At 72.4% G+C, this 109,563-nt stretch carries 102 protein-coding genes, 4 tRNA genes, 1 pseudogene and 1 riboswitch (2 of these 108 cut by a window edge); of the genes and pseudogenes, 50 read left to right on the top strand and 57 right to left on the bottom strand.

Features of this window, described 5'->3' with window-relative positions; all coding sequences use genetic code 11:
* The 3 genes from ACIGXW_RS24075 to ACIGXW_RS24065 form a co-directional block, all read right to left on the bottom strand.
* Positions 1-485 carry the 5' portion of a TetR/AcrR family transcriptional regulator gene (locus ACIGXW_RS24075; RefSeq protein ID WP_399574956.1) on the bottom strand. It extends 310 nt beyond the left edge of the window, so the window shows 485 of its 795 coding nt (coding positions 1-485); the start codon lies at positions 483-485; its stop codon lies off the left edge, out of view.
* 83 nt (positions 486-568) lie between these two features.
* On the bottom strand, positions 569-2,077 hold the full coding sequence (locus ACIGXW_RS24070) for an MFS transporter (protein ID WP_399574955.1): 1,509 nt from the start codon (positions 2,075-2,077) through the stop codon (positions 569-571).
* 78 nt (positions 2,078-2,155) lie between these two features.
* Positions 2,156-2,905: a response regulator transcription factor gene (locus ACIGXW_RS24065; protein WP_399574954.1), complete on the bottom strand. Its 750-nt coding sequence runs from the start codon at positions 2,903-2,905 to the stop codon at positions 2,156-2,158.
* Positions 2,906-3,041: 136 nt separating this feature from the next.
* On the opposite strand from ACIGXW_RS24065, the gene ACIGXW_RS24060 reads away from it, so the two are divergent.
* On the top strand, positions 3,042-3,920 hold the full coding sequence (locus ACIGXW_RS24060; RefSeq protein WP_071964847.1) for an LLM class F420-dependent oxidoreductase: 879 nt from the start codon (positions 3,042-3,044) through the stop codon (positions 3,918-3,920).
* Positions 3,921-3,979: 59 nt separating this feature from the next.
* On the opposite strand, the gene ACIGXW_RS24055 is transcribed toward ACIGXW_RS24060, so the two are convergent.
* From ACIGXW_RS24055 to ACIGXW_RS24045, 3 genes are all read right to left on the bottom strand, one after another.
* A tRNA-Met gene (locus ACIGXW_RS24055) sits at positions 3,980-4,053 on the bottom strand.
* Between the two features lie 27 nt (positions 4,054-4,080).
* Positions 4,081-4,153: transfer RNA gene (locus ACIGXW_RS24050), tRNA-Arg, on the bottom strand.
* A gap of 207 nt (positions 4,154-4,360) precedes the next feature.
* A tRNA-Ser gene (locus ACIGXW_RS24045) sits at positions 4,361-4,451 on the bottom strand.
* A gap of 218 nt (positions 4,452-4,669) precedes the next feature.
* Between ACIGXW_RS24045 and ACIGXW_RS24040 the strand changes: the two genes are divergently transcribed.
* Entirely contained in the window at positions 4,670-5,137 is a 468-nt protein-coding gene (locus tag ACIGXW_RS24040) for an SSI family serine proteinase inhibitor (protein ID WP_071964845.1), read from the top strand.
* Between the two features lie 212 nt (positions 5,138-5,349).
* A complete protein-coding gene (locus ACIGXW_RS24035; protein ID WP_399574953.1) occupies positions 5,350-9,936 on the top strand; it encodes a PAS domain-containing protein in 4,587 nt (1,528 codons plus the stop codon).
* Here ACIGXW_RS24035 and ACIGXW_RS24030 read toward each other — a convergent pair.
* Entirely contained in the window at positions 9,933-10,544 is a 612-nt protein-coding gene (locus ACIGXW_RS24030) for a TetR family transcriptional regulator (RefSeq protein ID WP_071964841.1), read from the bottom strand. The two genes, ACIGXW_RS24035 and ACIGXW_RS24030, sit on opposite strands and share 4 nt — an antisense overlap.
* Before the next feature lie 101 nt (positions 10,545-10,645).
* Between ACIGXW_RS24030 and ACIGXW_RS24025 the strand changes: the two genes are divergently transcribed.
* A complete protein-coding gene (locus tag ACIGXW_RS24025) occupies positions 10,646-11,899 on the top strand; it encodes an MFS transporter (protein ID WP_399574952.1) in 1,254 nt (417 codons plus the stop codon).
* Here ACIGXW_RS24025 and ACIGXW_RS24020 read toward each other — a convergent pair.
* Positions 11,896-13,740: an asparagine synthase-related protein gene (locus ACIGXW_RS24020; RefSeq protein ID WP_399574951.1), complete on the bottom strand. Its 1,845-nt coding sequence runs from the start codon at positions 13,738-13,740 to the stop codon at positions 11,896-11,898. The two genes, ACIGXW_RS24025 and ACIGXW_RS24020, sit on opposite strands and share 4 nt — an antisense overlap.
* A gap of 407 nt (positions 13,741-14,147) precedes the next feature.
* Here ACIGXW_RS24020 and ACIGXW_RS24015 point away from each other — a divergent pair, with 407 nt between their 5' ends.
* Positions 14,148-15,800: a long-chain fatty acid--CoA ligase gene (locus ACIGXW_RS24015; protein WP_399574950.1), complete on the top strand. Its 1,653-nt coding sequence runs from the start codon at positions 14,148-14,150 to the stop codon at positions 15,798-15,800.
* 27 nt (positions 15,801-15,827) lie between these two features.
* On the opposite strand, the gene ACIGXW_RS24010 is transcribed toward ACIGXW_RS24015, so the two are convergent.
* From ACIGXW_RS24010 to ACIGXW_RS23985, 6 genes are all read right to left on the bottom strand, one after another.
* The gene (locus ACIGXW_RS24010) at positions 15,828-16,370 is read right to left on the bottom strand and encodes a SigE family RNA polymerase sigma factor (protein WP_071964836.1); all 543 of its coding nucleotides are present in this window, start codon (positions 16,368-16,370) and stop codon (positions 15,828-15,830) included.
* Between the two features lie 179 nt (positions 16,371-16,549).
* Positions 16,550-17,374 carry a glycoside hydrolase domain-containing protein gene (locus ACIGXW_RS24005; protein ID WP_071964835.1) on the bottom strand — a complete coding sequence of 275 codons (825 nt, stop codon included), beginning with the start codon at positions 17,372-17,374 and terminating at the stop codon, positions 16,550-16,552.
* 54 nt (positions 17,375-17,428) lie between these two features.
* Entirely contained in the window at positions 17,429-18,595 is a 1,167-nt protein-coding gene (locus ACIGXW_RS24000) for a lipid-transfer protein (protein WP_071964833.1), read from the bottom strand.
* A complete protein-coding gene (locus tag ACIGXW_RS23995; RefSeq protein WP_399574948.1) occupies positions 18,592-19,023 on the bottom strand; it encodes a MaoC/PaaZ C-terminal domain-containing protein in 432 nt (143 codons plus the stop codon). Before ACIGXW_RS23995 ends, ACIGXW_RS24000 begins: the two co-directional genes overlap by 4 nt.
* On the bottom strand, positions 19,020-19,955 hold the full coding sequence (locus ACIGXW_RS23990; protein ID WP_399575120.1) for a bifunctional MaoC family dehydratase N-terminal/OB-fold nucleic acid binding domain-containing protein: 936 nt from the start codon (positions 19,953-19,955) through the stop codon (positions 19,020-19,022). The genes ACIGXW_RS23995 and ACIGXW_RS23990 overlap by 4 nt, the downstream gene beginning before the upstream one ends.
* 274 nt (positions 19,956-20,229) lie before the next feature.
* A complete protein-coding gene (locus tag ACIGXW_RS23985; protein ID WP_071964831.1) occupies positions 20,230-20,550 on the bottom strand; it encodes a hypothetical protein in 321 nt (106 codons plus the stop codon).
* 513 nt (positions 20,551-21,063) lie between these two features.
* On the opposite strand from ACIGXW_RS23985, the gene ACIGXW_RS23980 reads away from it, so the two are divergent.
* Positions 21,064-21,723, top strand: coding sequence for a GGDEF domain-containing protein (locus ACIGXW_RS23980; RefSeq protein WP_071964830.1), 660 nt, complete (start codon positions 21,064-21,066; stop codon positions 21,721-21,723).
* A 471-nt stretch (positions 21,724-22,194) separates the two neighbouring features.
* Positions 22,195-23,109 (top strand): SGNH/GDSL hydrolase family protein, encoded by a 915-nt coding sequence (locus ACIGXW_RS23975; RefSeq protein WP_071964829.1) that lies wholly within the window; start codon positions 22,195-22,197, stop codon positions 23,107-23,109.
* Positions 23,110-23,186: 77 nt separating this feature from the next.
* On the opposite strand, the gene arsM is transcribed toward ACIGXW_RS23975, so the two are convergent.
* Positions 23,187-23,942 (bottom strand): arsenite methyltransferase, encoded by a 756-nt coding sequence (gene arsM / locus ACIGXW_RS23970; protein ID WP_399574947.1) that lies wholly within the window; start codon positions 23,940-23,942, stop codon positions 23,187-23,189.
* An 84-nt stretch (positions 23,943-24,026) separates the two neighbouring features.
* Between arsM and ACIGXW_RS23965 the strand changes: the two genes are divergently transcribed.
* From ACIGXW_RS23965 to ACIGXW_RS23955, 3 genes are read left to right on the top strand one after another with little or no spacing between them, the layout of a single operon-like run.
* Positions 24,027-24,428 carry a metalloregulator ArsR/SmtB family transcription factor gene (locus ACIGXW_RS23965; protein WP_071964827.1) on the top strand — a complete coding sequence of 134 codons (402 nt, stop codon included), beginning with the start codon at positions 24,027-24,029 and terminating at the stop codon, positions 24,426-24,428.
* Positions 24,425-25,525, top strand: coding sequence for an ACR3 family arsenite efflux transporter (gene arsB / locus ACIGXW_RS23960; protein WP_399574946.1), 1,101 nt, complete (start codon positions 24,425-24,427; stop codon positions 25,523-25,525). Before ACIGXW_RS23965 ends, arsB begins: the two co-directional genes overlap by 4 nt.
* Complete coding sequence (locus ACIGXW_RS23955) at positions 25,518-25,937, top strand: arsenate reductase ArsC (protein WP_399574945.1); 420 nt, start codon at positions 25,518-25,520, stop codon at positions 25,935-25,937. Before arsB ends, ACIGXW_RS23955 begins: the two co-directional genes overlap by 8 nt.
* A 14-nt stretch (positions 25,938-25,951) precedes the next feature.
* On the opposite strand, the gene ACIGXW_RS23950 is transcribed toward ACIGXW_RS23955, so the two are convergent.
* Genes ACIGXW_RS23950 through ACIGXW_RS23940 form a run of 3 tightly spaced genes read right to left on the bottom strand, consistent with a single transcriptional unit; the run spans position 25,952 to position 28,435 of the window.
* On the bottom strand, positions 25,952-26,770 hold the full coding sequence (locus ACIGXW_RS23950) for an ABC transporter permease (RefSeq protein ID WP_399574944.1): 819 nt from the start codon (positions 26,768-26,770) through the stop codon (positions 25,952-25,954).
* Positions 26,767-27,729 carry an ATP-binding cassette domain-containing protein gene (locus ACIGXW_RS23945; protein WP_399574943.1) on the bottom strand — a complete coding sequence of 321 codons (963 nt, stop codon included), beginning with the start codon at positions 27,727-27,729 and terminating at the stop codon, positions 26,767-26,769. The genes ACIGXW_RS23950 and ACIGXW_RS23945 overlap by 4 nt, the downstream gene beginning before the upstream one ends.
* A gap of 34 nt (positions 27,730-27,763) precedes the next feature.
* Positions 27,764-28,435 (bottom strand): DUF4097 family beta strand repeat-containing protein, encoded by a 672-nt coding sequence (locus tag ACIGXW_RS23940; protein WP_399574942.1) that lies wholly within the window; start codon positions 28,433-28,435, stop codon positions 27,764-27,766.
* A gap of 240 nt (positions 28,436-28,675) precedes the next feature.
* Between ACIGXW_RS23940 and ACIGXW_RS23935 the strand changes: the two genes are divergently transcribed.
* Positions 28,676-29,401, top strand: a complete 726-nt coding sequence (locus ACIGXW_RS23935; RefSeq protein WP_399574941.1) for a helix-turn-helix domain-containing protein — start codon at positions 28,676-28,678, stop codon at positions 29,399-29,401.
* Between the two features lie 13 nt (positions 29,402-29,414).
* Here the strand turns inward: ACIGXW_RS23935 and ACIGXW_RS23930 are convergent, their stop codons facing one another.
* The 5 genes from ACIGXW_RS23930 to ACIGXW_RS23910 form a co-directional block, all read right to left on the bottom strand.
* Entirely contained in the window at positions 29,415-30,008 is a 594-nt protein-coding gene (locus tag ACIGXW_RS23930; RefSeq protein ID WP_399574940.1) for a hypothetical protein, read from the bottom strand.
* Complete coding sequence (locus tag ACIGXW_RS23925) at positions 30,008-30,295, bottom strand: hypothetical protein (protein ID WP_399574939.1); 288 nt, start codon at positions 30,293-30,295, stop codon at positions 30,008-30,010. The genes ACIGXW_RS23930 and ACIGXW_RS23925 overlap by 1 nt, the downstream gene beginning before the upstream one ends.
* A gap of 61 nt (positions 30,296-30,356) precedes the next feature.
* Positions 30,357-31,133 carry a GntR family transcriptional regulator gene (locus tag ACIGXW_RS23920; protein WP_399574938.1) on the bottom strand — a complete coding sequence of 259 codons (777 nt, stop codon included), beginning with the start codon at positions 31,131-31,133 and terminating at the stop codon, positions 30,357-30,359.
* 90 nt (positions 31,134-31,223) lie between these two features.
* Positions 31,224-32,000, bottom strand: a complete 777-nt coding sequence (locus ACIGXW_RS23915) for a GntR family transcriptional regulator (protein WP_399574937.1) — start codon at positions 31,998-32,000, stop codon at positions 31,224-31,226.
* Positions 31,997-32,539 (bottom strand): GntR family transcriptional regulator, encoded by a 543-nt coding sequence (locus ACIGXW_RS23910; protein ID WP_399574936.1) that lies wholly within the window; start codon positions 32,537-32,539, stop codon positions 31,997-31,999. The genes ACIGXW_RS23915 and ACIGXW_RS23910 overlap by 4 nt, the downstream gene beginning before the upstream one ends.
* A gap of 483 nt (positions 32,540-33,022) precedes the next feature.
* On the opposite strand from ACIGXW_RS23910, the gene ACIGXW_RS23905 reads away from it, so the two are divergent.
* From ACIGXW_RS23905 to ACIGXW_RS23890, 4 genes are all read left to right on the top strand, one after another.
* Entirely contained in the window at positions 33,023-33,178 is a 156-nt protein-coding gene (locus tag ACIGXW_RS23905) for a hypothetical protein (RefSeq protein ID WP_399574934.1), read from the top strand.
* Positions 33,179-33,222: 44 nt separating this feature from the next.
* A complete protein-coding gene (locus ACIGXW_RS23900; RefSeq protein ID WP_399574933.1) occupies positions 33,223-33,396 on the top strand; it encodes a hypothetical protein in 174 nt (57 codons plus the stop codon).
* Positions 33,393-34,562, top strand: coding sequence for a methyltransferase domain-containing protein (locus ACIGXW_RS23895; protein ID WP_399574932.1), 1,170 nt, complete (start codon positions 33,393-33,395; stop codon positions 34,560-34,562). Before ACIGXW_RS23900 ends, ACIGXW_RS23895 begins: the two co-directional genes overlap by 4 nt.
* A 107-nt stretch (positions 34,563-34,669) precedes the next feature.
* Positions 34,670-35,443 (top strand): MerR family transcriptional regulator, encoded by a 774-nt coding sequence (locus ACIGXW_RS23890; protein WP_399574931.1) that lies wholly within the window; start codon positions 34,670-34,672, stop codon positions 35,441-35,443.
* A gap of 138 nt (positions 35,444-35,581) precedes the next feature.
* Here the strand turns inward: ACIGXW_RS23890 and ACIGXW_RS23885 are convergent, their stop codons facing one another.
* Positions 35,582-36,352 (bottom strand): SDR family oxidoreductase, encoded by a 771-nt coding sequence (locus tag ACIGXW_RS23885; protein WP_399574930.1) that lies wholly within the window; start codon positions 36,350-36,352, stop codon positions 35,582-35,584.
* Between the two features lie 96 nt (positions 36,353-36,448).
* Here ACIGXW_RS23885 and ACIGXW_RS23880 point away from each other — a divergent pair, with 96 nt between their 5' ends.
* Complete coding sequence (locus ACIGXW_RS23880; RefSeq protein WP_399574929.1) at positions 36,449-37,333, top strand: sigma-70 family RNA polymerase sigma factor; 885 nt, start codon at positions 36,449-36,451, stop codon at positions 37,331-37,333.
* A gap of 75 nt (positions 37,334-37,408) precedes the next feature.
* On the opposite strand, the gene ACIGXW_RS23875 is transcribed toward ACIGXW_RS23880, so the two are convergent.
* Both ACIGXW_RS23875 and ACIGXW_RS23870 read right to left on the bottom strand, forming a co-directional pair.
* A tRNA-Ser gene (locus ACIGXW_RS23875) sits at positions 37,409-37,498 on the bottom strand.
* Positions 37,499-37,622: 124 nt separating this feature from the next.
* Entirely contained in the window at positions 37,623-39,407 is a 1,785-nt protein-coding gene (locus tag ACIGXW_RS23870; RefSeq protein WP_399574928.1) for a trypsin-like peptidase domain-containing protein, read from the bottom strand.
* Between the two features lie 217 nt (positions 39,408-39,624).
* Between ACIGXW_RS23870 and ACIGXW_RS23865 the strand changes: the two genes are divergently transcribed.
* The 3 genes and pseudogenes from ACIGXW_RS23865 (at position 39,625) to ACIGXW_RS23855 (ending at position 42,541) form a co-directional block, all read left to right on the top strand.
* Entirely contained in the window at positions 39,625-40,563 is a 939-nt protein-coding gene (locus ACIGXW_RS23865; RefSeq protein ID WP_399575119.1) for a glycerophosphodiester phosphodiesterase, read from the top strand.
* A 53-nt stretch (positions 40,564-40,616) separates the two neighbouring features.
* Positions 40,617-41,219: pseudogene (locus ACIGXW_RS23860) on the top strand (ATP-binding protein).
* Positions 41,220-41,572: 353 nt separating this feature from the next.
* Positions 41,573-42,541, top strand: a complete 969-nt coding sequence (locus ACIGXW_RS23855) for a DUF5926 family protein (protein ID WP_071966048.1) — start codon at positions 41,573-41,575, stop codon at positions 42,539-42,541.
* A gap of 547 nt (positions 42,542-43,088) precedes the next feature.
* On the opposite strand, the gene ACIGXW_RS23850 is transcribed toward ACIGXW_RS23855, so the two are convergent.
* Complete coding sequence (locus tag ACIGXW_RS23850; protein WP_399574927.1) at positions 43,089-43,787, bottom strand: hypothetical protein; 699 nt, start codon at positions 43,785-43,787, stop codon at positions 43,089-43,091.
* Between the two features lie 329 nt (positions 43,788-44,116).
* The gene (locus ACIGXW_RS23845) at positions 44,117-44,857 is read right to left on the bottom strand and encodes a bifunctional DNA primase/polymerase (RefSeq protein WP_399574926.1); all 741 of its coding nucleotides are present in this window, start codon (positions 44,855-44,857) and stop codon (positions 44,117-44,119) included.
* Between the two features lie 799 nt (positions 44,858-45,656).
* Between ACIGXW_RS23845 and ACIGXW_RS23840 the strand changes: the two genes are divergently transcribed.
* The 3 genes from ACIGXW_RS23840 (at position 45,657) to ACIGXW_RS23830 (ending at position 49,133) form a co-directional block, all read left to right on the top strand.
* Positions 45,657-47,141: a PP2C family protein-serine/threonine phosphatase gene (locus tag ACIGXW_RS23840; protein ID WP_399574925.1), complete on the top strand. Its 1,485-nt coding sequence runs from the start codon at positions 45,657-45,659 to the stop codon at positions 47,139-47,141.
* A 148-nt stretch (positions 47,142-47,289) separates the two neighbouring features.
* Positions 47,290-48,750: an aminopeptidase P family protein gene (locus tag ACIGXW_RS23835; protein ID WP_399574924.1), complete on the top strand. Its 1,461-nt coding sequence runs from the start codon at positions 47,290-47,292 to the stop codon at positions 48,748-48,750.
* Between the two features lie 134 nt (positions 48,751-48,884).
* Positions 48,885-49,133 (top strand): SCO4226 family nickel-binding protein, encoded by a 249-nt coding sequence (locus tag ACIGXW_RS23830; protein ID WP_071966051.1) that lies wholly within the window; start codon positions 48,885-48,887, stop codon positions 49,131-49,133.
* A 27-nt stretch (positions 49,134-49,160) separates the two neighbouring features.
* On the opposite strand, the gene ACIGXW_RS23825 is transcribed toward ACIGXW_RS23830, so the two are convergent.
* Positions 49,161-49,643, bottom strand: a complete 483-nt coding sequence (locus tag ACIGXW_RS23825; RefSeq protein WP_071966052.1) for an ATP-binding protein — start codon at positions 49,641-49,643, stop codon at positions 49,161-49,163.
* A gap of 215 nt (positions 49,644-49,858) precedes the next feature.
* Here ACIGXW_RS23825 and ACIGXW_RS23820 point away from each other — a divergent pair, with 215 nt between their 5' ends.
* The 9 genes from ACIGXW_RS23820 to ACIGXW_RS23780 all read left to right on the top strand — a co-directional run bounded on the left by ACIGXW_RS23820 (position 49,859) and on the right by ACIGXW_RS23780 (position 59,752).
* The gene (locus ACIGXW_RS23820; protein ID WP_399574923.1) at positions 49,859-50,650 is read left to right on the top strand and encodes a hypothetical protein; all 792 of its coding nucleotides are present in this window, start codon (positions 49,859-49,861) and stop codon (positions 50,648-50,650) included.
* Between the two features lie 109 nt (positions 50,651-50,759).
* Entirely contained in the window at positions 50,760-51,500 is a 741-nt protein-coding gene (locus ACIGXW_RS23815) for a YcnI family protein (RefSeq protein ID WP_399574922.1), read from the top strand.
* Between the two features lie 101 nt (positions 51,501-51,601).
* Complete coding sequence (locus ACIGXW_RS23810; protein WP_399574921.1) at positions 51,602-52,255, top strand: SCO family protein; 654 nt, start codon at positions 51,602-51,604, stop codon at positions 52,253-52,255.
* A complete protein-coding gene (locus ACIGXW_RS23805) occupies positions 52,255-52,761 on the top strand; it encodes a copper chaperone PCu(A)C (protein ID WP_399574920.1) in 507 nt (168 codons plus the stop codon). The genes ACIGXW_RS23810 and ACIGXW_RS23805 overlap by 1 nt, the downstream gene beginning before the upstream one ends.
* Positions 52,762-52,767: 6 nt before the next feature.
* Entirely contained in the window at positions 52,768-54,690 is a 1,923-nt protein-coding gene (locus tag ACIGXW_RS23800; protein ID WP_399574919.1) for a FixH family protein, read from the top strand.
* On the top strand, positions 54,690-55,982 hold the full coding sequence (efeB, locus tag ACIGXW_RS23795; RefSeq protein WP_399574918.1) for an iron uptake transporter deferrochelatase/peroxidase subunit: 1,293 nt from the start codon (positions 54,690-54,692) through the stop codon (positions 55,980-55,982). Before ACIGXW_RS23800 ends, efeB begins: the two co-directional genes overlap by 1 nt.
* Positions 55,983-56,086: 104 nt before the next feature.
* Positions 56,087-57,037: a prephenate dehydratase gene (pheA, locus tag ACIGXW_RS23790; RefSeq protein WP_360911194.1), complete on the top strand. Its 951-nt coding sequence runs from the start codon at positions 56,087-56,089 to the stop codon at positions 57,035-57,037.
* A 628-nt stretch (positions 57,038-57,665) separates the two neighbouring features.
* Complete coding sequence (gene serS / locus ACIGXW_RS23785) at positions 57,666-58,943, top strand: serine--tRNA ligase (protein ID WP_071966061.1); 1,278 nt, start codon at positions 57,666-57,668, stop codon at positions 58,941-58,943.
* Positions 58,940-59,752, top strand: coding sequence for an HAD family hydrolase (locus ACIGXW_RS23780; RefSeq protein WP_399574917.1), 813 nt, complete (start codon positions 58,940-58,942; stop codon positions 59,750-59,752). Before serS ends, ACIGXW_RS23780 begins: the two co-directional genes overlap by 4 nt.
* On the opposite strand, the gene ACIGXW_RS23775 is transcribed toward ACIGXW_RS23780, so the two are convergent.
* Positions 59,673-60,422, bottom strand: coding sequence for a rhomboid-like protein (locus ACIGXW_RS23775; RefSeq protein ID WP_399574916.1), 750 nt, complete (start codon positions 60,420-60,422; stop codon positions 59,673-59,675). The genes ACIGXW_RS23780 and ACIGXW_RS23775 overlap by 80 nt on opposite strands.
* Positions 60,423-60,506: 84 nt before the next feature.
* Between ACIGXW_RS23775 and ACIGXW_RS23770 the strand changes: the two genes are divergently transcribed.
* From ACIGXW_RS23770 to ACIGXW_RS23760, 3 genes are all read left to right on the top strand, one after another.
* Positions 60,507-61,217 (top strand): FadR/GntR family transcriptional regulator, encoded by a 711-nt coding sequence (locus tag ACIGXW_RS23770; protein ID WP_399574915.1) that lies wholly within the window; start codon positions 60,507-60,509, stop codon positions 61,215-61,217.
* A gap of 97 nt (positions 61,218-61,314) precedes the next feature.
* Positions 61,315-62,613, top strand: coding sequence for a CynX/NimT family MFS transporter (locus ACIGXW_RS23765; protein WP_399574914.1), 1,299 nt, complete (start codon positions 61,315-61,317; stop codon positions 62,611-62,613).
* Positions 62,614-62,665: 52 nt separating this feature from the next.
* Positions 62,666-63,601 carry an aminoglycoside phosphotransferase family protein gene (locus ACIGXW_RS23760; RefSeq protein WP_399574913.1) on the top strand — a complete coding sequence of 312 codons (936 nt, stop codon included), beginning with the start codon at positions 62,666-62,668 and terminating at the stop codon, positions 63,599-63,601.
* Positions 63,602-63,638: 37 nt separating this feature from the next.
* Here ACIGXW_RS23760 and ACIGXW_RS23755 read toward each other — a convergent pair whose 3' ends face one another.
* The 4 genes from ACIGXW_RS23755 to ACIGXW_RS23740 form a co-directional block, all read right to left on the bottom strand.
* Positions 63,639-64,364, bottom strand: a complete 726-nt coding sequence (locus ACIGXW_RS23755) for an ABC transporter permease subunit (protein WP_360911181.1) — start codon at positions 64,362-64,364, stop codon at positions 63,639-63,641.
* A gap of 13 nt (positions 64,365-64,377) precedes the next feature.
* On the bottom strand, positions 64,378-65,289 hold the full coding sequence (locus tag ACIGXW_RS23750) for an ABC transporter ATP-binding protein (RefSeq protein ID WP_360911179.1): 912 nt from the start codon (positions 65,287-65,289) through the stop codon (positions 64,378-64,380).
* A 76-nt stretch (positions 65,290-65,365) separates the two neighbouring features.
* Positions 65,366-66,283 carry an ABC transporter permease gene (locus ACIGXW_RS23745; RefSeq protein WP_399574912.1) on the bottom strand — a complete coding sequence of 306 codons (918 nt, stop codon included), beginning with the start codon at positions 66,281-66,283 and terminating at the stop codon, positions 65,366-65,368.
* On the bottom strand, positions 66,273-67,322 hold the full coding sequence (locus ACIGXW_RS23740) for an ABC transporter ATP-binding protein (RefSeq protein ID WP_399575118.1): 1,050 nt from the start codon (positions 67,320-67,322) through the stop codon (positions 66,273-66,275). The genes ACIGXW_RS23745 and ACIGXW_RS23740 overlap by 11 nt, the downstream gene beginning before the upstream one ends.
* 249 nt (positions 67,323-67,571) lie before the next feature.
* Between ACIGXW_RS23740 and ACIGXW_RS23735 the strand changes: the two genes are divergently transcribed.
* The 4 genes from ACIGXW_RS23735 to ACIGXW_RS23720 are packed head-to-tail and all read left to right on the top strand — an operon-like array spanning position 67,572 to position 72,154.
* A complete protein-coding gene (locus tag ACIGXW_RS23735; protein WP_399574911.1) occupies positions 67,572-68,411 on the top strand; it encodes a M24 family metallopeptidase in 840 nt (279 codons plus the stop codon).
* Positions 68,408-70,195: an SDR family oxidoreductase gene (locus ACIGXW_RS23730; RefSeq protein ID WP_399574910.1), complete on the top strand. Its 1,788-nt coding sequence runs from the start codon at positions 68,408-68,410 to the stop codon at positions 70,193-70,195. Before ACIGXW_RS23735 ends, ACIGXW_RS23730 begins: the two co-directional genes overlap by 4 nt.
* A gap of 40 nt (positions 70,196-70,235) precedes the next feature.
* A complete protein-coding gene (locus ACIGXW_RS23725) occupies positions 70,236-71,150 on the top strand; it encodes a metal-dependent hydrolase (protein ID WP_399574909.1) in 915 nt (304 codons plus the stop codon).
* A gap of 23 nt (positions 71,151-71,173) precedes the next feature.
* The gene (locus tag ACIGXW_RS23720; protein WP_399574908.1) at positions 71,174-72,154 is read left to right on the top strand and encodes a MerR family transcriptional regulator; all 981 of its coding nucleotides are present in this window, start codon (positions 71,174-71,176) and stop codon (positions 72,152-72,154) included.
* Positions 72,155-72,163: 9 nt separating this feature from the next.
* Here ACIGXW_RS23720 and ACIGXW_RS23715 read toward each other — a convergent pair whose 3' ends face one another.
* The 3 genes from ACIGXW_RS23715 to ACIGXW_RS23705 all read right to left on the bottom strand — a co-directional run bounded on the left by ACIGXW_RS23715 (position 72,164) and on the right by ACIGXW_RS23705 (position 74,698).
* A complete protein-coding gene (locus ACIGXW_RS23715) occupies positions 72,164-72,757 on the bottom strand; it encodes a hypothetical protein (RefSeq protein ID WP_399574907.1) in 594 nt (197 codons plus the stop codon).
* A gap of 59 nt (positions 72,758-72,816) precedes the next feature.
* A complete protein-coding gene (gene htpX / locus ACIGXW_RS23710; RefSeq protein WP_399574906.1) occupies positions 72,817-73,719 on the bottom strand; it encodes a zinc metalloprotease HtpX in 903 nt (300 codons plus the stop codon).
* A gap of 79 nt (positions 73,720-73,798) precedes the next feature.
* Complete coding sequence (locus ACIGXW_RS23705; RefSeq protein WP_360911163.1) at positions 73,799-74,698, bottom strand: LLM class flavin-dependent oxidoreductase; 900 nt, start codon at positions 74,696-74,698, stop codon at positions 73,799-73,801.
* Between the two features lie 131 nt (positions 74,699-74,829).
* Here ACIGXW_RS23705 and ACIGXW_RS23700 point away from each other — a divergent pair, with 131 nt between their 5' ends.
* Complete coding sequence (locus tag ACIGXW_RS23700) at positions 74,830-75,693, top strand: Cof-type HAD-IIB family hydrolase (protein ID WP_399574905.1); 864 nt, start codon at positions 74,830-74,832, stop codon at positions 75,691-75,693.
* A 29-nt stretch (positions 75,694-75,722) separates the two neighbouring features.
* On the opposite strand, the gene ACIGXW_RS23695 is transcribed toward ACIGXW_RS23700, so the two are convergent.
* The 6 genes from ACIGXW_RS23695 to hisC all read right to left on the bottom strand — a co-directional run bounded on the left by ACIGXW_RS23695 (position 75,723) and on the right by hisC (position 86,017).
* Positions 75,723-76,514, bottom strand: coding sequence for a M23 family metallopeptidase (locus ACIGXW_RS23695; RefSeq protein ID WP_399574904.1), 792 nt, complete (start codon positions 76,512-76,514; stop codon positions 75,723-75,725).
* A 228-nt stretch (positions 76,515-76,742) separates the two neighbouring features.
* Positions 76,743-78,404, bottom strand: coding sequence for a GAF domain-containing protein (locus ACIGXW_RS23690; RefSeq protein WP_399574903.1), 1,662 nt, complete (start codon positions 78,402-78,404; stop codon positions 76,743-76,745).
* Positions 78,405-78,413: 9 nt separating this feature from the next.
* Positions 78,414-82,037, bottom strand: a complete 3,624-nt coding sequence (cydD, locus tag ACIGXW_RS23685; RefSeq protein WP_399574902.1) for a thiol reductant ABC exporter subunit CydD — start codon at positions 82,035-82,037, stop codon at positions 78,414-78,416.
* Positions 82,038-82,049: 12 nt separating this feature from the next.
* The gene (gene cydB / locus ACIGXW_RS23680; protein ID WP_399574901.1) at positions 82,050-83,051 is read right to left on the bottom strand and encodes a cytochrome d ubiquinol oxidase subunit II; all 1,002 of its coding nucleotides are present in this window, start codon (positions 83,049-83,051) and stop codon (positions 82,050-82,052) included.
* 24 nt (positions 83,052-83,075) lie between these two features.
* Positions 83,076-84,650: a cytochrome ubiquinol oxidase subunit I gene (locus ACIGXW_RS23675; RefSeq protein ID WP_399574900.1), complete on the bottom strand. Its 1,575-nt coding sequence runs from the start codon at positions 84,648-84,650 to the stop codon at positions 83,076-83,078.
* A 290-nt stretch (positions 84,651-84,940) separates the two neighbouring features.
* Positions 84,941-86,017 (bottom strand): histidinol-phosphate transaminase, encoded by a 1,077-nt coding sequence (gene hisC, locus ACIGXW_RS23670; protein ID WP_071966077.1) that lies wholly within the window; start codon positions 86,015-86,017, stop codon positions 84,941-84,943.
* Positions 86,018-86,354: 337 nt separating this feature from the next.
* On the opposite strand from hisC, the gene ACIGXW_RS23665 reads away from it, so the two are divergent.
* From ACIGXW_RS23665 to ACIGXW_RS23655, 3 genes are all read left to right on the top strand, one after another.
* Positions 86,355-87,467 carry a LacI family DNA-binding transcriptional regulator gene (locus tag ACIGXW_RS23665; RefSeq protein WP_071966079.1) on the top strand — a complete coding sequence of 371 codons (1,113 nt, stop codon included), beginning with the start codon at positions 86,355-86,357 and terminating at the stop codon, positions 87,465-87,467.
* Positions 87,468-87,822: 355 nt separating this feature from the next.
* On the top strand, positions 87,823-88,920 hold the full coding sequence (locus ACIGXW_RS23660; RefSeq protein ID WP_399574899.1) for a metallophosphoesterase: 1,098 nt from the start codon (positions 87,823-87,825) through the stop codon (positions 88,918-88,920).
* A 183-nt stretch (positions 88,921-89,103) separates the two neighbouring features.
* Positions 89,104-89,991: a hypothetical protein gene (locus ACIGXW_RS23655; RefSeq protein ID WP_399574898.1), complete on the top strand. Its 888-nt coding sequence runs from the start codon at positions 89,104-89,106 to the stop codon at positions 89,989-89,991.
* Positions 89,992-90,024: 33 nt separating this feature from the next.
* On the opposite strand, the gene thiC is transcribed toward ACIGXW_RS23655, so the two are convergent.
* Positions 90,025-91,803 (bottom strand): phosphomethylpyrimidine synthase ThiC, encoded by a 1,779-nt coding sequence (gene thiC / locus ACIGXW_RS23650; RefSeq protein ID WP_071966089.1) that lies wholly within the window; start codon positions 91,801-91,803, stop codon positions 90,025-90,027.
* A riboswitch (TPP riboswitch) is annotated at positions 91,797-91,933 on the bottom strand. It overlaps the preceding gene by 7 nt.
* 63 nt (positions 91,934-91,996) lie before the next feature.
* Between thiC and ACIGXW_RS23645 the strand changes: the two genes are divergently transcribed.
* From ACIGXW_RS23645 to ACIGXW_RS23635, 3 genes are all read left to right on the top strand, one after another.
* Positions 91,997-93,316, top strand: coding sequence for a YibE/F family protein (locus ACIGXW_RS23645; protein WP_399574897.1), 1,320 nt, complete (start codon positions 91,997-91,999; stop codon positions 93,314-93,316).
* An 18-nt stretch (positions 93,317-93,334) separates the two neighbouring features.
* Positions 93,335-93,535 carry a hypothetical protein gene (locus tag ACIGXW_RS23640; protein WP_071966092.1) on the top strand — a complete coding sequence of 67 codons (201 nt, stop codon included), beginning with the start codon at positions 93,335-93,337 and terminating at the stop codon, positions 93,533-93,535.
* Positions 93,536-93,695: 160 nt separating this feature from the next.
* A complete protein-coding gene (locus tag ACIGXW_RS23635; protein ID WP_399574896.1) occupies positions 93,696-95,300 on the top strand; it encodes an SPFH domain-containing protein in 1,605 nt (534 codons plus the stop codon).
* Here the strand turns inward: ACIGXW_RS23635 and ACIGXW_RS23630 are convergent.
* From ACIGXW_RS23630 to ACIGXW_RS23620, 3 genes are all read right to left on the bottom strand, one after another.
* Entirely contained in the window at positions 95,297-95,743 is a 447-nt protein-coding gene (locus ACIGXW_RS23630; RefSeq protein ID WP_071966095.1) for an SsgA family sporulation/cell division regulator, read from the bottom strand. The genes ACIGXW_RS23635 and ACIGXW_RS23630 overlap by 4 nt on opposite strands.
* 441 nt (positions 95,744-96,184) lie before the next feature.
* On the bottom strand, positions 96,185-96,403 hold the full coding sequence (locus ACIGXW_RS23625) for a DUF5326 family protein (RefSeq protein WP_071966097.1): 219 nt from the start codon (positions 96,401-96,403) through the stop codon (positions 96,185-96,187).
* 219 nt (positions 96,404-96,622) lie between these two features.
* Positions 96,623-96,940, bottom strand: a complete 318-nt coding sequence (locus tag ACIGXW_RS23620; RefSeq protein WP_071966099.1) for a cupin domain-containing protein — start codon at positions 96,938-96,940, stop codon at positions 96,623-96,625.
* Between the two features lie 81 nt (positions 96,941-97,021).
* Between ACIGXW_RS23620 and ACIGXW_RS23615 the strand changes: the two genes are divergently transcribed.
* The 3 genes from ACIGXW_RS23615 (at position 97,022) to ACIGXW_RS23605 (ending at position 99,036) form a co-directional block, all read left to right on the top strand.
* Positions 97,022-97,402, top strand: coding sequence for a phage holin family protein (locus ACIGXW_RS23615; RefSeq protein ID WP_071966100.1), 381 nt, complete (start codon positions 97,022-97,024; stop codon positions 97,400-97,402).
* 198 nt (positions 97,403-97,600) lie between these two features.
* Positions 97,601-98,497, top strand: coding sequence for a LysR family transcriptional regulator (locus ACIGXW_RS23610; protein ID WP_360911136.1), 897 nt, complete (start codon positions 97,601-97,603; stop codon positions 98,495-98,497).
* Between the two features lie 41 nt (positions 98,498-98,538).
* Positions 98,539-99,036 (top strand): NUDIX domain-containing protein, encoded by a 498-nt coding sequence (locus tag ACIGXW_RS23605; RefSeq protein ID WP_071966103.1) that lies wholly within the window; start codon positions 98,539-98,541, stop codon positions 99,034-99,036.
* A gap of 43 nt (positions 99,037-99,079) precedes the next feature.
* On the opposite strand, the gene ACIGXW_RS23600 is transcribed toward ACIGXW_RS23605, so the two are convergent.
* From ACIGXW_RS23600 to ACIGXW_RS23580, 5 genes are all read right to left on the bottom strand, one after another.
* The gene (locus ACIGXW_RS23600) at positions 99,080-99,694 is read right to left on the bottom strand and encodes a pyridoxamine 5'-phosphate oxidase family protein (RefSeq protein ID WP_399574895.1); all 615 of its coding nucleotides are present in this window, start codon (positions 99,692-99,694) and stop codon (positions 99,080-99,082) included.
* A gap of 32 nt (positions 99,695-99,726) precedes the next feature.
* Positions 99,727-101,184: a globin domain-containing protein gene (locus ACIGXW_RS23595; RefSeq protein WP_399574894.1), complete on the bottom strand. Its 1,458-nt coding sequence runs from the start codon at positions 101,182-101,184 to the stop codon at positions 99,727-99,729.
* Between the two features lie 179 nt (positions 101,185-101,363).
* A complete protein-coding gene (locus ACIGXW_RS23590; protein WP_399574893.1) occupies positions 101,364-101,996 on the bottom strand; it encodes an HAD family hydrolase in 633 nt (210 codons plus the stop codon).
* Positions 101,997-102,057: 61 nt separating this feature from the next.
* A complete protein-coding gene (locus ACIGXW_RS23585; RefSeq protein WP_071966108.1) occupies positions 102,058-102,486 on the bottom strand; it encodes a heme-binding protein in 429 nt (142 codons plus the stop codon).
* 125 nt (positions 102,487-102,611) lie between these two features.
* Positions 102,612-103,832, bottom strand: coding sequence for an MFS transporter (locus tag ACIGXW_RS23580; RefSeq protein WP_399574892.1), 1,221 nt, complete (start codon positions 103,830-103,832; stop codon positions 102,612-102,614).
* A gap of 209 nt (positions 103,833-104,041) precedes the next feature.
* Between ACIGXW_RS23580 and ACIGXW_RS23575 the strand changes: the two genes are divergently transcribed.
* Positions 104,042-104,503 (top strand): MarR family transcriptional regulator, encoded by a 462-nt coding sequence (locus ACIGXW_RS23575; protein ID WP_071966111.1) that lies wholly within the window; start codon positions 104,042-104,044, stop codon positions 104,501-104,503.
* A 43-nt stretch (positions 104,504-104,546) separates the two neighbouring features.
* On the opposite strand, the gene ACIGXW_RS23570 is transcribed toward ACIGXW_RS23575, so the two are convergent.
* The 3 genes from ACIGXW_RS23570 to ACIGXW_RS23560 all read right to left on the bottom strand — a co-directional run bounded on the left by ACIGXW_RS23570 (position 104,547) and on the right by ACIGXW_RS23560 (position 108,171).
* Positions 104,547-105,323 (bottom strand): TetR/AcrR family transcriptional regulator, encoded by a 777-nt coding sequence (locus ACIGXW_RS23570; RefSeq protein ID WP_399574890.1) that lies wholly within the window; start codon positions 105,321-105,323, stop codon positions 104,547-104,549.
* A gap of 219 nt (positions 105,324-105,542) precedes the next feature.
* Positions 105,543-106,670 carry a pyridoxal-phosphate-dependent aminotransferase family protein gene (locus ACIGXW_RS23565; RefSeq protein WP_399574889.1) on the bottom strand — a complete coding sequence of 376 codons (1,128 nt, stop codon included), beginning with the start codon at positions 106,668-106,670 and terminating at the stop codon, positions 105,543-105,545.
* Positions 106,671-106,761: 91 nt separating this feature from the next.
* The gene (locus ACIGXW_RS23560) at positions 106,762-108,171 is read right to left on the bottom strand and encodes a serine hydrolase domain-containing protein (RefSeq protein ID WP_399574888.1); all 1,410 of its coding nucleotides are present in this window, start codon (positions 108,169-108,171) and stop codon (positions 106,762-106,764) included.
* 57 nt (positions 108,172-108,228) lie between these two features.
* Between ACIGXW_RS23560 and ACIGXW_RS23555 the strand changes: the two genes are divergently transcribed.
* The gene (locus ACIGXW_RS23555; RefSeq protein WP_071966120.1) at positions 108,229-108,816 is read left to right on the top strand and encodes a cysteine hydrolase family protein; all 588 of its coding nucleotides are present in this window, start codon (positions 108,229-108,231) and stop codon (positions 108,814-108,816) included.
* Positions 108,817-108,837: 21 nt separating this feature from the next.
* Here the strand turns inward: ACIGXW_RS23555 and ACIGXW_RS23550 are convergent, their stop codons facing one another.
* Positions 108,838-109,257: a hypothetical protein gene (locus ACIGXW_RS23550; protein ID WP_071966121.1), complete on the bottom strand. Its 420-nt coding sequence runs from the start codon at positions 109,255-109,257 to the stop codon at positions 108,838-108,840.
* A 163-nt stretch (positions 109,258-109,420) separates the two neighbouring features.
* Positions 109,421-109,563 carry the 3' end of a replicative DNA helicase gene (dnaB, locus tag ACIGXW_RS23545; RefSeq protein ID WP_071965850.1) on the bottom strand. 1,333 nt of this gene lie beyond the right edge of the window, so only the last 143 of its 1,476 coding nucleotides appear in the window; the start codon falls outside the window, past its right edge; its stop codon occupies positions 109,421-109,423.

The following is a 109,563-nucleotide window of genomic DNA, read 5'->3' as shown; positions in this document are numbered from 1 at the left end:
AGCACCCCGGTCGTCCCGTCCTGCGAGACGCCGATGCGCTGCACCACCTTCAGCGCGGCGTCGGCGAAGGCCATCGACTGCGGGCCGATGTTCAGGTACTTGCCCACCAGCTGGGCCACCCAGGGGTGGGCGACGAGCATCTTGCGGTACTCCGTCGCCAGCTCCCGCACCTGGTCCCGCCAGTCCGCGCTCTCGTCGGACAGGTCGGGCGTCCGCATGTCACCGGACGCCCGGTCCAGGGCCAGCTCGAGGAGCTCGTCCTTGTTGTCGACGTACCAGTAGACCGACATGGCCGTGACGCCGAGCTCGGCGGCGAGGCGGCGCATGGAGAACTTCGCCAGGCCGTCGGCGTCGAGCAGCCGGACCGTGGTGGAGACGATGCGGTCCCGGTCCAGTCCCTCGCCCCCCGGCTCGGCCTTGCGCTTGGGGGCCTTCCCCTCCCCCTTCTCGGCCAGCCACACGCTCGTGTGCGGGGTGCCTGCCATCGTGCGTTCTCTCTTTCCGCCGCTGTGTACGTATGCGAAATGCTAGAGGGGGGCGGGGCAACGGCCCCGCCCCCCGGACGGCCTCAGCTCCCGGCCCGCTCGGCCCGCTCCGCCCGCCACAGCAGGACCGCGGCCAGCACGCCTCCCGCCATGACGGCCCCCGCGCCGACCAGCTGGCTGGCCTGGACGCCGGAGGCGAAGGCGTCCGAGATCTCCGTGCGCTCCGCGTCCGTGTGGGCCCGGGACAGCGCCGCCGGCAGGGAACCCGCCGCCACGCCCGGCAGCAGCGCCGCGAACCGCGAGTTCAGGACCGCGCCCAGCACCGCGACGCCGAGTCCGTTGCCGCACTCCTGCAGCGTGCCGTTGACGCCCGCGCCCACGCCCGCCTTCTCCGGCGGGATCGCCGACATGATCGCGTTGGCCATGGCCGGCATCGACAGGGCGATGCCGACGCCCATGAGGACGAGGCCCAGGAGCATGCCGCTGTAGCCGTCCGCGCCGAGCACCGCGATCGAGGCCAGGCCCGCCGCCAGCAGGCCCATGCCGCCCACGATGGCACCGGGAGTGCCGATCTTCGGCAGCAGCCGGGCGCCCACGCCCGTGAAGTTGAGGACGACGATGACCAGCGCCAGAGGCGTCATGCGCAGTCCGGTCTCCAGCGGGTCGTAGTGCAGGACCAGCTGCAGGTGCTGCCCGAGGAGGAAGAACGAGCCGCCCATGCCGAAGGCGACGAGGATGCCGCCGGAGACCGCGCCGACGAAGCGGCTGTTGCGGAAGAAGTGCATGTCCAGCATCGGGTACGGGCAGCGGCGCTCCCACAGGGCGAAGAAGGCCAGGGTGACCAGGCCGACCGCGCCGGAGGTCAGCACCCGCTGGGAGGTCCATCCGTGGCCGGGGCCGGAGATGATCGCGAAGACGAGGCCGGTCATGCCGATCATGGAGAGCAGCGCGCCGAGCAGGTCGGGCCGGTCGCCCGACGGGTTCTTCGACTCCGGCACCCACTTGAGCACGGCCAGCAGGCCGAGCAGCGCGACCGGCAGGTTGATGAGGAAGATCGAGCCCCACCAGTAGTGGTTGAGCAGCGCGCCGCCGATGAGCGGCCCGGCGGCGAAGCCGAGCGAACTGACCGCACCCCAGAGCCCGATGGCCTTGGGCCGCTCGTCCGCGTCGAAGACCTGCACGATGACGGCCAGGGTGGTGGTCATCAGCAGCGCGCCGCCGATGCCCATGCCCGCGCGGGCGGCGATCAGCTGGCCGGCGGTCTGCGAGAGCGCCGCCGCGAGCGAGCCGATGCCGAACAGGGCGAGGCCGGCCGCGAGCAGCTTCTTGCGCCCGTAGCGGTCGGCGGCGCTGCCCGCGGTGAGCAGCAGGCCCGCCTGCACCAGCGAATAGGCGTTGATCATCCACTGGATGTCGGAGGTCGCGGCGCCCAGGTCCTCGGTGAGGGAGGGGATGGCGACCGTGAGGACGGTGTTGTCCAGCAGCACGGTGAGCTGGGCGAGGCAGATGACGGCGAGGACCAGCCAGCGCGTGGGATGGCGGTGCGGCTCGGCGGCGGTGTCGGGCGGTGAGTCCGTGGTCGTCGACGTCATGAGAGGGCCCCCTTGTACGGTGTACGGCTGATTGCGTTCTACACCGTACAGGAACAGCTATACGCCGTACAAGCGCCATTACTTTCCGGCTGTCGCGGGCTTGAGGAGGTAGCCGGCCCCCCGCCGGGTGTGGATCATCGGCGGCCGTCCGGCGTCGACCTTCCGGCGCAGGTAGGAGATGTAGAGCTCGACGACGTTGACCTGTCCGCCGAAGTCGTACGACCACACCCGGTCGAGGATCTGCGGCTTGCTGAGCACGCGGCGCGGATTGCGCATCAGGAAGCGCAGCAGCTCGAACTCGGTGGCGGTGAGGCGGATCTCCTCCCCGCCCCTGAAGACCTCACGGCTGTCCTCGTCCAGGACCAGGTCCCCCACGGTCAGCACGGAGCCGGCACACGGCGCGGGCGTCCGGGACCTGCGCAGCAGCCCGCGCAGCCGGGCGACGACCTCCTCCAGACCGAACGGCTTGGCGACGCAGTCGTCGCCGCCCGCGGTGAGCCCGGCGATGCGGTCCCCGTCGGCATCCCTGGCGGCGAGGAAGAGCACCGGCACGTCGGGCCGGTCGTGCCGCAGCCGGCCCAGTACCGCCAGCCCGTCCATGCCGGGGAGCCCCACGTCCAGGACGACGGCGTCCGGCCGGAAGTCCCGTGCGCGGCGGACCGCTTCGTCGCCGTCGGCGGCCGACCGCACCTCCCAGCCCTCGGAGCGCAGGGCGAGGGAGAGCAGGCCGGCGAGGGGGGCCTCGTCGCCGACGACCAGTACGCGCACGGCGCCCGTGTCGTCGTGCGGCGGTCGGGTGCGCCCTTCGGGCGAGGCGGTGGTCGTCATGGTGACGATGGTGCGGAGGAAGGGTGAGAGGGGTCTTTCCCGCGCCTGTGAATCGCCTGAGAATCGCCGCCCGGACGACCCGGCGCGAGGCGCCGGACAGCGGAATAACCGGATGAACCCTCCGGTTGTTTGGATCATGGCACTCACCACACACCTCGGCACGATCGGCCTATGGAGCGCGGGCCTCCGCACGGACGACCCCACGCGGCTCGGCGAAATCGCCGACGCGGCGGCGGAGTTGGACGAGCTCGGCTACTCGGCCCTGTGGATCGGCGGCAACCCCAGCATGGCCCAGGCCGCCCACGTCCTGGCGGCCACCGACCGGGTCGCCGTGGGCACCAGCATCCTCAGCATCTGGCAGCACGAGGCGGCCGACGTCGCGGCCCAGTACGCCGCCCTCGCCCCCGGCCTGCGCGAGCGCTTCGTCCTCGGCCTGGGCGTGAGCCACACCGCGCTGGCCGAGCAGTACGCCCGCCCGTACTCCGCGATGCAGGCGTATCTGACGGCGCTGGACGACGCCCCCGTCCCGCTGCCCGCCGGGCAGCGCGTGCTGGCCGCGCTCGGGCCGAAGATGGTCCGGCTCGCCGCCGAGCGCGCGGCCGGGGCGATCCCCTACCTCGTCACCGCCGAGCACACCGCGAAGGCCCGCGAACTGCTGGGGCCGGACGCCTTCCTCGCCCCCGAGGTGAAGGTCGTCCTCGACACCGACCCGTCCCGCGCCCGCCGCACGGCCCGCGAATTCCTCGCCATCTACCTGCCGCTGCCGAACTACACCAACAACCTGCTCCGGCTCGGCTTCACGGAGGAGGACTTCGAGGACGGCGGCAGCGACCGGCTCGTGGACGCCCTCTTCGCCCTCGGCGACGACACTGCGGTCCGCGCCCGCGTCAATGAGTTCCTCGCGGCCGGCGCCGACCACCTCGCCGTCCAGGTCGTCCTGCCGCACGGCCGACAGCAGGCCCGCACCCTCGCCCGCCCCGAGTGGCGCGAGCTGGCCCAGGCCCTGCCGCTGTAGGACCGCGCCCCGGAAACGCCGCAGGCCCGGTACCAGTGGTACCGGGCCTGCGGTCTTAGTAGCGGGGACAGGATTTGAACCTGCGACCTCTGGGTTATGAGCCCAGCGAGCTACCGAGCTGCTCCACCCCGCGACGGTCGAGAGTCGAAACTCTCGGCTGTGCGCTCGGCAGGATTCGAACCTGCAACCTCTTGATCCGTAGTCAAGTGCTCTATCCGTTAAGCTACGAGCGCTCGGCTTTCCGGCGGACTTTCTTGCCGGTCGGCGTTGCGTGGACAACATTACATGAACCTCGCCGCCAGACGAAATCCATTAGCCGCACCCCACCTGACCTGCGAAAACAGCCCCGGATGGCCTCCCGGGCGAAGATCGCCGGACAAGATCCCGGGAAAACAGAAAGCCCCGGTCGTCACGAGGACGACCGGGGCTTCCGGCGACTGCGGAGGCGGAGGGATTTGAACCCTCGATGGGCTTTAAGGCCCAAACCGCATTAGCAGTGCGGCGCCATAGACCGGACTAGGCGACGCCTCCAGCTACAACCGCGCAGGCGCGGGTGTCGCGTGCAGATGATGACACAGCCTTGCGGCTCGCCACCAATCGCAGCCTACGGTACCGGGAGACAGGTGCCTCGGGCAAAGGCCTTACCGACGCGCAACGCGAAACGCCCCGGCGCGTTAGTTCGGACGAGGGGTTTGGCCGGAAGCCCGGCCGCCCGGCCCCCGTACCGCTCGCACCTCAGGAGTATTCGCATGCCGCTCCGCCGTCTCGCCCTGGCCGCCGCGCTGGCCGCCCCGCTGCTGGCCGCCTCCGCCGCCGCCACCGCGGCCCCGATCCCGCTCGACGGCGCGGACCGCGGCGGCGACCACCTCACGGTCACCATCACGGACACCGGCGCCCACGACGGCACGTACGAGCTGTACTGCCACCCGACGGGCGGCACCCACCCCCAGGCCCAGGCGGCCTGCGACCAGCTCGACAGTCATATGAAGTGGGGCACGGACCTCTTCGCGCCGGTTCCCGAGGGCCAGCTGTGCACCATGCTCTACGGCGGACCGGAGCGGGCGCACATCTCCGGAACCTGGGCCGGCCGGCCGGTGAACGCCGACTTCAACCGGACCAACGGGTGCGAGACCGCACGGTGGAACAAGTTCTCCACCGTGTTCGGGGAGTCGAAGGGCTCGCCGAAGAAAACGACCGTGGAAACCGGTCAGGGCTGACCAGAAGGTCACCACGAAGGCGGACACGAGGGGCATGTCCGGCCTGCCCGAGACGCCCGCAAGAGGCCCCGTGACGGGGCCCGGCACACGTGTCATCCGCAGTAGCGCACGCAACGGCAGCCCGTAGACTTCCCCTCAATGACAGCCCCGAGGCGGTACAAAACCGCCCGGAGCGGTCGGCAAGGTGCGGTAACCAGGGAGGAAGCGTCGTCGTGAGCAGCAGGCCATCCCGAGGCGCTGCTCGCCTCGCAGCCATACTCGACGCCCTGCCCGATGCCCTGTTGCTCGTCAACTGCAACGGCACGGTCGTCAACGCCAACCACATCGCGCTCGAGACGTTCGAGGTGCCGGGCACCGGTCTCGTCGGGCGCGGTCTGCTCGATCTGCTGCCGGAGTTCGACTCGCGGCGCATCCCCGGTGGGCTGCGGCTGCGGGACGAGCCGGACGGCGGGCGCACCAAGCCCACGCGGATGATCGCCCGGCGCACGGACGGCACCCAGTTCCCCGTCGAGGTGACCAGCGCCAACCTCGACGGCCGCACCCCGTACGCCGAGCCGCACGCCTCCTACGACGACGAGCTGCTCATGCTCGTGGTCCGCGACCTGACCGGCACGCTCGACACCGAGGCCGAACTCGCCCGCTCCCAGCGCCAGACCGAGATGATCCTGCGCGCGGCGGCGGAGGGCGTGGTCGGCGTCGACACCGCCGGCAAGGTCGTCCTCGTCAACCCCTCCGCCGCGCAGATCCTCGGCTACCGCGCGAGCGACCTCGGCGGCCGCGAGCTGCACCCTCTCATCCACCACTCGCGCGCGGACGGCACGCCCTTCCCGTACGAGGAGTCGCCCATCGCCGACACCCTGCGCTCCGGGCGCAAGCACCGGGTGCGCGGGCAGGTGCTGTGGGCCAAGGACGGGCGCGCGGTGCCGGTCGACCTGACGACCGCGCCCGTGCGCGACGGCGACCAGCTCGTCGGCGCCGTGATGACCTTCACCGACCGGCGCCCCTACGACGCCCTCGCCGCGCGCCACGCGCAGCTGATGGCGGTTCTGGACGAGTCCCTGCGCGGCCCCCTGGACCAACTCCGCGCCGAACTCGGCACCCTGGCCGACGACCCGGCCGGGCAGCTGTGGCCCGAGGCCAACCAGATCCTGCACCATCTGGCCGCCGGTTATGCCCGGATGACCACGCTTGTCGACAATGTGCTGGCCTATCAGCGGCTGGACGCCGGGCAGGACAAGCTCGTACGGGAGAAGGTCGCGCTCGACGAGGTCGTCGCGGCGGGCGTCGAGGGCGCGGTCGAGCTGATCGGCCCCGGCCGGGCGCAGTTCGCCGTGCACGCCCCGGCGATCGAGGCCGAGGTGGACGCGGAGCGGTTCGCCCAGGCGCTGGCGCACCTGATCGCGGACGTCGCCGGCGTCGACTCCACCGGTTCCCCGTCCGCCGCCACGTCCGCCTCCGGTCCGGCCACCGCCGTCGGCGACTCGACGATCGTCGTGGCGGCGGCCCAGCGCGGGGAGGTCGTCCGCGTCGAGGTGCGCGGCCCCTACCCGGGCGGTGACCCGGTGCACGGCCCCCTGGTGCGCGGCATCGTCCGCCGCCACGGCGGCGTGCTGCAGACGCACGACCTGCCGGGTGCGTCGGGCGGCAAGGCGTACGTCCTGGAGGTGCCGGTCTCGGCCGACGCCGGCCCGGTGCCGGCCTCCGCGCAGCAGCGCGGGCCCGACACGGAGAATCTGACGACCGTCATGCCGATGCCGACGCAGCGCGGCCGGGGCATGAACCCCGACCCGGCCGGCGACGAGGCTCCCACCCCGGACACCCCTGCCGGCGGCGGCCGGCGGGCGCGCCGTGGAGCGACGGAGACGGCGACGGCCGAGGCCCCCGAGAAGCCGGAGGCGGCCGCGGCCGCCGACACCTCTGCGGCGCCGCAGCCGACGGGGCGGCGCCGGGGTCCGGCCCGCGCGGAGGACTCCGCCGACGGCCCGGGTGACCGCCCGGGCCCGGGCGGCCTGGTCCCCTCGCAGGCCACGAGCACGCCGACCGGGCGCCGGGCGCGCCGCGGAGCGACGGAGACGGCGGCGGCCGAGGCCCCGCGCACCGCGTTCGCCCTGCCGCCGGGGGAGACGGACCGCCCCGCCGAGCCGACGGGGCGCCGTGCGCGGCGCGGCGTCGCGGAAGCGGTGCCGGAGCACCAGATCCCTGGCCAGGCCACCGACGAACCGTCCGCTCCCCGCACGGCGTTCGCCCTGCCCCCGGCCGAAGCCGACCGCAAGCCGGCCCCGGCCCCCGACGCGGCCTCCGTCCCACCCCAGACCCCCCGCCCCCGCCCCAACCCGTCGGCCCCCGAACAGCCGACCGGCACCCACGACGCCACCACCCCGCCGCCCGAGCCCACTGCGGGCCCGTACGGCCAGGAGGGCATGCCGGGCACCCGGGTACAGGGGCCCGACGCACCCGCGCCCTTCAGCCTGGAGACCATGCAGGGCGGCCGCACGGGCCAGGGCGCACCCGGACAGCAGGGACCTGACGCACCCGCGCCCTTCAGCCCGGAAGGCATGCCGGGCGGGAGCGCGGGGCGGGGCGCACCGGGTCAGCAGGGCACGAACGTGCCCGGCTCTTTTGGGCCGGAGGGCATGCCGGGCAGCGGCGCCGGCCAGGGCAACCACGCGGCGGCACAGGGACCGAACGGCCCGGGGGCCGTGCCGGGCAGCTCCGCCGGCCGGGGCGCACCGGGTCAGCAAGGCACGAACGCACCCGCACCCTTCAGCCCGGAGGGCATGCCGGGCGGGAGCGCGGGCCAGGGCCCCGCGGCCATGCCGGGCGGCTCCGCCGGCCGGGGCGCACCCGGACAGCAAGGCGCGAACGCACCCGCACCCTTCAGCCCGGAGGGCATGCCGGGCGGCGGCACGGGGCGGGGCGCACCCGCACAGCAGAGGCCCGACGCACCCGCGCAGTTCAACCCGGAAGGCATGCCGGGCGGCAGCGCCGGCCAGGGCAACCACGCAGCAGCACAGGGGCCGAACACCCCTGCGGCCATGCCGAGCGGCCGCGCGGGCCGGAGCGGCCCTGCAGGGCAGGGCCCGTACGGGCCGGAAGCGGCGGGCGGCCCCGTCAACCTCGACGGCCCCGCGGCCCAGGGCCCGTACGGCCCGGAGGGCATGCCCGGCACCGCCGGGCACGGCGCGCCCGCGCAGCAGGGCACGAACGCACCCGGCCCCGTCCACCCCGACGGCACCACCGCACAAGCCCCGAACGCCTCCGGCCCGTACGGGCCCGAAGGCATCCCGGGTGGCGGCACCGCCAGTCCCGCGGTCCACGCCGCCGCCGGCACCCCCGGTTCCGACGGCCCCGCGGCACAAGGCCCCAGCCCTTCCGGCCCGTACGGCCCGGAAGGCATCCCGGGCGACGGCCCCGCCGGCCAGGGCGCACCCGGACAGCAGGGACCCAACGCTTCCGGTTCCCCCGAGGGACTGCCCGGTCCTCGCGGCGGCAACGTCGCTGACGCGGACCGTTCCGCGAAGCCCGCCGAGGGTGAGCCCGTGGCGCAGCCGCAGGCGGTCGTCGCCGGTGGTGGCGAGGGCGAGGCGGCGCAGGTCGCGCCGGCGCCCACCGGGCGTCGTCGGGCGCGGCGCGCGCTCGCGGAGGAGCCGGGGGCGGCCGGCCGGCAGGGTGGGGCCGAGGCGGCGCCCGCCGCGCGGGCGATCAGTGTGCGGCCCTTGGGGCAGGGGCCCGGCACGGGCGAGACCCCGCCGAACGGGACCCCCTCCCCCGGGTCCGGCCGCCGCCGGAAGCTGGCGAACCCCTCCGACGGCGAACGCGAGGCCCAGGCGCAGGCACAGGCAGCGCAGGCCCAGGCGGCGCAGGCGCGCCCCGTCGGCGCGCCCGCCACGGCCACGCCCCCGGCAACGCCGGCACCGGCACCGGCCGCCACCCCCGGCAGCGCCGCGCGCCCCGAAGGCCGTGCCTTCGCCATAGGGGCACCGGACGAAGGTGCCGAGGGGCCCGAGCCGCTCGACGGACCGAACGGTGCGGTCGAGGTCGTGGAGGCCGTGCGTCCGCCGATGGACGACGAGTTGCCGCCCGAGCCGCTGGACAACCCGCGCCGGCTGCTGGTCTGGCCGGCACCGGACGCGTCCACGGAACAGGCGCTGACCGAGCGCGGCTACCGCCCGGTGATCGTGCACTCGCGCGAAGAGGTGAACGCGCAGATCGCCGCGTACCCGGCCGCCCTGTTCGTCGACCCGCTGACCGGCCCGATCACCCGTACCGCGCTGCAGTCGTTGCGCGAGGCGGCGGTCGCGGCCGAGGTCCCGGTGCTGGTGACGGCGGGCCTGGGGCACGCGACGCGGGAGGCGGCGTACGGCGCCGACCCGGCCGTACTGCTCAAGGCCCTCGCGCCGCGTGACAGCGAGATGCACCCGCCCCGCGTGCTGCTGATCGAGGAGCACGAGCCGATCGCGAACGCGCTGACGGCCACGCTGGAGCGGCGCGGCATGCACGTCGTGTGCGGGGCGACGGACGCGGAGGCGGTGACGCTCGCCGCGCAGACGCGCCCCAACCTGGTCGTCATGGACCTGATGCAGGTGCGCCGCCGCCGCGCCGGCATCGTCGACTGGCTGCGCTGCAACGGCGCGCTGAACCGCACGCCGCTGGTCGTCTACACCTCAGCCGACCTCGACGCGACCCAGCTGCCGCGGCTGGCCTCCGGCGAGACGGTCCTCTTCCTCGCGGAGCGCTCGACGAGCGCGGAGGTGCAGGGCCGCATCGTGGACCTGCTGGCGAAGATCGGCACCAACTAGGCGGAGGCGTCCGGGGCGGGACCCGTGTCCCGCCCCGTCAGGCGGAGGGCCGCCGTGCGCACGGACGCGCGCAGCCGGGCGTCGTCCTCGTCGGTGTCGCCGATGAGGATCCGCCGCATGTGCGGCTGCACGGTCGACCACGACGCCAGGGCGGTCAGCATGAAGAGCAGGTCGGGCGCGGGGATGCGGGAGTCGATGACGCCCTTGTCCTGGGCCTCGGCGAAGGCCTCGACCTTGCGGGCGTAGTGGCGCCGGCGCTCCTCCTCGTGAGGGATGCCGCCGGTGCCGTACTCCAGGCCCTCCCAGAAGACCAGCCTGATCAGTTCGGGGTTGGCCGCGTGGTAGTCCATGAGGCGGTCGATCCAGCCGTCGACGTCCTCGGCGTCGACGGGGTAGGCGACGGCCAGCTCCATGAGGCGCTTCTCGAGCACCTGTGAGAAGAGCTCGGCCTTGTTGCCGAAGTAGGCATAGATCAGCTGCTTGTTCGCCCGGGCCTCGCGGGCGATGCGGTCGACGCGGGCGCCGGCGATGCCGTAGCGGGCGAACTCGGCGGTGGCCGCCTCGAAGATGCGGGCCTTGGTGGCCTCGGGATCCCTGACTGATGCCATGCCACCCAGCGTAACCAACTATTTGGTTGACAGCAGGTGCAGGGCGCTTGCAAGATTCAACCAACCAGTTGGTTGTAAGACGCAGGGGGACCCGCACACCCATGACCCACACCGCCCACCACGACGCACCTCCCTCCATACGCCCCGGCACCGACACCCCGCCCGCCCCCGAATCCGCCCCGCGCGGCCTGGGCGACGGCGCCCTGCTCTCCGTGATCGCCCTCTGCACGGCGGTCACCGCGGCGAACATCTACCTCGCCGCCCCCCTCCTGGGCCTCATCGCCCGCGACTTCGGCGTCTCGGCCTCCGCGGCCGGCTGGATCGCCTCCGTGGCCCAGCTCGGCTATGCGGCCGGCCTGTTGATCTTCGCTCCGCTCGGTGACACCGCCGACCGCCGCCGCCTCGTCGGCATCCTGTCCGCAGTCGCCGGCGCAGCCCTGGTCGCCGCCGCGCTCGCCCCCGGGCTGCCCGCCCTGGCCGCGGCCGTGCTGGTGGCCTGCGCCGCCACGGTCGTGCCGCAGCTGCTCGTACCGTTCGTCGCCGAGCGCGCGCCCGCCGACCGGCGGGGCCGGCATGTGGCCGCGGTGGTGGCCGGGCTGTTCACCGGCATCGTCGCGGCACGCGTGGTCGGCGGGCTCGCGGGCCAGGCGTTCGGCTGGCGCGCGGTCTTCTTCGGCGGCGCGGCCCTGACGGTCGCGGTCGGCCTGCTCACCGCCGTCCTGCTGCCCGCCGAAACCCGGCCGCGCGGCGGCGCCAACCCGCTCAAGGCCATCGCCGGGCTGCCGGGCCTCCTCGCCTCCTCCCCCGCACTGCGCACCGCCTGTCTGCGCCAGGGCGGCCTCTTCGGCGCCTGGAGCGCCCTGTGGACGACGCTCACCCTGCTCCTGACGACGACGTCCGGGTCCTACCACCTCTCCCCCGGCACGGCGGGCCTCTTCGGCCTCTTCGGCCTCGTCTCCACCGTCGTCGCCCCGGTCTCCGGCAGCCTCATCGACCGCCTCGGCCCCGGCCGCGTGATCACCACCGCCTACGCGCTGACGGCCGTTTCGGTCCCCCTCTTCTGGCTGGGCGGGCACGCCCTGTGGGCCCTGTGCGCCGGCGCCGTCCTCATCCACGCGGGCCTGATGGCCGGTCAGGTCGCCAACCAGACCGGCGCCCTGGCGGCCACCGCCAAGCCCGCCGCCGCCAACACCGCCTACGTCGTCTGCGGCTTCCTCAACGGCGCCGCCGCCTCCGCCCTGGCGGGCCCGGCCTTCGGCCACTGGGGCTGGAACGGCGTCTGCGTCATCGCCGCGGCCTGGGTGCTGCTCGGCTGGGCCGGCGGAGCCCTCTCCGCGCGCACGCACCGCGCCTAGCCACTGGGCAGGGCGCGCATGACCGCGCCGGGCTCGCTCCTGGCGACGGCCGGCGTGCGCAGCCACACCTCGCAGGCCAGGGTCGGTTCGAGGGCGAGCAGCGGGGCGGCCGTGGGGTGCGGGGCGCTCAGCTCGGCGCGTACGGCGGCGTCGTCGACGAGGCCGAGCCGGGACAGTTCGGAGCCGTCGAAGAGGGCGAGCAGGGCGGGGCGGTGGCGGCGGAAGCCGTCCATGACGTCCTCGCCGTAGGGGCGGACCTTGGTGGCGCGGCCGAGGAGGTCGTCGGGGACGATGCCGCGCATCGCCTCGGCGAGCAGGGGTTTGTAGCGCTGCGGCGTACCGCGCTCGTCGGGGCGTACCGCGAGGGCGGCCTCGATCACCCGGTCGTCCAGATAGGGGGCGGCCAGCCGCACGCCGTGCGCGGCCATGAGGCGCGTCGCGTAGGCGACGGCGGCCCCGGCCTGGCGGATGGCCTCCAGCGTCCGGTGGGTGCCGCGGTCGGGGGCCAGCGGTTCGTACGAGGCGTCGGTGAGCAGTTCGCAGGTGGTGTAGGCGGCGTCGGCGGTCACCCAGGCGGGCATCCGGAGCTCGGGCGTCCAGCCCAGCTGGGGGCGGAAGGGCCGCGGCGGCGCGGCCGTCAGGCGCCCCGCGCTGTGGGTGAGCCAGGCCGGGAAGTCCTTGGAGTCCGTGACGGCCCGCCAGGTGGCCGCGAGCGGCCAGTGCTTGAGGGCGCGGCGGTCGCGGATGTGCCGCACGGCCGTCAGCGGCCGCGACCGGGCGAGGGTGTGCAGATAGGAGGAGGACGGGGAGAACAGCTCGTCCCCGCCGTAACCGCACAAGTGCAGCCGCGAGCCCTGGGCGGCCACCCGCCGGGCGCTGTCGACGAAGCGGGCGGCGTCCCTGATCCAGTGGGCGGGTTCGGCGGGCAGGACGCCCGTGCCCCGGTCCAGTTCGGCGTAGAGGGTCGGCACCTGACCGTAGGCGGGCAGCAGGTGTTCGGCGTGCGGCAGCCCGTCGGCGATGCGGCGGGCCCACAGCGCGTCGTCGCCGCCGGCTGCCGGCCGGGGTCGGCGCACGGTGACCAGCCGGCGGTCCGGGGTGGCGGCCAGCTGGGCCAGGATGCCGGAGTCCATGCCTCCGGAGAGGTCGGTGCTGACCACGCCGTCCGTCGCACGGATCCGGGACCGCACGGCATCGGTGAGGGCTTCCCTGACCGCCGACGCGCCCTGCTGGAGGGGCTGTACCGGCTCGGGCGGCTGCCACCAGCGGGCCGTGCGCGCCGTGCCGTCGGGCTCGATCACCAGATGGCTGCCGGGCGGGACGGCGTCCACGCCGCGCCACAGCGCCCGCTCCCGCAGCGGGTGCGGGACGCACGGTCTGAGCAGCCGCAGGGCGAGCAGCCGCTCGTCGACGTGCGCGCCGGTCATGGCGGCGAGGGTGTCGGGGCGGTCGGCGGCGACCGTCACGCCCGCCAGCCGCGCGCGGTAGACGCAGCACACGCCCGCGATGCCGCCCTGCACCCGGACCCGCCCTCCCACCGAGGCGATCAGATGCGCGCTGCCGCGCAGCCTGCGGGCGAGGTCGTCGAGGCCGGCGACATCGGTCAACCGCGCCGCCTCGGCGTGCAGTTCGGCGGGGGCGACGGGGCAGAACCCGGCCACCACGAGGCGGGTCCGCCCCGCCGCGCCCACGGTCATCGCGTCGGCGGGCCAGTGGCCCACGAGCCAGGGGCGGCCCGAGGCATGGGGGATCCGCTCCGGGCCGGGCGCGGCCGCGCGGGCGAGGGCGGCGCGGCCCGCGTCGCTGTCGGGCAGGACGACGAACGCCATGTCGGCGGACATGGGCGGCGCCCCTCAGCCGGCCGGACAGAAGGCCGGCGCGGCGTGGTCGTCGGCACCCCGGCCCCGTTCCGCTGTCGTGTCCGCGCGCAGCTCCATGGGGGTCCTTCCGCTCCGGGCGGCACGACGAAGGCACCGCACTTCGATAACGGTAAGTAGTCACGCGAACGCAGTGCAACGGTCGCCGCAGGCGCCCGGAGTCTCGTCTCGCACCATGCCTACCCGCGTGCGCCCCCCGGCGCACGCGCCCCGCGACCGTTCCCTCGTGCCCCGCAGCGTGCACGTCCCCGAATTGTGCCGCCAATTGTGGCGGACTCGTTTCCTCCGGGTAGTGACTTACCGACGGATACGTCAGCAGAATCACCGGGAACTACCCTCGCGTAACGACGCGCAGAATGGGGAGGCCCCCGGTGCAGAGCACAATGCAGGACGTACCGCTGACCGTCTCGCGAATCCTGGCCCACGGGTCGAGGGTCCACGGCAGCGCTCAGGTCACGACCTGGACAGGCGAGGGCGCGCCCCACCGGCGCAGCTTCGCGGCGATCGGGGGCCGGGCCACGCAACTCGCCCACGCCCTGCGGGGCCTGGGGGTCGCCGAGGGCGAGCCCGTGGCCACCCTCATGTGGAACAACGCCGACCATGTGGAGGCCTACCTCGCCGTCCCCTCCATGGGCGCGGTGCTGCACACCCTCAACCTCCGGCTGCCCCCCGAGCAGCTCGCCTGGATCGTCAAGCACGCCGCCGACCGCGTCGTCATCGTCAACGGCTCCCTGCTGCCGCTGCTCGCGCCGCTGCTGCCGCACCTGGACTGCGTGGAGCACGTCGTGGTCTCCGGCCCCGGCGACCGGTCCGCGCTGGCCGGCGCCCACCCGCAGGTGCACGAGTACGACGAGCTCATCGCGGGCCACCCCGCCGACCACTACCCCTGGCCCGAACTCGACGAGCGCCAGGCCGCCGCCCTGTGCTACACCTCCGGCACCACCGGCGACCCCAAGGGCGTGGTCTACAGCCACCGTTCGATATACCTGCACGCGATGGAGGTCAACGCCGGGGCGTCCTTCGGGCTGACCCCCGCGGAGATCTGCCTGCCCGTCGTGCCGATGTTCCACGTCAACGCCTGGGGCCTGCCGCACGCCGCGTTCATGGCGGGCACGTCGCTGCTGATGCCGGACCGCTTCCTGCAGCCCGCGCCGCTCGCCGAGATGATCGAGTCCGAGCGCCCGACCGTGACGGCCGGCGTGCCGACGATCTGGCAGGGGCTGCTGGCCGAACTCGACGCCAAGCCCCGCGACATGTCCTCGCTGCGCACCGTGATCAGCGGCGGTTCGGCGTGCCCGCCCTCGCTGATGAAGGCGTTCGAGGAGCGGCACGGCGTCACACTCGTCCAGGCCTGGGGCATGACCGAGACCTCGCCGCTGGGCTCCGTGGCCTTCCCCCCGGCCGGGCTGAGCGCCGAGGAGGCGTGGCCGTACCGCGTCACGCAGGGCCGCATGCCCGCCGGGGTCGAGGCGCGGCTGGTCGGGCCGGGCGGGGACGTCCTGCCCTGGGACGGCGAGTCGGCCGGTGAGCTGGAGGTCCGCGGCCCCTGGATCGCGGGCGCGTACCACGGTGGCGCGGGCGGGGAGCCCGAGCGCCCGGCGGACAAGTTCAGCCCGGACGGCTGGCTGCGCACGGGCGACGTCGGCACGATCTCCCCGGACGGCTTCCTCACCCTCACCGACCGGGCGAAGGACGTCATCAAGTCGGGCGGCGAGTGGATCTCCTCGGTCGAGCTGGAGAACCACCTGATGGCCCACCCGCAGGTCGCCGAGGCCGCCGTCGTGGCCGTACCGGACGACAAGTGGGGCGAGCGGCCGCTGGCCGTGGTCGTGCTCAGGAACGGATCGGCCGTCGACTACGAGGGCCTGCGCGGCTTCCTCGGCGAGCGCATCGCCCGCTGGCAGCTGCCGGAGCGCTGGGCGCTCGTCCCGTCCGTGCCGAAGACCTCGGTGGGCAAGTTCGACAAGAAGGTGCTGCGCAGGCAGTACGCGGACGGCGACCTGGTCGTCACCACGCTCGGCTGACGGGAGCGGGCCGCGGCCCGGCGCACGCTACGCCGCCGCGGCCAGTTCCGGGTCCTCGCGGAGCTTGCCCAGCGCGCGGGAGACCGCGCTCTTGACCGTGCCGACGGAGACCCCGAGGAGCTCGGCGGTCTGCACCTCGGTCATGTCCTCGTAATACCTGAGGACGACCATGGCCCGCTGCCGCTCCGGCAGCCGGCGCACCGCGCGCCACATCGCGTCGCGCAGCGCCTGCTGCTCGGCGGGGTCGGCGGCGGGGCTCTCCTCGCGCTCGGGCAGCTCCTCGCAGGGGAACTCGTCGACCCTGCGCTTGCGCCACTGCGAGGTGCGCGTGTTCACCAGCGCCCTCCGGACGTAGCCGTCGAGGGCGCGGTGGTCCTCTATGCGGTCCCAGGCCAGGTACGTCTTGGTGAGCGCCGTCTGCAGCAGATCCTCGGCATCGCACGGGTTCGAGGTCAGTGAACGTGCGGTGCGCTGCAGCACCGCGCCCCGGACCCGTACGTACGAAGAGAACGACGGGTACACGGCGGCGGTGGATGCGCGGGTGCACACAGGCGTCGTAGTAGCTGTCATGTCTCCACGCTATGAGCGCGCGCATAGCTGCGGATCGGCCGGAGGTGCCGAAGAACGGTCCCCCTCAGGTCGTACCCGGAAGGACGGGCCCACCTCCTGGAGGGGGAGACCCCCCAGGGGTGGTCTGAGGGGTCGTGCGCCGGTGCGGGTGCCGGCCGGGTGCCGTGCGACGGCGTCCGTCACTGGATGACGGCCACCGGCGCGTCGACGAGATTGCGGTCGATGGTCAGCTTCCGGCTGCCGTGGGTCTCGGTCACGTTGCCCGCGTACTGGTGGATGCGGCGGTGCGGATGCCAGGCCGCGGCGGAGAGCACCTGCTCGCTCTCCGTGGAGGCGGGCAGCCGCCAGCGGGCGAACCACAGGATCTCCGGCAGGTTGCCCACGCCGGCCCGCCGGGCGAGTTCCATGTGCCGCACGCCCGACTCGGCGCTGCTGTAGAAGCCGGGCAGGTAGCCGTGGCGGCTGACGGTGCGGCTCCAGGACTGGATGAAGGACAGGGTGATGTCGGCGCAGTCGTAGTCGGCGTAGTCGTACGCCTCCATGTCGAGGTAGAGCGGGCTGCCGGCCGCGATGCCCAGCGCGGAGGCGCTGCGGACGGCGTCGCGGCCCTCGTCGGTGCCCTGGCCGTCGGGGTCGTCGCCGATGGGGTAGCCGGCCTTGGAGCTGGCGCGGACGCAGGGCGACTGGGAGCCGACGAAGACGGGCAGGATCCGCCAGCCCAGGTCACGGGCGCCGGTCAGCCACCTCTTGCTGAGGTACTTCTGCTTCGGGCAGGCGCGGGCCCGGCCGCCGTAGTAGACGCCGACGGCTCCGTAGCCGGAGGTCGCTCCCCACGCGCTGAGGGTGGTCAGCGGCGGAGCCTGGCAGGTGTCGAAGCCGCGGCCCCGGTAGATGCTGGGACCGGCGGCCGGTGCCGCCGTCACGGGTACGGCGTGGGCGACCACCTGGGCCAGCGCCGCCATCAGGGCGACGAGATATCCGATGATCTTTCTCCGTCGGTGCATACGGCCGAGTCAAGGGGCCCGAAGACCACCCTTCTGCTCCGACACGCCCTGGTTTCATCCGTCTGCGCCGAGAATCAGCCCCGAGGTGGGAACACCCGTCCCGGCGGTGACGAGCACGTGCCGGGCGCCCGGCACCTGGTTGACCGAGGTGCCGCGCAGCAGCCGGACCGCCTCCGCGACGCCGTTCATGCCGTGCAGATAGGCCTCCCCCAGCTGCCCGCCGTGGGTGTTCAGCGGCAGCGCGTCCGCCGCCACGAAGGCGCCGCCCTCGCCGGGCCCGCAGAAGCCGAACTCCTCCAGTTGCAGAAGTACGTAGGGCGTGAAGTGGTCGTAGAGGATCGCCGCGTCGACGTCCGCCGGCCGCAGTCCGCTGCCCGCCCACAGTTGCCGGGCGACGACGCCCGCCTCGGGCAGTCCGGCCGGTTCGTCGCCGTAGAAGCCGGTCATCTGCTCCTGGCCCCGGGCGGCGCCCTGCGCGGCGGCGGTGATCACGGCGGGCGGGTGCGGCAGCGTACGGGCCCTCTCGAGGGAGGTGACGACGAGCGCCTGGCCCCCGTCGGTCTCCTGGCAGCAGTCCAGCAGCCGCAGCGGCTCGGCGATCCAGCGGGAGGCCGCGTGGTCGGCGAGGGTGATGGGCCTGCCGTGGAAGTGGGCGGCCGGATTGCGGGCCGCGTGCCGCCGGCCGGCGACCGCGACGTGGCCGAACACCTCGGGCGTCAGCCCGTACGCGTGGAGGTAGCGGCGGGCGGTCATGGCCACCCAGGAGGCGGGGGTGAGCAGACCGAAGGGCAGCACCCAGCCGAGCGCGACCCCCTCGGCGGACGGTTGCCGGTGCTGCACCCCGGCGCCGAAGCGACGCCCGGAGCGCTCGTTGAAGGCGCGGTAGCAGACGACGACCTCGGCGACCCCGGTCGCGACGGCGAGGGCCGCCTGCTGGACGGTGGCGCAGGCCGCACCGCCGCCGTAATGGACGCGGGAGAAGAAGGACAGCTCCCCGATGCCGACCGCACGGGCCAGCGTGATCTCGGGGCTGGTGTCCATGCTGAAGGTGACCATGCCGTCGACGTCGCCGGGGCCCAGCCCGGCGTCCGCGAGGGCGGCCCGCACGGCCTCGGCGGCCAGGGCGAGCTCGCTGCGGCCGGAGTCCTTGGTGAAGGCGGTGGCCCCGATGCCGACGACGGCGGCCCTGCCGCCCAGGGCGTCCGGGCGCCGGGTGCTCACGCGCCCTCCTCGGGGCGACGGGGAAGGGCCACGGTGACGGTGCCCGTGACGTGATGGCCGAGGCTGTTGGTGCCGGTGATGCCGACTTCGGCGATGCGTTCGTCCGCACATACGGAGTTAATTGTTCCGGTCAAAACGAGGGTGTCGCCCGGGTAGTTGGGCACCCCCAGGCGGATGGCGACCTTGCGCAGCACGGCGTCGGGGCCGAAGCGATCGGCGACGTAATCGGTGACGTAGCGGCCGACGAGGCCATTGGTGGTGAGGATGTTCATGAAGATGTCCGGGGCCCCCTTGGCCCGGGCCGCCTCGGCGTCGTGGTGCACGTCCTGGTAGTCGCGGGAGGCGAGGGCGCCGGCGACGATGAGCGTGCGCGTGACGGGGACGGTGAGGGCGGGCAGCGCCTCGCCGGGGCGCGGGAGGGCCGTCATGATCCGGTCCCGTTCGCGACCTCGGCGCCGCCCGCTTCCCGCGCACGGAAGAACGGCAGCTCCAGGTCCTCGTCCACGCGGACGAACTCCAGCGAGACCGGCATCCCGACGCGGACCCGCTCCGGCTCCACGCCGATGACATTACTGATCATCCGTACGCCCTCGGCGAGTTCGATCAACCCGACGGCATAGGGCGGCTCGAAGGCCGGGAACGGCGGGTGGTGCATCACGACGTACGAGAAGACCGTGCCGGCGCCGCCCGCCTCGACGGCCGACCAGCGCGCGGACCCGCAGTCCCCGCACCCCGGCAACCAGGGGAAACGCAGCTTTCCGCAGCCCCCGCAGCGCTGGATGAGCAGCCGGTGGGCCGCGACGCCGTCCCAGAAGCCGGCGTTGTCGCGGTTGATCACGGGGCGGGGGCGCCGTGGGGCGGGAGCGGGGTCCGGGGGCGCGGTGGCCCGGGGGCGCGGCGCGTACCTCAGCACCCGGAAGCGGTGGATGCCGGCGAGCTCGCCACCGGCCCTGATCTCGGTCCGCGTGGTGAGGAAGTGACCGGTGCCGAGCGCCGTCGTCTTGCGGGGCGAGACGGACTCGATCACCTCCTCGAAGGTGATCACGTCCCCGGGCCGCAGCGGCCGGAGATACTCCTGCTCGCAGTCGGTCGCGACGACGGCGGTACAACCGGCCCCCTCGAGCAGGGCCAGCAGCTCCTCGTACGCACGTGACCGCTTGGCCGCGCCGCCGGAGAGGCCGCCCAGCGTCCAGGCCTGGAGCATGGTGGCCGGGGCGACGGGGTCCGCGCCCGCGCGGTCCGGGCCGGTGTGGCCCATGGCCTCGCACCAGTGCCTGATCATGGGGACGTTGACGGGGTCCGGGCCACGGCCGGAGACGGCCGGGCGGCCTTCGTACGCCTTGAGCCGCTCGTACGGCAGCTCGGGCCGTTGCCGGGACTGCGACTCGGACCGCTGCTCGGGCTGCGACTCGCTCTGGGCGCTCTGGTCGCTCACCTATCTGACTGTCCGTCAGGTGAGTCGGGGCTGTCAAGGTGCCGTGCCCGGGAGCGCGAACGACCGCGCGGCGGCACCGGAGTGCCGCCGCGCGGTTCATACAGACCCTGTCCAACTCTCACCACATCACCCTGTGTCACCCCGGGGGGCGGGGGGCGCCGGGCGAGCTCCCGGTGTCACCCCCGGGAGCCCTCCCGGGTCACCAGATGTTGGTGAAGGTGATCCGCACGTTCTCCTGCTGGATCGCGGTGTGCCCGTGATGGCCGGATCCGTTGACGCTCGCTGTGTTCGCCTGGTTCGAGGCGCCGGGGCCGTTGGCCTGCTGCTGGGTGGTCGTGCTGTTGCCGTGGTTGCTTCCCCCGACGCCACTCCCCACGACCCCGGCGGCGGCCGCGTTGGAACCGCGGTTGGCCAGCTGGCCCCCGTCGTCGGCCTGAGCGGTGCCGGCGAAGAAGAGGGCGGCCATCGGGAGAGCCACGAGGGCGGCGAAGACGCGGGCGGCAGTGCGGGTGCTTGCCATGTCAATTCCTCCACAGGAACAGGAACTACGGGACCTTGCCGGGTGGTTGGCCGACCGCCCCGGCGCTGGCTTGTTTCGACGTCGCGCCTCCAGATTTGCCCACCGAATCTCCACCGAACCCCCAGGCTGTCCTCATTCCCTCGCAAGCATGACACCCCGTGATTAAACCCCCACCTCACCAAAAAGCCGCGTATCGGCCCTAACTCGGCACCCTCACGTCCCATACGCCCCAAGTGCCGAACCGTTTCGGCAGAAATGTGGCCAACCGCCCCGACCCACACGAGATCTGCGCGATTTTTCGCGACTTTCGCGACACCGGCACGTCCCTCCCGCTCCCTCCGACCGGAAACGGGGACGTCCTGCATGACGGCCCGATCCACCGCCCGGTCCCGCCCGGCCAGCCGCCGCCGGGGCCATGGCGGCGCGATCGGGCCGCCGCTCGGCGGGTCGCCACAGGCGGCCCATTTCTCACGTCAGCAACGCGAGTTCACCGAAATCACAGGAAGGTGCCCGATGAACCTCATACTCCAGGCTCTGCCCGTCGCCGCTCCGACCGTCGGCTGGGTCACACACGCGTTCTTCCTGGCCCGTCGGCTCCGTACGGCACGCACCGACCGCCTCACCGGACTCATGCGCCGCGAGGAGTTCACCGCCCGCGGCCCGCGCGCCCTGCGCCACCCGCACACCGCCGTCCTGCTGCTGGACCTCAACGGCTTCAAGCAGATCAACGACACCCACGGGCACGAGGTGGGCGACCAGGTGATCGCGGCCGTCGGCCGCCGGCTCGCGCAGTGGTGCCGGGAGCGCGGCGGCTTCGCCGCGCGGCTGGGCGGCGACGAGTTCACCGCTCTGGTCCGCCTCGCGCCGGAGGCCGACGCCGACGCCGAGATGACGTACCTCTCGGCCCGGCTGTCGGCCCCCCTCGACACGGGCCGGGTGACCTTGTCCCCCAGGGCCTCCATCGGCCTGTGCCACACCGCCCACCGCCCCGGGGCCGGCCTCTCGGACCTGCTGCGCGGCGCGGACGAGGCCATGTACGCGGCAAAGCGGTGCGGCGACCACTGGCGGCCCGCCGGAGCCGCCGATGCCCACCACACCGCTCGAAGCCGCCGCACCGGCCGGCAGGGCCCGCATCTGACCCTGCTGACGCCGGTGCGGCGGAAGGCGTCGTAGTGGGTGTCACGGCTGTCCCCAAACAGCCGCGGCGTGCCGGGCGGTTGGCCACCGCCCGGCGTACGACGCCGGTGCCCCGCCCGTCCCGGCAGTGCAGCCGGGTCGGGACGAAGCCGCAGGTCACCGTGGTTCGGCAACGCTGCGATCGATCTTGAAAGCGAGCTAACCAGTGATCGGGGCATGCCAGAAGCGACCGAGGGGTCCCGGAATGCCCCTGATGCGCGTTCGGGTCAGCCTCGTGAAGTCTGTGACGCGAGCGGGACGTTCCGGCGCGGGAGTCACGGGAGGCGTCGGAGGCCTACCACCGTCGTCAACCCCGGCCGACCGGACTCCGCGGTCCGATATCCGGTCATCTGCAGCGGATATTCCGGGCATTCGGTTGACGACCCGTCCCGCCCGGCCCGAGTCTGCCGGGGGTTCACGGCACGAAAACCATGACCGCTGTTCCCTTCGACACCAGGAGGCGCACACATGTCCCGCACCGGTCGGACCAGAGCCCGATTAGCCCTCTCCGCCCTCGGAACGGTCGCCGCCCTGACGGCCGGCGTCGTGACCCCGGCGGCCGCCACGGCGGCGGAGTCGCGGCCACGGGCGGCCGAGCGCTACGTCGCCCTCGGCGACTCCTTCACCTCCGGCCCCGGCATCCCCCGCCAGCTCGACACCCGGTGCGGCCGCTCCAGCGCCAACTACCCCTCGCTCGTCCGCAACGAGCTGGCCTACTCCGGCTTCACGGACGTCAGCTGCGGCGGCGCGACGACCGAGGACATGTGGAAGCGGCAGGGCGCGACCGGCAACGCGCCGCAGCTCGACGCCCTCGGCAAGGACACCACCCTGGTCACGGTGGGCATCGGCGGCAACGACATCAACTTCAGCGAGATCATCGGCCGGTGCATCAACCCGGTGGGCGAGGTCCCCAGGGACAACCCCTGCCAGCGCTACTTCACGCGCAACGGCACCGACGAGCTCGACCGGCGCATCAACGAGACGGCGCCCAAGGTCGCGGCCGTGCTCAAGGCCGTCCACGAACGGGCCCCGCACGCCCGCGTGGCCGTCGTCGGCTACCCGGCGATCCTCGGCGACGACATCGAGGGCTGCCGCAAGTCCATGCTGATCGCCGACGGCGACGTCCCCTACCTGCGCGGCACGCTCCGCCGCCTCAACGCGATGCTGCGCGTCCAGGCCACGGCGCGGGGCGACCTCTACGTCAACACCAACGCCACCACCTTCGGCCACGACGCCTGCCAGCCCTTCGAGAAGCGCTACGTGGAGGGCCTCTTCACCCGCCCCTGGACACGGCCCGCCATCCCCTTCCACCCCAACGCCGCCGGCGAACGCGCCATGGCGGACGCGGTCGCCTACACCCTCGTACTCGGCCCGCGCCGCTGACCCACGACCGTCCTGCGGGCCGGCGGGCCGACCGACGGCTCGCGGGCCCGTAGGACGGATCCGGGGCAACGGGACTGCTACGCCGCCGGTTTGACGCCCCGGACGACGGCGGAGTGCATGCCGTCGGCGACCGCGTGGGTGGGGGTGATCTCCACGTCCGTGAACCCGGCGGCCTCGAGCCCTTCGCGGTACTCGGCGAAGGACAGGGCCCCGGCGATGCAGCCGGCGTAGTCGCCGCGCCCGGCACGCTCGGCGGGGCTCAGGGCGTCGTCGGCGACGATGTCGGTGATGCCGATCCGGCCGCCGGGGACGAGCACGCGGAAGGCCTCGGCGAAGACGGCGGGCTTGTCGGTCGACAGGTTGACGACGCAGTTGGAGATGACGACGTCGATGGTCCGCGCGGGCAGCGGAACGGCCTCGATGGTGCCCTTGAGGAACTCGACGTTGGCGACGCCCGCTTTCCGGGCGTTGGCCAGGGCGAGGGCGAGCATCTCCTCGGTCATGTCCAGCCCGTACGCCTTGCCGGCGGGGCCGACGCGGCGGGCGGAGAGCAGTACGTCGATGCCGCCGCCCGAGCCGAGGTCGAGGACGCGCTCGCCCTCGCGCAGGTCGGCGACGGCGAGGGGGTTGCCGCAGCCGAGGGAGGCGGCGACGGCCTCGGCGGGCAGCTCGTCCCGCTCGTGGGCGGCGTAAAGGGTGGCGCCGAAGTTCTCGTCGACGTCGATCGCCTGCGGCCCGCCGCAACACGTGCTGCCTCCTCCGGCCGCTTGGAGGGCGGCGGCCGCGTAGCGCTCTCGGACGATTTCTCGCAGGTCAGCGGGGTTCTCGCTCATGATCGCGCCTCTTTCCGTGGGCACTGTATCGATATCCTTCGATTCAAGGTTGCGCCTTGCATCGAAGAACGTCAAGATAGACACATGTCGAAACAGGGACAGGACCTCGAGATCATCGGTATCGGCCAGGACGACGCCTGCTGCACCGGTCTGCTCGCCGCCCCGCTGGACGACGACCGGGCGGTCGAGCTGGCGAAGGTCTTCAAGGCGCTGGGCGACCCGGTCCGGCTGCGCCTGCTGTCGATGATCGCCTCGCGCGACGGCGGCGAGGTGTGCGTGTGCGAGCTGACGCCGGCGTTCGAGCTGTCGCAGCCGACGATCTCCCACCACCTCAAGCTGCTGCGGCAGGCCGGCCTCATCGACTGCGAACGCCGTGGCACGTGGGTGTACTACTGGCTGCTGCCCGAGACCACCGACAAGCTCGCCGCCCTCCTCACCCGCCCCGCCGGGGAACGGCTGCCCGAGCCCGCCGGGCCCCTGTCGTGACCACGGCGCCGACGGCCCCGGTCGCGGGCCGCCTCTCCTTCCTGGACCGCTTCCTGGCGGTGTGGATCCTGGCCGCCATGGGCGCGGGCCTGGGCCTCGGCCGCCTCGTACCCGGGCTGGGCGACGCGCTGGCGAAGGTCACCGTCACCGGGGTCTCGCTGCCGATCGCGCTCGGCCTGCTGGTGATGATGTACCCGGTGCTCGCCAAGGTCCGCTACGACCGCCTCGGCGCCGTCACCCGCGACCGCCGCCTCCTGGTCCCGTCCCTGGTGCTGAACTGGGTCCTGGGCCCCGCCCTGATGTTCGCCCTCGCCTGGCTGTTCCTGCCGGACCTGCCGGAGTACCGGACCGGACTGATCATCGTCGGCCTGGCGCGCTGCATCGCCATGGTCGTCATCTGGAACGACCTGGCCTGCGGCGACCGCGAGGCCGCCGCCGTCCTCGTCGCCCTGAACTCGGTGTTCCAGGTGATCGCCTTCTCAGCGCTCGGCTGGTTCTACCTCTCCGTCCTGCCCGGCCGGCTCGGCCTGGAGACCACCGGCCTGGACGTGAGCGTGTGGGAGATCGCCCGCTCGGTCCTGATCTTCCTGGGCATCCCGCTGGCCGCCGGTTTCCTCACCCGCCGCCTCGGCGAGCGGGCCGGGGGCCGGGAGTGGTACGAGTCGCGGATCGTCCCGCGCATCGGCCCGTTCGCCCTCTACGGCCTGCTGTTCACGATCGTCGTGCTCTTCGCCCTCCAGGGCGAGGCGATCACCTCGCAGCCGTGGGACGTGGCCCGCATCGCGCTGCCGCTGCTGGTGTACTTCGCCGTCATGTGGGCCGGTTCCATGGCCCTGGGCCGCGCGGCCGGCCTCGACTACCCACGTGCGACCACGCTGGCCTTCACCGCCGCCGGCAACAACTTCGAGCTCGCCATCGCCGTCGCCATCGCCACCTTCGGCGCCTCCTCCGGCCAGGCCCTCGCGGGGGTCGTGGGCCCCTTGATCGAGGTCCCGGTCCTCATCGGCCTCGTCCACGTGGCCCTGACCACCCGCCGCTTCTTCCCCGACCGTTCCCCGGCCGGGACGGCCACTCCGAAAGGCCCCGCCCGTGTCTGACACCCCTGGCACCAAGCCGTCTGTGCTCTTCGTCTGCGTCCACAACGCCGGCCGCTCGCAGATGGCCGCCGCGTTCCTCACCCACCTCGCGGGCGACCGCGTCGAGGTCCGCTCGGCGGGCTCGGCCCCGGCCGGGACGGTCAACCCGGCCGTGGTGGAGGCGATGCGCGAGGCCGGAGTCGACATTTCCGCCCAGCGGCCGAAGCTCCTGACCACCGAGGCGGTCCGGGCCTCCGACGTCGTCATCACCATGGGCTGCGGCGACGCCTGCCCCGTCTTCCCCGGCAAGCGCTACCTCGACTGGAAGCTGGCCGACCCGGCGGGCCAGGGTGTCGCCGCGGTCCGCCCGATCCGCGACGAGATCGAGGCCCTTGTCGAGGGCCTGATCAGGGAGTTGCTGCCGCAGGGCTAGGCGGGCCAGGTCGATTACTTCGGGTCGTGGTTGAACTTCGAGGTCGACCAGAAGTAGCCGAGCACCGCGAGGCCCAGGCACCAGGCGACGGCGAGCCAGCCGTTGTTGCCGATCCCGGTGCCGAGCAGCAGACCGCGCAGGGTCTCGATGGCGGGCGTGAACGGCTGGTACTCGGCGACCGGCTGGAACCAGCCCGGCATCGCGTCGACGGGGACGAAGGCGCTGGACAGGAGCGGCAGCAGGATCAGGGGCATCGCGTTGTTGCTGGCGGCCTCGGCGTTCGGGCTGATCAGGCCCATGCCGACCGCGATCCAGGTCATCGCCGTGGCGAAGAGCACGAGCAGTCCGAACGCCGCGAACCACTCCAGGACGGTGGCATCGGTGGAGCGGAAGCCGATGGCCACGGCGACGGCGCCCACGAGGACCACGCTCGCGACCGACTGCAGCACGCTGCCGACGACGTGCCCGACGAGCACCGAAGGACGGTGGATCGCCATCGTGCGGAAGCGGGCGATGATGCCCTCGGTCATGTCGTTGGAGACCGAGACCGCGGTGCCGACCACGGTGCTGCCGATGGTCATCAGCAGGAGTCCCGGGACGATGTAGGCGATGTACGCGGAGCGGTCCGGACCGCCGCCGCCGATGCCCGCGCTCATGGTGTCGCCGAAGACGTAGACGAAGAGCAGCAGCATCATGATCGGCGTGAGCAGCAGGTTCAGGGTGAGCGACGGATAGCGCCGGGCGTGCAGGAGGTTGCGGCGCAGCATCGTGGAGGAGTCGCGCACGGCGAGGGAGAGCCGGGTCGGGCGGGCGGGAGCCAGGGGGGTGCTCATCGGACAGCCTCCTTGGGCTGGTCGGGGATGCCGGCGCCGCCGGTCAGGGTGAAGAAGACGTCGTCGAGGTCGGGGGTGTGCACGGTCAGCTCGTCGGCCTCGATGCCGGCCGAGTCCAGCCGGTCGAGGATGGAGCGCAGCTCGCGCTGGCTGCCGTCGCCGGGGATCCGCAGCGCGAGGGATTCGTCGTCCCGGGAGGCCTCGCGCAGGGCGGAGGCGGCGCTCCGGTACGCGGCCGGGTCGGTGAAGCGGAGCCGGACGTGCCCGCCGGGGACGATCCGCTTCAGCTCCTCGGCCGTGCCCTCGGCCGCGATCTTCCCGTCGTTGAGCACGGCGATGCGGTCGGCGAGCTCGTCGGCCTCCTCCAGGTACTGGGTGGTGAGGAAGACGGTGACGCCGTCGGAGACGAGCTCGCGGATGATCTGCCACATGTTGTGGCGGCTGCGGGGGTCGAGGCCGGTGGTCGGCTCGTCGAGGAAGATGATCCGGGGGTCGCCGACCAGGGTCATGGCGATGTCGAGGCGGCGCTTCATGCCGCCGGAGTAGGTGGAGGCGGGCTTCTTCGCGGCCTCCACCAAGTCGAAGCGCTCCAGCAGCTCGGCGGCGACCCGCCGTCCCTCGCGCCTGGACAGGTGCTGCAGGTCCGCCATGAGGAGCATGTTCTCCTCGCCGGTGATCAGGCCGTCGACGGCGGAGAACTGCCCGGTGACACCGATCGCGGCGCGGACCGCCTGCGGGTCGGCGGCGAGGTCGTGGCCGCCGACGTGGATCCGGCCACTGGTGGGGTCGGGGGAGATGAGCGTGGAGAGGATCTTGACGGCGGTGGTCTTGCCGGCGCCGTTCGGGCCGAGCAAGGAGAAGATCGTTCCTTCCGGGACGGCCAGGTCGACGCCGTCGAGGACGGTCTTGTCTCCGTAGGACTTGCGCAGCCCGTTCGCCGCGATGGCCAAGTCGGTCATGAGAGGTGCTCTTCCTTACAGGCTGCGGGCGGTCTTAGAGGCTGCGGGCGGTGATGTTGCCGTAGGAGGTGGTGGCGTGGATGTTCAGGCCGGCGGCGGCGCCGTCGGTGTTGTTGAGAGTGTTGTGGATGCGGCCGTAGGCGGTGCCGGCGTCGAGGGTGGCGGAGACTCCGCGGGCGGCGCCGACGCAGATGTCGCCGTGCTCGGTGCGCAGTTCGACCGTGCCGTGCAGGGCCTCGGTGATGTTCAGGTCGCCCTTCTGGGTGCTGATCTGCGCGGGGCCGTTCAGGCGGCCGAGGGAGATGTCGCCGGCCTGGAGGGCGATGCAGGTGCTCGCGCTCTCGTCGAGCTTGACCGTGGCCTGCGCGCCCTCGAAGGCGACGTCGCCGAGGCGTCCGACGCCCCGGAGTTCGGCGAGGGCCGCCTTCGCCTCGACGCGGGAGCCGGCGGGCAGCTGGACGGTCACCTCGACGGAACCGGAGTTGCCCAGGACCCGGTTCTTCGCCGGCGCGGCCTCGATCCGCAGGACACCGTCGGCGTAGGCGACCGTCATCTGCTCCGCCGCCTTCACGTCACGGCTCTTGGAGGCGTTCGCGGGCAGCACCTCGACCGTGGTGTCGGCACGGTCGGCGGCGATGAACCGGATGAGGCCCGCGGGGATGTCCAGGACGGCGGAGATCGGGGCGGTGGTGGCGAACTTCTGCATCGTTCTTTTCCTCTGCTTCGGTGCGGTGTCGGCGTTTCCGACAGGCGAAAAGCTACGTTGCCTTCACAGACCCAGCAACACCCCCGTTGCGCAGAATCGCCATTCCCGCAGGTCAGAGCCGCATAATCATTGCAACGATCTTGGCAGGTAATGCAACGAAAGCTACTCGCTCGTTGCAATGAATTGAAGGTGAACGCTATGCTGGCGGCACCAAAGGGGCTACGCACGGAGGAGACGGCGATGCCGGGAGGCAGACTCACCCAGCAGGAACGCCAGCAGATCGCGCTGGGACTGACCGACGGCCTCGCCTACGCGGAGATCGCCAGACGCCTCGACCGCCCGACCTCGACGGTCACGCGTGAGGTGATGCGCAACGGCGGCCCCACCGCCTACCGCGCCGAGCTGGCCCACCGCGCCACCGAACGCCGCGCCCAGCGGCGCAAGCAGACCGCGCCCCGGGGCGCGGAGGCGCCGGCGCAGCCCCACGGACGCGACGCCGAGGCCGTGCGCGAGTACGAGGAAACGTTCACCACCGTCCTCATGGGCTCGGGCATGCCCGCGATGTGTTCCCGGGTGATGGCCTGCCTCACCCTCACGGACGCCGGCAGCCTCACCGCGTCCGAGCTCGCCCAGCGCCTCCAGGTCAGCCCGGCGTCCATCTCCAAGGCCATCACGTTCCTCGAGAGCCAGGCCTTCGTCCGCCGGGAACGCGACGAAGGCCGCCGCGAGCGCTACATCGTCGACGACGACGTCTGGTACCAGTCGATGGTGGCCGCCGCCCGGTCCATCGCCCAGGTCGTCGAGATCGCGCGGCAGGGCGTCGGCGTCCTCGGCTCCGACACCCCGGCCGCCAACCGCCTCGAGGGCATCGCCCGCTTCCTCGACTTCGTCTCCGAGAGCACCTCCCGCGCCGCGGAGCAGGCCCGCGAGATCCTCCACACGAAACCCGGGACGACCTCCGAGTAGGCAGGTCCGCGACCTAGGCGCCGGGGTTGACGGGCCGCTTGTAGTACCGCCAGGGGAACCATCCCGCGCCGACCGGAATCCATCCTTCCGATTGCAGCCGCCGGTGTCGCGCGGCGGAGGGGAGCGCAACGCGGCAGTGCTCCCAGGGGTGGCCGGATGCCTCCACCTCGTGGAAGAGGGGGCCGTAGCCGACCATGTGCCAGCCGTCGCGGCCGGCCTCCTCCAGGGCGGCCATCTCGTTGAACGCGGACAACCCGCTGAGCTTGCGGCGCTTCGGGGCGTTCGGCCCCTCGGCGGGCGGTGCCGACGGGCCCGCGCCCGCGGCCTTGCCCGCGAAGCGCTGCTGGGCGGCCTGACGGCTCACCCCCAGGACGCGGCCCACCGTCTCCCAGCTGTGGCCGGCGGCCCTGGCGCCCTGGACGGACTCGCGCAGCAGCCGGCTCGCCTCCTCAGCGCCGACGCGCGAGGCGTCCACCAGGCGCAGATACCCGTGGGCATCGTGTTCGAGCGAGTCGGCCAGCCCCTCGGGGGCGCCGAGGACGGCTGCGGCGATCCCTTCCCGGATCCGGTCCATCTCCACCGGGTGCAGCAGCGGTTCGTCACTCATCAGCGCACTCCGGCAAGGGGCTCGAGGGCGTCAAGGATCGCCTCGTCGCGGCGCGCCTGCTCGGTGTCGCGGGCCGCCGCCCGGGCGGCCAGGCCGGCCGTGCAGGCGATGAGCGCCAGGCCCACCACGATCAGGGCGACGGTGGCGAAGGTGCCATGCCCGTCGCCGAACAGCACCGTCATGGCCGGCAGGCCCACGGCGAGCGGCAGCACGGCGGCCATGGATGTGGTGGCGGGAAAGAGGTCCCGATGCCGGTCCTGCCGGTCCTTCGAACTCAAGATCAACATGCGTCAAGGAAACCTTGACGCGGCGATCTTGTCAAGAATTCCTTGACGTCCGCCTCGGGCGCTAGGCCTGGGTGAACTCGTACTGCAACTCGTAGAGATGCCCGGACTCGACGGTGTCGTGGACCTCGACCGGACGGTCGCCGTCGCTGTAGACGACGCGGAAGGTGCGCAGAACCGGCACGCCGTGCGGCAGTTTCAGGAGGGCCTGCTGCTCCTGGGTGGGGATCCGGGCGGACACGGAGTCCACGCACCGGAGCGGCGGATATCCCAGCTCGGCCAGGAGGGTCGAGGTGCCGCCACGGATCTTGCGGCGCTCCATCAGCGCGGTGCCGCGGACCATCTCCAGCGGAAAGTAGGCCTTGACCAGCCCCGCCGGCTCGTCGTCGAACGTCAGGACCTGGGACCGCAGCAGGAGAGGACTGCCCGCGCCCATCCCGAGCGCCCGAACCACATGCGCCGGGGGCTCGCGCACGACCTCGACCTCAAGCAACGCGCATTCGGCGCGCACCCCGCGCTTACGCGCCTCGGTGACCCAACGGAAGGGCTGCCCCGGATCGGCCGGAGCCAGGCTCCGCGAGGGCCGCATGGTCCGCTGCCGGTGCGCGAGGACGACGATGTCCGGCGTCGCGGCGCACGCGGCGACCAGCCGCTCCTCGCGCAGTAGGTCCAGCGCCCGCTCCACGGTCGCGCGCGACGCGCCGAACCGCTGCTGGAGCTCCGCCATCGGCAGAACGGCACCCGGAGGAACGGCCCCAGACAGGATCTCGTCCCGCAAGTCCGCAGCGACGCGCTCGTGCGGGGGACGCCGGTCGGTGGTCTGCTCGCTCGTCGTCGACATGCCCCAGTTATGCGGGAGCCGGGCGGGAGGCCGCCAGAGCGCGGTTCCGGACAGATACGGGCCGACCACGCCCAGATGAGACAGTCGGCCTTACTGACCGAACTCGTACCGCAGTTCGTAGAGATGACCTGCCTTGGCCATGACGGTCACCTCAATGGGTCGCTCGTCATCGCTGTACACCACGCGGAACGTGCGCAGCACCGGCAGGTCACTCGGCATCCTGAGCGCCGCGTACTGCTCCTGCGTGGGCACCCGCGCCGAAACCTGATCCACGCAGTGGCGCGGCGGATAGCCCAGCTCGGCCAGCAGCGTGGGCGTACCGCCACGGATCTTGCGATGCTCCATCATCGCGGTGCCCCGGGCGATCTCGAGCGGGTAGTAGGACTTGACCAGCTCAACCGGCTCATCATCGAACAGCAGGATCTGCGAGCGGAGCAGAGCCGTGCCGCCCTCGGACAGGTTCATCGCCGCCGCGACGTCTCTGGGCGGCCTTACCTCGGCGACCTCCAAGAGGTCGATGCTGCCGCTGACCCCGCGCTTCTCGGCTTCCGTGATCCACCGGTAGGACCGGCCCGTATCGGCCGGTGCCATGTAGGAGGCGGGTCGAATGGTCTGCTGACGGTGCTCGCGAACCGTGACCGCCGCACCCGCACGCCCCACCGCCAGCCCCTCGGCCTTCAGCAGCTGCAGCGCCTTCTGAACTGTCGCGTTCGAGGCATTGAATCGGTCCTTGAGCTGCTGGGTGGAGGGCAGTTTGCCGCCCGGCGGCAGATCGCCGGACATGATCTCGTCCCGCAGGTCCGCCGCAATACGTTCATGCAACGATCGTCTGTCCAGCGCGTCGTCGTCCGCCTTGGGCACAGTCATCCGATCTTCAACTCGTACTGCAGCCGCTGCCGCTGCGCGGGCATCGTCATCACGTCCACCTGTACAGGCCGGCTGTCGCCGTCCAGCGTGACGCGGGTGAGGCACAGCACGGGTTCGCCGTCCTCCATGGCGAGCGTCTCGCGCTCGACTGCGTCGGGCATGCGGGCCCGGACCTCTTCACGGACATGCTCACCGGGATGCCCGAGCCGTGCCAGCAGCGTCACGGCACCACCGGGGATCTTGGCCCTCCCCGCGAGGGGAGTGCCACGCGCGATGTCCAACGGGTAGTAGGTATCCGTCAATTCCACGGGCAGGTCGTCCAGGTAGATGACCCTCCGCCGGACGACGACCTGTTCCCCGGCCGGCGACCGCAACAGCTCACCGACCTCGGAGGGCGGCACGACCTCCCCGGCATGAACGATCCGCTGGGTCCCCCGGCGCCCCTGGGTCGCGGTCACGTCGCTCCACGCGTCACGCTGGCCGTCCGTACGCGGTGCCAGATAGGGCACCGACGAGCTGATCCACTCGCTGCTGATCACAGCGGCCTCCTGCCGGTCGCGGACTTCGGGGACCTTGCCGCCTTACACAGTAGGCAACCAGGTGAGAGGCAGTCACCCTTGAGGGTATCTCGCCGCTTTTCATGAATAGCAGTACGGTCATTTTCATGGGGTGCCCGACCGCCCGGCCGACAGGCCCGCGGACCGCACCCCCAGTACGGCGAGGTCCTGCGGCACTGCGGGGGCGTACCCGCTCAATGCCCACGGGCCCGGCATCGCGTTCCATCTTCGAGGAGTTCAACGATGCTCAACCCTCGTACGTCCGCATCCGGGGTCACAGCCCCTCTCCCGGCAAGCCGCCGAGCTCCCGGCGCAGCACCACGGCCGTTGGGAGCTCCGGAGCAGATCACGTTCCCCTCAAAGAGGCTGGAAGCGCGGCGACTTGCGACCGTCACCGTCACTGGAGACGGCGTGCGTCTCGGCGACGTGATCACGGTGGGCGGCATCCCTCATACGGTCCGCGATATGCGTCGCGTGCAAGCCGGCTGCCAACGCCTGGAGTTCGAGGACGGAAACGTCTTCGTCTTCCCTCGCTCCCAACCCATCGAGGTCGGCCGTCTCTTCCCTCTCAACGGCCGCCCCGCGAACGGTTACCGCCGCGCACCGGCCCCGCGCTGGTGACAAGGCCCATCGAACCGACCGCAAGACGTGCTCACAGTCGGCTCATGAAGTCCCATCGCACCATCGTCCTCAAGGAGGCAGTCGTGGGTGATCAGGACAACGACGAGGAATACCAGGGTCTGGACGACCGCGAGTACGACCCTGACCAGGACTTCGGCAAGGCCAGCGACCCGGAGGGCCCCTATGCGGGCGACGGATACCCCACGGGGGTCAAATGATCGCGCGGACCGCACCCGGCACACCGAAGCGCACCTGCGCCGACGCCCTCGCACAGCGCGGCCACTTCGCGGCCGCATGGGTGGCACGCGCCTTCGACGCCGTGCACCGTGAGGCGTTCGTACCCGACAGGGTGTGGTGGCCCGAATCAGGTGAGGACGGGATGTTCCCCGTCCTGGACCGGACGGCGGAACCGGAGGCCTGGCTGGCGGCTGTTTACGACCCACATCGTCCACTGATCACGCAGGTGGAGGATCGCCTGACGCCGGCGGCCGGCCCCGCACGGGGTCGGTTCAGTTCCTCGGTCTCCGCGCCGGACGTCGTGTGCGACATGCTCGGCCACCTCCAGCTCGAGGAGGGACACACGGTCCTCGAAATCGGCACGGGGTCGGGCTACAACGCCGCGCTCTTGTGCGAGCGAGTGGGCCCGTCCGACGTCACCACCGTCGAGATCGACCGGCAGTTGGCGCACCGCGCCGAAGAGGCCCTACGGTCCGCCGGATACCGCCCCGACGTGCGGTGCGCGGACGGCGAGCGCCCCAGCGGAGGCTCACACCCGTACGACAGGGTCATCGCCACGGCCTCCACGTGGCGGATCCCCTATCCGTGGGTCGAGCAGGTCAAGGCCGGTGGGGCGATCCTGGCCCCGCGGGCCTGCGCCACCGGCGCCGACGGTCTCCTGTTCCTGCGAGCGGATGGTGACGGAGGCGCAGCGGGACGCTTCCTGGGCACCGTCTCCTTCATGCGGCTGCGCGGTCGGTTCGCCGACGGCTCGACGGTCGCCACTGTGCGCGACTCCACGTGGGACGCGGCCGAGACCGTGACCCGGGAAACCGGCCCCGAGGACCTGGCCGATGACGCCGACGCCCTGTTCGCCCTGGCCATGCGCTGCCCGGACCTGCGGGTCAGCCGGAACGACATCGGCACCTGGTGGCTGTCGTCCGCCGATGCCACATCGTGGGCGGCCGCCCGGCCGGGCCCGGACGGCACGTACAGGGTGAAACGCTGGGGGCCACGCGACCTCTTCACCGAACTCCTCGGTGCCGCCCGGTGGTGGCGGGACGCGGGGCGGCCGGGGATCACACGGTTCGGCGTCACCGTGACGGCTGACGGGGAGACGGTCTGGCTCGATGCTCCAGGCTGCCGGATCAGCCCGCCGGGTGGATGACGCCCTCCATAGGTCACCGCTCCGGCTTGCGGCTTCCGTTGCGTCAACTTCTACCGTCTTCCATGTGGCCGGAAAGACCGGCCCGGCAAGGGAAAGCGGGGCGGGCGATGGCCTGGTCGATCGCGGAGGTGGCGCGGATGTCCGGGGTGACCGCCCGGACGCTGCGGCATTACGACGAGGTCGGGCTGCTGCCGCCCGCGTGGATCGGGAGCAACGGGCACCGCTACTACGAGGAGGCAGATCTGCTGCGGCTGCAGCAGATCCTGCTGATGCGGGAGCTGGACCTGGGACTGCGGGAGATCAGGGGGGTCCTGGACAGCCAGGTCGACCAGGTGTCCGTGCTCCGCGAACACCACCGACGGCTGCTGGCGGAGCGGAACCGGCTGGAGACGCTCGCCCGCACCGTCGGCCGCACCATCGCCGAACTGGAAGAAAGCAAGGACGACAACGCCATGACGAAGATCAACCGGCCGGAGAACCTGTTCGAGGGCTTCGAGCCCTCCCCCGCCGACGCCGAAGCCGAAGCCGAGGTGCGCGAGCGGTGGCCGCAGGCGTGGGAGGAGGCCCAGCAGGCCCGCGAGACGATGACCGCCGAGGACACGGAGGAGTGGCAGCGGGAGGTGACGGCGCAGATGATCCGCTTCGCGGAGTTCATGGTGGCCGGCACGCCGGTCGCCGACCCTGCCGTACAGGCCGAAGTGGACGCCCACTACCAGGGCATCTGCCGGTTCTGGACGCCGAACGCGGACGCGTACAAGGGACTGGGCCAGACCTACGTGGACGACCCGCGGTTCCGCGCGAACTTCGACAAGATCGCCGACGGGCTGGCCGGCTACCAGCGCGATGCGATGGTCGCCTACGCCGACGCCCGGCTGAGCTGACGGACGGCTGAGGACGGCTGACCGGCGACTGACCGCCGGATCGCACCTACGGCTGACCGCCGGATCGCACTGCCGGCCTGACCGCCGGATCGCACTGCCGGGGGGCTGCAGACCCCCGGCGGCACTCGACCCGGGCCGTCAGCCCACCCGCTCCGCCAGAAAGTCCTCCCAGGTCCGCCGGCCCACGGCGGCACCCTCGAGGGTCAGGTTCTCGCCGGCACGGTACGCGCGGCCGGCGGCCCCCGGCATCCGGACCGGCATCATCAACCGGCTCTTGCCGCACGCCCGCAGGTAGCCGCGGCTCAGCTCGGCCATCCCGTACACCGTCGGCCCGGCCAGATCGGGCACCAGGCCAGCAGGCTGACCGAGAGTCAGCTCCACCAGCCGCTCGGCGACCTCGCGCGCATCGACCGGCTGGAAGCGGAGCCCGCCCGGGACAGGAATCACCGGCAACTTCGCCATCTTCCGCACCACGGTCAGGACCAGGTCGTGGAACTGCGCGGCACGCAGCGTCGTCCACGGCAGCCCGGACTCCGCCACCGCACGCTCCGCGCCGAGCTTGGACCGGAAGTAGCCCAGCGGGACCTTGTCCGCCCCGATGACCGAGATGTACACCAGGTGCCGCACCCCGGCGCGCGAAGCCGCCCGCACGAGGTTGCGGGTCGCCTCGTCGTCGCCCTTGGGGCCGCCGGCCAGGTGCAGTACGGTCCCGGCGCCGTCCACCGCGCGCTCGACGCCCTCGTTCCCGAGCAGATCACCGGTCACGTACTCGATGCCGTCCCCGGACTCACGGCCGCGCCGGCTGAGCACCCGCACGTCGTGGCCGGCGTCCCGCAGGAGCGGTACGACGAGGCTCCCGAGGGTGCCCGTACCGCCGGTGACCAGAAGGGGGGAAGTCGTCACGGCCATCTCCGATCCGTCCGTCCGGAAGTGATCTCCCGGCTGCAACCATTGCGTTTCGTGGGTCTACTGCCATGACCCCCCGCGACGAAGGAATGTGACACGGTGGACGAGAGTGCAGAGCTGATATTGCGTTTCGAGGAGCACCGGACGCATCTGAGAGCCGTGGCCTACCGCATGCTCGGCTCGCTGAGCGAGGCCGACGACGCCGTCCAGGAGACCTGGCTGCGCTTCAACCGCACCGATACCAGCGACGTGGAGAACCTCGCCGGCTGGCTGACCACGGTGGCGGGACGCGTGTGCCTGAACATGCTGCGATCGCGCGAGAGCCGGCGCGAGGAACCCCTCGAGCTGCGCATGCCCGACCCCGTCATCAGCCACGAGGGCGGGATCGACCCCGAGCAGGAGGCGTTGCTGGCCGACTCGGTCGGCCTGGCGCTGCTGGTGGTGCTGGACTCGCTGTCGCCGGCCGAGCGCCTCGCGTTCGTCCTGCACGACATGTTCGCCGTGCCCTTCGACGCGATCGCCCCGCTCATCGAACGCACCCCGGCCACCACACGGCAACTCGCGAGCCGCGCCCGCCGCCGCGTACAGGGCCAGGCACCGGTCCCCGACCCCGACCTGAGCCGCCAACGCGTCGCCGTCGACGCGTTCTTCGCCGCCGCCCGCGACGGCGACTTCGACGCGCTCGTCTCCGTGCTCGACCCCGACGTCGTCCTGCGCTCCGACGGCGGCGTCGGTCACTCCCTCAGCGTCGTGCTCCACAGCGCCCGGACGGTGGCGTCCCAGGCGGTCACCTTCGGCAAGCTGTCCCCGTTCGCACGACCGGCGCTCATCAACGGAATCGCCGGCGCCGCGGTCGTCGACACACACGGACAGCGGATCTCCGTCATGGCCTTCACCGTTGTGGACGGAAAGATCGTCGCCATCGACGTCCTCTCCGACCCCGACCGGCTGCGCGCACTCGACCTGTCGGCCCTCGACCGCTGACGACCCGAAGGGGACGTACGCGAAAGGGGCGCCCCGAATCCGGGGCGCCCCTTCTCGCCTGCGTCACAGCAGGACTGGCGGAGGCTGAGGGATTTGAACCCTCGGTGACATCGCTGCCACGACGGTTTTCAAGACCGTTCCCTTAGGCCGCTCGGGCAAGCCTCCCCGCATCGCAACAGCCGTTGCGGCGCGGGGACAGCCTACCGGGTACGCCGCCGCGGGACCGAGCCCCGGGCGGGGATACGGACTTCGGACCGCGCGGGGCGGTCCGGCCGGGCGGGGGCGCGGGTCAGCTGTCGCCCTTGCGCTCGCCCAGGACGATGTCCACGGTGTTCTGCTTGCCGTCGCGGGTGTACGTCAGGCTGACCTTGTCGCCCGGCTTGTGGGTCCAGATCTCGCTGATCAGGGTGGGACCGCTGTCGATCTGGGTGTCGCCCAGCTTGGTGATGACGTCGCCCGGCTTGAGGCCGGCCTTGTCGGCGGGGCCGCCCGGGGTGACGGCGGGGGTGTTGTTGGCGCCGCTGGGGGCGATCTTGGCGCCGTTGCCACCCTCCTTCATGTTCACCGTGGCCGAGATGACCGGGTAGATCGGCGTGCGGTTCTTGATCAGCTGCTCGGCGACGTTCTTCGCCTGGTTGATCGGGATCGCGAAGCCGAGGCCGATGCTGCCCGACTGGCCGCTGCCGCCGCCGAAGCCGCCGCCACCGCCGCCCGCGGACTGGATGGCGGAGTTGACGCCGATGACGGCGCCCTGGGCGTTGAGCAGCGGGCCGCCGGAGTTGCCCGGGTTGATCGAGGCGTCCGTCTGGAGGGCGCTCATGTACGAGGCCTGGCCGCTGCCGCCGCCGTCGCTGGAGGCCACCGGGCGCTTCTTGGCGCTGACGATGCCGGTCGTGACGGTGCCGGACAGGCCGAAGGGCGCGCCGATCGCCACGGTCGCGTCGCCCACCGCCGCCTTGTCGGAGTCACCGAGCGGGAGGGGGTTGAGCTTGACGCCGGAAGGGTTCTTCAGCTTGATGACCGCGACGTCGTAACCCTGGGCGCGGCCGACCACCTCGGCGTCGTACTGCTTGCCGTCGGAGAACGTCACCGAGAGCTTGCCGCTCTCGGCGGCCGAGGCGACGACGTGGTTGTTGGTGAGGATGTGGCCCTGCCGGTCGTAGACGAAGCCGGTGCCGGTGCCGCCCTCGCCGCTGCCGCTCTGCGCCTCGATGGTGACGACGCTCGGCAGCGCCTTGCTCGCGATGTCCGCGACCGAACCGGGGGAACGGCTCTCCGTCTTCGGGTCGCCGGACGACGAGACCGTGGTGGAAGTATCGCTTCCGTTTCTATCGGCCGCCCAGTAGCCGATGCCGCCGCCGACTCCGCCCGCGAGCAGCGCCGCGGCGAGCACGGCGGCCACCAGGCCGCCGCCCCGCTTGCGCGGCGGCGGGGTGGGGGCGCCCCACATCGGGACCGGGCCACCGTGGCCGCCCGCCGAGCCGTCGGGGGCAACGCCGTAGGGCGGGGGCGCGTCCGCGCCGCCGTACCAACCACCGGACGCCGGAGCTCCGGAACCGGGGGCCCCTGCCGCCGCGAACGCCGCGTGCGGCATCTGCGCCGAGGCCGGGTACTGACCGGCCGGGGCCGTCTGCCCCTGGCCGTCCACCGGAGCCGCCGGAGCCGAAGCCGGGTACTGCGCGGTCTGCGCCGTCTGCGCCTGGCCGTCCACGGGGGCCGCGGACGGGTACTGCGCGGTCTGCGCCGACTCGGCGGCCGCACCCGTCGCCGGGAACTGCGCCGTCTGCGCGCTCGGCTGCTGCGTCGCTTCCTGGCCGTGCGCGGGCGGTACGGACGGGAGCTGCGCGGTCCGGTCCTCGGCCTTCGTCAGCGCCACCGCGTCGGCCGCGTCGGCCATGGCCGGTGGGTCCGCGGGTACGGGCGGGGCCACCGGAGCCGAATGCTCCGGCTCGGCGTGCGTGGGCGCGGGCGCGGGCACCTGCGTGGACTCGGGCGACGCCCCCTCCGATGCCGGAGACGCCGTGCGCGGCCCCGCCGCGGACGGAACGGCGGCGCCCTCGTTCTCGGTGCTCACAGTTGTCTCCTCAATCAGGTACACGTCAGTTGTCGCGACTTCCGGCCACACTCGCATGTGTCTCGCACCAGCTTTTCCCATGACGCGTCAGACCACCGTAAGCGGAGCCTGTGACCTCGGCCGCCAGTCCTTACTACAGGACAAATCACACTCCCTGCGCGATCGCGCCGGGCGGTGGCACCATAACGCGGTGACCTACGCACACCCGGCCGGGGACATGCGTCCCGAGCGCCACCCCCTCGACGTCGTCGCCCACCGCGGAGCCTCCGAGGACGCTCCGGAACACACGCTGGCCGCGTACCGCAAGGCGATCGAGGACGGCGCGGACGCGCTGGAGTGCGATGTGCGGCTGACCGCCGACGGGCATCTCGTCTGCGTCCACGACCGCCGGATCAACCGCACGTCCAACGGCCGCGGCGCCGTCTCCACCCTCGAGCTGGCCGACCTCGCGGCCCTCGACTTCGGGTCCTGGAAGGGGCAGGCCGGCGACGCGGAGGCCCCTGACCGGGCCCTGGACCGGGACCCCGGCGGGTACTTCGACCCGGACACCGGCCGCAGGAGCGGCCGTGGAGTGCGCTTCCCGCCCGGACGTGCGCGCTCCGGGCCGGCCCCCGCAGCCGGGAACGGACCCGGCCCCGACCCCGATCCCGACCGCACCTCCGTCCTCACCCTCGAACGGCTCCTCGAACTCGTCGCCGACTCCGGCCGCCGCGTCGAGCTGGCCATCGAGACCAAGCACCCCACCCGCTGGGCGGGCCAGGTCGAGGACAGGCTGCTGACCCTGCTCGGCCGCTTTGGGCTCGCCGAACCCCCGCCCGCCGAACCCTCGCCCGTACGGGTGATGAGCTTCTCGGCCCGCTCCCTGCACCGGGTGCGGGCGGCGGCGCCCGCGTTGCCGACCGTCTATCTGATGCAGTTCCTCTCCCCCCGCTACCGCGACGGACGACTGCCCGTGGGCGTCGGCATCGCCGGGCCGAGCATCCGGATCGTCCGGAACAACCCCGACTACGTGGCCCGGCTGCACCGCGCCGGCAACCAGGTGCACGTCTGGACCGTGAACGAGCCCGAGGACGTCGAATTGTGCGCCCGCCTCGGCGTGGACGCGATCATTACAAACCGCCCCAAGGCAGTGCTTACCCAGCTCGGCCGACGGTAGCGGCCATTACATGGAGTGCACCGGCGCGTTCGGTGCGTATTCGAGCGTCGTGAGTGCCCCACCGCGTCGAGGTTGGCCGGTTTCCGGTCCAGTCCATTGGGGCATCCATCCCCTGACGTGGGGCAAAGGAGGTCTCGGGGGTGGCGTTGGTGGTGGCACAGGAGGTGCCCACGTCGTCGATCATGGCCGTACCCCATGGTCCAGCCGGTGTGGGTGAAGCGAGACACCGGATGCGCAAGGACTTGCGCACCAGCGGGGTACCGGAATCGGTCATCGACGACGCGGTACTGATCCTTTCGGAGCTGCTCAGCAACGCGTACCGACACGGTCGCCCGCTGAGCCGGGAGAACGGCACAAGAGGCCGCGAGGGACACGGCGGCATCCTCGCCGCCTGGCGGGTCGACGGACGCGGCAGCCTCACCGTCGAGGTCACCGACGGCGGCGGACCCACCCGGCCCTTTCCGGCCACTCCATCGGTCACCGCGCGCGGCGGCCGCGGACTGAACATCATCAGCGCGCTCTCCCGGGACTGGGGCGTCCGGGACTCCCTCGGCGAGGTGACCGTATGGGCGGCGCTCTCCGTACGCGCCGGCTTCGCCACGCGCATGGACCCCGACCCCGTCCTGTCCTTCTCCGACCTCGACGAGCTGGCGTGATGACGCGCGTAGATTGCCCACCGCGCTCAAGCACCCCCTGCCACGCCGCATAACAGGCGGCACGCGGAGAAACGGGTCCCGGGCCCGGACCGGCCGGCCGCAGGCCGTCGGGCCCCGCGCCCGCACCCCTCACCCGAGCCGGCCGCCATCACCACCCAGGCGTACGCACCGTCGCCTGCCGTCCGCGTGCCCTCGGCGCCCCCTTCCCGCGCGTGCCCGGCTGTGCCGACACACCGGGCGCTAGGCTCGCGCCGTCAACGCAGCAATGCCGTTCGGCACACGAGCACCCCCACGGGTTCACCCCGGGGTACCGGGCACCGGGCCGGACGCAACGATCGGGAGACACGCACACCATGGCCAAGAAGCGCCGCCCCCAGACCAAGGCCGCCACGCCGCAGGCCGGCGACGCGCCGATCCCTGTCGTCGGCGCCCGCGAGCCCTGCCCCTGCGGCTCGGGCAGGCGCTACAAGGCCTGCCACGGGCGCGCCGCCTCGCACGCGGTGGCCGAGCTGGTGCACCGTCCCTTCGAGGGCCTGCCCGGCGAGGCCGACTGGGTCGCCCTGCGCGAGCTGGTGCCCGCCGCGACCGTGGAGCTCAAGCTCAAGGGCGGGCTGCCCGAGGGCGTGCCCTCCGTGACGCTGGCGACCGTGCTGCCGATGGCCTGGCCCGCGCTGCGCCGCGACAGCGGCGCCGTACTGCTGGGCCTGCAGAACGACACCCCCACCGGCGACCTCAGCCGCGACCTCGCCGACACCCTGCAGCGCGCCCTGGCCGCCGAGCCCGGCACCCCGGTCACCGCGGAGCGCATCGGCGCCGAAGGTCCGCGCCTGCAGGACCTGCTGGACCTGGACAGCCCGTTCGAGCCGGTCGTCCACACGGGCTTCGAGTTCTGGATCGAGAACGCCGAGAACGCCACCGGTGAGGTCGCCGCCTCGCTGGAGCGGGCGAACGCCGCCGCCATCCCGACCGTCCGGCTGTCGGGCCTCGACGCCGCGTACTGGTGCGAGACCCCGGACAAGAACCACCTGCGCTGGGTCATGACGCACCCGGAGGAGCAGCTCCTGGACGCGCTCGCGCGGCTGCACGCCACGGGCGGCACGTCGCTCGGCGAGGGCACCCGCCTGGTCGGCTCGTTCCGCGCGCACGGCCTGACCGTGCCGGTGTGGGACCTGCCGAGCGGCATGGGCGCCGAGGACGTGGAGAAGCCCGCCGCGGCCTTCGCCGAGCGGCTCGCCGCCGCGCTCGCGGACGACAGCCCGCTGACGGCGGAGGAGCGCCGCGCCCGCGGCGGTCTCACCAGCCGTCAGGTCACCCTGAACTGATCCGTAAATCCATTCGGACAACCGCCAGGAATCAGCCGCGCCGCCACAGCCCGGCGGAATGCATGATTCCGGCGGTCGTCGCCGGTAAATGCGGGTAAATGGCGGGTCAAACTACGTGACTCCTGTCACAACTCCCGCTCTCAGGCCGGAAATCCGCGTCCGGAAATCCGCGATCGAATTTGCGAACCACGGATCTCTTGTTACGGTTCTAGAAGCCCGGTCGCTGGTGCATCCCCCGTCGCCAGCGACCGGGCGTTTCCATGCCCGGACACAGTGATCGGCCCTCTCGGCCGCACGCGCGGGCCACCCGGGCGAAAGCCACTCCCGGACATCCCCTACGGACGCCCCGCGCAGAGCCCCGCCGGGAAACCCCGAGGAAGCCGCGGAACAGCGCACACGGCCCCGCAGGAAGCCCCGTGAGGGCCCGCACCGCCCGCAGGCGGCCCCGGTCCCCCCAGGCCGCCCCCGACGTCCCGCAGACGGCTCCTAGGCCCGCGCGCACGCCGCCCTGGGCGCCCCCTTCAGGGGCGCCCACGCGGGCGCGGGGCTAACCCTCGTCCGGCTCCGGTGAGTTGCTGCCGGAGCGGAGCAGCAGCTTCCCCTCCGTCGAGGCGATCTCCGCCACCGCCGCATACGAGCCATGTCCGCGCAGGGTCTTCTCGTGCGGCGTCTCGCACATGTCCGGATCGTCGGTTGCGGCCATCCGGCACTGCACCTGCACGGTCCGCCCGGCGGGGGCCATGAGCGTCAGGACGCCCGTCAGCGGCGCACCCGTGGCGTTGCGGTAGTACGTCCGGGCCCAGGTCTCCCGCGACTGCTCCAGAACGCACGTCTGGGCCTCCACGCCTTCGGGAGAGGCCAGTTCGGGGCCGCACCGGGCCGAGCCGCGGTCCGGGTCGTCCGGGCCGGCCCCATAGGGACCGTAGGGGTCGTGGGGGTCATAGGAACCGCCGAGGCCCAGGAGGTCACCGGGGCCCGTGTGGTCGCCGTCCGGGCCGTGCGGAGCGCCCGCGCCTCCCGTGCCGCGGAATCCGGCCGGCCGCATCAGATCCCCGGCCGCGCTCCGGCCCTTTCCCGTATCCGCCTTCTGCCGTGGCTTTTCCCGTCCGCTCAGGCTCACCGGGCCCGCCGTGGCGACCGCCAGCGGCAGCACGACGGCGACAGCCACCGCGCCGGCCAGCGCGATCAGCCGGAAATTCGCCGCACGTCGCGAAGACGCGACGGGCACACGGGACGCACGCACCATGGGACCACCTGCAATTCGCCGCGGAAGCTGACTCGCTCGATCGCGGGGACGGACCGGAATTGATCGCGGGGACGGATTCGGACGCACGCCCGCCGGGCCGGCGGCGCCCTATGTCCCGGCGCCCGCCACAGCCACTGGTCCCGAACATAGGGGCACGACCGCGTTCTTCAGGACCTCGCACGGCCGTTTCCTGCAGTTCTTTCGGCGGCTTACACCCTTACGAGTGAGAGCGCGTGCGTCTCCCGTCCGTACGCGCCCCCACCGCACCCGCCGCGCGGCGGCCCGGCACATCGGCCCCCGCCCCGTACGCCGGCCCGGCATCCCGTGCGTCAGTACGTCAACCGGCTGCTGCCGCCGCCGGGCGCACCCGTGCTCCGTACGCTCTGCTCCACCAGGACGTCGACGACCGAGGCCACGTCCGGCAGCCAGGGCCGGGCCAGGCCGTCCACGCGGCGGCCGGACGCCGCCCTTCCACCGCGGCCGGAGGCGGCGCCCGCCGGCCGCGGCGCCCGCTCCCAGCGCACCCGCCCGGCGCCCGTGGGCGAGGGCGGCAGCACCGCGTAGCCGCCCTCGCCGTGGAAGCGCAGCGAGCCGGGCACCCAGTCCTGGTCGTTCAGCAGTTCGCCGAGGACCTCGAGCGAATAGGGGGCCACCAGCAGGGACCAGCGGGTGGGGGTGGCCACCACCGGACCGAGCCGTACGCCCGCACGGTCGAAGGCGGCCAGCGCCCGGGCCCCGGCGACCGCCGGCAGGCTCACGGCGCAGGGCGCCCGGCCGCCGGTGGCGAGCACGACGGGCGCCTCGGGCCGGTTGGTCCACCACCAGCGGACCATCCGGGCATCGGTGGTCGCGGCCAGCAGCCCCGGGTCGAAGGGGTGGGCGCCGGGGACCACGCAATCGGGGTCGGGGCAGCCGCATTCGCGTACGCGGCCGATGCCGGGCCGCAGCCCCACACCGGGGAGTACGGGCCACTGCCACTCCGTGGCGTAGGTCAGGGCCGCGGTGAGCACCGCGGACCGGCCGGCCCGCCGGAGGGAGAGCTTGCGTCGCCTTCCGAGGATCTCGCGCATGAGCGCTCGTTCCTTTCCGTGAACGCCGAAGGTGGGTCCCTGCCTTCGGGCAGGGACCGTCTTGCACATACATGAACACGTTGGCAGGAACTGCATGAACCGCATGGACTGCGGGAACCGCATGGACTGCACGGACTACGCATAGCCCCTGGGAGTGCGGGGACTACATGGCACTACGGGCACTGCTCGGCGCGGTACTCAACGCGCCGTCGCCCCTCGGACCGGCACACCAGGTGGATCACGAGTCGCTGCGCGTACAACGCAGCGCATCACGCCACGGGCCGAGCGTGAAACCTGGCGGGGGGTGGCGCGCGCATGGCGCTTCGTGCTGAGCCGGTGCGCCCCTCGCCTGCGGCATGGGTTGCCCCACGCCGCTCGGGGATGGGCGTGGCCGTCGACCGTTAAGACGCTCGGGCCCGCCGCCGGGTTGCGGGGCGGCCCCAACTGCCGCTGCCCTTCTCCGAGTACGTACCCACCGTGGTGGATGTGACGCGTTGTTGGAGCGACGCCAGTCGACAGCAAAATGCGGCCCACGGCACTTCTTTCCGGCCAAACTTCCAGGCGGTATGGAACCTCACCAGACACCACCAATCCCACTGGTCCAATGCTGGACATTCCCTTGCCCGGGCGTGTACATGTGGAGCACTGATAGCGCGCAACACGACAGGGGGTTTGCGATGCTATTGCGCAGAAAGCCCAGGCCAAGGAGCTGGTCAGGCGGGTGCGGCGGAGCGCCGCGGGCCGGGTCCCCGACGCGCCCGGACGGCGGCCGCCCCCGGCCCGGCCGGAACCGACGGCCATGAACGCCCCCCACCTGCCGAAAGTGGCCGGAATCAGCCCACCGGTCCCCGCCCCCGCGCACACTTCCGCCCCCGCAGTTCCCGCTCCCCCCTCCCCGGCGGCCCCGGCGGCCCCGTCCGACCCACCCGGCCCCTCGGCCCCCTCGCCGGGCGCCCTGGTGCAGGACCGCCTCGCGGGCTGGGTCTCCGACCTCACCACGCTCCAGGAACTGACCGAGCGGCTCGCCCGGACCGCACGGCTCGACGACGCCCTGCGCGAGGTGCTGCGGGCCGGCGCCTCGCTCGTGGGCGCCGGCCGCGGCCTCGTCACCCTCCGGCCCGCCGACGGCCCCGACGGCGGCCCCGGGCAGCCCGTCACCGTCGGTCTCGGGCTCGGCCCCGCCGACCTCGGCCACATCGAGACGATCCCGCACGAGGGCGACGCCGCGGCCCACAGCCCGTACGTCCGGCTGCTCGACGACCTCCCGCCCGCCGGCGACCGCTCCGGCACGGCGCACCCCGACATCCCCGGCGAGCACGGCCTCGACCCCCGCCACCGCGAGGTCGCGGCCCGCCTGGGCTACGCCGCCAGCTACGCCGTCCCGCTGGAATCGCCGGCCTGCCCGGCCACGGACCACGGCGATCCGCCCGCCGCCGGGCGGATCGGCGCGGCCGTCTGGCTGTACGACGAGCCCGCCGAGCCCACCGAGCGCCAGCGCGATCTGGCCGGCCTGTACTGCGGTTACGCCACCGAGCACCTCGCCCGCCTCCTGGAGCTGACCCACGCCCGCGAGACCCTCGCCACCCTGCGCGAGGAGCTGCTGCCCAGCCGGCTGCCGCGCGTTCCCGGCGTCCGCCTGGCCGTCCGGCACCGCGTCGGGCCACAGGGCGGCGGCGACTGGTACGACGCCCTCGCGCTCCCCGAGGGGGCGCTCGGCCTCGCCATCGGCGGAATCACTGGTTCCGGGCCCGGTGCGCTCGCCGCGATGGGCCGGCTGCGGGCCTCCCTGCGCGCGTACGCCGTCATGGAGGGCGAGGATCCGGTCGCCGTGCTCTCCGACCTCGAGCTGCTGCTCAGGGTGACCGAGCCCGCCCGTGCGGCGACCGCCCTCTTCGCCTACTGCGAGCCGGCCGAGCGCAAGGTGGTCGTCGCCGGGGCCGGGCACTGCTCACCACTGATCATCGGGGCGGACCGGGTCGCGTACGTGGAGACCTCGCTCTCCGCGCCGCTGGGGATGCTGGCGTGCTGGGAGGCGCCCAGCGTGGAGATCGAACCGGCACCCGGAGAAACGCTCCTCTTCTACAGCGACGGCCTGCTGCACCGCAGCGGCGACAGCATGGACCGGGCCTACTCCCGGCTGCACTCGGCCGCGGCGGGCGTGCCCCGGTCGGCCCGGCGCGACCCGGAGGCCATCGCGGACCACGTCCTGCGGACGGTGCTGCCGGACGGCAGCCTTCCGGAGGGTGGCGAGGACGTGATCCTCCTCGTGGCCCACTTCGAATGACCTTCTGAGCACCGCCACCCCGCCGGCCCGCCACCTGCGGTCATTCCATATGCACGCAGGTCCGCCGCTGACTGTTCGGTCACAGCCTTCTCCGGCACTTTCCCCCACACATACGATGGAAAGCGGCCCCGTTCGAGGAGGAAACGCAGTGACCGAGCAGCAGCCCGCACCCGAGAACCCCGAAGGTGACGAGCCCATCAAGCAGCGGAAGAACGGCCTCTACCCGGCCGTCTCCGACGAGCTCGCCGAGAACATGAAGTCCGGCTGGGCCGACACCGAACTGCACGACCTGCGCCCGATAGCCCAGGCCGCCGAGACCGCCCGCCGCCGCGCCGAGCTCTCGGCCCGGTTCCCCGGGGAGCGCCTGGTGATCCCGGCGGGCAACCTGAAGACCCGCTCGAACGACACCGAGTACGCCTTCCGCCCCTCGACGGAGTACGTCTACCTCACCGGCGACCAGACCCAGGACGGCGTCCTGGTGCTCGAGCCCACCGGTGGCGAGGGCCACGAGGCGACGCTGTACCTGCTGCCGCGCTCCGACCGCGGGAACGGCGAGTTCTGGCTCGACGGCATGGGCGAGCTGTGGGTCGGCCGCCGCCACAGCCTCTCCGAGGCCGAGCAGCTCTTCGGCATGCCCTGCAAGGACGTCCGCGAGCTGGCCGACGCCCTGCGCGAGGCCACCGGCCCGGTCCGGGGCGTCCGCGGCCACGACGCCGGCATCGAGGCGGCCCTGACCGACAAGGTCACCGCCGAGCGCGACGAGGAGCTGCGCGTCTTCATCAGCGAGCAGCGCCTGGTGAAGGACGCCTTCGAGATCGGCGAGCTGCAGAAGGCCGTCGACTCCACCGTCCGCGGCTTCGAGGACGTCGTGAAGATCCTCGACAAGGCCGAGGCCACCAGCGAGCGCTACATCGAAGGAACGTTCTTCCTGCGCGCCCGCGTCGAGGGCAACGACATAGGCTACGGCTCCATCTGCGCCGCCGGCCCGCACGCCACCACCCTGCACTGGGTACGCAACGACGGCCCGGTCCGCTCCGGCGAGCTGCTGCTGCTCGACGCCGGCGTGGAGACCCACACCCTCTACACCGCCGACGTGACCCGCACGCTGCCGATCAACGGCACGTACACCGAGCTGCAGCGCAAGATCTACGACGCGGTGTACGACGCCCAGGAGGCCGGCATCGCGGCGGTCAAGCCGGGTGCCAAGTACCGCGACTTCCACGACGCCGCGCAGCGGGTCCTCGCCGAGCGCCTCGTGGAGTGGGGCCTGGTCGAGGGCCCGGTCGAGCGCGTCCTGGATCTCGGCCTGCAGCGCCGCTGGACCCTGCACGGCACCGGCCACATGCTCGGCCTGGACGTCCACGACTGCGCGGTCGCCCGCACGGAGACCTACGTCGAGGGCGTCCTGGAGCCCGGCATGGTCCTGACCGTCGAGCCCGGCCTGTACTTCCAGGCCGACGACACGACCGTGCCGCAGGAGTACCGCGGCATCGGCGTGCGGATCGAGGACGACATCCTGGTCACCGAGGACGGCAACCGGAACCTCTCGGACGGCCTGCCGCGGACGTCCTCGGACGTCGAGGCGTGGATGGCCCGGCTGAAGGGCTGATCCCCCCTTCCGCGCACGCACGGCCCCGCGGCCCGCACACGGCGGGCCGCGGGGCCGTGCGCGCGAGCGGCGTCGCGGCGGTCGCGGGCGCATGATGGTCTCAGGGGCATCACCGATGAGGGAGGTGCCGGGCCATGACGAAGTTCATGGACGTCCATCACGGCATGCAGGGCATCACCAAGGACCAGCTGGCCACCGCGCACCGCGCCGACCAGGCGATAGAGCGCGAGGAAGGCGTGCGCTTCGAGCACGCGTGGGCGGACCCGAAGTCGGGGACCGTCTACTGCCTCTCCGACGCGCCCTCGGCGGACGCGGTCAAGCGCATCCACGAGCGGGCCGGACACCCGACCGACGAGGTGCACCAGGTGCCGCTGGAGATCTGAACGGAGCGCGGCGGTCGGGGGCGGGCATCACGACGCCCGGAGCAGCGCCGCCGCGGGCGGGCCGCCCTCTCTCCACTTGAGGATCTTGTCGAAGCTGACCACGGCGCCCTGGCGGCCCGGGCGGTTGCGGACGCGGACGTGGTCGGTGAGGGACTCGATCAAGAAGAGACCCCGGCCGTGTTCGTCGTGGACGGGGGCCGGGGTCCTGGGGTGCAGCGTGCGGGCCGGGTAGCGGCGGGCCCGCCGGGGCCGTTCGGCGAATCCGGGTCCGGAATCGGTGACCTCGATACGACAGGTGTCCCCGTCGATGAGCGCGGTGACGCGGTAACCGGTGGAGGCGTCACCGCCGTGCTCGACCGCGTTCGCGCACGCCTCACTGAGCGCGACCGCCAGGTCGTAGGAGGTCTCGGGATCGACGCCGGCCGTCTCCATGGCGCCGATCAGAAGCCGCCGGGCGAGCGGAACGCTCGCGGCCTCGCGCCGCAAGTGGAGTGACCACCAAATGCTCATGCTCAGCCTCCTGGCTGCGGCTCGACATACCGATACGTATAGCCGCCGTAGGCGCCCCGTAAGCCTGCGGGTCGTGTGAGTCCGCTCATTCGGCCGACGCGCCCTGTGGGTGAGGACGTGTATGGGACAAGGTGACAAGTCGGGCTTACCGATTCACGGCGGGCCGCACCCCTGCCGTAGGGAATCGGTAAGGCCGGTGGGATGATGGCGCAGCCATGCCTCACCCCGTCGCGCGCGCCGGCGCCGATCTGCGACTGATACGGGCCGCGGTGTTCACCGCGGTCTGTGTCCTGCTGTCCGCGGGCGGGCACGTGCTGGCGTCCTGCGCGAGCGTTCCGCCGTGGACGCTGGCGGCCGGGTTCGCGGCCGTCTTCGGGGTGGCCGTGCTGCTGGCCGGGCGGGAACGCTCGCTGCCGGGGATCGCGCTCTTCCTGGCCGTCGGACAGCTCGCGCTGCACACGCTCTTCGGACTCGGGCAGCACCTCTCGGGCGCCGGAGCGGCCGGCCGACAGGCCGCGCACGAGGGCGGATTGATCCGCTTCGCCGCCCAGCTCACCTGCAACCAGGCCCCGATGTCCGCCGGTCAGGCGCGCCGGATCGTCCTCGACGCCGGCCTCGACCCGGCCGTCCACCCCGCGGCCATGGGCATGCCCGCCGGCGTCCCGGCCCCCGTACGGGCGTCGCTGGCGCACACGCTGCTGCCCTCGCTGCCCATGGTGCTCGGCCACCTGCTGGCCGCGCTGGTCCTGGGCTGGCTGCTGCGGCGCGGCGAGGCCGCGCTGTGGCGTGCGGTGCGGCTGTCGGCGCGGTCGGCCCGCGGTGCCGCGGAGGCCGCGCTGGTCCGGGCGCTGCGGGCCGTGCTGGTGCTCGTCGGCGTACCGGCGGTGGAGCCGCCCGTCGCGGCCGCGCACCCGGCGTACGGGCAGGACGAGCGCCCGGCGCAGGAGCCGGAGCTGCGGCATCTGGTGATCAGGCGGGGGCCGCCGCGCTTCGCCCTCGCGGCCTGACACGCGACGTACTCCCCACTGCTTTACGGCTTACGGCGGGAGGACGGTCGCGCTGCCGCCGCACGCGCGCCATCCCCTTCCTTCCCTCCTGCCTGTGGAGCGTTTTCCCATGACCGCATCGCGTCTTCGCGCCGTCCGTACCTCTCTTGTCGGCGGCATCGCCGCCGGCAGCCTGCTGCTGCTCGCCGGCCCCGCCTTCGCGCACGTGAGCGTGCAGCCCGGCACCGCCGAGAAGGGCGGCTACAGCACCATCAACATCAAGGTGCCGAACGAGAAGGACAACGCCTCGACCGTGAAGCTCGAGCTCAGCCTCGACCCCAAGCACCCGCTGGTCTCCGTGATGCCGCAGGCGGTGCCGGGCTGGGAGGTCAAGGTCGAGAAGACCAAGCTCGACAAGCCGGTGCAGATGCACGGCAAGGAGATCAACGAGGCCGTCAGCAAGGTCACCTGGACCGGCGGCAAGATCGAGCCGGGGCAGTTCCAGCAGTTCCCGCTGTCGGTCGGCAAGCTGCCCACCGACGCCGACGAGCTGGTCTTCAAGGCCCTGCAGACCTACTCCGACGACGACGTCGTCCGCTGGATCGACGCCTCCACGCCGGGCGGTCACGAGGCCGAGCACCCGGCCCCGGTCCTCAAGCTCGTCGCCAAGGGCTCCACCGGCCCGGCCGCTCCGGCCGGCAAGACGGACGGCAAGGACGCCAAGGACGCCAAGGCCGAGGCGGCCGCCGCGAAGACGGAGTCCACGGGCTCCGACACCACCGCGCGCGTCCTCGGCGTCGTCGGCATCGTCGTCGGCGTGGCCGGTGCGGCGTTCGGCGTGGTCGCCGGCCGCCGCCGCTCCGCGGCCTGAGACCGTACGGCTCCGGCAGGCCCGTAAGGCCGGGCCGGCGGGCGTCCGCACGCCCGCCGGCCCGGCGGCAACGACCCCACTTTCTGGAGAAGAAGCACTCCATGCGCACCAAGATCCTGGGCGCGGCCCTGGCCATGGCCGCCGCGCTCGCCCTGACCGCCTGCGACGGCTCGGGCGAGGCGGGCGACAAGCCCGCGGCCGACGTCTCGGCCGAGCCCACGAAGGCCGGGGCGATCGTCCTGGACTCCCCCAAGGCCAAGCCCGACCTGGTCCTTAAGGACACCTCGGAGAAGACCTACGAACTGGTCAAGGAGACCAAGGGCCGGCCGGTCCTGCTCTACTTCGGCTACACCTACTGCCCCGACGTCTGCTCGACGGTCGTCTCCGACGTCGCGGCCGCCGAGAAGAAGCTGCCCAAGGCCGAGCAGGACAAGCTCCAGGTCGTCTTCGTCACGACCGACCCCGAGCGCGACACCCCCAAGCGGATGCGCGAGTGGCTGGACGCCCAGGGCGGCCAGGACATAGTCGGTCTGACCGGTGACTTCGCCACGATCCAGGCGGCCGCCAAGCCGCTCGGCATCCTCGTCGAGCCGCCGAAGAAGGAGAAGGACGGCTCCGTGACCGTCAGCCACGGCGCGGAGGTCGTCGGCTTCTCGCCGAAGGACGACGCCGGCCACTGGATCTATACCACGTCCACCACGTCCGAGCAGTACGCCAAGGATCTCCCGAAGATCGTCAAGGGGGAGAACCCGTGATGCGCGCCCAGAAGATGAACGCCAGGAAGATGAACAAGACCACCGTCGCCACCGCCGCCGTCCTGCCCCTCGTCGTCGCCGGCGGCCTGCTGCTGACCACCGGCTGCCAGTCGGAGAAGAACGCCCTCTCCCCCGGCAAGCCCGCGCTGTCCGTCAGCGGCGCCTACCTGCCGCAGCCGGCGATGACCGACATGGCCGCCGCCTACTTCACCGTCACCAACGACGGCGGCAAGCCCGACCGGCTGACCAAGGTCACCAGCCCGCTCTCGCCGGACGTCACCCTGCACACCACCGAGGGCTCGCAGATGAAGCACGCGCCTCAGCTGGAGGTGCCCGCCAAGGGCAAGCTGGCGCTCACGCGCGGCGGCACCCACCTGATGCTGGGCAAGCTCGGCCACAAGCCGAAGACCGGCGAGAAGGTCGAGTTCACGCTGCACTTCGCCACCTCGGCACCCATCAAGATCAAGGTGCCCGTCGAGAGCGCGACCTACCGTCCCAAGGACTGACGTGCGATGAAGACCCCGTTCACCGGGCCGCCGCCCCGGACCGCCGGGCGACTGGCGGCGCTGCTGGGCACGCTGCTCGCGGCACTGCTGTGCTCGCTGACCCTCGGCGCGGGCACCGCGTCGGCCCACGCGGCGCTCACCTCCACCGACCCCGCCGACGGGTCGGTGGTGCCCGCCGCACCCCGGCAGGTCCGGCTGACCTTCTCCGAAGGGGTGCTGCTCAGCGCCGACTCGGTGCGGGTCCTGGACCCGCGCGGCGAGCGCGTCGACGAGGGCAGGCCGGAGCACGTCGACGGCAAGTCGCAGACGGCGGCGGTCGCGCTGCGCGGCGGGATCGCCGACGGCACCTACACGGTGGCCTGGCAGGCGGTCTCGGCGGACAGCCACCCGGTGGCCGGGGCCTTCACCTTCTCGATCGGCGCGCCGTCGAAGACGACGGTGACCGTGCGGTCGGCGGCCACCGCGATCGACCCGGCCGTCGGCACCTTCTACGGCATCGGCCGCTACGCGGCGTACGGGGGCTTCATCCTGCTCGTGGGCGGCTGCGCCTTCGCGGGCGTGTGCCGCTCGTCGCGACCCGTGCAGCGGGTCGCGGTGGCCGGCTGGGTCGCGCTGTTCGTCTCGACGGTGGCGCTGTTGCTGCTGCGGGGCGCCTATACGAGCGGCAAGGGGCTGGGCGCCGTGCCCGACCTGACGCTGCTCGGCGACGCGCTGGCCACCAAGCCGGGCGCGGCGCTGCTGTCCCGGCTGCTCCTGCTGAGCGCGGCGGCCGTCTTCCTGGCGGTGCTGTTCGGTTCGTACGCGCGGGAGGACGACGATCGCGCGTCCCCGGGCGAGCGCCGCAACCTCGCGTACGGGCTCGGGATCGGCGGCTTCGTCGTCGCGGCCGGGCTGGCCGCGACCTGGGCGATGGCCGAGCACGCGTCGGCCGGGATCCAGCCCTGGCTCGCCATGCCCCTCGACGTGGCCCACCTGCTGGCCGCGGCCCTCTGGCTGGGCGGCCTGGCCGCGCTGCTGGCCTCGCTCTTCGCGGGCGGGACCGTGCCGCGGACGGCGGTGGAGCGCTTCTCGCGCACGGCGTTCGCGTCCGTGTGCGTGCTGGTGGTCACCGGCCTCTACCAGTCCTGGCGGCAGGTCGGCCTCTCGTGGAGCACCCTGACGGGCACGGAGTACGGGCGCTGGCTGCTGCTCAAGGTGGCCCTGGTGGCCGCCATGCTGGCCGCCGCCTTCTTCTCGCGCCGGTGGACGGCCCGGATCGCCGGGTCCGCCGGCACCGGGCGTCCGCCGGGCGCGGCCGACCGCGGGGCGGCCGCCGCGAAGAAGGCCAAGGGCCCCGTCGGCAGGCCCGCCGCGAAGGATCCCGTGCGGGCCGCCCAGCTCGCGCGCCAGCAGGCGGCGGTGGACAAGGCCGCCGGCAGGCGGGAGCGCGACGCGGACGGCAACCGCGGCGGACTGCGGCGCTCCGTCCTCGCCGAGGCGGCGGTCGCCGTCGTCCTGCTGGCCGTCACCACCCTGCTCACCGGCACCCAGCCCGGCCGCGCGGAGGCCGGGCAGAAGCGCGCCGGGGCCCCGGCCGCACCGGCCGCCGGACCGGCCGAGGTGCGGATCGCCTACGACACGGGCGGCACGAACGGGCGTGGCACGGCCCGCGTCACCGTGGACCCGGCGCGTACGGGCGCCAACACCCTCTCCGTCACTCTCTCGGACCCCTCCGGCCGCCCTGTGGACGTACCTGAGCTGACACTGTCCTTGACCGAGAAGAACAAACAGATCGGTCCCCTGCGGGCCGCGCTGGAGCGTCAGTCCGCCGGCCATTGGCAGGCCACCGGTTTCCAGGTGCCCATGGCAGGCGACTGGCAGCTGTCCCTGACCGTACGGACCTCGGACATCGACCAGGTCACCGAGATCGAAAACGTGAAGATCAATTGATGGCTGACAAGACTGACACCGAGCCCGCCGAGAAGGCCGGCACCGCTTCCGCCCCCGAGGGCGTCACCACCGTCTCCAGACGACGGCTGCTGGGCACCGCCGGCGCCGCCGGCGCCGCCGCGCTCGTCGTGGGCGGCGTCGCCGGGGCGGCCGGCGCCTCGGCCGTGGGCGGCAAACCCGAACCCCTCTCCTCCGTCGGCGCGGCCGTCGTGCCGTTCCACGGGGCCCGCCAGGCGGGCATCCTCCAGCCCTCGCAGGCGCACGGCCATCTGGTCGCCTTCGACCTCGCGCCCGGCGCCGACCGGAAGGCGGCGGCGGCCCTGCTGCGCCGCTGGTCGGCGACGGCCGCGGCCATGACGGCGGGCGCCACGCCCCAGGGCGGCGACCTGGGCATCGCGCTGGACGCGGGGCCGTCGTCCCTGACGGTCACCTTCGGCTTCGGCCGCACCTTCTTCGACCGGACCGGGCTGGTGGCCAAGCGGCCCGCCGCGCTCGAGCCGCTGCCCGCCTTCAGCGCCGACGCGCTCGACGCCAAGCGCAGCGAGGGCGACCTGTGGGTGCAGATCGGCGCCGACGACGCGCTCGTCGCCTTCAACGCGCTGCGGCTGCTGCAGAAGCAGGCGGCGGGCACGGCCCGGCTGCGCTGGCAGATGAACGGCTTCAACCGCACGCCGGGCGCCACGGACCAGCCGATGACCGGCCGCAATCTGATGGGCCAGATCGACGGCACGAACAACCCCAAGCCGTCGGACGGGAACTTCAACCAGCGCATCTTCGTCCCCGACGACCGCACCGGCGCCGACGCGTGGATGGCGGGCGGCTCGTACGTCGTCTTCCGGCGCATCCGGATGCTGCTCGACAGCTGGGACAACCTGACGGTCGCCCAGCAGGAGAAGGTCATCGGGCGCCGGAAGTCGGACGGCTCACCGCTGTCCGGCGGTACGGAGAAGACCCGGGCGGACCTCGAGAAGATCGGCCCCGACGGCGCCTTGGCGATCGCGGGCGACGCGCACGTGCGCGTGGCCTCGCCCGCGAGCAACCGCGGGGCGGCGATGCTGCGGCGCGCCTTCTCCTACCACGACGGCTTCCGCGACGACGGCGCCCCGGACGCGGGCCTGCTGTTCATCGCCTGGCAGGCGGACCCGATGAAGGGCTTCGTCCCGGTCCAGCGCAAGCTCGACCGCGGCGACGGCCTGTCCCGCTTCCTGCGCCACGAGGCCAGCGGCCTGTTCGCGGTACCGGGCGGATGCGCGGAAGGCGAGTACGTGGGGCAGAAGTTGCTGGAGGGGTAGGCCCTGCAGCGACCCGGCACCGGGGAACGCATCCGCGAACACCTGCGCATCACCATGGGTAGGGTGGCGAAGCCCATGGTGATCGATCCGGAGGAACGCGCGTGATGTCGTCGGCCAGCCGCTACACCTACCTCGGCCCCGAGGGCACGTTCACCGAGGCCGCCCTGCGGACGCTCCCGGAGGCGGCCACCCGCGAGCTCGTTCCCATGGTGTCCGTGCCGGCCGCCCTCGACGCCGTGCGCGGCGGCGAAGCCGCCGCGGCGCTCGTGCCGATCGAGAACTCCGTGGAGGGCGGCGTCACGGCGACGCTCGACGAACTGGCCACCGGCGAGCCGTTGATGATCTACCGCGAGGTGCTGCTGCCGATCGCCTTCGCGCTGCTCGTGCGGCCGGGCACGCGGATGGAGGACGTCAAAACAGTGACCGGGCACCCGGTCGCCCAGCCGCAGGTGCGCAACTGGCTCGCGGCGAACCTGCCGGACGCCGTGTGGGAGTCGTCGGCGTCGAACGCCGACGGTGCGCGACTGGTGCGCGAGGGCCGCTACGACGCCGCGTTCGCGGGCGAGTTCGCGGCGGCGACGTACGGACTGCAGCCGCTGGTCACCGACATCCACGACGCGCAGAACGCGCAGACCCGCTTCGTCCTGGCCGGCCGCCCGGCACGGCCGGCGGCCCGCACGGGCGCGGACCGGACGTCCCTGGTGATGTGGCAGCGCGACGACCACCCGGGCGCCCTGCTGGAGTACTTGCAGGAGTTCGCGATCCGGGGCGTCAACCTCATGCGGATCGAGTCGCGGCCGACGGGCGAGGGCATGGGGCGCTACTGCTTCTCCGTCGACTGCGAGGGGCACATCACCGACCGCCGGGTGGGCGAGGCGCTGATGGGGCTCAAGCGGACCTGCGCGAAGGTGCGGTTCCTGGGTTCGTATCCGCGTGCGGGTGTTGACCCGGACGACCGGTCGGGTGTCCCGGGCGTGGTGCGGCCGGGGACGTCGGACGGCGACTTCGTGGCCGCGGCGGACTGGCTGGCGCGCTGCCAGGACGGCCGGGCCTGAGGAACGCCCCTGGCGAGGGGCCCGTGCGGCGGCCTGTGGAGGCGGACCCGGGAAACGGGGCGCGTGAACTTACCCACAGAGTTATCCACAGGCAGCTCTCGACCTGGGGATAAGTCGACACATTGAGCTGTCGAGAAGTGCGGCGAAACGGTCAAGGTCGACATATCGCTCCCGCCCGCCCCGGAAACCGTCCACAGGCCCGCACCTGCGGTCCCCTGCCCCGCCCGTCTACCGAAAAGCCTCGAACAACCCATTAGGGGGAGTGAATCCCACCCCAAAGAGTGTCCGGGCAATGTTTGCCGGGAGAAACTCTGACGAATGACAGAAGAGGCGGAAGCCAGGATTCCGGCATCCACAGATTTCGCGCACACCCTGTGGACAAAGAACCGGAACGATTGGTTCCTGTGGACAACGAGCGCCTTCAACTCCCGTCCTCCACAAGGATGATCGCCGGCGAACATGGGCTCTTCCCGCCTCCCGTGTCCCCCTTGTTCTGGTTTTCCGGAAATTCCGGTACGCGCCGGCCCTGACGTCGCACCGCCTTTTCGGTAGCCCCAGAGCGGGGCAAATCGCCACGTAAAGGAATATCGCGTCGAGCAACGGCAGTGCGCGACGGTAGCCTGGAGGGGTGATTGACCTTCGCCTGCTCCGTGAGGACCCCGACCGTGTGCGCGCGTCCCAGCGCGCCCGTGGAGAGGACGTCGACGTCGTCGACGCACTGCTCTCCGCCGACGAGCGGCGCAGGTCGTCCAGCGTCCGCTTCGACGAGCTCCGCTCCGAGCAGAAGGCGCTCGGCAAGCTCATCCCCAAGGCCACCGGCGACGAGAAGGCCGCGCTGCTGAAGAAGGCCGGCGAGCTGTCCGCCGCCGTCAAAGCCGCCGACGCCGAGCAGGACGAGGCCGCCGAGGAGGCCCAGCGCCTGCTGCTGCGGATCGGCAACCTCGTCCACCCCGACGTGCCGCGCGGCGGCGAGGACGACTTCGTCGTCCTGGAGACCGTGGGCACCCCGCGCGACTTCGCCGCGGAGGGCTTCGAGCCCAAGGACCACCTCGAGCTCGGCCAGAGCCTCGGCGCGATCGACGTCGAGCGCGGCGCCAAGGTCTCCGGCTCGCGCTTCTACTACCTGACGGGCATCGGCGCGCTGCTGGAGCTCGCCCTCGTCAACGCCGCCATCGCCCAGGCCACCGCCGCCGGCTTCACCCCGATGCTCACCCCCGCGCTGGTCAAGCCGCGCGCCATGGAGGGCACCGGCTTCCTCGGCCAGGCCGCGCAGGACGTCTACCACCTCGACAACGACGACCTCTACCTCGTCGGCACGTCCGAGGTCCCGCTCGCCGCGTACCACATGGACGAGATCATCGAGGCGGACCAGCTGCCGCTGCGCTACGCGGGCTTCTCCCCGTGCTTCCGCCGCGAGGCCGGTACGTACGGCAAGGACACCCGCGGCATCTTCCGCGTCCACCAGTTCGACAAGGTGGAGATGTTCTCCTACATCGCGCCGGAGGACGCCGAGGCGGAGCACGCGCGCCTGCTGGAGTGGGAGAAGCAGTGGCTGACCAGCCTCGAGCTGCCCTTCCAGGTCATCGACACCGCCACGGGCGACCTGGGCTCCTCCGCCTCCCGCAAGTTCGACTGCGAGGCGTGGATCCCCACCCAGGGCAAGTACCGCGAGCTCACCTCCACCTCCAACTGCAACGAGTTCCAGGCCCGCCGCCTGTCCGTCCGCATGCGCGACGGCAAGAACGTCAAGCCGCTGGCGACCCTCAACGGCACGCTGTGCGCGGTGCCGCGCACGATCGTGGCGCTGCTGGAGAACCACCAGCAGGCCGACGGCACGGTGCGGGTGCCCGAGGCGCTCCGCCCGTACCTGGGCGGCCGTGAGCTGCTGGAGCCCCTCGCCAAGTGAGTTCCAGCTCCCCGCTGCCGTACCGGCTCGTCGCGACCGATCTCGACGGCACGCTGCTGCGCTCCGACGACACCGTCTCGGAGCGCACCCGCGCCGCCCTGAAGCTGGCCACGGCGGCGGGTGCCGCGCACATCGTCGTCACCGGGCGGACCGTCGCCTGGACCCGGCACATCCTGGAATCGCTGGACTATCAGGGACTGGCGGTCTGCGGACAGGGCGCGCAGGTTTACCACGCGGGCGAGCACAGACTGCTGACGTCCGTGACGCTCGACCGGCAGCTCGCCGGGCTCGCCCTCGCCAAGATCGAGGCCGAGGTCGGCCCGCTGTTCCTCGCCGCCAGCCGTGACGGCATGGACGGCGACGTCCTGATCGGCCCCGGCTACCGCGTCCAGGAAGGGCCGCTGCCGGCGGTGCCGATCACGGACCCGGGGGAGATCTGGTCGGCGCCCCTGAACAAGCTCTACCTCCAGCACCCGGAGCTCGACGACGACGCCCTGGCGGAGGTCGCGCGCACGGTCGCCGGCGGTCTGGTGGGCGTGACGATGGCGGGTTCCGGCATAGTCGAGCTGCTGCCGCTGGGCCTGAGCAAGGCCACGGGCCTGTCGCTGGCGGCCCGCCGCCTGGGGATCAAGGCGGCCGAGACGATCGCCTTCGGCGACATGCCCAACGACGTGCCGATGTTCGGCTGGGCGGCGCACGGCGTGGCCATGGCCAACGCGCACGACGAGCTCAAGGCCGTGGCGGACGAGGTGACGAGTTCTCACGACGAGGACGGCATCGCCGTCGTCCTGGAGCGTCTCTACCGCTGAGGCGCTGCCTGACGGCCTCGGGGACGGTCACCGGCACCGGGATCCGGGCCTCCGCAGGGGCCCACGTCGGCCGTCCGCGCGTCAGCGGCCAGCACGCGAGCCCCAGCGCCAGCGCGATCGCGTGCCCGATGTCGGTGAACGTGCCGCCCGTCGTCAGCGGCACGGCGAAGAAGAGCACGGCCCCCACCAGATAGAGCCAGCGCCAGGGCCGGGGCACGCGGTAGGTCAGGACGCCGGACGCCCCGGCGAGCCCGTAGGAGACCCCTATGTCGACGACGTGCTTCATCGAGCGCGGCGCCGAGTGGCTCTCGATCGCCATCAGCAGGACCTCCTGGCTGATCAGCGTCGCCGCGACGTGCGCGACGGCGACCGTCACCAGCCAGCGCAGGGTGCCGAGCCAGCGCTCCACGTTGGCGTGGATCAGCTCGAAGAGGGCGGCGTAGAGCAGGAACGAGGACGGGTTCGCGATCCAGAAGCCGCTGATGAGCAGCGACCGCAGCGGGTGCCTGTTGAGCTCGTGGATGTTGCTGCTGCTGCGGTGGAGGAGGAAGCTCTCCAGTCCTTCGCTCGCCGACGCGATGACGAGGCTGGTGATCCCGATGATCAGCAGCCAGATGTGAGTGCCGGGCGAGGATCGGACCCAGCCGCGGATCCCGTCGACTGTCACCATTCGACGGTAGCCCGGGACGCCGGACCCCGCAGTTGTAGGATGACTGGGCAACCGGTTGAATCGGCCTCACCGTCCGGAGGAGAAATGGCACTGCGAGCGGCGGGACGCCAGTCCCTCGTGGACACCGTGGTGGAACAGCTGCGCACCCAGGTCACCGCCGGCGAGTGGGCGGTCGGCGAGCGCATCCCGACCGAGCACGCCCTCGCCGAGCAGCTGCAGGTGGGCCGCAACACCGTCCGCGAGGCCGTTCGCGTGCTCGTCCACGCCGGCATGCTGCGCTCCCGGCAGGGCGAGGGCACCTTCGTGGTCTCCACGGCCGACCCGGGCGAGATCATGCGCGGCCTGCAGCGCGCCGGAGTCCGCGACGTCCTGGAGCTGCGCATCGCCCTTGAGGCCGAGGCCGCCCGGCTGGCGGCGCTGCGGCACGAGCCCGCCGACCTGGAGCGGATGCGCGCCGCGCTGGACGCGCAGACGGCGTTCGAGGACGCCGAGGGCCAGCCCGACTCCGGAAACCTCGAGCTGTACGCCGACCACGACGTCGAGTTCCACCGGGCCGTCGTGGAGGCCGCGCACAACACCGCGCTGACCGCGACCTACGCCTGGTTCGCCGGCTCGGTCCGCGAGGCGCTGGTCACCGCGCTGGGCGACCACGACATGCCGCGCATCATCCACGGCGACCACCACGCCCTCATGGAGGCCATCGCCTCCGGCGACCCGGAAGCGGCCGGGCGGGCCGCCCGGGTACTGCTGGAGCGGCCCAAGCAGGCGGTCGAGTCGCTGCTCACCGAGCGCTGACGGCACGGCCCCGCGGGCGCCCCACGGCGCTCGCGGGAGTCGGCCGGCGCACCTTCACCCCCGCACCACCCGGCACCACCCCTGGAGAGGCACCCCCATGTCGGAATCGAGGCCGCAGACACCACTGATCGACGCGGAAGAGGCCCTGCCGCCCACGGCCGCGCCGGCGGCGCGTTCCGCCGGACCGCGCGTCGCCCGTGCCCACCCCGCGCTCGTGATGCTCGGCATCGTCCTCGCCTCGCTCAACATGCGGGCCGCGCTCGCCGGCGTCTCGCCCCTGATGGGCGAGATCGGCGACCACTTCCACCTCGCGGCGGCCGCGAGCAGCCTGGTGACCACGATTCCGCTGGTCTTCATGGGCCTGGGCTCGATCGTCGCGCCCCGGCTCGCCCGGCGCTGGGGCACCGAGGCCGTGCTGTGCGGCGCGCTCGTCCTGCTGGCCGCCGGCATCCTGCTGCGCGTCGCGCCCCCGGTGGTGGCCCTCTTCGTCGGCTGCGCGCTCGTCGGCACCGCGATAGCCCTGCTCAACGTGCTGATGCCCGGCCTGGTCAAGCGGGACTTCCCGGACCGGGCCGCGAGCATGACGGCGCTCTACTCCACCACGCTGATCCTCGGCGCCACCGGCGCGGCCGCCTCGTCCGTACCGCTGGAGAACGCCCTCGGCGGCTGGCAGGGCTCCCTCGCCTCCTGGGCGCTGCTCGCGGCCGTCGCGGCCCTCGTCTGGCTGCCGCAGGCCGTTCTCGGCCGCCGGGGAGCCCGGACCGCCGATACGGCCGGCAAGGCGGCCACGGCCGCCCCGGCCGCCCGGAAGAGCGGCGCCGGCGAGCCGAGCCTGACGCGGTCTCCGCTGGCCTGGCAGGTCACGCTGATGATGGGCACCCAGTCGCTGATCGCCTACGTGTGCATCGCCTGGATGCCGACGATCTTCACCGACCACGGCATGAGCAAGGGCCAGGCCGGCATCATCTACGCCTTCTACACGCTCGTGCAGATGGCCGGTTCGTTCGTCGTCCCGCTGCTCTCCGGACGGATGCGCGACCAGCGGAAGCTGGCGGTCGCCGTCGTCGCCCTCATGGCGGCGGGCGTCACCGGCCTGCTGACCGCTCCCGTGGCCGGCGCCTGGGTCTGGGCGACGCTCATGGGCGTGGCCCAGGGCGGTCTCCTCGGCCTCGCGCTGACGCTGATGGTGCTGCGCACGCGCGACGCCCACACGGCGGCACGGCTGTCGGGCATGGCGCAGACCTGGGGCTATCTGCTGGCCTCCGTCGGCCCGTTCGCCATCGGCGCCGTGCACCAGGCGACGGACGGCTGGACGCTGCCCGTCGCCCTGCTGCTCGTCGCCTGCGCGGCGCTGCTCTTCCTGGGACTGGGCGCCGGGCGCGATCGGAAGATCTGAGGCGTTGGGCTCCATGAGGACGTCACCCCCGTCACAGGAGGAGCCCGCCGCCATGCACACAGCCCCCCGGATCACGGTCCCGGCCGGCCTGGTCGACAACCACGACGACATGCCCGAGGGCGAGGGCGGTCCCGAGTGGATCGCCGCGCTGCCGGAGCTGGCGGCGCACTTCCTCGACCGCTGGAAGCTGCGTCCCGACGGGCCCGGCGCGCACGGCGCGGTGGCGCTCGTCCTGCCCGTGCTGCGCGAGGACGGCTCACCGGCAGCGCTGAAGCTGCAGCCGGTCACCGAGGAGAGCGTCGGCGAGCCGCACGCCCTGCACGCGTGGGGCGGCGACGGGGCGGTCCGCCTCCTCGACCGGGACGACGCGTCCGGCACGCTGCTGCTGGAGCGGCTGGACGGCGGCCGTTCGCTCATGGACGTACCGGATGCCGAGGCCGCGCTGCTGACGCTCGCCACGTTGCTGGGGCGCCTGCAGGAGACGCCCCCTCCGGCCGGACTGCGCCGTCTCGGGGACGTCGCGGGCCGGATGCTCGACGACGTGCCGGGCGCGCTCCCGGCCCTGGCGGACGCCGCCGAGCGACGGCTGCTGGCCTCGTGCGCGGCAGCCGTCGCCGACGTCGTCGGCGAAGCGGGCGACCGGCTGCTGCACTGGGACCTGCACTACGAGAACGTGCTGGCCCCGCTGCCGGGTTCGGGCCGCGAGCCCTGGCTCGCCATCGACCCCAAGCCGCTGGTCGGCGACCCCGGCTTCGACCTGATGCCCGCGGTCGGCGACCGCTGGGACGAGGTGGTCGCCACGGGCGACGTGGAGCGGGCCGTACGCCGCCGGTTCGACCTGATGACGGACGTCCTGGGCCTGGACCGGCGGCGGGCGGCGTGCTGGACGCTGGCGCGGGTGCTGCAGGACTCCCTGTGGGACATCGAGGACGGGGAGCACGCCCTGCAGCGCAGACACATCGCGATCGCGCGCGTGCTGCTGCGCTGAGCCGCCTCCCCGTCCGTCCCCCGCCCGCCCGGGGCGTCTACTCCTCTCCGGCGAGCGTCAGGGAGCGGAGCTTGCGGCCCGCGTAGTACGTGGCGGCCACCGTGGCACCGGTCAGCAGCGCCAGCGCCAGCGGGAGGCTCACCTCCGCCGTGATGGCACCCTCGCCGCCGACCTTCTGGGCGAGGGCCAGCGCCCACTGCCGGACGCTGAGCGTGCGGGCGCCGGGGATGAGGCTGCCGAACAGCGCCTCCCAGACGAGGGCGTAGATCAGGCCCGCGACGACCGCGTGCCGGGTGACCGTGCCCAGGAAGAGGAAGATCGCGCTGTAGGCGACGGAGGCGACCGCCGCGGCGAGGGCGTAGGCCACGGCGATCTGCTGGCTGTTGCCGTTCAGCAGGAAGCCGGCGATAAGGGTGGGCACCGCCGAGAAGACGACGGTCACGCCGATCGCCACGACGAGCTTGGTGAAGATGATGGTGGGGCGCTTGACGGGCTTGGCCAGGAGGTAGACGACCGAGCCGTCGTCGATCTCCGGGCCGATCGCGCCCGTACCTGCGATGACGCCGATCAGCGGCACCATCGTGGCGAGCGCGAAGCCCCCCAGGACGTTGGTGGCCGTCTGGTCGTCCGCGCCGATCAGGGCGCGCACGACGGCCGAGATGACGAGCAGCAGGGCCGGCAGCGCGAAGAGGATCAGGGCGCGGCGGCGGCCGAGGAGGCCCCGGTAGGTGAGCCGGGCGACGGTCGGGTGGTAGAGCGACATGGGTGGCCTCCTTTCAGGCTGCGACGAGGTAGGAGAAGACCGATTCCAGGGACTCGTCGGAGGGCGAGACCGTCAGGAGCCGGATGCCGTGCGCCCGGGCGACGCGCGGCAGGAGTTCGGTGAAGCGGCCGAAGTCGACGGCCTGGATGCGCAACGCCTTCTCGCCGAGGTCGACTTCGATGCCCGCGGTCGACGGGTCGGCGATGAGCGCGGCCGCGAGGGCGCGGTCGTCGCTGGAGCGCACCAGGTAGCGGTGCGGCCGGTCCGTCATCAGCCGGCGGATCTTGCGGAAGTCGCCGGAGGCCGCGTGCCGGCCGGCGACGACGACCTCGATGTGGGCGGCGAGCTGTTCGACCTCCTCCAGGATGTGGGAGGAGAACAGCACCGTGCGGCCCTCGGCGCCCATGGTCCGAAGGAGGTCCATCAGCTGCATGCGCTGGCGCGGGTCCATGCCGTTGAACGGCTCGTCGAGCAGCAGCACCGACGGCTCGTGGACGAGGGCGGAGGCCATCTTCACGCGCTGGCGCATGCCCTTGCTGTACGTGGCGATCTTGCGGTCCTGCGCGTACTCCATCTCGACGGTGGCGAGGGCGCGTTGCGCCTCCGCCGCGCCCAGTCCGTGCAGCTCGGCGTTGGCCCGGACGAACTCCTGGCCCGTGAGGAAGTCGTACATCGCCTCGCGCTCGGGGACGATGCCGATGTGGCGGTAGATCCGCTCGTTGCGCCAGATCGTCTCGCCGTCGAGGGTGACCGCGCCGGTGGAGGGGGCGAGGAAGCCGCCCATCATGTTGATGAGGGTGGACTTGCCGGCGCCGTTGGGGCCGAGGAGGCCGGTGACACCGGGGCCCACGGTCATGGAGACGTCGTTGACGGCGACCACATTGCCGAACCAGCGGGAGACGTTGTCGATGCGAACAGTGCTCATGGGCGCAGCCCATTCCTTGAGGGGTGGTGGTCGGGCTGGGGGCACCGCCCAGCGGTAGCTGGGGGAGGGAGGGCGGTCACAGCCCGGCCTTTCGGTAGCGGCGCATCAGCAGCCCGTACGAGCCGGCGATCAGGGCGAGGACGGCGAGGAGGTAGACCACTCCCGCGCCGGTGCCGGGGCCGTGGCCGCCGGGGAAGGCGGTGCCGGCGGACAGGAACGCCGTCTGCACGCCGTCGATCAGGGTGATCGGGGAGAACAGGCCCAGCCAGCCGATGGCGTCGGTGTTGTCGTTGTCCAGCGCGATGCCCTGGAGGGTGCTGACCGCGCCGTAGGAGATGGTCAGCACGGCGATGACGGCGGCGACGCCGAAGCCGCGGCGCGGGGTGAGGGCGGCGACCACCAGGCCGATGCCGGCGAAGAGCAGCGAGAGCAGAGCCACGGAGACCAGTCCTTGCGCGAAGCCCTTCGTCTGATCGGCGAAGTCCAGCTTGGCGAGCAGGGCGCCCGCGTAGAGGATCAGCAGGGGCGTGGCGGTGAGGACGAACAGGGCCGAGGCCATGGCGGCGAACTTGGCCAGGACGTAGTCGGCGCGTTCGATCGGGCGGGAGAAGTACAGCGGAACGGTCTTGAACCGCAGGTCGCGGGAGACCGACTGCGGGGCCTGGGCGGCGATGTAGAGGCCGATGACCGCCTGGAGGTAGATCGCGTACCGCGTGTACTCCATGGGGAGGCGGTTCATCTTCGTGGTGACGGCGACCGCCACGACGATGGCGGCGGGCAGGCACATGACCGCGAACAGCGTCATCGGCAGCACCTTGGACTTCGCCGAGCGGCCCAGGCCGTAGGCGCCGCGCAGGCTCTGGGAGAAGAGCGAGCGGCGGGCGTAGCCGCGGCCGAGGCGGGGGCCGTCGTAGTTGCGGTAGCCGATGTTGTGGATGACGTCCTGGGCGGCGGGGCGCCCGGCGGTCGTCACGGCGTGGGTCTCAGGCGGCATCTGCGGCGCCTCCGTTCTGCTTCTCGCGCTCGTCGCCGGACTTCCGGTTCCAGTCGGCGCCCCAGGCGGGCCGGCCGGTGCCGCCCGCGCCCCCGGCGCCGTCGCCGTCCTTGAAGACCTCCGCGATGCGGTGGCGGCGCTGTTCCATGCGGACCAGGCCGAGGCCGAGGTCGGCGACGGCGTCGCGGACGATGTCGTACGTCCCTTCGTCGAGGACGTCGACCAGCAGGACGTGGCCGGACGAGGGCGAGCCGTCGGCGGCCAGGCCCGCGGGCCGGGTCGTCAGCCCCGCCCCGGACAGGGCCGCGAGCAGGGCGGCGGTGCCGTCGGGGTGGGCGTCGGTGTCGGTGACCTCCACGGCGAGGGAGCCCGTGGCCTGGGTGAACTCGTCCGTCGAGGAGGACCGCAGCAGCTTGCCGCCGTCGATGACGACGACGTGGTCGCACGTGCGCTCCAGCTCGCCGAGCAGGTGCGAGGTGACCAGGACCGAGATGCCGAAGTCGGTGTGGACGCGCCGGATGAGGCCCAGCATCTCGTCCCGGCCGACCGGGTCGAGGCCGTTGGTCGGCTCGTCCAGCAGCACCAGCCGGGGGTCGTGGACGAGGGCCTGGGCGAGCTTGACCCGCTGCTTCATGCCCGTGGAGTAGCCGCCCATGGGGCGGTAGCGCTCCTCGTACAGACCCACGTGCCGCAGCGTGTCGGCGGTGCGCTCACGGGCGGCCGTGGGCGGCAGGCCGGACATCCGCGCCATGTGGACGACGAACTCCGTCGCCGACACGTCCGGCGGCAGGCAGTCGTGCTCGGGCATATAGCCGACCCGCTCCCGGATCTCGGCGCCCTGGGTGGCGACGTCGAGGCCGAGCACCTCGGCGCGGCCCTCGGTGGCCGGGGAGAGCCCGAGCAGGATCTTGATCAGCGTGGACTTGCCGGCCCCGTTCGCACCCACCAGACCGGTCACTCCCGGCGTGATGTCGACGGAGAGCCGGTCAAGAGCGGTCACCCGGGGGAACCGCTTGCTGAGGCTTTCGGTAGCGATCACAGTCACACATTCGACGGTAGTGGCGCGGGCCACAGCAGTCGTCAGACCAGATGGCTGGTTGTGCGTAGTCCTCGGGTCTGACGTCCCCGTAGGGGTGGGCCCCCGGCGGGAGGTGGACGGAGGCGGGGGCCGGCGGGGCGCCGGGGGTTTTCCACAGGCGTGCCGGGGCCCTTGACGCAGCCGCCGGACATTGTCACATTCGTTGCTGTCAACTTGCGGGCACGGCTTCGGACTTGGTCGGAGGACGGCATGGCAGGGCGGTCGGACGGGGATCTGGACGGGTTCCGGGCGGTGCAGCGCCTTGCGTACGCCTGCGCGGAGGCGGTCGCCGCGCAGCTCGTGCCCGGCGTGACCGAGCGCGGGGCGGCGCGCATGCAGCGGGAGTGGCTGCGCGAGCGCGGGGTGCGGGACTGGTTCCATGTGCCCTTCGCGTGGTTCGGCGACCGCACGGCCTTCACGGGCTTCCGGGTGCCGCTGCAGTTCTTCCCCACCGACCGGCCGCTGGAGCCGGGGATGCCGTTCATCCTCGACCTCGCCCCCATCCACCGCGGCTTCGGCGCGGACGTCGGCTACGCGGGCTGCCTGGGGCCCGACCCGCTGCACGACCGGCTGCTGGCCGACCTCGAGGCCCATCGCGCACTGATTCTGCGCGAGGTGCGCGAGCGCCGGCCGCTGCGGGAGATCTACGGGAGCGTGGACCGGCTCATGGTCCGCCAGGGCTACGCCAACCGGCACCGCGCCTATCCCTTCGGGGTGATAGCGCACAAGGTCGGGCGGGTACGGGAGCGTCGCTGGTCACCCCGGCTGTTCGGGTTCGGTACGCAGTCCCTGAAGGGGCTGGCGTCGGACGCCCTGCACGGTCACCGCGAGGGATGGTCACCGCTGTGGAGCCCGTACCGCTTCTCCGACCACCCGCCGCGGCCGGGGCTGTGGGCGGTCGAGCCGCACCTGGGCTTCCGGGGCGTCGGCGTGAAGTTCGAGGAGCTCCTGGTGGTCACCGACTCCCGGGATCCGCAGGAGAGCGCGTTCTGGCTCGACGACGATCTGCCGCACGTGCGGCGCTGGCAGGAAGAGAGGGCGGCCGCATGAGCGGGGACGGCACGGGGATCGAGGGGGCGCGGGAGCGCCGGGTGCGCACCGGCGGGGTCGAGCTGTGCGTCGCCGAGCTGGGCGACACGGCGCACCCCACGGTGGTACTGCTGCACGGCTATCCCGACAGCAAGGAGGTCTGGTCCGAGGTCGCGCGGCGGCTGCGGGACCGCTTCCACGTCGTGCTCTACGACGTGCGCGGCCACGGCCGCTCCACGGCCCCCGAGCCGCTGCGCGGCGGGTTCACGCTGGAGAAGCTCACGGACGACTTCCTGGCGGTCGCGGACGCGGTGAGCCCCGCCGCGCCGGTGCATCTGGTCGGGCACGACTGGGGATCGGTGCAGGGCTGGGAGTTCGTCACCGTCGCACGGACCGAGGGCCGCGTGGCGTCCTTCACCTCGGTCTCGGGCCCGTCCCTGGACCACTTCGGGCACTGGATCAAGGACCGGATGGCCCGGCCCACCCCGCGCCGGGTCGGCCAGCTCCTCGGGCAGGGCGCCAGATCCTGGTACGTGGGCGCGCTGCACATGCCCGCCCTCCCGGAGGCCGCGTGGCGCGGGCCGCTGGGCAGGCGGTGGCCGAAGATGCTGGAGCGGGCGGAGCGGCCGCCCTCCGGCGGCTACCCCACCGCCTCGCTGGCGGGCGACGCCGCGCACGGCGCCTGGCTGTACCGGGACAACGTCCGGGCCAGGCTGCGCCGGCCCCGCACCGACGCGTACGCCCACGTGCCCGTCCAGCTGGTGACCCCGGCCGGCGACGCCTTCCTGTCCGAGCGGCTCTACGACGACCTGGAGCGCTGGGTGCCGCAGCTGCTGCGGCGCACCCTGGCCGCCAAGCACTGGGTGCCGCGGACGCGCCCCGACCAGCTGGCGTCCTGGATCACCGAGTTCGTCACGGCCCAGGAGGCCGCGCGGCAGGAGGGCACGCCCGCCCGGATGGCGGTGGGCTCGGGCCCGTACGCGGAGCGCTTCGGCGGCCGCCTGGTGCTGGTGACGGGAGCGGCCAGCGGCATCGGGCGGGCCACGGCGTTCGCCTTCGCCGAGGCCGGGGCGCGGGTCGTCGCGGTCGACCGGGACGCGGAGGGGGCGGCCCGTACGGCCGAGCTGGCGCGGCTGTGCGGGGCGCAGGCCGCCTGGGGCGAGTGCTGCGACGTCTCGGACGAGGGGGCGATGGACAAGCTGGCCGCCAAGGTCGCCGCCGAGTACGGCGTGGTGGACGTGCTGGTCAACAACGCCGGCATCGGCCTGAGCGGCAGCTTTCTGGACACCACCTCCGAGGACTGGCGCAAGGTCATCGACATCAACCTGGGGGGAGTCGTCCACGGCTGCCGGGCCTTCGGCCGGCAGATGGCCGAGCGCGGCCAGGGCGGTCACATCGTCAACACCGCCTCCGCGGCGGCCTTCCAGCCGTCCAAGTCCCTCACCGCGTACAGCACGTCCAAGGCGGCGGTGCTCATGCTGAGCGAGTGCCTGCGCGCGGAGCTGGCGGGCAAGGGCATCGGCGTCAGCGCGATCTGCCCCGGCATCGTCAACACCGGGATCACCGGCACCACGATCTTCGCCGGCGTCTCCGAGAAGGAGCAGCAGCGACGCCGGGACAAGATCAGCCGGCTGTATGGGCGGCGCAACTACCCGCCGGAGAAGGTCGCCGAGGCGATCCTGCGGGCCGTGGTCCGCGACCGGGCCGTGGTGCCGGTGACGCCCGAGGCGTACGGCCTGCACTTCATCTCCCGTTTCACCCCGCGGCTGGGACGCGCGGTCGCCCGCATCGACCCCAAGCTGTAGGCCGCCGGGGGCCGTTTCCCACCGAGCGAGGAGCCACCGCATGAGCCAGAGCCCGAGCCACGTCCATCGCATAGCACCGCGGCGCGTGTCCTTCGACTGGCACGAAACGCCGCTGCACTGGATACCGGACGAGCCCACCGCCACGCACGTCATCAACGTCCTGCATCTGCTGCTCCCGGCGGGCGAGCGGTGGTTCGTCAAGGTCTTCAAGGAGGCGCTGCCGCTGGTGCGGGACGAGGCGCTGCTGAGGGACGTCAAGGGCTTCATGGGCCAGGAGGGCACGCACAGCGTCCAGCACTCCTACGTACTGGACCACCTCGCCCGGCAGGGCCTGGACACCACCGTGTACACCCGGCACGTGGACTTCCTCCTCGACGTGCTGCTCGGTGACAGACCCCCGTTCGGGCTGCCGGTCGGCGAGCGGGAGTGGCTGCGCTACCGCCTCGCGGTGATCGCCGCGACCGAGCAGTTCACGGCCGTGCTGGGCGACTGGGTGCTGCGGGCGGAGGGCCTCGACCGGGCCGACGCGGACCCGGTGATGCTGGACCTGCTGCGCTGGCACGGCGCGGAGGAGGTCGAGCACAGATCGGTCGCCTTCGACATGTACGAGCACTGCGGCGGCGACGACCCCGCGCGCTACGCCCGCCGCCTGCTGGGCATGGCCGTCACGGCGCCCGTGCTGTTCTACCTGTGGGTGTGGGGCACGGCCTATCTGATCCGGCACGACCCCCGGCTGGCGGGCCGCACGCGCTATTCGGCGCGCGAGCACCGCCGCGCCGTCGCCAAGGGCCTGCTGCCCTCGTGGCGGGAGCTGGGCTCGGCCGTTCCCCGCTACTTCCGCCGGTCGTACCACCCCTCGCAGGAGGGGTCGTTGCGCAGGGCCGTCGACTATCTGTCGACCTCGCCGGCGGCACGGGCCGCGGCGGGCGCGATCGGCCGCGCGGCCCTCTCCTGAGGAGCGACCAAGGAGCGACGCCTTTGTCCGACGCCCCCTCCGGCCCGCCGCACGGGCAACCGCAGCCGGCCGAGTACCGCATCGAGGACCTGGCCCACCGCAGCGGTGCCACGGTCCGCACCATTCGCGCCTACCAGGACCGCGGGCTGCTGCCCAAGCCCGAGCGGCGCGGCCGGGCCAACGTCTACGGCGACGCCCACCTCGCCCGGCTGGGCCAGATCTCCGGCCTCCTGGACCGCGGCTACACCCTGGCCAGCATCAAGGAGCTGCTGGAGGCCTGGGACGCGGGTCGCGGGCTCGGCGGGGTGCTGGGGCTGGCCGCAGAGGTCGACGGACCGTGGACGGACGAGGAGCCGGGCCGGATCACCCGCGCGGAGCTGGACGAACGGTTCGGCGGCGCACGGGACGACGCGGCCGTCGAGGACGCGGTGCGGCTCGGCGTCCTGGTGCGGCTGCCGTCCTCGCCCGGCGAGTTCCTCGTGCCCAGCCCCCGGGAGCTGGCCGTCGCCGCCGAGCTCCACGCCGCCGGCGTGCCCCTGCCCGCGATCTCCGGCCATCTGCGCGAACTGCGCACCCAGGTCGAGCACATAGCCACCCGTTTCCTCGACTTCACCACCGAGCACGTCTTCCACCCCTACCTCGGCCACCGCCCCACCGACGAGGAGGCCACCGAGGCCGCCTCCCTCGTCCGCCGCCTGCGCCCCCTCGCCCAGCAGACCGTCGACGCCGAACTGGCCCGCGCGATGCGCACCTTGGCCACCCGCTACCTCCGCCACCACCTCACCTCACCCGCACCGGCCGCCGCTCCGAAGGACGAGGACGACGCCGAGCAGGTGGCCCTGCCCGCCGCGACCGTACGGGCGGTACGGGCGCTGGTGGGGCCGCAGAACGTGGCGGCGTTCATCACCGCGGCCGCGGAACGCGAGGTCCAGGCCCGCACCATGGACGGGCTCCTGGCGGCGCCCCGGGACGGGCGGGAGGCGTCGGACGGAAGCGACACGTGAGGGCTTCCCTCACAGCCCCGGGGCGCCCCAGACCGGGAACCAGCGGCTCAGGTCCTTCTCGATCCGCAGGTCGCTCTCCAGCAGCGCGCTCACCTGCAGCTCCAGCGCGTTGTCCCGCTTGTCGCCACCGCCGGGCACGGGGGCGAACGGGTAGAACGTGCCGCGCTTGTAGAGGTAGACGAGCGCGAGGGAGCGCTGCCCGGCGTCCCGGAAGCCCATCAGCGAGCAGAGCAGCTGCGGGCCGAAACCGGCGTCTTCGAGCAGGGTGTTCACCGCGTGCAGGTCGTTGACGAGGGCGGCGGCGTCCTCGGAGGCCTCCGCCGGGTGCAGGGCGAGCAGCCAGGTGTAGCCGTAGGGGTCCCGGCTGAACTCCACGGGCATCCCGCCACGCCCCGTGTCGGCGTCCAGCAGGGCCCGTACGTCCTCCCGCAGCCGGTCGAAGGCGCCGCCCTCGACGCTCGCGAAGCACACCGAGCCCAGCCCGGTCGGGTGGAAGCCCGCGCCCGCCTGCAGCGTGACGGCCGCGGACGGCAGGGCGAAGAGCTGGTCCAGATCGGGCCGGACCGGCTTGCTGCGGCCGAGGATGACGTCCAGGAGACCCACGGGCACGTTTCCTTCCAGTGCTTCCAGCGGCGTTTTCCGGAGAGCCGGCGCCGGGGCCGTCAGCCGCGGCCCAGGCCGGCCGAGATGCGGCCCAGCTGCTCCAGCCGCTGTTCCAGCGTCGGGTGCGAGGACAGCAGCCGGCTCAGGCCGTCCCGGGAGAGGGCGGGCGCGAAGTAAAAGGCGTTGAACGGCTCGGCCTGGCGCAGGTCGCGGGTGGGGATCCGGGCCATCTGCCCGGTGACCTTGGTCAGCGCCGACGCCAGTGCGGACGGCCGGCCGGTCAGCAGCGCGGCCGCGCGGTCGGCGGACAGCTCGCGGTAGCGGGAGAGCATCCGGGTGAGCAGGAAGCTGATCGCGTAGACGACCGCGCTGACCAGCGGAATCAGCACCACCAGCACCGCCGTGTTGCTGTCGCGGCCGCCGAGGCGGCGGAAGCCGCCCCACAGCCCCACCCGGGTGACGACCCCGGCCAGCACGCCCAGGAACGACGCGATGGTCATCACCGCCACGTCGCGGTGCGCGACGTGGGAGAGCTCGTGCGCGAGCACACCCTCGAGCTCCTCGGGCTCCAGCCTGCGCATCAGGCCCGTCGTCGCGCACACCAGGGCATTGCGACGGCTTCGCCCGGTGGCGAAGGCGTTCGGGACATCGCTGTCGGCGAGCGCCACCCGGGGCTTGGGCATGTCGGCCAGCGCGCACAGCCGGTCGACGGCCCCGTGCAGCTCGGGCGCCTGCTGCGGGGTGACCTCGCGGGCGCCCATGCCGAACGCCGCGATGCGGTCGCTGAACCAGAACTGGGCGATGAACAAGCCGCCCGCCAGGACCAGCACGATCGGCCAGGCGCCGCGCAGCAGCGCCACCAGCACACCCACGAAGACCACGTAGAGCAGCCCGATGAAGAACATCGTGCTGACCATGCGGGTGGTCAGCCCCCGGTCGGGGGAGAATCGGGTGCCTCGCACGGCGTACCTCCAAGGATCGGCGGACCGTGCCCTGAGCGGGTACCTCTGTCCCGATTCTCCCTCTCCGCCGCCGGGACCGTCAGGAGAGCTGCCGCAGCCCCTCCGTCGCGATCTTCTCGAAGACGCTGACGTCGGCCTCGAACATGGAGCCGGCTATCGGCCAGTGCACGACGATCTCGTCGATGCCCAGCTCCGCGTGCGCGCCCGCGAAGTCGACGAAGGCGTCGAAGGACTCCAGCGGCCGGTCCGGGGTGAAGCCCGTGAGCAGCACCTTGCGCAGCTCCGACACCTCGCGGCCGGCCTTCGCGCAGACCTCCCCGAGGCGCTCGACCTGCCCCGCGATGGCCGCCAGGGACTGCTCCGGGGTGCCCGTCTCGTACAGCTTCGGGTCGCCGGTGGTCACCCACGCCTGGCCGTGGCGCGCGGCGAGCCGCATGCCGCGCGGGCCGGTGGCGGCCACGGCGAAGGGCAGGCGGGGCCGCTGCACACAGCCGGGGATGTTGCGCACCTCGTGGGCGGAGTAGTGCTCGCCCTCGTACGAGACGACGGGCTCGCTCAGCAGCCGGTCCAGCAGCGGTACGAACTCACCGAAGCGGTCCGCCCGCTCGCGCGGCGTCCACGGCTCCTCGCCGGCCTTGCGCAGCGCCGTGGCGTCGAATCCGGAGCCCCCGGCGCCGATGCCCAGGGTGATGCGGCCGCCGGAGATGTCGTCCAGGGAGATGAGCTCCTTGGCGAGCGTCACCGGGTGCCGGAAGTTCGGGGAGGTCACCAGGGTGCCCAGGCGCATGCGGGAGGTCACCCCCGCGGCCGCCGTCAGGGTCGGTATCGCGCCGAACCACGGGCCGTCCCGGAAGGTGCGCCAGGAGAGGTGGTCGTAGGTGTAAGCGGTGTCGAAGCCCAGTTCCTCGGCTCGCTGCCAGGTCTCACGGCCGCCCTCGGACCAGCGGCGGTCGGGAAGGATCACGGTGCTCAGTCGCATGGGACCGAGCCTAGGCGCTGGGTCCGACAACCGGCTCCCGGGGCGCCCCGGGCGGCCCGCTCCCGGCCGGAGCGCATATACCGGCCGCACGTTTGTACGCCTACCGGGCGGCTGTCGACGAGAATGAGAGCGTGACTTCAGCTACCGAGCCCGAGACCCCGGCAGCCGGCCGGACAGCAGCCACTCCCCGGCTGATCGCCACCGACCTCGACGGCACCCTGCTGCACGACGACAAGACGGTCTCGGACCGCACGGTCGCGGCGCTGGCCGCCGCGGAGGCGGCGGGCATCGAGGTCTTCTTCGTCACCGGCCGCCCGGTGCGCTGGATGGGCGTGGTCAGGGACCACGTGCACGGGCACGGCCTCGCGATCTGCGCCAACGGGGCCGTCGTGGTCGATCTGCACGACGGCGGCCGGTTCGTCGACGTGCGCCCGCTGGAGGCCGCCGCCGCCCTCGCCATCGTCCACGCGGTGCGCGCCGCGGCGCCCGGCGCCTCCTTCGCCGTCGAGCGGACCTCGGGCATCCACTACGAGCCGCACTACCCGCCCTTCCAGCTGGACCCCTGCGCGCGGATAGCCTCCGCCGAGGAGCTCCTGGAGGACGGCGACGGGCAGGGCGACGCCATCGTCAAGCTGCTCGCCTTCCACCCGGAACTGGCCCCGGACGAGTTCCTGGACGTCGCCCGCATGGCGGCCGGCGAGCACGGTTCGTTCACCCGCTCGAGCCCCACCGCGCTGCTGGAGATCAGCGGCCCCGGCGTGAGCAAGGCCAGCACCCTGGCCCGGTGCTGCGCCGAGCGGGGCATCGGGCCGGAGCACGTCGTGGCGTTCGGCGACATGCCCAACGACCTGGAGATGCTCACCTGGGCCGGCACCTCGTACGCCATGGCCAACGCCCACCCCGAGGTGCTGGCGGCCACCACGCACCGCACCGCCGCCAACACCGAGGACGGCGTCGCGGCGGTCATCGAGCAGATCCTGCACGGGCTGCCGTAGGCGGTGAAAGGACGGGCGTCGGAAGCCGCCTACAGCAGGACTCCGCGCGCACGCAGCCACTCCACGGGTTCGACCGCGCTCCCGGACCCCGCCGACCGGCGGATCTCGAAGTGCAGATGCGGCCCCGTGGAGTTCCCGGTGGTCCCGGACAGCCCGATCCACTCGCCCGCGCGCACCTGCCGCCCCGGCGCCAGCAGCGGAGCCGCCAGGTGCGCGTACTGCGAGTGCCAGCCGCCCTCGTGCCGGACCACCATGCTGATGCCGTAGGGCCCGCCGCACCCGATGGACGTCACCGTCCCGGCACCCACCGACCGCACGGTCGTACCGGTGGGGACGGCGAAGTCCTGCCCGGTGTGCCCGCCCGCCCAGTGCCCGCCCACGCCTCCGAAGCCCGCGGTGAGCTCGTACGACAGCACAGGACGCGTCCAGCCGCTCGGCGAGACGGCGGCCCCGCGGTCCGCGCCGTTGCGGCCGTCCTGGATTTCGCTCTGGAGGCCGTCGAGGTCGATCGGTGTGCAGCGCTGGTTGCGGATGGCCGCGTCCGCCAGGCGGTTCAGGTCGCCGCGCGCCTGTGCGAGCCGCTCCTCCAGAAGCTTCTTCTCCATGCGCACCTGGGTGACGTCCGCGTCGAGGGCCTGCCAGGAGGGGGATGCCGGCGTCTGGTTCGCGGCGAGCGTCCTGTTCCTGTTGTCGGCCTCGATCACCATGCGGGCCAGCCGCTCCCGCCGGTCGGAGTCGGCCGCCCGCGACTGCGCGGAGGCGGGCAGGGCCGCCACCGCCACGCACAGCACGCACAGCAGCACACCGCCCGGCCGGTGCACGGGACGGGTCCGCAGGGCCCGCAAGCTACGGCGGGAGGAACGGACCTGACGATATGAACGGTAAGGATGGAGCATGCCCGCGATCCTGACCTGATGGTTCGTCATGCGCGCCCGCAGGAGGGCGTTCGGAGGAATGCGCGCACCTATAGGGCTACGGGTACGCCCATAGGGCGGTCTTCCTGTGCCCCCCAAAGCGCCCCTCTGTGCCCCCGCCGAGCGCCCCTCGCTCTACAGGGGCGCCTCCCACACCACCTTCGTGCCGCCGCCGTCCTCGCCGAGCCCCGGCCCGTACGAGCTGGATCCGCCGAGGGACTCCGCCCGCTTGGCGAGGTTGCGCAGTCCGCTGCGCCGGCCGCCCTCGGGGATGCCGACGCCGTCGTCCGCCACGGTCAGACGGACGCCTTCCCGGCCGTCGGGCAGGGTGACGGTGGCGTCGACGAGGACCTCGATGCGGGAGGCGCGGGCGTGCCGGAAGGCGTTGGAGAGCGCTTCGCGCAGGGCCGCGATGAGGTTCTTCCCGGTGAGCTCGCCGACCTTCGCGTCGACCGGGCCGACGAAGCCCGCGGAGGGCTGGAAGCCCAGCGGCACGGCGGCCGTGCCCAGCTCCCGCAGGACGCGCGTGCGCAGCCCCGCGGGCGCCTCCGCGGGCTCCTGCTGCAGGGCGAAGATGGCGGTGCGGATCTCCTGGATGGTCACGTCCAGCTCGTCGACCGCCTGGCCGATCTTCGTGCCGACCTCGGGCACGACGGCGAGGCGCTGGGCGCTCTCCAGCAGCAGACCGGTGGCGAAGAGCCGCTGGATGACCAGGTCGTGCAGATCGCGGGCGATCCGGTCGCGGTCCTCGAAGACGGCCAGCCGCTCCCGGTCGCGCTGTGCCTCCGCCAGGACGAGCGCGAGCGCCGCCTGTGCGGCGAACTGCGCCGCCAGGGTGCGCTCGGTGGCGGTGTACTTGCGGGCGCCGCGCTTGCGGGGCGTGGCGAGGGTGCCGAGCACACGGTCGCCGCTCTTGAGCGGCAGCAGCATGCTCGGCCCGAAGCGGGGCGCGACCTCTGTGATCATGCGCGGGTCGGTGGCCGAGTCGTCGATGAACACCGGCTCCCCGGCGAGGAGCTGCGAGACGACCGGGCTGTGCGGCGGTATCACCGTCCCCAGCAGTCCGGTGGGGTCCTCGGCGGAGACGGCCACTATCTCCAGGCCGCCCTCGCCGTCCGGCAGCAGCACGATGCCCGCGTCCGAATCGGCGAGCCTGCGGGCCTGTTCGGCGACGACGGACAGGGCGTCCTCGGCGTCGCTGCCGGACAGCAGCGCGGTCGTGACGGCCACCGAGCCGTCGATCCAGCGCATGCGCTGACGGCCCTCGTCGTACACGCGGGCGTTGCCGATCGCGATGCCCGCCTCCGTCGCGAGGATCTTCACCATGTGCAGGTCCGCGATGCCGAACTCGCCGCCCCCGCGCTTCCCCGTCAGATAGAGGTTGCCGAAGATCTCGCCCCCGACGCGGATCGGCACGCCCAGCGCGTGCTGGCCGTCGGGGAAGGCGGCGATGTGCTCGTACTGCTCCTCGCTGACCCCGTAGGTGACGAAGTCGGACAGTCCCTCGCCGCCGGGGTCGATGACGCCGATGGCGGCGTAGCGCGCGTCGGCGAGTTCGGCGGCGGTCCTGGCGATCCGGTCGAGGGTGGTGTGCAGCTCCAGACCGGTGCCGACGGCCCGCATGGCCTCCAACAGCTGCGGCACGCGGCCGGTCAGCTCCACGGACAGCCCCTGCAGGCTGCGCGCGGCCTCCGTGGCGACGTCCACCGAGTCCGGGCAGGCCGCGGGGGCCGGCGCGCGCGTGGGGTCCCGCGGGGCGTCGCCCCGGGGCTCGGAAGGGGATGCGGTCGCTGCCATGCACCGAGCCTAATAAGTACCATTTGCCAGGGAAAGCGCCTTACGCCTGGTGTCCGCGGCGTCCTCGAGAACGTCGCCCTCGGCGGCCTCCCGCTCCAGCATCCGCCGGAACGGCCCCGGCGCCTGAGCCAGCTCCCCGTACGCGCCCCGCTGCGCCACGCGTCCCTCCTCCAGCACGATCACCTCGTCCACCGCCGTGAGACCCGCCAGCCGGTGCGTGATCAGTACGGTCGTACGTCCCCGCGTGGCCGTCAACAGATCGGCCGTCAGAGCGTCGGCGGTCGCCAGGTCGAGATGCTCGGCGGGCTCGTCCAGCACCAGGACCGGGAAGTCCGCGAGCAGCGCGCGGGCCAGCGCCAGCCGCTGCCGCTGACCGCCCGACATCCGCGCCCCGTGCTCGCCGACGAGCGTGTCCAGGCCCTGCGGCAGCGTCTCCACCCACTCCAGCAGCCGCGCCTGCCGCAGCGCCTCGCGCAGCTCGCCGTCGCTCGCGTCCGTGCGGGCGAGGCGGAGGTTTTCGCGCACCGAGCTGTCGAAGAGGTGCGCGTCCTGCGCGCACAACCCCACCAGCCGCCGCACGCCGTCACCGTCCATCAGAGCCGCGTCCCGGCCGCCGAGGCTGTACGAGCCCGCCTCCGCGTCCAGGAAGCGCAGCAGCACCTGGGCGAGCGTGGTCTTGCCCGCACCGGAGCGCCCCACCACGGCGACCCTGCGGCCCGCCGTCAGCTCCAGGTCGAAGCCGTCCAGCGCGGGCGCGTCCTGCCCCCGGTAGCGCGCCGTCAGCCCCGTCAGGCGCAGCGGGAACGGCGAGGCGGGCGCCCGGCCGGTCCCCTCCCGTACGGGCTCGGGCGCGTCCAGCACCTCGTACACCCGCTCCGCGGAGCGCCGGACGCGCTGGCGGTACTGCACCGCGAGCGGCAGCGCGGTGACCGCCTCGAAGGCCGCCAGCGGAATGAGCACGACCACGGCCAGCCACACCCCGCCGAGCCGTCCGTCGTGCACGGCGCTCACGCCGGCCCAGGCCGTGCCGACCACGGTCAGGCCGCAGGCCAGCGCCGACAGCCCGGAGCCGAGCGCGGTGGCGGCGGCCGTCCGGCGCGCGATCCGGGTGAGCTCGGCGTCGGTGCGGCGCAGCCGCTCCAGCCGGCCGGGCAGCGCGCCCGCGACCGTCAGCTCGGCCGTCCCGGTCAGCACCTCGACCACCTGGGTGGACAACTCCCCGCGCGCGGGCGCCAGCTGCCGCTCCGCGCGCCGGGCGAGCGCCCCCGACAGTGCGGACACGGCGAGACCGGCGGCCAGCAGCCCGACGGCGAGCACCGCGCCCGCCTCCGGCAGCAGCCAGGCGGTGAAGCCGACGGAGGCCGCTCCGACGACCACGGCGGAGCCGACCGGCAGCAGCCAGCGCAGGAAGTAGTCCTGCAGCGCGTCCACGTCCGCGACGAGGCGCGAGAGCAGGTCCCCGCGCCGGGTGTCGCGCAGCCCGGCGGGGGCGAGGCGCTCCAGGCGCCGGTAGACCGAGACCCGAAGCCCGGCCAGGACGCGCAGGACGGCGTCGTGCGAGACCAGGCGCTCGGCGTACCGGAGGACGGACCTTCCGATGCCGAAGGCGCGGGTGGCGGTGACGGCGACCATCAGATAGAGCACGGGCGGCTGTTGGGAGGCGCGCGAGATCAGCCATCCGGAGACCCCCATCAGCCCGACGGCGCTCCCGAGGGCCAGCGCCCCCAGCGCCAGGGCGAGCACGAACCGCCCCGTCCACGGCCGTCCGGCACCCCGCACCCGGGCCAGCGCCCGGGCGCCGCGCACGCGGTCGCCCTCCACGTCGTTCCAGCCGCCGCGCACGCCGTGGGGCGCCTCAGGACCGTCGTGCGCCTGTCCGTCCCCGCGAGTCCCCTCGGCCGCCTCCGGCGCCTTGCCGGAGGCCGGGCCGACGGGTGCCCCGGCAGACGGACGGCCGAGCGATCCGGCGGCCGAGCGACCAGGCGCGCCCCCCTGCCCCGGCGCCCCGCCGGGGAGCCGTACCGTCCGGTCGGCGACGGCGAGCAGGGCCGGCCGGTGCACGACCAGCACCACGGTCCGGCCCACGGCCAGCCGTCGTACGGCCGCCACCACGGCGGCCTCGGTCTCGCCGTCGAGGGCGGCGGTCGGCTCGTCGAGCAGCAGCACCGGCCGGTCCGCGAGGAACGCGCGGGCCAGCGCGAGGCGTTGGCGCTGCCCGGCCGACAGCCCGCCGCCGTCCTCGCCGAGGCGGGTGTCAGTGCCCTGCGGCAGCATGGAGACGAACTCGAGCGCCCCGGCCGCCCGCAGGGCGTCCCGCACCTGCGCGTCCGTGGCCTCGGGCCGGGCCAGCCGTACGTTCTCGGCGACGGTCCCGGCGAAGAGGTGGGGTCGTTGCGGAACCCAGGCCACCTGGTTCCGCCAGCTTTCGGGGGAGAGCGATGACAGGTCCGTACCGCCCACGAGGACGCGCCCGCCCGAGGGCCGCTCGAGGCCCAGCAGCGCCCTCAGCAGGGTCGACTTGCCGGCTCCGCTGGGGCCGGTCACCGCGACCGTCTCGCCCGGCCGCACCTCGAACGCCGTCTCGGCCAGGGAGGGTTCGGGCCGGCCCGGGTGGCGCACCACGAGCCGGTCGACGGTCAGCACCGCACTGCGGGCGTCCGGGGCCGGAAGGGTGCCGGCGGGGGCACTCTCGCTCTCCAGCACCGCGAAGACCTCGTCTGCGGCCGCGAGGCCCTCCGCCGCCGCGTGGTACTGCGCACCGACCTGACGCAGCGGCAGATAGGCCTCGGGCGCCAGGACCAGCACCATCAGGCCGGTGTACAGGTCGAGTTCGCCGTGCACCAGCCGCATGCCGATGCCGACCGCCACCAGCGCCACCGACACGGTGGACAGCAGTTCGAGGGCGAAGGAGGACAGGAAGGCCAGCCGCAGTGTCCGCAGCGTCGCGCGCCGGTAGTCGGCGGTGATGGCGCGGATCGACTCGGCCTGCGCCTTGGCGCGGCCGAAGACCTTGAGCGTGGGCAGACCCGCCACGACGTCCAGGAAGTGCCCGGAGAGCCGGGCCAGCAGCCGCCACTGCCGGTCCATGCGGCTCTGGGTGGCCCAGCCGATGAGAGCCATGAACAGCGGGATGAGGGGGAGGGTGAGGACGATGACGAGCGCCGAGAGCCAGTCGGCGGTGACGATACGGGCGAGCACGGCGACGGGCACCACGGCCGCCAGACCCAGCTGGGGCAGGTAGCGGGCGAAGTAGCCGTCCAGCGCGTCGATTCCGCGCGTGGCGAGGGCGGTCAGCTCGCCGGTGCTCCGCGCGCCCGGCCCGCCCCGCGTGGCGCGTTCGAGCAGCCGCGTGCGCAGCTCGGACTTGACCGCCGCGCTGGCGCGGTGCGCGGCCAGCTCGGTGAGCCAGGACACCGCCGCCCGGCCCAGGACGACGGCGGCCAGCAGCGCCAGGGGCGTGCCCAGGTCCCCGGCCGTCCGCCCGTCCTGGAAGGCCCCGGTGACGATCTCGGCGATCAGCATCGCCTGGCCGATGACCAGGCCGGCCCCGGCCAGTCCGAGGCCGACGGAGGCGGCGAGGAAGAAGCGGGTCGCGGAGGCGTGGGTCAGCAGGCGGGGGTCGACGGGCTTCATGTCGCCGCCGTCTCAGTGGGCGGCCGGGATGTGCTGGGTGCCGATCCGCTTGCGGAAGACCCAGTACGTCCACGCCTGGTAGCCGATGATCAGCGGCGTCATGGGCACCGCGACCCACGTCATGATCTTCAAGGTGTAGGGGCTGGAGGCTGCGTTCGCCACCGTGAGGTTCCAGTCCGGGTCGAGGGACGACGGCATGACGTCCGGGAAGAGCGCCAGGAAGAGCAGCGCGAAGACGGCCGCGACGGTCACCCCGGAGAAGGCGAACGTCCAGCCCTCCCGACCGAAGTGGTTCATGGCCAGTGCCGCGATCAGGGCCACCCCGGCGACGATCAGCGCGACGAGGCTGCGGCCGTTGCCGGACTCGATCTGCGTCCAGCCGAGGAAGGTCACGGCGAGGACGCCGGAGGTCATACCGAGGACGGTCGCCCGGGACCGCGCCCGGTGGCGGATGTCGCCGACCGTCTTCAGCGTCGCGAAGACCGCGCCGTGGAAGGTGAAGAGCACGAGCGTGAGGGCGCCGCCCAGCAGGGCGTACGGGTTCAGCAGGTCGAGCACGTCACCGGCGAAGTTCTTGTCCCGCCCGACCGGCACCCCGCGCACGATGTTGGCGAAGACGACGCCCCACACGAAGGCGGGCAGCAGCGAGCACCAGAAGATCGCGTGTTCCCAGTTCAGCTGCCAGCGCTCGCCCGCGCGCTTGTGGCGGTACTCGAAGGCGACGCCGCGCAGGATCAGACAGACAAGGATGAGCAGGAACGGCAGGTAGAAGCCGCTGAAGAGGGTGGCGTACCAGTCGGGGAAGGCGGCGAAGGTCGCGCCGGCCGCGGTGATCAGCCAGACCTCGTTGCCGTCCCAGACGGGTCCGATGGTGTTGATCAGCACCCGGCGTTCCGTGCGGTCCCTGGCGAGGAGCTTGGTCAGGACGCCGATGCCGAAGTCGAAGCCCTCGAGGAAGAAATAGCCCGTCCACAGGACGGCGATCAGCAGGAACCAGAGGTCGTGGAGGTGCATGGTCGGTGTCTCCGTTCCGCCGCGTCAGTACGCGAAGGTCATCGGCTTGTCGGCGTCCTCGGGCTCGCCGGCCCCCGGCGAGGGGAGCCGCAGCCTCGGGTCCTTCGTGGGCGGCTTCTCGTCCGTATCCGGGCCGGCCGTGGCGTACTTCACCAGCAGCTTCACCTCGACGACGGCGAGGATCCCGTACAGCAGCGTGAAGATGCCCATGGAGATGAGGACTTCGGCCTGGCTGACGCCGGGCGAGACCGCGTCGCCGGTCTTCATCAGCCCGTAGACGGCCCAGGGCTGGCGGCCCATCTCGGTGAAGATCCAGCCGAAGGAGTTGGCGATCAGCGGAAAGCCCATGGTGAGGATGCCGATGCGCCAGGACCAGGTGGTGAAGAACGGGCTCATCTCGCGGGTCCGCGTCAGCATCAGCCGCGGGACCTCGTTCTCCCCCGTGCGGAACCGCGGCGCGAGCCAGAACTTCTTGCGCGTGGTCCACAGCCCGATGAGCGCGGCCACGAACGACGTCATCCCGAAGCCGATCATGAGGCGGAAGCCCCAGAAGGTCATGAAGATGCTGGGGATGTAGTCCTCCGGCTGACCGCCGTAGGCCGCCGCCTCCCGGGCGGCGATGTCGTTGATGCCGGGGACCGCGTCGGTGAAGTTGCTGTGGGAGAGGAAGGAGAGCAGGCCGGGGATCTCTATCTCGACACTGTTGTGGCCCTTGGAGACATCGCCGACCGCGAAGACCGAGAACGGCGCCGGTGCCTTGGTGTCCCACAGCGCCTCGGCGGCGGCCATCTTCATCGGCTGCTGCTCGAACATCACCTTGCCGAGGCTGTCACCGCTGATCGCGGTGCCGAGCCCGGCGATGACCGCGACGACGAGCCCGACGCGCAGCGAGGCCCGCATCGCGCCGATCTGGTGCCGCTGCTTCTCGCCCAGCTCCTCGCCCTTGATCTGCTTGCGCTTGGCGCGCCACAGGTGGAAGGAGGCGATGCCGACGATGAAGGCGCCTCCGGTGAGGAAGGCGGCGGTGAGGGTGTGAAAGACGACGACCAGGGTGGTGTTCTGCGTCATCACCGCCCAGATGTCGGTGAGCTGGGCCTTTCCGGTCGCCTTGTCGAGGGTGTAGCCGACCGGGTGCTGCATCCAGGAGTTCGCGGCCAGGATGAAGTACGAGGACAGGACCGTACCGACCGCCACGATCCAGATGCACGCGCAGTGGATCTTCTTGGGCAGCTTGTCCCAGCCGAAGATCCACAGTCCGATGAAGGTGGACTCGAAGAAGAAGGCCAGCAGCGCCTCCATCGCGAGCGGCGCCCCGAAGACATCACCGACGAAGCGCGAGTAGTCCGACCAGTTCATGCCGAACTGGAACTCCTGGACGATGCCCGTGACGACGCCCATCGCGATGTTGATCAGGAAGAGCTTTCCCCAGAACTTCGTGGCATGGAAGTACTTCTCCTTGCCCGTTCGGACCCAGGCCGTCTGGAGGCCCGCCGTGATCGCGGCGAGGCTGATCGTGAGCGGTACGAAGAGGAAGTGGTAGACGGTCGTGATGCCGAATTGCCAGCGGGCGAGTGTCTCGGGAGCCAGAGCCAGATCCACTGGGGTCTCTCCTTGCCTCTTGCGTCACCGGCGGCACATGCCGCCAGGCTTTTGCCCCTGTATGACCCAGATAAAGAGGGGCATAAAGAACGCGCTTGTGAACGCGTTCACATTCACAAGCATTATTGCGCACCACTTTTTCGGACAAGCACGCGGGGTACCCCCTTCGGCCCTGGCGCCGGGCCGGAGGACCCAAGGAACGCGAAGACGCCGTGCGCCCCGACCGGGGGCACACGGCGTCCACTCGCTCTCGCCAGGCCGCGGCTCGCGCCGCCCGGCCCACTCGCTCGCTACATCTTCTTGCGGAACTCCTCCGCCGTCCGCAGGAAGATGTCGTTCGCCTCGGTCTCGCCGATCGTCACCCGCACGCCCTCCGGGAACGGCCGTACGACCACGCCCGCCTGCTCGCACAGGGCCGCGAACTCCACGGAACGCTCCCCCAGCGGCAGCCAGACGAAGTTGGCCTGCGACTCCGGCAGCGTCCAGCCCTGCCCGGCCAGGGCCCCAGCCACCCGGGTGCGCTCGGCCACCAGCGCGTCCACCCGCTCGCGCAGCGCCTCCTCGCTGCGTAGCGAGGCCACCGCGGCGTCCTGGGCCACCTGGCTCACGCCGAAGGGGACCGCCGTCTTGCGCAGCGCCGCCGCGACCGGCTCGTGCGCGACCGCGAAGCCGATGCGCAGTCCGGCGAGCCCGTACGCCTTGGAGAAGGTCCGCAGCACACAGACGTTGGGCCGGGTGCGGTAGAGGTCGATGCCGTTGGGGACGGTCTCGTCGCGGATGAACTCCAGGTACGCCTCGTCCAGGACCACCAGCACGTCGGAGGGCACCCGGTCCAGGAAGGACTCCAGCTCCGCCCGGCGCACGACCGTACCCGTGGGGTTGTTGGGGTTGCAGACGAAGATCAGCCGGGTCCGCTCGGTGATCGCGGCGAGCATGGCGTCCAGGTCGTGCACATCGCCCTCGGCCAGCGGCACCGGCACCGGCGTGGCCCCCGAGACCTGGGTGATGATCGGGTACGCCTCGAAGGAGCGCCAGGCGTAGATCACCTCGTCGCCCGGGCCCGCCGTCGACTGGACCAGCTGCTGCGCGACGCCGACCGAGCCGGTACCGGTGGCCAGGTGCGTCAGCGGCACGTCGAAGTGCTCCGCCAGCTCGGCCATCAGGGCGGTGCAGGCCATGTCGGGGTAGCGGTTGAGCGAGGAGGCGGCGCCGACGGCGGACTCCAGGACCCCGGGCAGCGGCGGATACGGGTTCTCGTTGGAGGACAGCTTGTACGCGACCGGGCCGCCGGGCGCCGCCGGCTTGCCGGGCTTGTAGGTCGGCACACCGTCGAGCGCCGCACGCAGCTTGGGGGTCTTCTCGGTCACCGTAGATCCTCCTCCACCACCACTGACATGAATACTGCACACCTTATGAGGATTGCCCCGGGCGGCGTCCAGGTCTTTGGGAGCGCTCCTCTTTCCGGTGCACGCCGTGGCGGGCGCCGTGGCGCGCATCCCCCGTGAAGGTGAGTTGAGACCTCTTCGAGACCTGGACCAATCATGAGGGGTGGATATGCCACGCCCCGACGCCACCGCACACCCACCCTTAACTGCCTGCGTTTCCATGGTCATTGAAGGGAATCGCCACAGCAGAAACGTGCCTGTCAACAGTCAAATAGGACGCCCTGCCAAAGGACCACCCGAGCCCTACTATCGGCTCGCCATGACAGCAGCAGGGAAGCATCAGGTGAGCCGGGCGGAACCGTCCCGCAGGGGCAGTCGGCAGGGGCGGGCGGGCATTCGGGACGTGGCCGCCGCCGCCGGGGTTTCGATCACGACCGTCTCCGACGCGCTCAACGGCAAGGGCCGGCTACCGGACGCGACCCGCCGCCATGTCCGCGAGGTCGCCGACCGGCTGGGCTACCGCCCGTCCGCCGCGGCCCGCACCCTCCGTACGGGAAAGTCCGGGCTCATCGGCCTGACCGTGACCACCTACGGGGATGAACCTTTCACCTTCACCGAATTCGCCTACTTCGCCGAGATGGCCAGGGCCGCCACCTCCGCCGCGCTCGCCCGCGGCTACGCCCTCGTCATCCTCCCGGCCACCTCCCGGCACGACGTGTGGTCCAACGTCGCCCTCGACGGCACGGTCGTCGTGGACCCCTCCGACCACGATCCGGTCGTCTCCGACCTGGTCCGCCAGGGCATCCCCGTCGTCTCGGACGGCCGGCCCGCGGGCTCCCTGCCGGTCACCGCCTGGGTCGACAACGACCACGAGGCCGCCGTGCTGGGCATCCTCGACCACCTCGCCGACGCCGGCGCCCGCCGGATCGGCCTGCTCACCGGCACCACCACGGACACCTACACCCGGCTGTCCACCACCGCCTACCTGCGGTGGTGCGAGCGCGTGGGCCAGGACCCGGTCTACGAGGAGTACCCCGCCCACGACCCCTGCGCGGGCGCCGTCGCGGCCGACCGGCTGCTCGCCCGCCCGGACCGGCCCGACGCGGTGTACGGGCTGTTCGACCCCAACGGCACCGACCTGCTCGCGGCCGCCCGCCGCTACGGTCTGCGCGTACCCGACGATCTGCTGCTCGTCTGCTGCAGCGAGTCCACCGTCTACGCCACGACCGAGCCGCCCATCACCACGCTGTCGCTCAAGCCGCGCCGCATCGGGACCGCGGTCGTCCAGCTCCTGATCGACGCGATCGAGGGCCTGGACACCGGCCGCCCGGTGGAACAGGTCATACCCACCGAACTGATCGTCCGGACCTCCTCCGAACGACGTCACCCGCGCACCACCGTCAGCCCGCCGCGCGGACCCGCCGCGACCTGACCCGCAGCTGCCCGCCCCGGCCGACCGCGACCCGGCCGGCGCCCGGGCCGCGACCCACCAGGACCTGCCACGCCCGGACCGCGTCAACCGGAGTGGACCCGGTGTCCGGCGCACGAGGAAGCGGGTCACCGACCACGGGGAGCCGCCCGGAGCCCGTCTGACCGGCGCGAACGGCTCATCAAACGGCTCATTTGGGGAGAAATGACCGGCGATCCCGGTCTCCCGCCCCGATTCACAGCCCCTGGTGCGTCACAACCCGCGACGGTCATTCCTATGATGGGCGCACGACACCACGGACCGCCGTCGACCAGGCAAGGTCCACAAGGTGCACGGCGGCGCGATGGTGGAGGGGTCGATGACTCAGGGGGCCGGTCAGGGACCTGCGGCACGGACCGCGGCGGCGATGCCGCCCTTCCCCGGGTACGCCGCTCCCCCTCCCATGCCCGGTTACGACCGGGCGGTCCCGCCCCCGCAGGCGGCTCCCGAGTACCCGGAGTACCCCGAGGGGTACACACCCACCGCGCGCGACCTCCCGGTCATCGCCCAGAGCGCTCCTCCCCAGGACGTGCCCACCGTCGAGCTGACCCCCCTGGCCGCTCCCCAGCACGAGCCCCTGCCCACCGGCCCGGGCCCGCTGTACGTCGTGGGCGACGTCCACGGCTACCTCGACGAGCTGTACGAGGCGCTCGCCGCCCAGGGGCTCATCGACGCCCAGGGGCACTGGGCCGCCGGCAACGCCCGCCTGTGGTTCCTCGGCGACTTCACCGACCGCGGCCCGGACGGCGTCGGCGTGATCGACCTCGTCATGCGGCTGTCCGCCGAGGCCGCCGCCGCCGGCGGCTACTGCAAGGCCCTCATGGGCAACCACGAGCTGCTGCTCATCGGCGCCAAGCGGTTCGCCGACACGCCGGTCAACTCCGGCGCCGGCACCGCCTCCTTCCAGGCGGCCTGGCTCCTCAACGGCGGCCAGCGCACCGACATGGAGCGCCTGGAGGACCACCACCTGCAGTGGATGTCGCGCCTGGACGCCATGGCGCGCGAGGACGGGCACCTGCTCGTCCACTCCGACACCACCGCCTACCTGGAATTCGGCGACTCCATCGAGGACGTCAACGACGCGATCACCGAGGCCCTGCAGCGCAACGACCCCGATGAGGTCTGGGACCTGTTCCGCAAGTTCACCAAGCGGTTCGCCTTCCGCGACGAGGACGCCGGCCCGATGGCCGTACGGGAGCTGCTGCAGACCTACGGCGGCGCCCGCATCGTGCACGGCCACAGCCCCATCCCCTACCTCCTGGGCGAGGTCGGTACCGAGGAGGCGGACGAGGACGGCGGCGGCGCGCCGGTGGTGGACGGTCCGCATCTTTACGCCGACGGGCTGGCGCTCGCCATGGACGGCGGCGTCACCATGGCCGGAAAACTGCTGGTCGTGCAACTTCCGCTGGCCGGCTGAGGGTTCAGCGGGGCGCTCCACGGGCAGATGAGGAGTTCCACCGGCGCGGGGTAATTCGGGAAACACACTGTCACCCCGCGCCCGTGCGGCTCTACCATCGGCTTATCCGTAGCAGGCTCTCCTCCGTTTCCGCCCACTGCCCGGTGGTACAGCCGGCATCAAGGCCCTACGGAGCATCGGGGGATGCACATGAACAGCGCTCCGCACCTGTTGGCCGAGGACCGCCCGGAATTCGAGCGGGTTCTCGACCAGGCGTTGCGTTCAGCGGACCGAGACCCTGAGATCAGCGCACTGGCCGCCGCGATAGGACAGCGGCTCAATACCGAACAACTGCGCACCATGGCACTCAGCGCCATGTCCGCCATCTGCGCGTGCGCGGCGACGGAATACCAGGACTTCCTCGGCGCGCGCGAGGAACTGCGCGCCCGGTCGGCCGCCGCCCGGCCCCGGCCGGTCGCCAGCGCGGTGGCGCACGGCGGCGAGGGCAGCCACGGCAGTGCGCCCTCCCCCGAGACGGAGCCCGCCGACGTGCCCGAGGACGAGGGCGCCGGCGCAGGAGCGGTCCTGGCCGTCCTGGCCCCGGCCCTGGCGGGGATCGCCGCGTTCCTCTTCCTGCTGATCGGCTACGTCATGCGGACGGTCGGCTCGAGCGAGCCCGTCGCGGGCCAGATGATCACGGTCGGCTGGTGGTTCGGCGGCTTCACCGTCGCCGGAGTGCTGGTCGCCATGTCCGGCATGCTGCGCACCGCCCTGCGCAACGGCCGGCAGCAGGAGGCGCCGCACGGCGACGGCCTCTCCGAGGCGGCCGAGCAGGCCCGCGAGGCCTGGCGGCGGGCGCTGCTGGAGCGCGGCATCCTGCCCTTCCTCCGCGAAGCGCTGGCCAACGGATCGGGGCCGCGCCCCGCCCCCGTACGCAGGCAGCCGTCCGGCCCCGGCCGCACCCCCCAGCTCGGTTACTCCCGGCCCGGCTTCTCCAGCCCCGACAGCGACCCGTCCTCGTCCACCCGTGCGGGCTTCACCAGCCCGGATTTCACGAGCCCCGAGTTCGGCACGGACCACCGGCCCGAATAGGCCGGTGGTCCACCGTCGGCCGGTCCGCGCGGTTCAGTCCGCGATCGGCAGATATACGCGATTGCCCGAGGCCGCGAACTCCTTGGACTTCTGCGCCATTCCGGCCTGCGGATCGACGGCTTCCCCGGCGGCGACGGCAAGATCTCCCCCGTGCTCACGGCGAATGTCCTGGGAGATCTTCATCGAACAGAACTTGGGTCCGCACATCGAGCAGAAGTGCGCCGTCTTCGCCGGCTCGGCCGGAAGCGTCTCGTCGTGGAAGGCGCGGGCCGTCTCCGGGTCCAGGGCCAGATTGAACTGGTCCTCCCAGCGGAATTCGAAACGCGCGTCGGAGAGGGCGTCGTCCCACTCCTGCGCCCCGGGGTGGCCCTTGGCGAGATCCGCCGCATGCGCGGCGATCTTGTAGGTGATGACGCCGGTCTTCACGTCGTCGCGGTCCGGCAGGCCCAGGTGCTCCTTGGGCGTGACGTAGCAGAGCATCGCCGTGCCCCACCAGGCGATCATCGCCGCGCCGATCCCCGAGGTGATGTGGTCGTACGCCGGTGCGACGTCCGTCGTCAGGGGGCCGAGCGTGTAGAACGGCGCCTCCTCGCAGATCTCCTGCTGGAGGTCGATGTTCTCCTTGATCTTGTGCATCGGGACATGGCCCGGGCCCTCGATCATCGTCTGGACGTTGTGGCGCTTGGCGATGGTGTTGAGCTCGCCGAGCGTCCTGAGCTCCGCGAACTGCGCCTCGTCGTTCGCGTCCGCGATCGAGCCGGGGCGCAGGCCGTCGCCCAGGGAGTACGTGACGTCGTACGCGGCGAGGATCTCGCAGAGCTCCTCGAAGTTCTCGTAGAGGAACGACTCCTTGTGGTGCGCCAGGCACCACGCGGCCATGATCGAGCCGCCGCGCGAGACGATGCCGGTCTTGCGGCGGGCGGTCAGCGGGACGTAGCGCAGCAGCACGCCGGCGTGGACGGTCATGTAGTCGACGCCCTGTTCGGCCTGCTCGATGACCGTGTCCTTGTAGATCTCCCAGGTCAGCTCCTCGGCCTTGCCGTCGACCTTCTCCAGGGCCTGGTAGAGCGGGACGGTGCCGATGGGGACGGGGGAGTTGCGCAGCACCCACTCGCGGGTGGTGTGGATGTTGCGGCCGGTGGAGAGGTCCATGACCGTGTCGGCGCCCCAGCGGGTGGCCCAGGTCATCTTCTCCACCTCCTCCTCGATGGAGGAGGTCACGGCGGAGTTGCCGATGTTGGCGTTCACCTTGACCAGGAACTTCTTGCCGATGATCATCGGCTCGATCTCCGGGTGGTTCACGTTCGCCGGGAGCACGGCGCGGCCGGCCGCGATCTCCTCGCGGACCGTCTCGGGGGAGACGTTCTCGCGGAGGGCGACGTACTCCATCTCCTCGGTGATCTCACCGCGGCGCGCGTACGCGAGCTGGGTCACCGCGGCGCCGCCGCGGCCCCGGCGGGGCTGGCGGGGGCGGCCGGGGAAGACGGCGTCCAGGTTCTTCAGGCCGCCGCGGGGCGAGGTGTGCTTGATGCCGTCGTCCTCGGGGCGCATGGGGCGCCCGGCGTACTCCTCGGTGTCGCCGCGGCCGATGATCCAGTTCTCCCGGAGCGGGAGGAGGCCGCGCCGGACGTCCGTCGCGACGGCTGGATCGGTGTACGGGCCGGAGGTGTCGTACAGCCGTACGTCCTGCCCGTTGGTGAGGTGCACTCGCCGCACCGGAACCCTGAGGTCCGGCCGCGAGCCGGTCACGTAGTCCTTGTGCCAGCCGATCTCCCGGCCGGTTTCGGACGTGCGTGCATCCTGCGAGGTCATCAGACCAGTCTCCCTACGCCGGCATTACCCGGTAACAGGTTCGGCGGTCGACGCAGCGGCGTCCGTACGTGTTCCGTACGGAGGTCAGCGCCCTCTCAGCCCGGTGCTCCGAGCTCCCGCGATTGCAAAAAGGTGGCACCACGCTAGCGCCTTCCGGCGCGGAGCTGCCAGGGGGGCTTGCGATGATCGGGGGGTGACCCCCACTGATCCCAGCCCTCACACCCCCCACGCACACGGCCATTCCCACGGGCATGGCCATTCCCATGGCCATGGCCCCGCGTCACCCGTTTCGGCGCATTTGCGCAAGGTGATCGCGGCGGTGCTCATCCCCTTCGCGGTCGCCGTGGTGACCGGCCTGATAGTCCTCTGGCCGGGCGGCGCCCCTCCGCACCAGCACACCGGTGTGGGCCTCGACCAGAAGACGGAGTCGGGGCGGGTGGTGAAGATCGAGGAGTTCACCTGCCCCAGGTCGGGCGGGCAGCCGCCGCAGCAACAGCAGGCGCCGCCGGGTGCGCCGCCGGCCGACCAGGGGCCGTGCGAGAAGGCCACGATCGAGGTGGCCTCGGGCCCCGACAAGGGGAAGACCTTCACGGAGGTCGTACAGCCGAGCGCTTCCCGCCGCTATGACGTCGGGCAGAAGGTGGTCCTGGCGTACGCGCCTAAGGCCCCGGAGAATCTGCGCTATTCGGTCACGGACGTGGACCGGACCTTCCCGATGGTGGTGCTCGCCGTGGTCTTCGCGCTCGCGGTCGTGGTGGTGGGGCGGCTGCGCGGGCTCTTCGCGCTGATCGCGCTGGTGATCAGCTTCGGGGTGCTGACGCTGTTCATCCTGCCGGCGATCCTCCAGGGCTCGAACCCGCTGCTGGTCGCCGTGATCGGCGGCAGCGCGATCATGCTGATCGCGCTGTACATGTGCCATGGGCTCACGGCCCGGACCTCGGTGGCGGTGCTGGGCACGCTGATGTCCCTGCTGGTCATCGGCCTGCTGGGGTCGCTGTTCATCGAGTGGGCCCATCTGACGGGCAACACCGACGACCAGACCGGCCTGGTGCACGGGCTGTATCCGCAGATCGAGATCCGCGGCCTGTTGCTGGCCGGCATCATCATCGGCTCGCTGGGCGTGCTCGACGACGTGACCGTCACCCAGACCTCGGCGGTGTGGGAGCTGAAGGACGCCGATCCGACCGCGAATTGGCGCAAACTGTACGGCTCGGCGATGCGCATCGGACGGGACCACATCGCATCGGTGGTGAACACGCTCGTGCTCGCCTACGCCGGCGCGTCCCTGCCGTTGCTGCTGCTGTTCACCATCGCCGACAGTGGGGTGGGGACGGTGGCGACGAGCGAGATCGTCGCGGAGGAGATCGTCCGCACGCTGGTGGGCAGCATCGGGCTGGTGGCCTCGGTCCCGGTGACGACCCTGCTGGCGGCGCTCGTTGTCAGTGCCGACCGGCACAATGCGAGCACGGGGAGAACGCGGTCGCGGGGCGGCAGGCGCCGCCGCGCGAAGTGAGGAAACGGGGGGCTTCCTGTGGTCGGTGCGCTGGGCAGAGTGACGGGGACGGTCGGTCCGGGGCTGGTCGGCGAGGTGATGGTGCGGGTGCGGGGCGGTGCCGAGGCGTTCCTGGCCTATCCGGCCGAGGGGGACGGGCGCATCGAGCGGGGCACGGTCGTCGTGGTCGTGGAGTATCTGCCGCCCCGCACGGTCTATGTGACGCCTGCCTACGGCTGAGGCGCGACGGCCGGGTGATGGCGGGTTTCCTTACGTGGTGTTGCCGGTTCCGGGCGTTCAAGATCCAGTCGAGGGGGTAGGGGCGTCTTCGCCCGGGTACGCCCGGGCGGACTCTTCTTGATCACACGGCCCGGGACGGGCCGCAAAAGGGGGGCTACGCATGTTCATTGGCATCGTGGCGGGGGTCGCGCTCGTCGCGGTCGGCATCCTGCTCGGGCTGTTCAAACTCATGTGGCGGGTCGCGGAGCCGAACGAGGCCCTGGTCATCTCCGGTTCCAAGCACCGCACGGAGGGCCTGGAGGAGGGCATGGGCTTCCGGATCGTCACGGGGCGGGGAACGCTCGTGCTGCCGGGGGTGCAGGTGGTGCGGAAGTTGTCACTCGACCTCAACGAGGCCGATTTGAACGTGGATTGCGTGACGAAACAGGGCATTCCACTCAAGGTGCATGGCGTGGTCATCTTCAAGGTGGGGGACGACTTCGTCTCCATCGCCAACGCCGCCCGCCGCTTCCTGGACCAGCAGAAGTTCATGGCGGAGCGGGTGCACAACGTCTTCGCCGGTCATCTGCGCTCGATCGTGGGCGGATTGACCGTGGAGGACATGATCCGCGACCGGGAGCGGCTGACGGGCGAGACCCGGGCCGCGTCGGGCACGGAGATGGAGAAGCTGGGCCTGATCATCGACTCGCTGCAGATCCATGAGATCCAGGACCCCACGGGCTACATCAAGAACCTCTCCGCCCCGCACGCCGCCGCGGTCCAGCGGGACGCCCGGATCGCCCAGGCGGAGGCGGACCGGCTGGCCACCGAGGCCGAGCAGCAGGCCGCCGCCCGGATGTCCCAGGCGACCCGCGACAGCGAGATCCTGCAGGCCGGCTATCAGGCCGAGCGGGACAGCGCCGCCGCCAAGGCCCGCCAGGCCGGCCCGCTCGCCGAGGCGGCGGCCCAGCAGGAGGTCGTGGTCCAGGAGACCCGGGTCGCGGAGCTGGCCGCCCAGCGCCGGGAGCAGCAGCTGCAGGCCGACGTGCGCAAGCCCGCGGACGCCGCGGCGTACGAGAAGCGGACGCTGGCCGAGGCCGAGCGCGACGCCCGCATCTCCGCGGCCCAGGCCAAGGCCAAGGAGACCGAGCTGGCGGCGGCCGCCGAGGCGACGAGGGTCAAGACGGCGGCCGCCGCCGAGGCGGAGGCCACCACGGCACGCGGCACCGCCGCGGCGGCGGCGACCCGCGCGACGGGCGAGGCCGAGGCCGCGGCGGCGCAGGCCAAGGGTCTGGCCGCGGCCGAGGCGGCCCGGGCGAACGGCCTCGCCGAGGCCGAGGCCATCAAGGCCCGGGCCGCGGCACTGGCCGAGAACCAGGACGCGGTGGTGGCGCAGCAACTCGCGGAGAACTGGCCCGAGATCGTGCGGGCCGGGGCTCAGGCGTTCGGGAACGTGGACCACATGGTGCTGCTGAACGGGGCGGACGGCATGTCCGACCTGTTCGCGAAGGCGCTGACGATGGGAGGTACGGGGCTGGGGCTCGCGCGGCAGCTGCTCGCGACCATGGGCACGGCCGACGGGCCGGGCACCCGGGCGAGCACGGGCGTGAACGGTGACAGTGTCGACAAAGCCACCGGCGAGCAGGGCGGCAGCGGTCCGGGGGTGAGGATTCCGGCGCCCGCGGCCCAGGGTGCGGCACCGCGCTCCGAGCGGGTGCCGATCGAGGGGGTCGAGGGGGACGGCGGCAGCAGCGGGCCCAAGCGCCCGTCGGCTGCGGCCGGCTAACCGGCGTTCTGACCCTCGGGGTTGCCGGCGAGGATGCTGTCCAGCGCCGCGGCCAGGTCGTAGTCGAAGTCGGCGACCGAGTGCTCCTCGCCCAGCGGGGCGACCCGGTCGGTCCGGTCGAGGAAGGCCACCAGCGGCGCCGCACCCGCCCGGAACAGGGCCCCTTCCCCACCCACTTGCAGCCGGATGAACACGTCCGACAGGTGCTGCGCGGAGGCGGGGGCGATGTGGACATCGCCCTCGCCGGAGGGCTGGCTCAGCCCGTCCAGCAGCAACTCCCGCGCGAAAGCCCAGGTGACCGGGGCATCGCCGGGGAGGTGAAAGGTGAACTTCACGGCGTAGGGATCGCTGCTGTCGTAGCCCAGCTCCACCGGGATCCGGAAGGACAGCTCCTCGGAGACGAGGAAGGTCATGACCACTTCTGCCTGAACTGTGTCGCGCATCGCCCAATGCCCCGTCTTCGTCGGTTTGGCAGGGATTGAAGCCTGATGGCCCCAATGACGCCATAGTCTGACAAGAACGCCCAGTGGATCACAAGGAGTGATTTTCCAGTTACTCATGGAGACCGAGGGTGAGCATACGAGCTCTCCGACTCTGGAGCGTAGCGACTCGACTACTGGCTGGAGTCGTAACGTGGGATTTGATGGCACGGAACGGCCGAGAACTGGCCAAAGTGGCCCGAGGGCACACGGATTACCGTTTGGGCAGCGGGCGTCTCGTTCAAGTTGACGGCGAGATGGAGGAGAGAAGTTGACGGGAGAGATAACTCCCGGCCTTCCGCTTCGTTGAGTTGACCGAGCGGACACCGGCCGACGGCGTGGGCGACGCGGCCTGCCGGTGGGACGTTCCCGGGCGGTCCCCCTTTCGCCCGGGTCGGCCGGTTCCTACCAGTCGCCCCTCGACGACGAGGACGACGTGAACTTCTTGACCACGAAGATCAGACCACCGACGAGAGCCACCAGCAGCAGCGCCTTGAAGAGCAGGCTGATGACAAAGCCGAGCACACTCAGGATCAGGCTGCCGAACACCACCAGCACGAGAACCGGCACGGCGATCCACTTCACCCACCACGGCAGTCCTTCGAATATCCCCTTCTCAGCCATCTCGACCCCTGCTCTCCGCTTCGTGCGTGCTTTCACGCGGCCTTGTCACATCACGACCGCCGCGGCCCGACGCGCGAATGCGACGCCAAGAGCCACCGGCCGCCCGGAGCGGAATGCCCCGGCCTGCTCTCGATGCTAGGACGGGCAGGTGGGCCCGCGGGGGCCCCGCAGCCCCCGTCCGTCCCTGAGCGTCCCCCTACGGGATGCCGGGGGGCCGGCTCAGCTCTCGGGCGGAGAGAAGACGACCAGGACCCTCAGGTCCTCGCTGATGTGGTGGAACCTGTGCGTCACCCCGGCGGGGACGTACACCACACTGCCCCGGCCCACCTGGGTGGTCTCCGTTCCGACCGTGATCGACGCCCGGCCGCTCACCACCACGTACACCTCGTCCTCGGCGTGCGGCGCCTGGGGATCGGTGTCCCCGGCGTTCAGCGCGTAGAGGCCGACGGACATGTTCCGCTCCCGCAGGAACTGCAGATACGCGCCCTCGTTCGCGGCCCGCTCCGCTTCCAGCTCATCCAGCCGGAACGCCTTCATGCGCCGTTCACCCCTCACCTGTGCCGGTCGCGCTCTTTGCACTGATCTTCATCGGCCGCGCGCGTCTGCAACGATCTCACCATGAAGAATTTCGTAGTCAAGACGATCGCCAATGCGGCGGCCCTGGCGGTAGCCATCTGGCTGCTCAAGGGCATCACACTGTCCGGCGAGAACACCGCCCGCAAGGTGGTCACGCTTTTCCTCGTCGCGCTCGTCTTCGGCGCGGTCAACTTCCTCGTCAAGCCGGTCGTGAAGCTGCTGTCGTTCCCGCTCTTCATTCTCACGCTCGGCCTGATCACGTTGGTGATCAACGCACTGATGCTGTTGCTGACCTCATGGCTGGCGGACCGGCTCGACCTGGCCTTCCACGTGGGCGGCTTCTGGGCGGCACTGGTGGGCGGCGTGATCATCTCGATCGTGGCCTGGGCGATGCATGTGATCCTGCCGGACGAGAACGACTGACGGGAACACGAAGGACGGCTCGAGCCTCCCCCCTCTTGGCTCGAGCCGTCACGGTCCAGGCGCGGAATGCCGCACGAAGAACCGCGCGACCCAGGCTAGTTGACTCTGCGTCAGTGTCCAATCACGCCGACGGCAGCGCCCTATCGACTTATTTATAGTTCCCCCTACGATGGGTGGCGGCGAACCCGGGGAGATGGCATGGATCTGGCCCTTTTGCGCACATTCGTCACGGTGCACCGGGCCGGCTCCTTCACCCGTGCCGCCGCACTCCTGGGCCTGTCCCAGCCCGCGGTCACCAGCCAGATCAGGACGCTGGAGCGCCAGCTGGGCCGCCCCCTCTTCCTCCGCCTGGCCCGCGGGGTCCGCCCCACCACCATCGGCGACGAACTGGCGCACAAGATCTCCCCGCACGTCGACGCGCTGCTGGAGATCACCGAGGCCGACCTCGACGAGCAGTGGGCCAACCGCACCCTGCACCTGGCCGGCCCGCCCGAGTTCACCGCCCTGCGCGCCCTGCCCGCGCTCACCCCGCTCATCGCCCAGGGCCTCACCGTGCGCGCGTCCCACGGAATGGCCGAAGAGCTCTTCGAGGGCCTGGCCGCCGGCCACCACGACCTCGCCATCGCCACCTCACGCCCCCGCGGCCGCCTGCTGACCGCCACCCCGCTGTGCGACGAGGAACACGTCCTGGTCGCCGCCCCGCGCTGGGCGGCCCGCCTCGGCGGCGCGGCCGTCGTCCGCGACAAGGGCGTCCAGGTCCTGGAACACCTGCCCGTGGTCGAGGTGCACGAGAGCCTGCCCCTCGTCTCCCGCTACTGGTCCTCCGTCTTCGACGCCAAGCCCCTGTCCGCCGGCGCCGTCATCGTCCCCGATCTGCGCGCCGTGCTCGCCTCCATAGCGGCCGGGGCCGGCATCGGCGTCCTGCCCCGCTATCTGTGCGGGGACGCCCTGGACACCGGCGAGGTCGTCGCCCTCCTGGACCCTCCGGTGCCGCCCCTGCGCACCTACTTCCTGCTCGTACGGGCCGGAACGCTCGCCCATCCGCATCTGGCGCGGGCGCACGAGTGGTTGCTGCGCGCCGCCGTTTCCTGGTGACAGGTGGTTTCACCGGAGGGCCTGCGCGGCAGATGTCCCCTATGACCGAACGGCCCGTGGTCAAACGCACCGCCCGCGCCATCCTGCTCGACGGCGAGCCCGGCTCCGACGCGCTCGACATGATCCTGATCAAACGCACCAAGCCCGGCGAGGCACCGTACTGGATCACTCCCGGCGGCGGCGTCGAACCGCAGGACACCACCGTCGTCGCCGCCCTCCACCGCGAGGTCGACGAAGAGCTCGGGGCGAAGGTCGTCGACGTGGTCCCCGCGTTCGTCGACACCGTCTCGCACTCCCTGCACCACGCCGCCCACGGCGTGAAGGTGCAGCACTTCTTCGTCTGCCGGCTGGCCTCGATGGACCTCTCGCTGCGCCACGGTCCGGAGGTCGACGAGCCGGTCGGCACGTACGAAGTGGTGCGCATCCCCTTCACCCGCAAGGGAATCGATTCGGTGGAGGTCGTGCCGCCCTCCCTGCGGTCGTACCTGCGCGAGAACATCGAGGGCGTCAGAGCCCTGCTCGCCCACGACCTCGGCTGACCCGGCCCCGGCCGGTCCGGCGCCACTCAGGGCGTACCGGTGCTCAGGGCGTACCGGCGGCGGCTCCGAAGAAGTCGCCGCCCTTGCGCCGGGTGTCGTCCGTGCCCCAGGCACGGCCGTCGCCCTCCCGGCCCGTTTCGCGGGTCGCCTTCCGCAGGTGCGGGATGTGCTTGGCGCAGTGGATGTAGGCCTCCTCGACCGTGACCTCCACCCACACCACCGCCCGGCGGCCGGGCACTTCGTCGACGGGCAGCCCGGGGTGCGCCGCCCGCAGCGCGGCGTCGTCGACCACCCGGGCCCGGCCGTTGACGTGCAGGCCGATCCGGTCCCGGAAGAAGTCGATCATCAGGATGCCGACGTGCGGGTTCTCCTCGATGTTGCCGAGGCTGGCGAGGACGCCGTTGCCCCGGTACTCCGGATAGGCGAGGGTGCGCTCGTCCAGGACCCGCAGGAAGCCGGGCGGGCCGGCCCGGAAGGTGTTGTCGCACTCCCCGTGCCGGTCGGCGGTGGCCAGGAAGAACATCTCCTGCCGGGCCACGAACGCGCGCATGCGCGCGTTGACATGGGAGAGCACCTGGTCGCCGTAGAACCGTGCCGCGCGGTCGGAGGTGCCGAGCCGCTGCTGGAGCCGGTGCTCGCCATCGCTGCCGGCCCTCATGAGACCACCACCCGTCCGGATCAGCTCGTGCCTCAGCCAGTCGCCGACGATGTCGTCGACGCGGTCAGTTCGTCGAGCGAGTCGTGTCGTATGCGGTCGGACGGTATGCCTATACCGACCAGGGTGTCCACACTGCTGCGGATCATTCCGGGGGGCCCGGAGAGATAGGCGTCGTACGCGTTCCAGGGCCCGTACTTGCGGACCACCTGGGGGAGTTGGCCGCTCAGGCCCAGTGTCGGGCCGTCGGAGACGACCGGGCGGACCGACAGCCAGGGGTGCGTCTTCTGTAATCGCAGCATGGTGTCGATGTCGTAGAGGTCGCCGTTGTGACGGGCGCCGTAGAAGACCTCGACGGGACGGCTGCGGCCGTGCCGGGCCACGTCCTCGACGAGCGCCTTGATGGGAGCGATGCCGGTGCCGCCGCCCAGGCACAGCATTCCGTTGTCGCTGCTGTGGTCGACGGTCATCGAACCCGTGGCCGGACCGAGCCGGATGACGTCGCCGGGGCGGGCGCGGTGCACCAGCGCACGGGACACCCAGCCGGCCGGCACGGCCTTGACGTGGAAGGACAGCAGGCCGTCCTCGCGCGGGGCGCAGGAGAAGGAGTAGTTCCGCCAGACCCTCGGCCACCAGGGCGTCTCCACGCTCGCGTACTGGCCGGCGAGGAAGGGGTAGGGCTGGTCGGGCCGCAAGGTCACGATGGCGATGTCCGGCGTACGCGGCTCATGGCTCACGACTTCGGCCTGCCACCAGGCCGGCGAGGTCCGTTCGTCCTCGGCCGCGGCATCGATCATGATCTGCGAGACGGCGGTGTACACCCGCACCCATGCCGCCTGGGCCTCCTCTCCCCACGTCTGCGGCGCATAGCGGGAGAGCGCGTCGACCAGGCACTCCCCGACGGCCGGGTAGTGGGAGGGCAGCGTGCCGTACTTGCGGTGGCCGCGGCCCAGTTGGGAGAGGTACGCGGTGAGCGTGGCCGCGTCGTCGGCGTACTGGGCCGCGGCCAGCAGGGCCTTGAACAGCCGGTCGCGCTGGACGTCCATGGCGGCGGGGAAGAGGGCGCGCAGGTCGGGATGGCGGACGAACAGCAGCGCGTAGAAGTACGACGTGACCTTGTCGGCGATCGGCTCGATCTCAGCCAGGGTGGCGCGGATCAGCAGGGCGTCGGGGGAGGGGGCGGAGGTGGAGGCAGGGGTGGACGGCCCAGGGTGTCCCGGCTGGTGAGGCCCCGGCTCGGGAGGCCCCGACGCGTGGCTCCGCGGCTCGTCGTGCCGGGCGGTGCCGCCCGGCACGTCCTCGGCCGTGCGGCGATGCTCACGCTCCTGGTAGGCCAGGGGCTGCCAGCGCGAGCCGGGGGGCCATTGCGTCTCGCGGGACCAGCGGGGCACGGGGGAGGCCGCGGGCTCCGGGGCCGCGGGCCGGGCGGAGGGGCGCCCGATGTCCTCCCCGGGCGTACTTCCATCGGCCGATGGGGTGGTCGGAGCGTTCATCGTTGCCTCGCCTCGAACATCTCTCGGTCGGACCGCGCGCTTCCGCCGAAGGAGACGGAAGGTACCCGCGATTCCCCGCTCTGGTGATGCGTCGCTGTTCCCGTACGCGCAGCATGCCACCGCTCGTCGCGGCGCCCGCGTTTTCACCGGAAGTCCGTGCGAGAGCACGCCCGTTGGGGCTAGGCTGGCCCGCTGATCAGTTCGTAGGCCTCGCGCAGATCGAGCCCCGTGTAGTGGTGCGAGGCGAGGTCCCGCACATGGTGGTCCGCATTGACCGCCACGGACACCGGGACCATGGCGAACAGCCGCGCGTCCGACATCGAGTCGCCGTACGCCACGCAGTCGGCGCGGGTCAGCCCGAAGCGGGCGCAGAGCTCGTCCGCGATGCGCACCTTCGCCGCGGCGTCGAGGATGCCCGCCGGATCCACCGGGTCCCGGAACGGCACGGCCGGCCACAGCGAGCCATGGGCGGCGTCGACTCCCCAGTCCAGCAGCCGCTCCACGAAGAACCCCGGCGACAGCGAGATCACGGCGCACCGCTCGCCGCGCGCCTTGATGTCGGCCCAGACGTCGCGGATGCCGGCCAGCCAGGGCGCGCCCTCGAAGGCCGCGGCGACCTCGGCTTCGGTCAGCTCCCCCCACAGTTCCACCGCCAGCTCGGCGAACCGGGGCGGCGTCAGCTGCCCCGCCGCGAACGCCCGCTCCAGCTCGCCTATCTCCGGCTCCAGCCCCAGCTGGCGGGATATCTCGACCGCCGCCGCCGAGCCGTGGATCAGCGTTCCGTCCAGATCAAACAAGTGCAGTCTGCTCATGACCGCCGAGCCTAGGCGTACGCGCCGCGCGCGGACGCCCAGGCCGCTCCCCCGGCCGTCGTCAGCCGCCCAGCACCTCCTCGATGGCCGCGGTCGCGACGCCGTGGTCCTGCTCCGGCGCTCCGCCGCCGATCCCGACCGCACCGATGAGCCGGCCGTCGCGGTGCAGCGGAACCCCTCCGGCGATGAACAGCAGCGGCCTGTCCAGGGCCGTGGGCAGGGTGTGGAAGAGCGCGCCCGGCTGGACGGCGTCGACCAGGTCGGCGGTGGGCGTCCCCAGCTGCAGGGCGGTGAACGCCTTGCGCGTGCTGGTCTCCCCCGCGATCAGCACAGCCCGGTCGTCGCGCCGGAAGGCCAGCAGATGGCCGCCCGCGTCGAGGACGGTGACGGCCGTCCGTATGCCCTGCTCGTCGGCGGCGCGACGGGCGGCGGCGACGAGGGCGTCCGCCTCGTCCGTGGTGAGCGGAAGGACCGGGGTGTTGGCGGTCATGGGTGGGTGCTCCTTGCTGTGGTGCGTACTCGCCGAAGGGCGAGGTGGTGAGGTGGTGCAGTGGTGGGCGGCCGGGTAGCGCGGTGCCCGCGTGGTGCGGGCGCCCGGGTCCCTTCGGCGGTGCCTCAGCGGCCGGCCGGTACGGCCTCCGGCTCGGCGGCCACGGGCGCCCCGCCCGTCGCGGCGATCCGTCCGGCCCGGCCCGTACGCCGCTCCAGCCGCGCGGAGAAGAGTGCGAGCAGCAGCGCCGACGCGGCCATCAGGGCGCCCACCCAGTTGGGGGCGGTGTAGCCGAAGCCGGCCGATATCACGAGGCCGCCGAGCCAGGCCGCTATCGCGTTGCCGAGGTTGAAGGCACCGATGTTGACGGCGGAGGCGAGCGTGGGGGCGTCGGCGGTCTGGTCGAGGACCCGCTTCTGCAGCGGCGGCACGGTCGCGAAGCCGAAGGCGCCGATGAGTGGGATGGTGATCGCGGCCGCGATCTTGTCGTGTGCGGTGAGCGGCAGCAGGGCGAGCATGATCGCGAGGCCGCCGAGGCCCGTGTAGAGCATGGGCATCAGCGCGCGGTCGGCGTACTTGCCGCCGATGAGGTTGCCGCCGACCAGGCCGAGGCCGAAGAGGACCAGGAGCCAGGTGACGGAGCCCGGGGCGTAGCCCGTGACGTCGGTCATCATCGGGGTGATGTAGGTGCTCATGGTGAAGACGCCGCCGAAGCCGAGGACCGTCATCGCCATGGCGAGCAGGACCTGGGGGTTACGGAAGGCGGCCAGCTCGCCGGAGACGCGGGTGTGCTCGGGGCGCGGCTGGCGCGGTACCAGCGCGGCGATGCCGAGCACGGCGAGCACTCCGAGGCCGGCGATGATGAAGAAGGTGACGCGCCAGCCGACGTTCTGGCCGATGAGGGTGCCCAGGGGCACGCCCACGACATTGGCGACCGTCAGCCCCGTGAACATCATGGCTATCGCCCCGGCCTTCTTCTGCGGGGCGACGAGGCCCGCGGCGACGATCGCGCCGATCCCGAAGAACGCGCCGTGCGCGAGCGAGGCGACGATGCGCCCGGCGAGCATCACCCCGAAGACGGGGGCGGCGGCGGAGAGGGCGTTGCCCACGATGAACAGGCCCATCAGGCCCATCAGCATCTGCTTGCGCGGGACGCGGCTGCCGAGGATGGCGAGGATCGGGGCCCCGACGACGACGCCGAGCGCGTATCCGGTGGTCAGGTAGCCGGCGGTGGGGATGGACACGCCGAACTCGTCCGCGACCTCGGGGAGCAGGCCCGAGGTGACGAATTCGGTGGTGCCGATACCGAAGGCGCCGATGGCGAGCGCCAGCAGGGCGAGGGGCATGACGGGGGTCCTTCAGGCAGGGGAGATCGGGCAGGGGAGAGGGGTCCGGCCAGGTCTTTGCGGCAGGCCTTTACCGGCCTCCACAATAATTGCAGACGCATTTACTTGCAAGCGCTGGCTATTGCGGAGGAGAGCTATCCTTTTGGTACGGCACGTCCGCACGGCATCGGACGACACGCGCGTACGACCGCGAAGGAGGGCACACCCCCATGTCCCGCACCCCGGACTCCGCTCCCGTCGGGCTCGCGCAGGGCTGGTGCGCCCTGTCCGCCCTGCACAGCCGGATCGAGACGCACATAGAGCGCGCGCTGCAGGCCCACCACGAGCTGAGCGTGCGCGAGTTCTCCGTGCTCGACGTCCTGAGCCGCCAGCACCACGGCGAGGGCGGCCACCTGCGCATGAACGAGGTCGCGGACGCCGTCGTCCTGAGCCAGAGCGCGACGACCCGCCTGGTCAACCGCCTGGAGGACCGCGGACTCCTGACGCGCTACCTCTGCCTCACCGACCGCCGCGGCATCTACACCGACGTCACGGACGCCGGCCGCGCCCTCCTCGAGGACGCCCGCCCCACCAACGACGCCGCCCTGCGCGAAGCGCTCGACGAAGCGTCGGGCCGCGCCGAGCTGGCCCCCCTGGTCGCCGCCGTGGAGTCCCTCGCACCGGCGCCGTAGCGTAGACCCGCACCGCTTCTACGAGCGGCCGGGCTTCGAGGCCTCACACCTCGGCTTCACGTACCACCTCTGACGCACCGCGGGCCCGGGCCCGCTCCCGGTGCGCCTTCTGCCGGCAGGCCGCGCCGCAGTACCGGGCGGGCCGGCCCGTACGAGCGGACGGCATCGCCCCGCCGCACACGGCACATCCCGTTTCGTTACGGCCGACTGCCGGATTCGGGGGGAGTTTCGTCACGCGACGCCCCGGACGGAGGCTGTCGCACGCCAGGGCAGTCATCCTGCCGGGAGCCACACCGGGCCCCCGCCGCTGCTCCATCGACAGACAGCCCACGAGCAGGGCCATCACATCGCCGATGGTCACGTCCTTGCGTACGGTGCCCGCTTGTTGGGCCCGTGCGAGCAGGACGGACAGGGCCGCGCGGAAGTCGTCCTCCACCCCGGGAGAGGGCTCGAAACTGCCCTCCAGCGCGTCGCACAGCCCCTTGTTCCGCGTGGACAGCCGCACCACCGCCGCCAGGTAGCGGAAGAACACCCCGCCGGCGTCCTCCGCCTGCGCCAACTCCCTTGCCGTATCGGTGAAAAGGCGCACCCGGTCCACGACCGTGGCCCTGAACAGGGCTTCCTTGGTGGGGAAATGGCGGTAGACCGTGCCGGTGCCCACCCCGGCCCGGCGGGCGATCTCGCCCAGCGGCACCGCCAACCCGGCTTCCTCGAAGGCGGATCGGGCCGCCTGCAGGACCAGCACCCGGTTGCGCCGCGCGTCGGCGCGCAACTGCGAGGAGGCCCTCGAGGACGGGGGAGGATTCCTGCGGTGTGCCATGCGCGCGGGCCTCCACGGGCCGGATGACGAAACGGGCTGGAGGTTCCGATTCTATCCGCGCATATGACGGAGGGCCTGCACCGGCATAACGGTTCATAAGCGAGCAAAGGGAAGAAAAGCAATGAAAAGGGCCGCCGTCGGCGCCAGAAGCGCCGGCGGCGGCCCGAAGAAGCCGTTGCCGTGCAGCCCTACCCGGAGGTCAGGCGGGAATCACCGAGGTCAGGCCGGAATCGCCGCGTCCCACGCCGCGCCGGCGGCCGCCAGAGCGGCACTCTCCTCCCCTGCCGGAACGCCCAGCGCCCGCAGTCCCTCTCCCAGCGCCGACAGCGTGGACAGGACGGTCTCCCGGTCCGCGTCGAGCCCGTAGTGGTTGACTCGGATCATCTCCTTGGCGAGCGCCCCGGCCGCCGCCTGGACCGGCACGGAGGCGTCCGCGGCGAGGGCCGCCGCCACGACGTCCCGCGCGTCGACGCCCTCGGGCGCGCGCAGGGTGGTGGCGGCGGGGGCGGCGTCCTCGTCCCGTACGACGTAGGGAGCGAGGGCGCCCAGGGCCCGTACGCCCGCCCGCGTGGCGGCAGCGGCGGCACGGTGACGGGCGATCACGTTGTCCAGGCCGTCCGCGTCGATGCGGTCGACCGCCTGCTCCAGCGCGAGCATCTCCAGCTGCGCCGGGGCGTGCGGCAGCGCCGTGCGCCCGCCGTCGATCCAGCGCTCCTTCCAGTCCAGCAGGGAGAGGTAGGAGCGGCGGGGCGCCTGCTCGTTGGCGGCGATCCGCTCCCAGGCGCGGGCGCTGACCGACACGGCCGAGACCCCCGCGGGCCCCGCCATCGCCTTCTGGCCGCCGATGACGCACAGGTCGACGCCCCACTCGTCGGTCAGCAGCGGCTCCGCGGCCACGGAGGCGACCGCGTCCAGCATCAGCAGCGCGCCATGCTCGCGGACGACGGCGCCGATCTCGGCGACGGGGTTCGTGTTGCCGGTGGCGGCCTCGGCGTGGACGAGGCTGACGAAGTCGATGGCCGGGTTCGCCCGGAGCGCCTCGGCCACCTGCGCCGCGGTGACGGCACCGCTGAAGGGCGCCGACACCGTGATCACTTCGGCGCCGCAGGAACGCAGCCAGCCGCCGAACGTCTCGCCGTACGGACCGGTGATGACGTTGAGCGCGGTGCTGCCGGGCCGGACGGCCGAACGGATGCACGCCTCCAGGGGCAGCAGCGCCTCGCCCTGCATCGCGACGACCGTCTCGCGCGTGCGCATCAGCGCCGCGACCTTGTCCTCGATGCGGGCGAACTGAGCGGCGCCCAGGGGCGCGAGGTCGAGCAGGTCCGGTGCGGTGTTCGCGGTCACGGTGCCTTCCAGGTGGTTTCGCGCCGTGGTCCGGCGCCGCCGATCTCCCGTCGACTCTACGTCCGCCCCCCTACCCATGCCGACAATCCGACTACCGCCAGCCGCCCGTGTCGACGCCACCGGGCACGGCGCCCCCGGCCTCATAGGGCTCGCGCGTGAAGACGAACGTGCCGATGTCCAGATGGCTCACGGCACCGTCCGCGCCGCGCACGACCGTCAGCGTCTCGCCCGCGTAGTAGCCGTCGAGGCCCGTCCAGGTACCGTCCTCCTCCGCGCGGAAGGACGCCCCGCGCCCCACCCCGCCCAGCGGCGCCAGCCGCAGCCCCCGGCCGGCCTCCAGCCGCACCGCGAACGGGGCCGCGCCCCAGTACCAGGGCCCGGTCAGCTCCAGCAGCGCGGTGTCCACGTCGTCGAGCGGGCGCCACGGCCGCGGAATCCGCGGTTCGTGCTCGGCGACCGCGCACAGGAGCTCCGCCGCGATGACGGGGGCGTTGAACAGGGACTGGAGGTTGCTCAGCACGACGGAGGCGATGCCGTCCTCCTGGCTCACCCACAGCGCCCCCACGAACCCGGGCATCGAGCCGGCGTGACCGTAGAGGGGCCGGTCGGCCCGCCGTATCAGCTGCACGCCCAGGCCGTAGGCGCCGGACCAGTCCGGGTTCTGCGGCTCGGTCTCCGGCCTGCGCATCTCCGCGACCGAGGCGGCCTTCAGCACCCGGTCCTCGCCGTTCAGCAGGAACGCCCCGAAGCGGCACAGGTCGGCCGCGGTGGACCAGAGCTGCCCGGCCGGCGCCATCCGGCCGGTGTCCACCGCGGGCTCCGGAAGCAGTACGTCCGCCCACGGGTGCACCGCCCATCCCTCGGCGTGCGGCGCCTGGGGGGCGAGCGTCGTGCGCCGCATCCCGAGCGGTTCCAGCACCTCCCGGCGCAGCACCTCGTACCAGCTCTCCCCGCGCAGGCGCTCGACCAGCGCGCCCAGGAGCGCGAACCCGGGGTTGGAGTAGTGGTGCAGACGACCCGCGGCATGGCGCTGGGGGCGCTCGCCGAAGATGTCGGCGAGCTCGGGGCGCAGCGCACCGTCCGTGCGCTCCCACCAGGGCCCGCCCGTCTCGGCCGCGAGCCCCGAGGTGTGCGACAGCAGCTGGGCGATGGTCGCCTCGCCGCCCTCGGGCGCGTCGAGGTACTGGCCGAGCCGGTCGTCCAGATCGAGGAGTCCTTCGTCGCGCAGCCGCATGACCAGCACGGCGACCAGCGTCTTGGTGATCGAGCCGATGCGGTACTGCGCGTCCGCCCCGGGCACCTGGCCGTCGACGGTTCCCCGCCCGGCGGACCACACCATCCGTCCGTCGCGCATCACCGCTCCCACGAGGGAGGGGGTACGGCCCTCCACCTGCCCGGTGGCGAGGCGGTGCAGAAGCGCACGGCGGGTGGCGGGCAGCAGGTCGGTGAACTCCGCGTCGCTCACGGGCGCTCCGGCGGGAACTTCGTGCGAGTCAGTCATGTCCGCACCCTAACCACGTGATCGTTCCGGCTTCCGGCCATGCGGCAGGATGGCGGGATGACCAAGGATGCGCAGCCCGTCCACGCCCTGCTCGTCGTCGATGCCCAGTCCGCCTTCGTCTCCGGTGAGGGGGCGGTGCCCGGAGCGGCCCGGCTCCTCACGCACGTCAACGAGCTCATATCCGGGGCGCGGGCGGCCGGCGCGCTCGTCGTCCACCTGCAGAACGACGGGCCTCCGGGAGCGGACGACGAGCCGGGCACGCCCGGCTGGGAGCTCCATCTGCCCGTACGGCCGGGCCCTGCCGAGGTCGTCGTCCGCAAGACGGAGGACGACGGCTTCTACGAGACGCGTCTGCAGGAGCTGCTCAGCCGCTCGGGGGTGCGGGCGCTGGCTGTCTGCGGCGTGATGTCCGAGATGTGCGTCAGCGCGACGGCCCGTACGGCTCTGGAGCTCGGCTACCGAGTCGTCCTGCCCCATGACGCCCACGCCACCTACGACATTCCCCCGGCGGCGGGCATCAGCGGCCCGGTCCCGGCGGCCATGGTCGCGCGGACCGCCGAGTGGGCGCTCGGCGACGGGATCGAGATCGTGGCGCACGCCGCGGACGTGGAATTCACCGCCCCGGCGCCGCGGCCGGGACGGTGATCACCTCCACGGAGTGGAAGGTCAGCGAGCGATCTTGCGCTGACCGCAGTCGTTGAAGCCGTCGCCCTTGCAGACGAAGACGGAGATCGTGGTGGTCGGCATGAGGGCGCCCACCTTGAAGTTGGCCGGCTTGGTGCCGACACCGCACTGGGTGGCGACCTTGATGGGCGGGCCGGGGGCCAGGTCCTGCTGGATGGCGAAGTAGGCCGAGTAGCAGTCGCCGCCGGTGTTCTTCAGCGCGCCTTCATACGCTGTGGATATACCGCCGGCGCCTCTCTCCACCCGAGACGTGCCTTCGACGGTCGCCGTACCGTGATTCGCCGACCAGCTGGGGCCTGCGGTCGCCGCGGAGCTCGCGGCGACAGCGGGCGTCATACCGATGAGGGACACGGCGGCCGCCGCGAGACCGACTGCTCCGGCCGTGATCGTGCGGGAAAACATGAATATTCCTCCCCTGGTCAAGTCATTGACGGGAGAGACGGTTTCACGTGAAACAAGCGCCGCACAAGATCTTTTGGGGGACGTCGACGCCAACCCGGCGTCCACCAAGGGAGGATGGCCGTACAACTGTCCAACTACCCCACTGGGGCGGCATTCCTGAAGATCAGGTCTGGGCCATGTCCACGAAGCGCGAGTAATGGCCCTGGAAGGCCACCGTGATGGTCGCCGTGGGGCCGTTACGGTGCTTGCCGACGATGATGTCCGCCTCGCCCGCACGGGGCGATTCCTTCTCGTAGGCGTCCTCGC

The sequence above is a fragment of the Streptomyces sp. NPDC053079 genome (assembly GCF_044546695.1).
Lineage (GTDB): Bacteria > Actinomycetota > Actinomycetes > Streptomycetales > Streptomycetaceae > Streptomyces.
This window is presented reverse-complemented; position numbering and strand designations above follow the sequence as displayed.

What these genes read in the sequence shown, in the direction of transcription:
- ACIGXW_RS24070 (WP_399574955.1), bottom strand. Translation starts at nt 2,077, where the DNA reads ATGACGTCGACGACCACGGACTCACCGCCCGACACCGCCGCCGAGCCG.
- ACIGXW_RS24065 (WP_399574954.1), bottom strand. Translation starts at nt 2,905, where the DNA reads ATGACGACCACCGCCTCGCCCGAAGGGCGCACCCGACCGCCGCACGAC.
- ACIGXW_RS24060 (WP_071964847.1), top strand. Translation starts at nt 3,042, where the DNA reads ATGGCACTCACCACACACCTCGGCACGATCGGCCTATGGAGCGCGGGC.
- ACIGXW_RS24040 (WP_071964845.1), top strand. Translation starts at nt 4,670, where the DNA reads ATGCCGCTCCGCCGTCTCGCCCTGGCCGCCGCGCTGGCCGCCCCGCTG.
- ACIGXW_RS24030 (WP_071964841.1), bottom strand. Translation starts at nt 10,544, where the DNA reads ATGGCATCAGTCAGGGATCCCGAGGCCACCAAGGCCCGCATCTTCGAG.
- ACIGXW_RS24025 (WP_399574952.1), top strand. Translation starts at nt 10,646, where the DNA reads ATGACCCACACCGCCCACCACGACGCACCTCCCTCCATACGCCCCGGC.
- ACIGXW_RS24020 (WP_399574951.1), bottom strand. Translation starts at nt 13,740, where the DNA reads ATGTCCGCCGACATGGCGTTCGTCGTCCTGCCCGACAGCGACGCGGGC.
- ACIGXW_RS24010 (WP_071964836.1), bottom strand. Translation starts at nt 16,370, where the DNA reads ATGACAGCTACTACGACGCCTGTGTGCACCCGCGCATCCACCGCCGCC.
- ACIGXW_RS24005 (WP_071964835.1), bottom strand. Translation starts at nt 17,374, where the DNA reads ATGCACCGACGGAGAAAGATCATCGGATATCTCGTCGCCCTGATGGCG.
- ACIGXW_RS23995 (WP_399574948.1), bottom strand. Translation starts at nt 19,023, where the DNA reads ATGACGGCCCTCCCGCGCCCCGGCGAGGCGCTGCCCGCCCTCACCGTC.
- ACIGXW_RS23985 (WP_071964831.1), bottom strand. Translation starts at nt 20,550, where the DNA reads ATGGCAAGCACCCGCACTGCCGCCCGCGTCTTCGCCGCCCTCGTGGCT.
- ACIGXW_RS23980 (WP_071964830.1), top strand. Translation starts at nt 21,064, where the DNA reads ATGAACCTCATACTCCAGGCTCTGCCCGTCGCCGCTCCGACCGTCGGC.
- ACIGXW_RS23975 (WP_071964829.1), top strand. Translation starts at nt 22,195, where the DNA reads ATGTCCCGCACCGGTCGGACCAGAGCCCGATTAGCCCTCTCCGCCCTC.
- arsM (WP_399574947.1), bottom strand. Translation starts at nt 23,942, where the DNA reads ATGAGCGAGAACCCCGCTGACCTGCGAGAAATCGTCCGAGAGCGCTAC.
- ACIGXW_RS23965 (WP_071964827.1), top strand. Translation starts at nt 24,027, where the DNA reads ATGTCGAAACAGGGACAGGACCTCGAGATCATCGGTATCGGCCAGGAC.
- ACIGXW_RS23950 (WP_399574944.1), bottom strand. Translation starts at nt 26,770, where the DNA reads ATGAGCACCCCCCTGGCTCCCGCCCGCCCGACCCGGCTCTCCCTCGCC.
- ACIGXW_RS23945 (WP_399574943.1), bottom strand. Translation starts at nt 27,729, where the DNA reads ATGACCGACTTGGCCATCGCGGCGAACGGGCTGCGCAAGTCCTACGGA.
- ACIGXW_RS23940 (WP_399574942.1), bottom strand. Translation starts at nt 28,435, where the DNA reads ATGCAGAAGTTCGCCACCACCGCCCCGATCTCCGCCGTCCTGGACATC.
- ACIGXW_RS23935 (WP_399574941.1), top strand. Translation starts at nt 28,676, where the DNA reads ATGCCGGGAGGCAGACTCACCCAGCAGGAACGCCAGCAGATCGCGCTG.
- ACIGXW_RS23930 (WP_399574940.1), bottom strand. Translation starts at nt 30,008, where the DNA reads ATGAGTGACGAACCGCTGCTGCACCCGGTGGAGATGGACCGGATCCGG.
- ACIGXW_RS23925 (WP_399574939.1), bottom strand. Translation starts at nt 30,295, where the DNA reads ATGTTGATCTTGAGTTCGAAGGACCGGCAGGACCGGCATCGGGACCTC.
- ACIGXW_RS23920 (WP_399574938.1), bottom strand. Translation starts at nt 31,133, where the DNA reads ATGTCGACGACGAGCGAGCAGACCACCGACCGGCGTCCCCCGCACGAG.
- ACIGXW_RS23915 (WP_399574937.1), bottom strand. Translation starts at nt 32,000, where the DNA reads ATGACTGTGCCCAAGGCGGACGACGACGCGCTGGACAGACGATCGTTG.
- ACIGXW_RS23905 (WP_399574934.1), top strand. Translation starts at nt 33,023, where the DNA reads ATGCGTCGCGTGCAAGCCGGCTGCCAACGCCTGGAGTTCGAGGACGGA.
- ACIGXW_RS23900 (WP_399574933.1), top strand. Translation starts at nt 33,223, where the DNA reads ATGAAGTCCCATCGCACCATCGTCCTCAAGGAGGCAGTCGTGGGTGAT.
- ACIGXW_RS23895 (WP_399574932.1), top strand. Translation starts at nt 33,393, where the DNA reads ATGATCGCGCGGACCGCACCCGGCACACCGAAGCGCACCTGCGCCGAC.
- ACIGXW_RS23890 (WP_399574931.1), top strand. Translation starts at nt 34,670, where the DNA reads ATGGCCTGGTCGATCGCGGAGGTGGCGCGGATGTCCGGGGTGACCGCC.
- ACIGXW_RS23885 (WP_399574930.1), bottom strand. Translation starts at nt 36,352, where the DNA reads ATGGCCGTGACGACTTCCCCCCTTCTGGTCACCGGCGGTACGGGCACC.
- ACIGXW_RS23865 (WP_399575119.1), top strand. Translation starts at nt 39,625, where the DNA reads ATGCGTCCCGAGCGCCACCCCCTCGACGTCGTCGCCCACCGCGGAGCC.
- ACIGXW_RS23855 (WP_071966048.1), top strand. Translation starts at nt 41,573, where the DNA reads ATGGCCAAGAAGCGCCGCCCCCAGACCAAGGCCGCCACGCCGCAGGCC.
- ACIGXW_RS23850 (WP_399574927.1), bottom strand. Translation starts at nt 43,787, where the DNA reads ATGGTGCGTGCGTCCCGTGTGCCCGTCGCGTCTTCGCGACGTGCGGCG.
- ACIGXW_RS23845 (WP_399574926.1), bottom strand. Translation starts at nt 44,857, where the DNA reads ATGCGCGAGATCCTCGGAAGGCGACGCAAGCTCTCCCTCCGGCGGGCC.
- ACIGXW_RS23840 (WP_399574925.1), top strand. Translation starts at nt 45,657, where the DNA reads ATGAACGCCCCCCACCTGCCGAAAGTGGCCGGAATCAGCCCACCGGTC.
- ACIGXW_RS23830 (WP_071966051.1), top strand. Translation starts at nt 48,885, where the DNA reads ATGACGAAGTTCATGGACGTCCATCACGGCATGCAGGGCATCACCAAG.
- ACIGXW_RS23825 (WP_071966052.1), bottom strand. Translation starts at nt 49,643, where the DNA reads ATGAGCATTTGGTGGTCACTCCACTTGCGGCGCGAGGCCGCGAGCGTT.
- ACIGXW_RS23820 (WP_399574923.1), top strand. Translation starts at nt 49,859, where the DNA reads ATGCCTCACCCCGTCGCGCGCGCCGGCGCCGATCTGCGACTGATACGG.
- ACIGXW_RS23815 (WP_399574922.1), top strand. Translation starts at nt 50,760, where the DNA reads ATGACCGCATCGCGTCTTCGCGCCGTCCGTACCTCTCTTGTCGGCGGC.
- ACIGXW_RS23810 (WP_399574921.1), top strand. Translation starts at nt 51,602, where the DNA reads ATGCGCACCAAGATCCTGGGCGCGGCCCTGGCCATGGCCGCCGCGCTC.
- ACIGXW_RS23805 (WP_399574920.1), top strand. Translation starts at nt 52,255, where the DNA reads ATGCGCGCCCAGAAGATGAACGCCAGGAAGATGAACAAGACCACCGTC.
- ACIGXW_RS23800 (WP_399574919.1), top strand. Translation starts at nt 52,768, where the DNA reads ATGAAGACCCCGTTCACCGGGCCGCCGCCCCGGACCGCCGGGCGACTG.
- efeB (WP_399574918.1), top strand. Translation starts at nt 54,690, where the DNA reads ATGGCTGACAAGACTGACACCGAGCCCGCCGAGAAGGCCGGCACCGCT.
- pheA (WP_360911194.1), top strand. Translation starts at nt 56,087, where the DNA reads ATGTCGTCGGCCAGCCGCTACACCTACCTCGGCCCCGAGGGCACGTTC.
- ACIGXW_RS23775 (WP_399574916.1), bottom strand. Translation starts at nt 60,422, where the DNA reads ATGGTGACAGTCGACGGGATCCGCGGCTGGGTCCGATCCTCGCCCGGC.
- ACIGXW_RS23770 (WP_399574915.1), top strand. Translation starts at nt 60,507, where the DNA reads ATGGCACTGCGAGCGGCGGGACGCCAGTCCCTCGTGGACACCGTGGTG.
- ACIGXW_RS23765 (WP_399574914.1), top strand. Translation starts at nt 61,315, where the DNA reads ATGTCGGAATCGAGGCCGCAGACACCACTGATCGACGCGGAAGAGGCC.
- ACIGXW_RS23760 (WP_399574913.1), top strand. Translation starts at nt 62,666, where the DNA reads ATGCACACAGCCCCCCGGATCACGGTCCCGGCCGGCCTGGTCGACAAC.
- ACIGXW_RS23755 (WP_360911181.1), bottom strand. Translation starts at nt 64,364, where the DNA reads ATGTCGCTCTACCACCCGACCGTCGCCCGGCTCACCTACCGGGGCCTC.
- ACIGXW_RS23750 (WP_360911179.1), bottom strand. Translation starts at nt 65,289, where the DNA reads ATGAGCACTGTTCGCATCGACAACGTCTCCCGCTGGTTCGGCAATGTG.
- ACIGXW_RS23745 (WP_399574912.1), bottom strand. Translation starts at nt 66,283, where the DNA reads ATGCCGCCTGAGACCCACGCCGTGACGACCGCCGGGCGCCCCGCCGCC.
- ACIGXW_RS23735 (WP_399574911.1), top strand. Translation starts at nt 67,572, where the DNA reads ATGGCAGGGCGGTCGGACGGGGATCTGGACGGGTTCCGGGCGGTGCAG.
- ACIGXW_RS23730 (WP_399574910.1), top strand. Translation starts at nt 68,408, where the DNA reads ATGAGCGGGGACGGCACGGGGATCGAGGGGGCGCGGGAGCGCCGGGTG.
- ACIGXW_RS23725 (WP_399574909.1), top strand. Translation starts at nt 70,236, where the DNA reads ATGAGCCAGAGCCCGAGCCACGTCCATCGCATAGCACCGCGGCGCGTG.
- ACIGXW_RS23705 (WP_360911163.1), bottom strand. Translation starts at nt 74,698, where the DNA reads ATGCGACTGAGCACCGTGATCCTTCCCGACCGCCGCTGGTCCGAGGGC.
- ACIGXW_RS23690 (WP_399574903.1), bottom strand. Translation starts at nt 78,404, where the DNA reads ATGGCAGCGACCGCATCCCCTTCCGAGCCCCGGGGCGACGCCCCGCGG.
- cydD (WP_399574902.1), bottom strand. Translation starts at nt 82,037, where the DNA reads ATGAAGCCCGTCGACCCCCGCCTGCTGACCCACGCCTCCGCGACCCGC.
- cydB (WP_399574901.1), bottom strand. Translation starts at nt 83,051, where the DNA reads ATGCACCTCCACGACCTCTGGTTCCTGCTGATCGCCGTCCTGTGGACG.
- ACIGXW_RS23665 (WP_071966079.1), top strand. Translation starts at nt 86,355, where the DNA reads ATGACAGCAGCAGGGAAGCATCAGGTGAGCCGGGCGGAACCGTCCCGC.
- ACIGXW_RS23660 (WP_399574899.1), top strand. Translation starts at nt 87,823, where the DNA reads ATGACTCAGGGGGCCGGTCAGGGACCTGCGGCACGGACCGCGGCGGCG.
- ACIGXW_RS23655 (WP_399574898.1), top strand. Translation starts at nt 89,104, where the DNA reads ATGCACATGAACAGCGCTCCGCACCTGTTGGCCGAGGACCGCCCGGAA.
- thiC (WP_071966089.1), bottom strand. Translation starts at nt 91,803, where the DNA reads ATGACCTCGCAGGATGCACGCACGTCCGAAACCGGCCGGGAGATCGGC.
- ACIGXW_RS23635 (WP_399574896.1), top strand. Translation starts at nt 93,696, where the DNA reads ATGTTCATTGGCATCGTGGCGGGGGTCGCGCTCGTCGCGGTCGGCATC.
- ACIGXW_RS23630 (WP_071966095.1), bottom strand. Translation starts at nt 95,743, where the DNA reads ATGCGCGACACAGTTCAGGCAGAAGTGGTCATGACCTTCCTCGTCTCC.
- ACIGXW_RS23625 (WP_071966097.1), bottom strand. Translation starts at nt 96,403, where the DNA reads ATGGCTGAGAAGGGGATATTCGAAGGACTGCCGTGGTGGGTGAAGTGG.
- ACIGXW_RS23620 (WP_071966099.1), bottom strand. Translation starts at nt 96,940, where the DNA reads ATGAAGGCGTTCCGGCTGGATGAGCTGGAAGCGGAGCGGGCCGCGAAC.
- ACIGXW_RS23615 (WP_071966100.1), top strand. Translation starts at nt 97,022, where the DNA reads ATGAAGAATTTCGTAGTCAAGACGATCGCCAATGCGGCGGCCCTGGCG.
- ACIGXW_RS23610 (WP_360911136.1), top strand. Translation starts at nt 97,601, where the DNA reads ATGGATCTGGCCCTTTTGCGCACATTCGTCACGGTGCACCGGGCCGGC.
- ACIGXW_RS23605 (WP_071966103.1), top strand. Translation starts at nt 98,539, where the DNA reads ATGACCGAACGGCCCGTGGTCAAACGCACCGCCCGCGCCATCCTGCTC.
- ACIGXW_RS23600 (WP_399574895.1), bottom strand. Translation starts at nt 99,694, where the DNA reads ATGAGGGCCGGCAGCGATGGCGAGCACCGGCTCCAGCAGCGGCTCGGC.
- ACIGXW_RS23595 (WP_399574894.1), bottom strand. Translation starts at nt 101,184, where the DNA reads ATGAACGCTCCGACCACCCCATCGGCCGATGGAAGTACGCCCGGGGAG.
- ACIGXW_RS23590 (WP_399574893.1), bottom strand. Translation starts at nt 101,996, where the DNA reads ATGAGCAGACTGCACTTGTTTGATCTGGACGGAACGCTGATCCACGGC.
- ACIGXW_RS23585 (WP_071966108.1), bottom strand. Translation starts at nt 102,486, where the DNA reads ATGACCGCCAACACCCCGGTCCTTCCGCTCACCACGGACGAGGCGGAC.
- ACIGXW_RS23580 (WP_399574892.1), bottom strand. Translation starts at nt 103,832, where the DNA reads ATGCCCCTCGCCCTGCTGGCGCTCGCCATCGGCGCCTTCGGTATCGGC.
- ACIGXW_RS23575 (WP_071966111.1), top strand. Translation starts at nt 104,042, where the DNA reads ATGTCCCGCACCCCGGACTCCGCTCCCGTCGGGCTCGCGCAGGGCTGG.
- ACIGXW_RS23570 (WP_399574890.1), bottom strand. Translation starts at nt 105,323, where the DNA reads ATGGCACACCGCAGGAATCCTCCCCCGTCCTCGAGGGCCTCCTCGCAG.
- ACIGXW_RS23560 (WP_399574888.1), bottom strand. Translation starts at nt 108,171, where the DNA reads ATGACTGACTCGCACGAAGTTCCCGCCGGAGCGCCCGTGAGCGACGCG.
- ACIGXW_RS23555 (WP_071966120.1), top strand. Translation starts at nt 108,229, where the DNA reads ATGACCAAGGATGCGCAGCCCGTCCACGCCCTGCTCGTCGTCGATGCC.
- ACIGXW_RS23550 (WP_071966121.1), bottom strand. Translation starts at nt 109,257, where the DNA reads ATGTTTTCCCGCACGATCACGGCCGGAGCAGTCGGTCTCGCGGCGGCC.